81 protein-coding genes and 4 pseudogenes (1 of these 85 cut by a window edge) are annotated in these 115,343 nt (G+C 33.9%); 11 read left to right on the top strand and 74 right to left on the bottom strand.

Annotated elements, in window-relative coordinates; translation table 11 throughout:
- The 8 genes from ACW0JX_RS12110 to ACW0JX_RS12075 form a co-directional block, all read right to left on the bottom strand.
- A protein-coding gene (locus tag ACW0JX_RS12110; protein ID WP_071730016.1) for an AMP-binding protein crosses the window boundary here: on the bottom strand, positions 1-1,733 show its 5' portion. It extends 208 nt beyond the left edge of the window; the window shows 1,733 of its 1,941 coding nt (coding positions 1-1,733); the start codon lies at positions 1,731-1,733; its stop codon lies beyond the left edge, outside the window.
- 49 nt (positions 1,734-1,782) lie between these two features.
- Positions 1,783-3,324, bottom strand: coding sequence for an acyl-CoA carboxylase subunit beta (locus ACW0JX_RS12105; RefSeq protein ID WP_000886755.1), 1,542 nt, complete (start codon positions 3,322-3,324; stop codon positions 1,783-1,785).
- 2 nt (positions 3,325-3,326) lie between these two features.
- Complete coding sequence (locus ACW0JX_RS12100) at positions 3,327-4,115, bottom strand: enoyl-CoA hydratase (RefSeq protein ID WP_089171049.1); 789 nt, start codon at positions 4,113-4,115, stop codon at positions 3,327-3,329.
- Between the two features lie 4 nt (positions 4,116-4,119).
- Positions 4,120-5,031: a hydroxymethylglutaryl-CoA lyase gene (gene mvaB, locus ACW0JX_RS12095; protein WP_459245709.1), complete on the bottom strand. Its 912-nt coding sequence runs from the start codon at positions 5,029-5,031 to the stop codon at positions 4,120-4,122.
- Positions 5,032-5,052: 21 nt separating this feature from the next.
- Positions 5,053-5,268 carry an acetyl-CoA carboxylase biotin carboxyl carrier protein subunit gene (locus tag ACW0JX_RS12090; RefSeq protein ID WP_001987345.1) on the bottom strand — a complete coding sequence of 72 codons (216 nt, stop codon included), beginning with the start codon at positions 5,266-5,268 and terminating at the stop codon, positions 5,053-5,055.
- A 26-nt stretch (positions 5,269-5,294) separates the two neighbouring features.
- Positions 5,295-6,632 (bottom strand): acetyl-CoA carboxylase biotin carboxylase subunit, encoded by a 1,338-nt coding sequence (locus tag ACW0JX_RS12085; protein WP_000486742.1) that lies wholly within the window; start codon positions 6,630-6,632, stop codon positions 5,295-5,297.
- 15 nt (positions 6,633-6,647) lie between these two features.
- On the bottom strand, positions 6,648-7,793 hold the full coding sequence (locus ACW0JX_RS12080) for an acyl-CoA dehydrogenase (RefSeq protein ID WP_000397279.1): 1,146 nt from the start codon (positions 7,791-7,793) through the stop codon (positions 6,648-6,650).
- A gap of 216 nt (positions 7,794-8,009) precedes the next feature.
- Positions 8,010-8,978, bottom strand: coding sequence for a YbgA family protein (locus ACW0JX_RS12075; RefSeq protein WP_088021974.1), 969 nt, complete (start codon positions 8,976-8,978; stop codon positions 8,010-8,012).
- A 233-nt stretch (positions 8,979-9,211) separates the two neighbouring features.
- On the opposite strand from ACW0JX_RS12075, the gene ACW0JX_RS12070 reads away from it, so the two are divergent.
- A complete protein-coding gene (locus ACW0JX_RS12070) occupies positions 9,212-9,511 on the top strand; it encodes a WGxxGxxG family protein (protein ID WP_000728156.1) in 300 nt (99 codons plus the stop codon).
- Between the two features lie 121 nt (positions 9,512-9,632).
- On the opposite strand, the gene ACW0JX_RS12065 is transcribed toward ACW0JX_RS12070, so the two are convergent.
- From ACW0JX_RS12065 to ACW0JX_RS12025, 9 genes and pseudogenes are all read right to left on the bottom strand, one after another.
- The gene (locus ACW0JX_RS12065) at positions 9,633-10,286 is read right to left on the bottom strand and encodes a TetR/AcrR family transcriptional regulator (RefSeq protein ID WP_459245708.1); all 654 of its coding nucleotides are present in this window, start codon (positions 10,284-10,286) and stop codon (positions 9,633-9,635) included.
- A gap of 24 nt (positions 10,287-10,310) precedes the next feature.
- Positions 10,311-11,330, bottom strand: a complete 1,020-nt coding sequence (locus ACW0JX_RS12060) for an ABC transporter permease (RefSeq protein WP_089171044.1) — start codon at positions 11,328-11,330, stop codon at positions 10,311-10,313.
- Positions 11,327-12,052, bottom strand: coding sequence for an ABC transporter ATP-binding protein (locus ACW0JX_RS12055; RefSeq protein ID WP_459245707.1), 726 nt, complete (start codon positions 12,050-12,052; stop codon positions 11,327-11,329). The genes ACW0JX_RS12060 and ACW0JX_RS12055 overlap by 4 nt, the downstream gene beginning before the upstream one ends.
- A gap of 188 nt (positions 12,053-12,240) precedes the next feature.
- Positions 12,241-12,492, bottom strand: coding sequence for a hypothetical protein (locus ACW0JX_RS12050; protein WP_000548621.1), 252 nt, complete (start codon positions 12,490-12,492; stop codon positions 12,241-12,243).
- 214 nt (positions 12,493-12,706) lie between these two features.
- On the bottom strand, positions 12,707-13,549 hold the full coding sequence (locus ACW0JX_RS12045) for a metallophosphoesterase (RefSeq protein WP_053564455.1): 843 nt from the start codon (positions 13,547-13,549) through the stop codon (positions 12,707-12,709).
- Positions 13,550-13,945: 396 nt separating this feature from the next.
- Positions 13,946-14,047: pseudogene (locus ACW0JX_RS12040) on the bottom strand (DUF2179 domain-containing protein); the annotation flags it as partial.
- 18 nt (positions 14,048-14,065) lie between these two features.
- A complete protein-coding gene (locus tag ACW0JX_RS12035; RefSeq protein ID WP_048656286.1) occupies positions 14,066-14,626 on the bottom strand; it encodes a GNAT family N-acetyltransferase in 561 nt (186 codons plus the stop codon).
- 156 nt (positions 14,627-14,782) lie between these two features.
- Entirely contained in the window at positions 14,783-15,709 is a 927-nt protein-coding gene (bla, locus tag ACW0JX_RS12030; RefSeq protein WP_016512811.1) for a class A beta-lactamase Bla1, read from the bottom strand.
- 217 nt (positions 15,710-15,926) lie between these two features.
- Positions 15,927-18,059: a peptidoglycan D,D-transpeptidase FtsI family protein gene (locus ACW0JX_RS12025; RefSeq protein WP_000662990.1), complete on the bottom strand. Its 2,133-nt coding sequence runs from the start codon at positions 18,057-18,059 to the stop codon at positions 15,927-15,929.
- 383 nt (positions 18,060-18,442) lie between these two features.
- Here ACW0JX_RS12025 and ACW0JX_RS12020 point away from each other — a divergent pair, with 383 nt between their 5' ends.
- Complete coding sequence (locus ACW0JX_RS12020; protein ID WP_089171042.1) at positions 18,443-20,203, top strand: peptidoglycan D,D-transpeptidase FtsI family protein; 1,761 nt, start codon at positions 18,443-18,445, stop codon at positions 20,201-20,203.
- Positions 20,204-20,214: 11 nt separating this feature from the next.
- On the opposite strand, the gene ACW0JX_RS12015 is transcribed toward ACW0JX_RS12020, so the two are convergent.
- The 4 genes from ACW0JX_RS12015 to ACW0JX_RS12000 all read right to left on the bottom strand — a co-directional run bounded on the left by ACW0JX_RS12015 (position 20,215) and on the right by ACW0JX_RS12000 (position 25,238).
- Positions 20,215-21,045 carry a hypothetical protein gene (locus ACW0JX_RS12015; protein WP_053564458.1) on the bottom strand — a complete coding sequence of 277 codons (831 nt, stop codon included), beginning with the start codon at positions 21,043-21,045 and terminating at the stop codon, positions 20,215-20,217.
- Positions 21,035-21,568, bottom strand: coding sequence for an RNA polymerase sigma factor (locus ACW0JX_RS12010; protein WP_053564459.1), 534 nt, complete (start codon positions 21,566-21,568; stop codon positions 21,035-21,037). Before ACW0JX_RS12010 ends, ACW0JX_RS12015 begins: the two co-directional genes overlap by 11 nt.
- A gap of 438 nt (positions 21,569-22,006) precedes the next feature.
- On the bottom strand, positions 22,007-23,974 hold the full coding sequence (locus tag ACW0JX_RS12005; RefSeq protein ID WP_089171041.1) for a penicillin-binding transpeptidase domain-containing protein: 1,968 nt from the start codon (positions 23,972-23,974) through the stop codon (positions 22,007-22,009).
- A gap of 208 nt (positions 23,975-24,182) precedes the next feature.
- Positions 24,183-25,238: a YncE family protein gene (locus ACW0JX_RS12000; RefSeq protein WP_459245706.1), complete on the bottom strand. Its 1,056-nt coding sequence runs from the start codon at positions 25,236-25,238 to the stop codon at positions 24,183-24,185.
- A gap of 1,608 nt (positions 25,239-26,846) precedes the next feature.
- Here ACW0JX_RS12000 and ACW0JX_RS11995 point away from each other — a divergent pair.
- Both ACW0JX_RS11995 and ACW0JX_RS11990 read left to right on the top strand, forming a co-directional pair.
- The gene (locus ACW0JX_RS11995) at positions 26,847-27,305 is read left to right on the top strand and encodes a DUF5065 family protein (RefSeq protein ID WP_023521971.1); all 459 of its coding nucleotides are present in this window, start codon (positions 26,847-26,849) and stop codon (positions 27,303-27,305) included.
- Between the two features lie 114 nt (positions 27,306-27,419).
- Positions 27,420-27,554: a hypothetical protein gene (locus tag ACW0JX_RS11990; protein ID WP_255288170.1), complete on the top strand. Its 135-nt coding sequence runs from the start codon at positions 27,420-27,422 to the stop codon at positions 27,552-27,554.
- A 405-nt stretch (positions 27,555-27,959) separates the two neighbouring features.
- On the opposite strand, the gene ACW0JX_RS11985 is transcribed toward ACW0JX_RS11990, so the two are convergent.
- On the bottom strand, positions 27,960-28,193 hold the full coding sequence (locus ACW0JX_RS11985; protein ID WP_089171027.1) for a hypothetical protein: 234 nt from the start codon (positions 28,191-28,193) through the stop codon (positions 27,960-27,962).
- Positions 28,194-28,213: 20 nt separating this feature from the next.
- On the bottom strand, positions 28,214-28,738 hold the full coding sequence (locus ACW0JX_RS11980; RefSeq protein WP_016081589.1) for a DUF6843 domain-containing protein: 525 nt from the start codon (positions 28,736-28,738) through the stop codon (positions 28,214-28,216).
- 162 nt (positions 28,739-28,900) lie between these two features.
- Between ACW0JX_RS11980 and ACW0JX_RS11975 the strand changes: the two genes are divergently transcribed.
- Positions 28,901-29,476 (top strand): peptidase M56, encoded by a 576-nt coding sequence (locus ACW0JX_RS11975; protein ID WP_089171026.1) that lies wholly within the window; start codon positions 28,901-28,903, stop codon positions 29,474-29,476.
- 78 nt (positions 29,477-29,554) lie between these two features.
- On the opposite strand, the gene ACW0JX_RS11970 is transcribed toward ACW0JX_RS11975, so the two are convergent.
- Positions 29,555-29,755: a small, acid-soluble spore protein, alpha/beta type gene (locus ACW0JX_RS11970; protein ID WP_459245705.1), complete on the bottom strand. Its 201-nt coding sequence runs from the start codon at positions 29,753-29,755 to the stop codon at positions 29,555-29,557.
- 302 nt (positions 29,756-30,057) lie between these two features.
- Between ACW0JX_RS11970 and ACW0JX_RS11965 the strand changes: the two genes are divergently transcribed.
- Positions 30,058-30,525 (top strand): ASCH domain-containing protein, encoded by a 468-nt coding sequence (locus ACW0JX_RS11965; protein WP_050843628.1) that lies wholly within the window; start codon positions 30,058-30,060, stop codon positions 30,523-30,525.
- Positions 30,526-31,052: 527 nt separating this feature from the next.
- Here the strand turns inward: ACW0JX_RS11965 and ACW0JX_RS11960 are convergent.
- From ACW0JX_RS11960 to ACW0JX_RS11920, 9 genes and pseudogenes are all read right to left on the bottom strand, one after another.
- Positions 31,053-31,835 carry an alpha/beta fold hydrolase gene (locus tag ACW0JX_RS11960; protein ID WP_000540875.1) on the bottom strand — a complete coding sequence of 261 codons (783 nt, stop codon included), beginning with the start codon at positions 31,833-31,835 and terminating at the stop codon, positions 31,053-31,055.
- Positions 31,836-31,961: 126 nt separating this feature from the next.
- Positions 31,962-32,509, bottom strand: a pseudogene (locus tag ACW0JX_RS11955) (spore germination protein); the annotation flags it as partial.
- A gap of 373 nt (positions 32,510-32,882) precedes the next feature.
- Positions 32,883-35,288 (bottom strand): PAS domain S-box protein, encoded by a 2,406-nt coding sequence (locus ACW0JX_RS11950; protein WP_459245704.1) that lies wholly within the window; start codon positions 35,286-35,288, stop codon positions 32,883-32,885.
- Between the two features lie 429 nt (positions 35,289-35,717).
- Positions 35,718-35,939, bottom strand: a pseudogene (locus ACW0JX_RS11945) (hypothetical protein); the annotation flags it as partial.
- A gap of 27 nt (positions 35,940-35,966) precedes the next feature.
- Positions 35,967-37,367, bottom strand: a complete 1,401-nt coding sequence (gene hblB / locus ACW0JX_RS11940; RefSeq protein WP_089171022.1) for a hemolysin BL regulatory component HblB — start codon at positions 37,365-37,367, stop codon at positions 35,967-35,969.
- A 375-nt stretch (positions 37,368-37,742) separates the two neighbouring features.
- Positions 37,743-38,870, bottom strand: a complete 1,128-nt coding sequence (hblA, locus tag ACW0JX_RS11935; RefSeq protein WP_000591969.1) for a hemolysin BL binding component B — start codon at positions 38,868-38,870, stop codon at positions 37,743-37,745.
- Between the two features lie 36 nt (positions 38,871-38,906).
- Positions 38,907-40,127: a hemolytic enterotoxin HBL lytic component L1 gene (gene hblD, locus ACW0JX_RS11930; protein ID WP_000714435.1), complete on the bottom strand. Its 1,221-nt coding sequence runs from the start codon at positions 40,125-40,127 to the stop codon at positions 38,907-38,909.
- Positions 40,128-40,188: 61 nt separating this feature from the next.
- Positions 40,189-41,508 carry a hemolytic enterotoxin HBL lytic component L2 gene (hblC, locus tag ACW0JX_RS11925; protein WP_078401515.1) on the bottom strand — a complete coding sequence of 440 codons (1,320 nt, stop codon included), beginning with the start codon at positions 41,506-41,508 and terminating at the stop codon, positions 40,189-40,191.
- 1,182 nt (positions 41,509-42,690) lie between these two features.
- Positions 42,691-43,920, bottom strand: a complete 1,230-nt coding sequence (locus ACW0JX_RS11920; protein WP_089171020.1) for a helix-turn-helix domain-containing protein — start codon at positions 43,918-43,920, stop codon at positions 42,691-42,693.
- Positions 43,921-44,350: 430 nt separating this feature from the next.
- Between ACW0JX_RS11920 and ACW0JX_RS11915 the strand changes: the two genes are divergently transcribed.
- Complete coding sequence (locus tag ACW0JX_RS11915; RefSeq protein ID WP_003270913.1) at positions 44,351-44,479, top strand: hypothetical protein; 129 nt, start codon at positions 44,351-44,353, stop codon at positions 44,477-44,479.
- Positions 44,480-45,228: 749 nt separating this feature from the next.
- On the opposite strand, the gene ACW0JX_RS11910 is transcribed toward ACW0JX_RS11915, so the two are convergent.
- From ACW0JX_RS11910 to ACW0JX_RS11855, 12 genes are all read right to left on the bottom strand, one after another.
- Positions 45,229-45,372 carry a small, acid-soluble spore protein, alpha/beta type gene (locus ACW0JX_RS11910; RefSeq protein ID WP_089171019.1) on the bottom strand — a complete coding sequence of 48 codons (144 nt, stop codon included), beginning with the start codon at positions 45,370-45,372 and terminating at the stop codon, positions 45,229-45,231.
- A gap of 163 nt (positions 45,373-45,535) precedes the next feature.
- Positions 45,536-46,177, bottom strand: coding sequence for a GIY-YIG nuclease family protein (locus ACW0JX_RS11905; RefSeq protein ID WP_459245703.1), 642 nt, complete (start codon positions 46,175-46,177; stop codon positions 45,536-45,538).
- A 165-nt stretch (positions 46,178-46,342) separates the two neighbouring features.
- On the bottom strand, positions 46,343-47,758 hold the full coding sequence (locus tag ACW0JX_RS11900) for an amino acid permease (RefSeq protein WP_459245702.1): 1,416 nt from the start codon (positions 47,756-47,758) through the stop codon (positions 46,343-46,345).
- A gap of 133 nt (positions 47,759-47,891) precedes the next feature.
- On the bottom strand, positions 47,892-48,710 hold the full coding sequence (proC, locus tag ACW0JX_RS11895) for a pyrroline-5-carboxylate reductase (RefSeq protein WP_053564474.1): 819 nt from the start codon (positions 48,708-48,710) through the stop codon (positions 47,892-47,894).
- 324 nt (positions 48,711-49,034) lie between these two features.
- Positions 49,035-50,228 (bottom strand): Ger(x)C family spore germination protein, encoded by a 1,194-nt coding sequence (locus ACW0JX_RS11890; RefSeq protein ID WP_459245701.1) that lies wholly within the window; start codon positions 50,226-50,228, stop codon positions 49,035-49,037.
- The gene (locus ACW0JX_RS11885) at positions 50,225-51,316 is read right to left on the bottom strand and encodes a spore germination protein (protein ID WP_197241705.1); all 1,092 of its coding nucleotides are present in this window, start codon (positions 51,314-51,316) and stop codon (positions 50,225-50,227) included. Before ACW0JX_RS11885 ends, ACW0JX_RS11890 begins: the two co-directional genes overlap by 4 nt.
- 26 nt (positions 51,317-51,342) lie before the next feature.
- Complete coding sequence (locus tag ACW0JX_RS11880) at positions 51,343-52,917, bottom strand: spore germination protein (RefSeq protein WP_048657102.1); 1,575 nt, start codon at positions 52,915-52,917, stop codon at positions 51,343-51,345.
- Positions 52,914-53,048: a hypothetical protein gene (locus tag ACW0JX_RS11875; protein ID WP_000267088.1), complete on the bottom strand. Its 135-nt coding sequence runs from the start codon at positions 53,046-53,048 to the stop codon at positions 52,914-52,916. Before ACW0JX_RS11875 ends, ACW0JX_RS11880 begins: the two co-directional genes overlap by 4 nt.
- Before the next feature lie 552 nt (positions 53,049-53,600).
- The gene (locus ACW0JX_RS11870; protein ID WP_197241707.1) at positions 53,601-54,545 is read right to left on the bottom strand and encodes a response regulator; all 945 of its coding nucleotides are present in this window, start codon (positions 54,543-54,545) and stop codon (positions 53,601-53,603) included.
- Between the two features lie 4 nt (positions 54,546-54,549).
- Positions 54,550-55,866: a sensor histidine kinase gene (locus ACW0JX_RS11865; RefSeq protein WP_459245700.1), complete on the bottom strand. Its 1,317-nt coding sequence runs from the start codon at positions 55,864-55,866 to the stop codon at positions 54,550-54,552.
- A gap of 233 nt (positions 55,867-56,099) precedes the next feature.
- A complete protein-coding gene (gene glsA / locus ACW0JX_RS11860) occupies positions 56,100-57,080 on the bottom strand; it encodes a glutaminase GlsA (protein WP_000588656.1) in 981 nt (326 codons plus the stop codon).
- 124 nt (positions 57,081-57,204) lie between these two features.
- A complete protein-coding gene (locus ACW0JX_RS11855; RefSeq protein WP_065382360.1) occupies positions 57,205-58,629 on the bottom strand; it encodes an alanine/glycine:cation symporter family protein in 1,425 nt (474 codons plus the stop codon).
- A 1,136-nt stretch (positions 58,630-59,765) separates the two neighbouring features.
- On the opposite strand from ACW0JX_RS11855, the gene ACW0JX_RS11850 reads away from it, so the two are divergent.
- On the top strand, positions 59,766-60,908 hold the full coding sequence (locus ACW0JX_RS11850; protein WP_063547301.1) for an anion transporter: 1,143 nt from the start codon (positions 59,766-59,768) through the stop codon (positions 60,906-60,908).
- Positions 60,909-61,009: 101 nt separating this feature from the next.
- Here the strand turns inward: ACW0JX_RS11850 and ACW0JX_RS11845 are convergent.
- From ACW0JX_RS11845 to ACW0JX_RS11775, 15 genes and pseudogenes are all read right to left on the bottom strand, one after another.
- Positions 61,010-61,084 (bottom strand): annotated as a pseudogene (locus ACW0JX_RS11845) (short-chain dehydrogenase); the annotation flags it as partial.
- Between the two features lies 1 nt (position 61,085).
- Complete coding sequence (locus ACW0JX_RS11840) at positions 61,086-61,808, bottom strand: thioesterase II family protein (RefSeq protein WP_197235228.1); 723 nt, start codon at positions 61,806-61,808, stop codon at positions 61,086-61,088.
- Positions 61,795-62,499 (bottom strand): 4'-phosphopantetheinyl transferase family protein, encoded by a 705-nt coding sequence (locus ACW0JX_RS11835; RefSeq protein ID WP_002042141.1) that lies wholly within the window; start codon positions 62,497-62,499, stop codon positions 61,795-61,797. The genes ACW0JX_RS11840 and ACW0JX_RS11835 overlap by 14 nt, the downstream gene beginning before the upstream one ends.
- Positions 62,500-62,820: 321 nt before the next feature.
- Positions 62,821-77,703, bottom strand: a complete 14,883-nt coding sequence (locus tag ACW0JX_RS11830) for a non-ribosomal peptide synthetase (protein ID WP_459245699.1) — start codon at positions 77,701-77,703, stop codon at positions 62,821-62,823.
- Entirely contained in the window at positions 77,700-84,170 is a 6,471-nt protein-coding gene (locus ACW0JX_RS11825; RefSeq protein ID WP_459245698.1) for an amino acid adenylation domain-containing protein, read from the bottom strand. The genes ACW0JX_RS11830 and ACW0JX_RS11825 overlap by 4 nt, the downstream gene beginning before the upstream one ends.
- A gap of 2 nt (positions 84,171-84,172) precedes the next feature.
- Complete coding sequence (locus ACW0JX_RS11820) at positions 84,173-88,729, bottom strand: amino acid adenylation domain-containing protein (protein ID WP_459245697.1); 4,557 nt, start codon at positions 88,727-88,729, stop codon at positions 84,173-84,175.
- Between the two features lie 13 nt (positions 88,730-88,742).
- A complete protein-coding gene (locus ACW0JX_RS11815) occupies positions 88,743-89,996 on the bottom strand; it encodes an MFS transporter (RefSeq protein WP_459245696.1) in 1,254 nt (417 codons plus the stop codon).
- A gap of 1,058 nt (positions 89,997-91,054) precedes the next feature.
- Positions 91,055-91,645, bottom strand: coding sequence for an SGNH/GDSL hydrolase family protein (locus tag ACW0JX_RS11810; protein WP_142374169.1), 591 nt, complete (start codon positions 91,643-91,645; stop codon positions 91,055-91,057).
- Between the two features lie 202 nt (positions 91,646-91,847).
- Positions 91,848-92,996 carry an acyltransferase family protein gene (locus tag ACW0JX_RS11805; protein ID WP_459245695.1) on the bottom strand — a complete coding sequence of 383 codons (1,149 nt, stop codon included), beginning with the start codon at positions 92,994-92,996 and terminating at the stop codon, positions 91,848-91,850.
- A gap of 187 nt (positions 92,997-93,183) precedes the next feature.
- Positions 93,184-94,497: a D-alanyl-D-alanine carboxypeptidase family protein gene (locus tag ACW0JX_RS11800; RefSeq protein WP_071729962.1), complete on the bottom strand. Its 1,314-nt coding sequence runs from the start codon at positions 94,495-94,497 to the stop codon at positions 93,184-93,186.
- A 472-nt stretch (positions 94,498-94,969) separates the two neighbouring features.
- Positions 94,970-95,629 (bottom strand): CatB-related O-acetyltransferase, encoded by a 660-nt coding sequence (locus ACW0JX_RS11795; protein WP_459245694.1) that lies wholly within the window; start codon positions 95,627-95,629, stop codon positions 94,970-94,972.
- Positions 95,630-95,881: 252 nt separating this feature from the next.
- The gene (locus ACW0JX_RS11790; protein WP_086404176.1) at positions 95,882-96,640 is read right to left on the bottom strand and encodes a TSUP family transporter; all 759 of its coding nucleotides are present in this window, start codon (positions 96,638-96,640) and stop codon (positions 95,882-95,884) included.
- Between the two features lie 67 nt (positions 96,641-96,707).
- Entirely contained in the window at positions 96,708-97,958 is a 1,251-nt protein-coding gene (locus ACW0JX_RS11785; protein WP_459245693.1) for a hypothetical protein, read from the bottom strand.
- A 526-nt stretch (positions 97,959-98,484) separates the two neighbouring features.
- Positions 98,485-98,763: an AbrB/MazE/SpoVT family DNA-binding domain-containing protein gene (locus tag ACW0JX_RS11780; RefSeq protein WP_048656312.1), complete on the bottom strand. Its 279-nt coding sequence runs from the start codon at positions 98,761-98,763 to the stop codon at positions 98,485-98,487.
- Between the two features lie 140 nt (positions 98,764-98,903).
- Positions 98,904-99,782 carry a helix-turn-helix domain-containing protein gene (locus ACW0JX_RS11775; protein WP_459245692.1) on the bottom strand — a complete coding sequence of 293 codons (879 nt, stop codon included), beginning with the start codon at positions 99,780-99,782 and terminating at the stop codon, positions 98,904-98,906.
- A 379-nt stretch (positions 99,783-100,161) separates the two neighbouring features.
- Here ACW0JX_RS11775 and ACW0JX_RS11770 point away from each other — a divergent pair, with 379 nt between their 5' ends.
- Positions 100,162-100,413: a response regulator transcription factor gene (locus ACW0JX_RS11770; protein WP_000827555.1), complete on the top strand. Its 252-nt coding sequence runs from the start codon at positions 100,162-100,164 to the stop codon at positions 100,411-100,413.
- A gap of 481 nt (positions 100,414-100,894) precedes the next feature.
- Here the strand turns inward: ACW0JX_RS11770 and ACW0JX_RS11765 are convergent, their stop codons facing one another.
- The 4 genes from ACW0JX_RS11765 to pepD all read right to left on the bottom strand — a co-directional run bounded on the left by ACW0JX_RS11765 (position 100,895) and on the right by pepD (position 105,533).
- Positions 100,895-102,076 (bottom strand): agmatine deiminase family protein, encoded by a 1,182-nt coding sequence (locus ACW0JX_RS11765; protein WP_459245691.1) that lies wholly within the window; start codon positions 102,074-102,076, stop codon positions 100,895-100,897.
- A gap of 304 nt (positions 102,077-102,380) precedes the next feature.
- On the bottom strand, positions 102,381-102,983 hold the full coding sequence (locus tag ACW0JX_RS11760; RefSeq protein WP_071729953.1) for a hypothetical protein: 603 nt from the start codon (positions 102,981-102,983) through the stop codon (positions 102,381-102,383).
- A gap of 25 nt (positions 102,984-103,008) precedes the next feature.
- Positions 103,009-103,818: a papain-like cysteine protease family protein gene (locus ACW0JX_RS11755; RefSeq protein ID WP_459245690.1), complete on the bottom strand. Its 810-nt coding sequence runs from the start codon at positions 103,816-103,818 to the stop codon at positions 103,009-103,011.
- A gap of 245 nt (positions 103,819-104,063) precedes the next feature.
- Entirely contained in the window at positions 104,064-105,533 is a 1,470-nt protein-coding gene (gene pepD, locus ACW0JX_RS11750) for a beta-Ala-His dipeptidase (protein ID WP_459245689.1), read from the bottom strand.
- Between the two features lie 211 nt (positions 105,534-105,744).
- Here pepD and ACW0JX_RS11745 point away from each other — a divergent pair, with 211 nt between their 5' ends.
- Positions 105,745-106,134 (top strand): YxeA family protein, encoded by a 390-nt coding sequence (locus ACW0JX_RS11745; RefSeq protein WP_454429959.1) that lies wholly within the window; start codon positions 105,745-105,747, stop codon positions 106,132-106,134.
- A gap of 15 nt (positions 106,135-106,149) precedes the next feature.
- On the opposite strand, the gene spoIISB is transcribed toward ACW0JX_RS11745, so the two are convergent.
- The 5 genes from spoIISB to ACW0JX_RS11720 all read right to left on the bottom strand — a co-directional run bounded on the left by spoIISB (position 106,150) and on the right by ACW0JX_RS11720 (position 109,002).
- Entirely contained in the window at positions 106,150-106,326 is a 177-nt protein-coding gene (gene spoIISB / locus ACW0JX_RS11740; protein ID WP_000852629.1) for a stage II sporulation protein SB, read from the bottom strand.
- A 72-nt stretch (positions 106,327-106,398) separates the two neighbouring features.
- Positions 106,399-106,527 carry a hypothetical protein gene (locus tag ACW0JX_RS11735; RefSeq protein ID WP_000237819.1) on the bottom strand — a complete coding sequence of 43 codons (129 nt, stop codon included), beginning with the start codon at positions 106,525-106,527 and terminating at the stop codon, positions 106,399-106,401.
- A 112-nt stretch (positions 106,528-106,639) separates the two neighbouring features.
- Positions 106,640-107,377 (bottom strand): type II toxin-antitoxin system SpoIISA family toxin, encoded by a 738-nt coding sequence (locus ACW0JX_RS11730; protein ID WP_000624975.1) that lies wholly within the window; start codon positions 107,375-107,377, stop codon positions 106,640-106,642.
- 238 nt (positions 107,378-107,615) lie between these two features.
- A complete protein-coding gene (gene gpmA, locus ACW0JX_RS11725) occupies positions 107,616-108,353 on the bottom strand; it encodes a 2,3-diphosphoglycerate-dependent phosphoglycerate mutase (RefSeq protein WP_053564492.1) in 738 nt (245 codons plus the stop codon).
- 166 nt (positions 108,354-108,519) lie between these two features.
- Complete coding sequence (locus ACW0JX_RS11720; protein WP_053564493.1) at positions 108,520-109,002, bottom strand: MarR family winged helix-turn-helix transcriptional regulator; 483 nt, start codon at positions 109,000-109,002, stop codon at positions 108,520-108,522.
- Positions 109,003-109,109: 107 nt separating this feature from the next.
- On the opposite strand from ACW0JX_RS11720, the gene ACW0JX_RS11715 reads away from it, so the two are divergent.
- Complete coding sequence (locus ACW0JX_RS11715) at positions 109,110-110,795, top strand: alpha-keto acid decarboxylase family protein (protein ID WP_459245688.1); 1,686 nt, start codon at positions 109,110-109,112, stop codon at positions 110,793-110,795.
- A 157-nt stretch (positions 110,796-110,952) separates the two neighbouring features.
- Here the strand turns inward: ACW0JX_RS11715 and ACW0JX_RS11710 are convergent, their stop codons facing one another.
- From ACW0JX_RS11710 to ACW0JX_RS11690, 5 genes are all read right to left on the bottom strand, one after another.
- A complete protein-coding gene (locus ACW0JX_RS11710; protein ID WP_063547282.1) occupies positions 110,953-111,735 on the bottom strand; it encodes a class I SAM-dependent methyltransferase in 783 nt (260 codons plus the stop codon).
- A gap of 270 nt (positions 111,736-112,005) precedes the next feature.
- Entirely contained in the window at positions 112,006-112,413 is a 408-nt protein-coding gene (locus ACW0JX_RS11705; protein ID WP_000072495.1) for a VOC family protein, read from the bottom strand.
- A 118-nt stretch (positions 112,414-112,531) separates the two neighbouring features.
- A complete protein-coding gene (locus ACW0JX_RS11700) occupies positions 112,532-113,242 on the bottom strand; it encodes a class I SAM-dependent methyltransferase (RefSeq protein ID WP_459245687.1) in 711 nt (236 codons plus the stop codon).
- Positions 113,243-113,543: 301 nt separating this feature from the next.
- Complete coding sequence (locus ACW0JX_RS11695; RefSeq protein WP_097853249.1) at positions 113,544-114,920, bottom strand: DEAD/DEAH box helicase; 1,377 nt, start codon at positions 114,918-114,920, stop codon at positions 113,544-113,546.
- 73 nt (positions 114,921-114,993) lie between these two features.
- On the bottom strand, positions 114,994-115,263 hold the full coding sequence (locus ACW0JX_RS11690; protein ID WP_063245736.1) for a hypothetical protein: 270 nt from the start codon (positions 115,261-115,263) through the stop codon (positions 114,994-114,996).
- Positions 115,264-115,343: the final 80 nt, after the last annotated feature.

Below are 115,343 nucleotides of genomic sequence, written 5' to 3'. Positions count from 1 at the left end.
AATTCTTTCTTTAATTCTCCTGTGAATGTTACATGATCTCTTAACACTACAAAACAATGACAAACTTCACCTTTTACTTCGTCAGGTACACCAATTGCAGCAGCTTCGATTACATCATTATGTTTCACAAGAATAGATTCATATTCAGCAGGTCCAATACGTTTACCTGCAATATTTAACGTATCGTCTGAACGCCCTGTGATGATATATTGTTCACCATCGTAAATGACCCAGTCACCGTGGACCCATTTATTTTCAAAACGCGACCAATATGTGTTCACGTAACGTTCATCATCTTCCCAGAAGCTTTTCGTCATACCTACCCAAGGTTTCTCTAAGCATAATTCTCCGACTTCATCTCGAATTGGTTTACCTTGATCATCCAGCACGACAGCTGCCATTCCTGGTAAAGATGCGTTAAAACTAATCGGTGCGATTGGCTTAATAAGAACATTACCGAAAATCCCACCAGAGATTTCAGTTCCACCTGAGTAGTTACAGATTGGAACATTTCCTTTTCCAACTGTTTCAAACAGCCACATCCATGGATCAGGATTCCAAGGTTCTCCTGTTGATGCGAATACTTCCAAACTCTTTAAAGAATGTTTATTGACATACTCATCACCTTTTGCCATTAATGCTCGGATTAACGTTGGCGAAATACCTAGATGAGTAATTTCATATTTATCAACTGTCTCCCATAACCGGTCTGCTTCTGGGAAGTCTGGAACACCTTCGTACATAACCATCGTTGCTCCATTAATGAGTGAACCGAATAATAGAAACGGCCCCATCATCCAGCCCATATCAGTTACCCATAATACACGATCACCTTGTTTAATATTCATTCCAAATCCTGCATCAAAAGCTGCTTTCAAAGGAAATCCTGCATGCGTGTGTACTGTTCCTTTCGGCTTACCAGTCGTCCCTGATGTATAAATGAGCATTAATGGATCATCACTTTGCATTTCCTCGGCATGTATGAATGGTTTTTCTTTTTCTAGCGTACTCCACGAAAAGTCATAGTTATGTGGTGTAAAATCATTTCCTGCATGACGAACGATAACAACTTTTTCAACAGTTGGGCAATGTTCACAAGCTTTATCTACTTCATCTTTTAAAGAAACAATTTTACCGCGGCGTGAAAATCCATCTGCAGTAATAATCATTTTTGAACCCGCCGCTTGCACACGTGTCATAACTGCATCAGACGCAAAGCCTGAGAATATTGGTGAAATAATTGCTCCAATTTTCATTACAGCTAGCATCGCAACAACTGTTTCTGGAATCATCGGCATATAAATTGTTACACGGTCACCTTTTTCAATACCCGCGTGTTTCAAACCATTGGCAACACGGCTTACCCAGTTATCAAGCTCTTCATATGTAAATGATTTTGAAGTTCCATTTTCTCCTTCGTACTGAAGTGCTGGCTGTATTCTTGTCTCTTCATCCGCAAGCCAGCGGGATAAAGCTGATTCTACAACGTTACATGTTCCGCCATTATACCACTGTGCAAACGGTGTACCATTTTCTAAATCTAACACTTCTGTATAAGGTTTCATCCATTGATAGCCAACTGCTTTTTCTGCCTCTCCCCAAAGCCAAGCTGTTTCCTCAATAGATTTATTATAAAAAGTTTCATAGTCTTCATATCCCAATGATTTCATCCAACTATATAAACGTGTTTTTTCCTTGTACTCTTCTGTTGGAAACCAAACTGCTTGTTTCAATATTTTCCCCTCCTTAACTTTTTGAGCAAGAAAGCCCTAAATAGGGCTTTTAAACTGGATATACAGGATGTTTACGATCCGTGAATACTTGATATTTACTCATATACATTTCGAAACGTCCTTTTAACTCTTCACGTAAATTGTTTGGATGAACAATACCATCAATCACCATCTCTGATGCTAAGTGGTATATATCAATATCTTTCTTATACTCTTCACGTTTTTCAGCAATAAAGCTAGCACGCTCTTCTTCTGGTAAAGCTGCAATTTTATTTGCATATACAGCATTGACCGCAGCTTCTGGACCCATTACCGCAATAGAGGCTGTCGGTAATGCCAGGCAGCAATCTGGTTCAAATGCTGGACCTGCCATCGCATATAAACCAGCACCATATGCTTTACGAACAACGATAGAAATCTTCGGTACAGTTGCTTCACTCATTGCAGAAATCATTTTTGCACCGTGGCGAATAATACCAGCACGCTCTACTTTTGTACCGATCATAAATCCTGGTACATCCGCAAGGAATAATAATGGAATATGATATGCGTCGCATAAATTAATAAACTTAGCAGCTTTATCAGCTGAATCATGGAATAATACGCCGCCCTTCATACGCGGCTGATTTGCAATAATACCAACTGGCTTACCATCAATACGTGCTAAGCCTGTAATTAGCTCTTGAGCAAATAATTTTTTTACTTCATAGAATGAACCTTCATCAATAACTCTATTAATGAGATCTTTCATATTGAAAGGAGCATTTTGATTTTCTGGAATGATTTGTTCTAACGTTTTATCGAATTGTTTCGGTTCTTGAGGTGTAACCAATGGAGTCTTTTCTAAGTAGTTATTTGGAAAATATGAAATGTATTGTCTTGCTTGTGTAATCGCATCTTCTTCTGTCTTACATAAAACATCTCCGCATCCTGATACAGAGCAATGCATACGAGCTCCGCCCATCTCTTCTAAAGTTACCTTCTCACCGATAACCATCTCAGCCATACGAGGAGATCCTAAATACATAGATGCATTTCCTTCTACCATCATTACAACGTCGCAAAAGGCTGGAATATAGGCACCACCAGCTGCAGAAGGTCCAAATAATAAGCATACTTGAGGAACTTTACCTGATAATTTCACTTGATTATAGAAGATTCTTCCTGCACCACGGCGCCCTGGGAACATTTCTACTTGATCTGTAATACGTGCTCCAGCAGAGTCGACTAAATAAAATAACGGAACACGTAGTTTTTCAGCTGTTTCTTGAATACGTAAAATCTTTTCAACTGTGCGTGATCCCCACGATCCAGCTTTTACAGTAGAATCATTGGCCATTACACATGCAGTACGACCATGTATTTTACCCGTTGCCGTTACAACGCCGTCCGCAGGTAAGCCTGTTTGTTCACAGTTAGCAAATAATGCATCTTCTACATATTCGCCATTATCAAATAGAAGCGCTAAACGATCTCGAACAAATAATTTTCCTTTTGCTTTATTTTGTTCATGATATTTTGGTGCGCCGCCTTGTTTAATCGTTTCAACTCGTTCTTCAAATGTATTTGATTGTTGTTTTTGATCTAACATATTTACTCCCCCTTATACGTTGGTGTGCGTTTTTCCTTGAATGCTTGTAATCCTTCTAATCTATCTTTCGTATGGATTACACCCTCATACGCTTGTTTTTCCATTTGTAATCCGGTATGTAAATCAACTTGAATACCGTTTGAAATCGCTTCTTTTGCTAATCGAACAGCAATAGGTCCATTACTAGCAATTTTCTCTGCTATTTCAATCGCTTTCTCTTCAAGTAAATTAGCTGGTACAACAAATTCTACTAAACCATATTCTTTTGCTTCATGCGCTGAAATACGTCTACCTGTATAAATTAATTCTTTCGCTCTACCAACACCAATTAATCTCGGTAAGCGCTGTGTACCACCCGCTCCTGGTATAATTGCAAGTGTCGTTTCAGTAAGACCAAGACTTGCAGATTCAGCAGCAATTCTAAAATCACAAGCTAAACTTAATTCCGTACCACCACCAAGTGCGATTCCATTTATAGCAGCAATAACTGGCTGTGGTAATTGTTCAACCATCTCCATAGTAGTGCGAATCATACTAACAGCATGGCGAACTTGTTCTTCATTCATATCGGCACGCTCTTTTAAATCTGCACCAGCACAAAATGCTTTTTCACCAGCACCAGTCAAAATAACTACACGCACGTTTGAATCTTCACTTATTTGAGTTAATATAGTTTGTAATTCATCTAATAATGCTAAAGATAATGAGTTTGCTTGTCTTTCACGATATAACGAAATCTTTACAACGTGAGGTGTTACATAATCAACTGAAATGTTTTGTAATTGTAGCATCTTCTCACCTACTTATCGTTTTATGTTGAAGCGCTCTATACACATGACTCGGTAATTGGATATTTAATTTACTTTGAATAAATTGACTTGCTCTCAATAACTTCTCTTCATCAATATTCGTTTGGACTCCTAACTTATGGAGCATATGTACTAGGTCATCAGTAGCAACATTACCTGATGCTCCTGGTGCATAAGGGCAGCCCCCGAGTCCACCACAAGAACTATCAAACGTTGTAATACCGTATTCTAATGATTTAACTACATTCGCTAGAGCCATTCCATACGTATTATGAAAATGCATTGCAAACTGCAAAGCATCATACTTCTTTAATAGATATTCTAATACTTGTTCTACTTGTAATGGATTCGCTACACCGATTGTATCCCCAAGAGAAACTTCATAAATGCCGTATGAAAATAGTTGATTACATAATTCGTCAACTGCTGTAACACTTATATCCCCTTCATAAGGACATCCAAATACAGTAGAAACATAGCCTCTTACCTTTTTCCCTTCGAATAATGCCTGTTTTGTTATATCTTCAATTACAACTAATGCTTCTTTAATCGATTTATTAATATTACTTTTATTATGAGATTCACTTGCTGATAAAAAAACATTCACCTCATCTACATTTTGCAAAAAAGCTCGTTCCAAACCATTTTGATTCGGAACAAGCGCAGCATATGTAACATTTGGATCCCTTTTCAGCTCAGAAAATACATCATTTGCATCTGCTAATGCAGGGACCCATTTTGGGTGAACGAATGAGGAAACTTCAACATACGACAATCCTGCTTCTGTAAGTAGTTGAATCCATTTTACTTTATCTTTTGTGCCAACAATCTTTTTTTCATTTTGTAAGCCATCACGTGGCCCGACTTCTTTAATGACAGCAAAATTAGGTAGTTTCAATTCGCTTCCCCCTATATCTCCCTATTCAATTTCTAATAATACATCTCCTTCATTTACAAAATCGCCTTCTTGCACATTAATTTTCATAACTGTGCCAGCTTCTTCTGAAATGATTGGAATTTCCATTTTCATAGATTCCAAAATGACGACATCCTGCTCTTCCTCTACTGTATCTCCTACTCCTACAACAATCTTCCAAACGTTTCCTGCCATCGATGCGTATACTTTCGTCATCATTTTTTCCCCCTTAATATTGTTAAATCTTATTTTTTAACGAGTTGTTTCGTTACAAAACCCGTTGTATAAATACCCTCTTTGAACACTTCGTCTTCCAAAACTTGCAGTAGCATTGGCGTGTTCGTTTTAATACCTTCTACTTTTAATTCTTCTAGAGCATCATGTAATTTCGAAATTGCTTCTTCACGAGTCTCGCCATGTGCAATGACTTTCGCAATCATTGGATCATAGAAAGGTGTAATCGTTACATGATTTTCTAAGAAGTGATCAATCCGTACATTTGACGGTAATGTTAAATCTGTAATTTTCCCAGGTGATGGGAAGAATGTTTTCGGATCCTCTGCATAAATACGAGCTTCAATGGCATGACCACTACGTTTTACATCATCCTGAGTAAATGATAGTTTCTCTCCACTTGCGATAAGGAGTTGCTGTTCTACAAGGTCTAATCCCGTAATTTCTTCTGTCACTGGATGCTCTACTTGTAATCTCGTATTCATCTCTAAGAAATAGAAGTTCTTCTGATCATCTACAAGAAACTCAACTGTACCTGCATTTGTATAGCCAAGTGCTTTGGCAGCTTGTACAGCAACTTCTCCCATCGCCTTTCGTGTACCTTCATCTAAAAATGGTGAAGGTGCTTCTTCGATTACTTTTTGATTTCGGCGCTGTACCGAACATTCACGCTCCCATAAATACACTGTGTTACCATGTGTATCTGCTAAAAGCTGAATTTCAATATGATGCGCATCTGCTATATATCGCTCTAAATACATTTCTCCGTTACCAAAGAAGTTTTGCGCTCTTGTTTTATTACTTTCAAACGCTTTGGTGAGCGTTTGCTCAGTTTCCATCAACTGCATACCAATGCCTCCGCCGCCTGCGGATGCCTTAAGCATTAAGGGATAACCAATTTGTTTTGCAATTTCAATTGCTTCTTCAGCAGTTTCAATATTTGTAGTAATACCTGGGACTACTGGGACATCTGCTGCTTGCATTGCGATACGTGATTCGATTTTACTTCCCATCTTCGTAATGATTTCTTCTGAAGGACCGATGAATACGATTCCTTCTTCTTTGCAACGAACCGGAAAAGACGGATTCTCTGATAATAAACCATAACCCGGATGAATCGCTTCTGCATTTGTCTTCTTAGCTATTTCAATAATTTTTTCAAGGTTTAAATAACTTTCTTGAACACGCGGTCCACCTACTAAGTAAGCTTCATTTGCCATCTTCACATGAAGGGCATTTTCATCTGCTTCAGAATAAATAGCAACAGTGCGTATGCCAAGTTTTTGACAAGTTTTCATAATACGAACAGCAATTTCCCCGCGATTCGCAATTAATATTTTTTGAAACATAGTGATTCCTCCCTTTTATCTACATCCTAAATGTCTAGCAATTACGAGACGTTGAATTTCAGAAGTTCCTTCACCAATTTCTAATAGTTTCGCATCACGAATATGTCGTTCAACTTCATATTCACGCATATAACCATATCCACCATGAATCTGTACTGCTTGATTCGCAATACGGCTTGCTGCTTCCGATGCAAATAGTTTTGCCATTGCCGCTTCTTTGCCGAAAGGTTTATCGTTATCTTTTAACCAAGCTGCTTTATGTACTAAATTGCGTGCTAGCTCTACTTCAGTCGCCATATCAGCTAATTTAAATTGAATCGCTTGGAAATTAGAGATTGACTTTCCAAATTGTTGACGTTCTTTCGCATATTGTAATGCACGTTCAAAGGCTGATTGCGCAATGCCAACTGCCAATGCAGCGATTGAAATACGCCCTCCATCAAGTGTATATAAAAATTGTTTAAAGCCTTTATTTACATCACCAAGAATATTTTCTTTCGGTACACGAACACCATCAAGTACGATTTCACAAGTATTAGAAGCGCGAACACCCATCTTATCGTAAGGACTTGAAATCGTTAATCCTTCACTCGTAGTAGGCACGATAAATGCAGAAATACGTTTTCTACCATTCTCTTCAATACCGTTGACAGCGGTTACAATAATTGTATTTGCATACTCTGCGTTTGTAATCCAACACTTCTCACCACTGATTACATACTCATCACCATCTAATACCGCTTTCGTTTGAGTGCCACCTGCATCAGATCCAGCATTCGGCTCCGTTAATCCGAAGGCACCTAATGTTTTACCTGACGCCATTGGAACTAAATACTTTTGTTTTTGTTCTTCTGTACCGAAATAATAAATTGGAGAAGCACCTAATGAAATTGTTGCAGCATAGCTTAAACCGGTGCCACCACAAGCGCGACCAATTTCTTCAACTGCTAACGCATACGATACCGTATCGCCACCTGAACCTCCATACTCTTCTGGGAATGGGATGCCTAATAATCCTAGTTCGCCCATTTTTTGAAATGTTTCATATGGAAACTCTGCAGTTTTGTCATAATATACAGCTTTCGGTGCGATTTCCTTTTCAGCAAAGTCACGTACCATTTCTTTAATCATTTGTTTTTCGCGAGTTAGAGTAAATTCCATTCCGCTACACACCCCTTATCGAATATTGAGTTTCGACAGCGTGCGAGTTTCTACTACAAACATAACAACTTAAAAGACAAGAATATTAGTTAGACAATTGCTACAATTCTGTCATAACTTAATTTTAAAACAGATTCTGTACTAATGCACAAAAAAATTCCTACATTGTTCTACAACAACATAGGAGGTTTTGTGTCGAATTATGTAATTTATTGTTTAATAATCTCTACCTTTTCCGGAATCAGAAATTTCTACTAATGCTTCAGGGTATGGTTCGAAATATGTTTGTCTTAATAAATACTTTTCATCAAATCGAATAGCCCATGATTTTAAAATTGTAAGTAAACTACTAAGTGGTATTTTCTTTTCTGCATACTTTTGTAACAGTTCTATAAAATGATCTTTTTCTTGTTTTTTTAACTTTGTTTTAAAATATCCAAAAATGTGCTCGCATACATTTACATTCGATGTATAACGGGGCGTACGCATAAATAATTCATATAAAGTCTTCTCATAGTTTTCAAATACCACTTCAATCTTTTCATTTTTTTGATTTGCAATTATACGCCCTAATTCCTTTTGTTTCACCTGATTATATGCCATAAATAAATATTTATTGTCCGACTGAAACGATACAAGGTCTTTTATATTTTTATTATGTTTAATCATTTTGTAATATGCGATTGTAAATAGCCTTGTAAAGAAATGCTCTCTAATAATAAAATTCGACAATCTACCTTCCTCTTCTATAGGAAGATGCGAAAATTTTTTTACTACTGCTCCGCCAAATAAGCCCGATCCTTTTCCCTTTGCTGGCGCTTTTTCAAAACCAGAATAAATTTTCACATCACGCGTACCACAACTTGGTGAACGATTCTTTAAAATAAAACCATCCACATCCGATATCGTTTGTAAAAAGTCATTTGAAAACTGCTCCATTTTTTCAGTTACATCTTCTCGTGTCGACGGTTGCACAAGTCTATTCTCACCATTTTCTTCTACAATTCGTATCGTTTCACGAGGAGTCCCCAATCCAATCTCGACTTCTGGACAAACAGGTATAAATGTAACAAATGGCTGCAAATTTCGTATTGTTACATCTGGAATCATCTCTCCATTATAACGACAAGCATCAAATTCTAAACATTTACTTACGACGATTGTTGGTTTTGCAAATTGTCGCATCTCATTACCTCCTTAGTGCTAGCCCGTATAATATAAATTGTACTAAGATTAACATTTTAAGCAAAGTTTGATTCATTTATTTTTATGAGAAATATATATCCAATGATATATTAACAATCATTCAACTCTATTTTCTATAAATGTGCGCCCTATTAATGAGGGTTTAGATATTGTGAAATGAATAATACACACATGCTTCGGAGAAATTAATGATTAAGAAAGGAGGGATTGTTATGAAAAAGAAATTATCATCTATTTTAAGTGTTTTAGCACTATCTATTATGTTTTTAGGTACATCTACGCAAGCTGAATACGATGGAAATAATATGAATAGAGTTAATAACACTGATATTTCAACTCGAGTAAATGACAATAACTTAGACAGAGTTAATAATGATGTAAGAACTCGAAATGTAAATACAACAAATGATTTAAATGATAATCGTGATAAAAATAATAATTGGGCTTGGCTTGGTTTATTAGGACTAGCAGGATTATTAGGTCTTAGAAAAAGAGACAAAGAAACACGCTGATTTAGAATATTTTTAGTAAACAAGTACTTATTTATCAAAAATATATAATGAAAATAAATCGCCTTTTTAAAGGCGATTTATTTTTACTTAAAAGTAATGTATGTAATTCACACTTCGACGATTAAATTCGTGGAGTTAATCCATACAATATAAATTGAATCGTATTTTCAATTTCCATTTCATCATCCCATTTTTTTTCAGGCAATAATAAAAATCTTGTTAAGAGTAAACCTAATACAGCTGATAAAGTAAGACGTAGTACGGAAGATGGTGGTATCTCAATAATTTCCCCTTCTTCTTGAAATTTCACAATCAACTTTTTGAAATGTGAAAACAGTTCTGTTTCTACTAATTGCTGTATTTCATTTTTTAGTTCTGTTTGGAATGGCACCTCTTGAATTAATATTTTTATCATAGGAAAGTGTTTTTGAGCAAATTTAAACCTATTATGAATTACAACCCTTAAAAGTCCTTCGTATGATTCATACTCCGATTTAAATATTTCTTTTGCAAAGGTTTGTACAAAAAATGGTGCAGCGAACTTAGTTAAAGTTGGCATTACGACCGCTAGTAATAAATCTTTTTTCGTCTTATAGTAGCGGAAGATTGTTCCTTCCGCTACACCAGCCCGTTTTGCAATTTCACTTGTTGAAGTTGAAGCGTATCCTTTTTCTCCAAACATATCAACAGCCGCCTCTAATATTCGCATTTGACGTTCATTTCGTTTATCCGTATTAGTTGCAGCTATTAATTCCTCCAGCCAATCCTTCTGCATTTATAAAGCTCCTTTTTGTCATTATTATATTTTGCGATGTTTCTTTAAAGCAAATACATTTCCTACTGCAAATAATATTGAAAAAAGTAATAATACAGTAAGATCTAATGCAATCTCTGTAAACCCTTGATTCCGAATCATCACTTGTCTCATTGCGTCAGCGCCGTATGTGAGCGGAAATAATTTCCCTAACATTTGTAGCCACTTGTTCATAGATTCCATTGGAAACAATCCAGAAAAGAAGATTTGTGGCACAATAACAAGCGGTATAAATTGAATCATTTGAAATTCATTATTTGCGTATGCCGATAAAAACGTACCTAATGTTAGTGCAGTTAAAGAGAGCATACATGTAATAAGTAGCGTTAGCCATATAGAGCCAGCTACATATAAATCTAAAATATAAACGGAAAAACTTACGATAATAATGGATTGTATAAAGGCAAAGATTCCAAAACCAATAATATAACCTGCGACTATTTCCCATCTTCTTACTGGGGTGGATAATAACCTTTCTAGCGTACCACTTAAACGTTCTCTTACGAAGGATACACCTGATAATATAAATACAAAGAAAAATGTAAAGAAACCAATTAATACAGGACCAAGCCCATCAAACATCGTAAAGTCTTTAGAACCATGTAAATAATTTACTTCAGGTTTCATAATCGATACATCATTCTTCTCTGTGCTTTTTTGCAATACTTGAAGTACAGCACGATTTTTTGACGAATCACTACCTTCCAACAGAAGTTTCATTTTTCCATTCTCTATTCGAAGTATTGCATCTACCTTTTGTTTTTCTAACTCAGAAATCGCGTTTTCTTTACTGTATTCATAAATTGACGCTTCTTGATTTTTCATCACTTTTACTATTTGAGCGGGCATATCAACAACAGCAATTTGCGGTATATAGTCTTTTTGTGTAAACACTAGCGATAATAGCCAAAGTAATAACATTGGTGCCCCAAACATCATCGCTAACGAACGCTTATCTCGAAAAAATTGGCGAATAATACGAATGATTACACCATTAACTCTCATGATGACACCACCTCTTCCAACAAAAAGACATCTTCAATCCGTCCAGATGACACGCGTTTTTTCAATTCTTCAGTTGTTCCAACCGCAACTAGTTTCCCTTCTCTAATTAATCCTAGACGCTCACAAAATTCAGCTTCATCCATAATGTGCGTCGTTACAATAATCGTTGTGCCTTTCTTTTTAAGATCATAAAATTTTTCCCAAATCGTTTTCCTAAGAAGCGGATCTATCCCCACTGTAGGCTCATCTAAAATTAATATTTCTGGTTCATGGAGGAGTGCTATTGCTAATGATAAGCGTTTTTTCATTCCACCTGAAAATTGTTGTACTTGCTTTTTCATATACTGTGACAATTGTACAAGTTCAAAAACCTCTGTAATTCTTGTCTTTTTACTTTTTCCCTTTAATCCATACATCGTTGCTATAAAATCTGCATTTTCATATGCTGACAATTCTTCATATAATGCATCCGCCTGGGCCATATAACCAATTCGTTTCATTTCATTTAAATTAGGCATATTAGTATTATTAACAAGCACTTCACCTTTCGTTGCCTCATTAATACCTGCAATCATTTTAATGAGCGTTGTTTTCCCCGATCCAGAAGGTCCAACAAAACCAAAAATCTCTGCTTTTTCAACTTGCAATGAAAGATTGTGTAACACTTCTTTTTTTCCAAAACTTTTTGATACAGTCCGTAAAATAATTGAAGATTGTTGCACGTTTCATCCTCCTTTTCCAATAAAAATGAGTGAGTACTCACTTTTATTTTACTCTTGCTTAATTATATGTCAAACTTCGTTGATTAGTATGTATGTTCAATCACCGATATTAAACAATGAAACAGAGTCGACATTAGAATTTCATTTCCTAAAGTCGACTCTGTTTCATTTAAACTATAAATTTCACTTTACGTTTTTAAATTCATATACTTCCGAATTCTAGCAACGTCTAAAGAATATTCGATAACTAATTGCTGTAACGGTAAAATAACTGTGTCAGGATATAAATGTGCATATTGTAATGTTTCTGCATATTTTTCTAACCTTTTTTCTAAATACTTTATTATTTGATCAGGATGACTTACTAATAAACATTTACAATAATAATGGATTTGTTCCTCAATCGCCGTGTATTCTTCAATTTCATATTCTTTATGCATGTGTACACCCCTTTAAGTTTTTTATATGAATTACTTATCACAATTTTCACTCGACAAATTTTAAGTTTTTTGATTATTTACACTATAACAAACACTGAGGGTCAAATTTTGTTACTTTATGTAACGTAGAAAATTTTTAACAAAATTGTAATGTTTACTCCTGCAAAATACAGAAAGCCCCTTTACTCATTTTTGTATAAAAAAATCGTACAGCTTAATTTAGCTGCACGACTACAATTTCTGGCCTATTCAAAATCCTTTGCGGAATGATACTATTTCCTAATCCTCTACTCACTACCATTGATGTATTTTGTTCTACATATAAACCCGCTGTATATTTAGGTAAAACACCTTGATTTGGCGCAACTAATCCTCCGATAAATGGCAATCTAACTTGCCCTCCATGAGCATGTCCCGATAAAACCAAATCCAACCTCTCATTCGTATATTCCTTTATAAATTCAGGCCGATGGGATAATAATACATTATATTTATCTGGCTGCATTTCAATTTTCGCTTTTTTAATTTCATCTATTATAATATTTCCTTCATCACGGTTTCCAGTAACAAACTCTGGATCATCAATACCTAGCAAGTTTATTTCTTGCTCACCCTTTCGAATGCCTACATGTTCATTCCTTAAAACATTGACATCATATTTCTTCAACTCTTTTTCTAAATTGTTATACTTTCCAGACCATTGTTCATGGTTTCCTGTCACAAAATATACAGGATATTTCTTTACAATTTCTCGTATTAATTGCATACTAACTTCTGCATCGTATGATTTACTGTCAATTAAATCACCCGTAATCGCAATAATATCTGGGTCTATACTTTTTATTTTTTGAATTAACACATCTTGATTATCGCCAAATTTTTTATTGTGTAAGTCTGAAATTTGTAGAATTTTATACCCTTTAAAAGAGGATGGTATTTTACTAGAGGTTATTTTAACCTCAGTTATACTTATTAAATTGTTCTGTAAATATAAAAAGATACTACAACCTACTAATGTAGCAATAAGTAATATACTTCTTTTAATCTTCTTGCTCATATTCCCTCCTAAAATCTTCATCAATACTACAATTCTCAAAAACATTTCAATAGATTATTCTTTTTATCTAACGGTTCTCTTTTAAAGTGAAATCGATTTAACTACGATAATCAAGTACAAGTTTCTAATTTTAGGAACTGAAGAACTTATATCACTCTGTTGAAGTAAACATGCCCGGTTCTGTTCTAATCGTAACTCTATCATATAACATTAAAGCCGAAATTCCCAAGTTAAGGAATTTCAGCTTTTTGAGTTCGTATGAATATCTTAGTTTTAGTTCTATGTATCTTGCCGTTGTACATCTTAGCACATACCAGTTGTCTCTCTATATGTGGTGAGTTTTTTATCTTTTTCAATAATCAACTATGTATAAAACATTTAACTTAGTTAATACCCTTAATGAATATCATGCTTTTTAAAGTTTCCGCCTTGTACTTCCGCAACATCATATACAGTGACAAAGGCATTTTCATCAATTTCATGAATAAGTTCCTTCATTGTTTCTAAATTTTAAAATTATGTAGCGTCATTCCATTCAGACTTCAATATTGAATATTGATATTCATCAATCCACTGCCCTTTTAGCATGTAATTCTGTAATAAATGACCTTCTCTCCTCAACCCCACTCGTTCTAGTACAGAAATAGACTTATTATTTCGAACGTCCGAAAATGCAATCACTTTATGTTTCCGTAATGAATGAAATATGTAATTCAGTAAGGCACAAACAGCTTCAGTTGCATAGCCTTTCCCCTGATATTCTGGAGAAAGAGTAAATCCAATTTCTACGATGCGAGGTTCATTTACAAGTGTGTGAAGTGCACAATCTCCAATTATTTTGTTATTTTCAGCCAAAGCAATTGCGAACTGGAACCAAGTACCTGGTAGATTAGGATTATTTTTAACTTGTTCATTTACAAACGTTTTAGCCTCATGATATTGATAATTAACCCATGACTGAAATTTAGCCACTTCTGGATTAGAACGATAAAAATGAAAGTAGTTAGTGTCATCCATACTAAACCTTCTCAAAACAAGACAATCTGTTCTCCAAAAGACTTGATTGTCATTCTCCATAACTATTCACCCTCTTTTCTACATTAATTATATCTTTATAATACATAGGTATAAATAGTTTACATGCTTATAAAAAAAGCGATTCTTTTCACATTAAAAAGAATCGCTTTCCAAGTTCTTATTTTTAATTATATTACATAAAGAATTGAAAGATTTTTACTTAAGAGCCTTAACTATAACTTCCGTTGCCTCTGCAATGAGTTGATTATCATAGGTAGCCTCTTTCTCATCTTTACTAGATAAAATTGCGATGATAATTGGTGCTCTATTTGGAGGCCAAACGATAGCAATATCATTTCTTGTCCCGTAACTGCCAGCACCTGATTTATCTCCAACTACCCAGTCAGTTGGTACGCCTGCACGAATAAGTTTGTCCCCTGTAGCATTTCCTTTCATCCACTCTGTAAGAATTTTACGTTTTTCAGCTGGAAGTGCATTTCCGACCGTAAAAGCTTTAAGATTCGTAGCAATTGCTTTCGCTGTACTAGTGTCACGAATGTCTCCTGGAATAGCTTCGTTTAATTCTGTTTCAAAGCGATCAGACATAGTAACCCGATCCCCCATCTTTCTAAGCGCTTTTTCATATCCTTTAGGTCCGCCTATTTTATTAAATAAAATGTTCCCTGCAGTATTATCACTTGAACGAACAGCAGCCTCAGCAATTTCTCCTAGTTTCATTCCAGTATCTACATGTTTCTCTGTAACAGGTGAATAATCCACTAAGTCTTCTTTCGTAAATGTGATTACTTCATTTAATGTATCAATTGAGTTTTGCTGTAGTAATACTCCTGCTGCTAAAGCCTTGTAGGTTGATGCGAAGGCAAATCTTTCGTTAGATCGATAAGAAATTGTTTGATTTGTACCAGTATCAATCGCATATACACCTACCCGAGCATCAAATTTTTTCTCAAGTTGAGAGAACTCTTTATGCGTCGCCTGATTTTTATGTTTCACTTGTCCAGTCTTTTCTTTCGCTTCAACTTGCAGTGCCCCTCCTGTAAAAGCTTCTAGGCTTGTAATACTTAAACCTAATATACCAACGCATATTCCTATTTTTAGCATCCTCTTATTTTTCAAAATCATCATTCCTTCCAAATTTTTAGCACCTTTTTATACGTACACATAATAGACAATCACCGAACCAAATTTGTTCCATAAACTAAAAAAATTATAGCTAGTATGAGAGTTATTAACAAAATAAGAGATAGTAGCTACGACGCCTCTATCTCCTATTTCATATTTCATTTTTTTACTTATAAATGGCTTTATATGAACAGGGTCTTTCCCTGAGAAAAGTACTCTAATTTTGCTTAGAACTACCTGTACTAGTAGCTTCACCATGTATACGTTGCTGTTTTAAATCAAAGTATACATCTAATACTTCCTTTCCAATTATAGAATTAATTCCATTTTTATCATCATGAAGCCATGGAACTACTACGGAAAATGCTACTTCTGGATTATCATATGGAGCATATCCAACTAACGTTAAGTTGTAACATTCCATACGTTCTCCTTTTGCATTTCTACCAATCGGGTCATCTCCACCATATACAGTTTGGGCTGTTCCTGTCTTTCCTGCTGGTTTATATGGCGCGTTTTTGAAATATTTCACGCCAGTTCCATCACCTTCTTGGAATACCCATCTAAACCCTTCTTTTATCCGATCAATATGTTCTTTCTTCATATCAATTCGATTTAATACGACAGGCTCTATGGAACGTATAACTTTGCCAACCTCTTCTTTTATTGATTGTTCTCGTATTTCTTGTACAATTTGAGGTTGCATTCTATAACCACCATTCGCAATCGTTGAAATATATTGCGCTAATTGCAACGGCGTATACGTATCATACTGACCGATAGAAAAATCTAGTAAAAACCCAGGTTGACTATCTACTTTTCTCGTTTGTCCAATTATTTCATTCGGTAAATCAATACCTGTTGGGACACCTAAACCAAATTGCTTGAAATAATAGCGCATCGTATCAAATGCTCCTTGTTTAATATCCAATGAGCCATTTGGTACGTAATTAACTCCCGCAATTTTTAAAGCTGTCTGGAACATGTATACATTCGAAGATACTTGTAAAGCCCGTAAATCATTAATATTACCAAATCCGGATACATTCCACGATTTCTTAGCTTGTGTACCTTTAAATTTCATCGGCGCGTCATAAAATTGATCTCCTGGATGTATTGCGCCTGTCTCATATCCAGTTAATAAAGTAGCACCTTTTACAGCTGACCCTAGCTCATACGAAGTTGTCATGTTTCCTAATGCCAAATCCTCAACCTCTATTTTCCCTTCTTTTTCTACAATCTTTTTGCCTGCCATTGATAAAATTTGTCCGTTATTTGGATTCGTCATGACAACAAAAGCTCGATCGAGCAGTGGCTCTGAACTCTTAAAAGCTCTCAAGTTTTTCTCTATACTTTCTTCCACTTTCTTTTGTAATTCCATATCAATCGTTAATGTTAAACTATTACCACTTTTTCCTTTAGAGATTATTTCTGTGCTAACAATGTTTCCTGATTTATCAGTAATATTTTTCACTTCTTCTTTTGTGCCGTGTAATACATCTTCATATCGTTGTTCAATATAACTTTTTCCAACACGATCATTACGGTTATATCCACGTACTAAATAAGAATCTAAATTTTCTTTCGGTAATCCTTCTTCACTACTCGTAATATTTCCTAATACAGAACGAAATAAATTACCGTTTACATAATTACGTTCCCAATCAACAGTTGCATCTACTCCTGGAAAATTCGCAAGATTTTCGCTTATCCGCGCATACTCTTCATCTGTTACATCTTTTTTAATGATTTGTGGTGTTAGTTGATAACCTGAACTCATTTTACTTTTAATAGCTAACACCTTTAAATCTTGTGCTGTTAATTCTGCTAATTCTACCTCTGTAACACGACCTCGTCTTAAGTCTTCTATTTTTTTATCTAACTCTTTTCCCTCTATACCCTTTTCTTTAAACTTTTCTATATCTTTCTTAGTAATCTTTGTCTCCGCACGTTTCGAATTCAACTGCATCCAAAAATCTTTTTTATCGATATCTGTTAATTTATTTATATCTTGTTCAGGCATTTCAAGTACTTTCGCCAAGTCTTTTGCTGTTTTTAAAATATCTTCACTCGTAATTCCCTTCACCCTTGTATACGTAATTGTGCGAAGAGATTTATTATTAACAACTGTTTTCCCTTCTCGATCTAAAATTTGTCCACGTGGAACTGGAATACTAGTTATTGCATTTTGACTACTTTCCACTTGGTTCTTATAAGCCTCTCCCTCAACGATTTGTACCTTTCCTAGCTGCATAATAATAGCTGAGAATAGTACAAATATGCAAAGGAACATTATATTTAATCGAATAGATATATATGTCTTCTGCTTCTTGCCTTTTTGTTCTTTCATAAATCCTCCATTTAATCCTTTCAGAAATTGCTACAAATACTAAAAGCATTCCTTATATATTAGATACCGATAATCGGTTATAAATATCGCCTCAATTTTTTGCTTAATCCTTGTAAGCAACCATTCCTTTTCGTTTAGCTACGGAATTAATAACTCTCCCTTCCTGTTTTCTCTCTATTTTTTTGCCACTTGCATGAGAAGTGCTAAACTGTATAATGACTCTTATTAAACTTACATATAAACTTGCTAGTAAATTTTCATGCTAATTATTCCTTTCTTCATGCTGTAATACTTAATAGACAACCTAAACAATAAAGTTGTTCCACATTTACAAAAAAAATAATTAAATATAAGATGAAATAGGCTACATAAGGGAGGGTTATATGTTACATATAAAAAGATGGAGATTTTTTGCGGTTTTTTCTATCGTAGGTTTGATTTTACTAATTTTATTAAAAATCAACTTCATTTCAATTACTATCGCAACTTCTTCAGCTGAAAGAGGAAAGATTTTTGATCAAAATGGTGTAATACTAGCTACAAATAAGAAAGTTAAGTCTCTATATTGCACTTCTAATGACGAAAAGCTATCGAAACAAGATACATCAAACACATTAGCTTTTTTTAATCAATTTTCAAGCGAGTTTCAACATGATATTTCTACAGAGAACCTAAAATCTCAATTACAACAATCTTGTAAAAAGCAGACTATGAATGATATACCGTTATACTCTGATATAACTGAGAATGAACTTGCATTCATAAACAAAAACAAACCCAATAATGTAATAATTAAAGATGAATGGATTCGATATTATCCTAAACACGAAATTGGTTCACAAGTAATTGGGTATGTAGAAAATGACCTTAATTCAAAGCATAAGGCTGTTGGAAAAAGCGGGATTGAGCTGCAATATGAAAATGATTTAAAAGGAAAACCAGGTAAAACTCTTATTTTTAAATTGAATAATAAAAAATTCTTATGGAATATTCAAAAAGTACAAAAAGGTAAAGATGTACGGCTAGCTTTAGACTCTGAGTTGCAGCAAAAGGCAGAAGAAGCATTAAGATCTCAAATTAAGAAAACACCTGATGCTAAAGCTGGTTATGCTGTAGTAAGCGATGCAAAAACTGGCGCAATTTTAACTATGGCCAACACGGCAGTTTTTGATCCAAATATATTAAATACACGTGTATCTTCTAGAAAAGAAAACATTAACTCTCTTTCGCAAAATAAAGCAATTCAAAAATTAAAGTATGGTGAATCTTATGTAAATATGGCTTCTACTATAAAACCACTCACTATTTTAATTGGATTAAACGAAAAACTTTTTCAACCCGAAGATACTTATTTAGATAAAGGTACTTTTCAGTATGATAGTCAAAATAACATTACGAATGCACCTGGAACACCAACAGGTGAGATTACACCGAGGCAGGCTATCATTAATTCATCTAACACATTTATGACAGCAAAAGTAGCTCTGCCCTTATTCAACCAAAATAATGGAAATATAGAAAAAGTAGCACATATATGGACAGATTATTTAATGCAATTCGGCCTACGTTCTAAAACCGGGATTGATTTGCCCTTTGAAGAAGACGGACAATATGAATTCCATCCATCTAATAAATTTGAAAATGGGATTTCCGCTTTATTAAATGCCTCTTGGGGAGGAAATGAAGTGCATACTCCTCTTCAACTCGCTCAATATGCAGCAACATTGGCAAGTAAAGGTGATAAATATAAACCTCAAATCGTAAGTGCCATTATTGGTCAAGATGGTAAGGAAACAAAAAAGTTTAAACCCATTTTAGAAAGTTCAAATCGTTACCCGATGAACTTTTGGAGTGTCGTGCAAGGTGGAATGAGTCAAAATATAGAGGAAATTAAAAAGTTGCCCTTTGACGTCGCAGGTAAAACAGGTATTACAGGTTTTCCAAATGAGCAAGAAAGAATGATAAATCATTCTCTTTTCATTGCTTATGCTCCTACTGAAGATCCACAAATTGCCGTTTCTGTCGTTATTCCTGGTAGTAATTCAGAAAAAAACATCGCTGCTCTCGTTACATCAGAAGTTTTAAAGTCTTGGAATATACTTCAAAAGAAGGATAAAGATAAAGAGGAAGGTTCATTAAAGTGAACCTTCCTCTTTTACCATATAGATTCTATATTCGTTATTTCCCATATACCTTCATGATTCTTTTCGAACATGAAAGAATATTTAATATCAGTTAAAATATACTTTTTTTGTACATATCCAGTAGTATCACCATTAATAGTCGATATTTTTATATATCCATCATTCTGCACTTTTTCCGGGATCCAAGCTTTTACCATTTCATTAGATACTTCATATAAAACTTTTGATTCTCGGTTTGGTTCAGCTAAAATTTTCGTTTTGTTTCCAGTAACAGTTGCATATATAAAGTGTTCTTGCTTTAATTGATTACTTTCTGTCATTCCACTTGGCACTTTGTAAACTTTCTTCTTATCATTTACAAATTCTCCCCCCATTGCAAGGGCGACTTGCAACTCATGAAAAATATCTTCATCAAGCTTCAATTCATCCTTCTTATAACTCTTCCCTTTAAATAGAACTTCATCATTTAACGCTTTGTACAAGTCATTTTCATTTTTTGAGTTCGTACTTTGATATAGTTCATTCATAAATTGTTTTAGTGATGGATCTTGAGCAGACTCATCTTTTGTTTTAGGCTTAATTTGAGTACTACTTTGTACTGGTGATTTATTATCATCAGGCCAAGGTTGTTGAACAATAAAAAATAACATTGTACAAATCAACACAACTACAACAGGCAATACTTTTTTACGAAATGGTCTCTTATTTGTTACAGAATCCACTTCACTATTTTGATATACCGATTGCTTTATTTTATAAATAAATTCTTCTTCATCTTTCCGATGCTTCATTGGGCCTTTTTTCAATTTACTATACCAGTCAGGATTTTGTTTATTGTTCATCACTACTACCCTCCCCTATTAGTTTTGAAACCTTACTTCTCGCTCTACTTAATCTCGATTTTACAGTTCCAATGGATACTCCTAATGTTTCAGCCATTTCTTCATATGATAATTCATATTTTGCGTCCAATATAATTATTTCACGGTGCTTTTTAGGTAGTTTTAATACAACCTTCCACACCTCATTCATCTCTTCTTGGTTAAAAAATTCTTGTTCTGCTGACAGGGATTGCTTATCGTCACTAAAAAATCCTATTAAAGATATCCTTTTAAAATAGGAGGATTTCAAATAGTTTATTGCCGTATTTCTTGTGATTTTTAATATCCACGTTTTAACAGATGACTCCTTTCGAAATGAATTCCAATTTTTAAACACCTTTATAAATACATCTTGTGTGATATCATCTGATAAGTGTGGATCTTTCGTAATAATAAATGAATAATTCCATACATCTTGCCAATAGTCTTTTATAACATAATCCAGCTCATCATGATTACACTTTTCAATAAACGTCTGTTCCATTTCCACACCTCAAACTTATTTGAATAAACATAAAAACTGCCCTCACTTTTATTATGGTTTCAATATATAGACAAGATACAAGTTTCATTTGTTCCATTGTTTATCTTTTTTCAAGCAGAATAATACTACTAAAAAACAAGTACAGCATACAATGATAAAAATCCACTCATGAAAATCTATTTTTTTGAATTTAACGTAATACTCCACTTGTCCATTTCAATTTGCTATACTCTTCTATTTACCATTAGCAATACCAACTTTTTAGAAATGAAAATTAAGATAAGGTATTAACTTTCTAGAGTCGCAGCAAAAAAGCATTCTCGATTAGAAAGAATGCTTTTTTGAAATTTAATTGTTCTATATTTTCCCCAATTTATATCTTTGAGTTAAGCAAACATGTAATAAATTTAGTCAAAAAATTCACCTTATAATTAAGTATTATTTCTGAAATACATGTTTTACTTTTTCACCTGGAACGTTACTTCCTCCTCTTCCTTTTACATCTTCAATCATCATTGTAACAATCATGTCTGGCGCATTTGCATCGAAAGCTGCGAACCATCCCAGTTCTTTTCCGTCTGCTTCTTTCGACTCTTTCAGTTCTGCTGTACCAGTTTTACCAGCAAGCGTTACACCATCAACCTTTGCAATTCTCCCTGCACCATCAGGGTCATTAATGACTTTGATTAATGCACTCTTTAATATCTCTTGATTCTTTTTAGAAACCACATTTTCTTTCCAATTCCCTGCTACTTTTGCTTCTTTTAAAAGATGTGGCGACGGAATATTCCCTTCATTCACAATCGGTGCATATGTTAATGCTAAATGAAGTGGCGTCATTAATACTTGTCCTTGTCCATAGCCCGTGTCTGCTAGTTGAATATCGTTTTTTATCCCATTTTTTGCAATGATTGAAATAGGAAATTCGTATTCGATTGGTAATTTTTCATGAAATCCGTACTTTTTAAATTCCTTTACATACTGATCTTTTCCCATTTTCAAAGCTTGTTGAGCAAAATAAATATTATCAGAGTACTTCATTGCCTTATCAAAATCAATTGGACTTGCATCCTTTACACGCGTTACATAGTAATTTCCCCAAGACGAATCTTTTGTCCACTTCAATCCTTGAATTTTAAATTCTTCCTTCGGATTTATTGTGTTTGTTTCCAAACCAATTGCACCTGTGATCGTTTTAAATACGGAACCTGGTACAAATGCTTGTGTAAAGCGATTCGTCATTGGTAGTTTCGAGTCGTTACTCCATGCTTCTCGTTGGGCTTTCGATGCTCCTCTAACTATTATATTTGGATTATAAGCAGGGCTACTTACAAGTGCGATTGTTTCACCTGTTTTAGGATTGACCGCTGCACTAGACCCTGCTTCAGTTTTCATCTCATTAAAGATTTTTTCTTGAATTGCAGCATCAATTGTTAACGTAACATTTTCTCCTTCTTTTGCTTCTTTTTTTGCTACGTTTTTAATCTCTTTCCCATTCTCATCTTCTATAAATACGCGTCCACCCTTTTCACCACGCAATTTATTTTCTAACACTTTCTCTAAACCGGTCTTACCTACTAAATCATCCGCTTGATAACCTTGTTTTTGAAGTGATTTTAACTCCTCCGCATTCACCTTTCCTATATATCCAGTTAAGTGTGCCGCTGCTTCACCTAATGGATACGTACGAATATTTACTGGGCGAGATGAAACTCCTTCTAATTCAATATAATCATTCTGTCTAGTTCCCTCTTTTAAAATACCAATTGGTACAAAGGAGTCTGGTTGTATCCATTTTGCTGTGAGCTTTTGTTCGACCTCTTCTATAGACATATCAAGTAATTGTGCTACTATTTCTTTCGTTTGCGCTGCTGTTTCGCCTAGTTTCTCTGGAATAATTCCAACCTCAGTTGCTTTACCATTCGTTACAAGCCCTTTTCCATTGCGATCATATATTTCTCCGCGTTTTCCTTGCTCTATTTGCATACGTACTTTGTAATCTTTTTTCATACCTGGGAAGATGAAGTCTGGTGTCCAATCTATTTCCCAAGACTCTTTATCTTTCACAAGTTTTGCTTCATGGATGAATGAAACTGGTCCTACATCCGTATCCATCTTAACTTCAAAAAGAAAAAGCTCTTTATCTTTCGTATTCTCTCCTTTCATTTTAACTTTTAAATTATTAGCTCCAATCCCCTCATAGATTTTTTGATATTTTTCTGTGAATTCTTTTTTAGAAATCGATTTTTTGGCATGGTCTGATAAATGATCATACATATTTGCAAATTTTCTATCATTCCATAAATTGATATATTCTTCAAATGCTTGTTTTGGTGGTTCGTTTTTATTACATCCTACCAACAAAACTGCGAAACAAACGAAAAGCAGCATCCATAATTTTTTCAATTCAATCTTCTCCCTTAGTTAAAAATGATGATTCCTTTCGTAATTTATTTAATAAAAAATGTTTTAACGCTTAATAGACAGTGAAAGTAAGGATATTGTTCCATATTTTAAAAAAATAGACCTAATTGGAATTCATCAGAAATTAATAGATACAAAAAAACGCCATACTTTCTGTAAATTTCTACAAAAAGAATAGCGTTTTCTTATTTTATCTTTCTATATATGCTATACCGTGAGCTCCTTGATTTACAGAAGGATCTGCATTTCGATCTCCTGGATCAACTTCAATGGTATGAACATTCTTGTAATTAACTAAATCTAATACACTTATTGTCCCTGATCTAAGGTTAGAAACAAATCCAACCGTTCCGTCCGTAGAAGAACGCATTGTAATTGGGAGTAAATCTACTTCTATTGTACCTAACACATTTAACGATTCTCCATCAAGAACAGAAACATACCCTGGTGCTGGAGAAAACATATTTCTTGTTCTCTCTCCATTCTTATTCTGAAAACGCGTATGTCCTACCAATACTTTCCCATCATTCGTTACATGAACCGGAGTAATTAAATCTGAAAATGATTTTGTCTTTATAATTTTATCGGTTTCTGTATTAATGATGCTAAGTGTAGGTTGCTCCTCTTTGTAGTCTCCAAGTAAACATGGTGAAGGGATGTAAACTCGATTACCTTTAGGAGAAATAGCTAGTTCTTCACTACCATAGGGCATAGATACTTTTCCAATTAACTCCTTATCATGTGTATCTAAAACCGATATAAAGGGCGCCTCTTTATTAGAGGAATATCCTTTTGTACCATCTGGATTCGTAACAAACCAATGTGGACCTGCTGCTTCTGTAGAGATTCTATCTAGCACTTTTCTCGTGTTAGGATTAATAATTAAAATTCCTCCTTCACCAGATTCAACACTTACATACAATAAGTCTTTTTTTTCATTATAAACTAAACCATGTGGTGCAAATTCCGGCGAGATATCAACGATATCAATTACTTTAAATTGATCAATATCGATAACTAAAATTTCATGGCTTTTTTCCGGATTATTTCTATAAAAACCTGAGCGATAAGTAATACTTACATATAACAATTGACGCTTAGAATCGAAACATAATTCATGAGGTTCTGTAACTGGAGAATCTATAACCCCTATTCTTTCAAAATTTTTCGCATTGAAGAAATGGATTTGATTACCGCTGGAGCTAACGACCGCCAATATAGGATTATTTTCTTTAAAAATATTCATTAATTAAACCCTCCTTGTTATTTGTTCCAAATTTCTTAAGTTCCATAGAAATCAGCATATTTAAGTAATTTGTATTATTACTAAGACAAATTATAAACAATTTTCACCTCCTTTCATTTAAATTAGTTTAACTTATAATAAGCTAGACTAACTTTTATTCCGTAAAAATAAGTTGAATTTAATAATCCAACGTATTTATCTACCTTCTCCAACTTTAGCTTTTATACTTACATGTATTTTATTTAATAACCTTCCAATACTTTACTCCTCAATTAATGATGCACAAAAAGCACAGAAAGTAAGTAATTAGCGAAATACCATTTCTTTGTCTCGTGCATTATCAGATACTCATAACATAAGTAAATCAAGCTTAGCTGCCATTGAATCAGTTTCCTTTGCTGCCGTTTTTTTAAATTCATTCTGCGTACAGCTCTATTCTTTGGGGAATCGTTCTATAGATTGACAAATTTGCTTCAGATTCTTGTTTTTTATTGCTCTATTCCTGTGTTGAAAAACTAATTATAATTAGTTAGCTTAACTAACTATAATTATAAATACATTCACATTTTATCGCAAGAGTTTTAAGAATCTTCAAATAAATGAATAGAGAGATAGAATTATTTTCATCCTAAGATACATAATCTTAAGTTGATAGTGATGCATAACGAGAATTTCGTACGTTAAGAAAAAAACTTGCTACATATGTATGTAAATTTTAATTGCCTACTAAAAAATAACGTATTTGCAGGATGTATGAAAATTATACAAAAAGTAATAATTCATCGTTTACCCAACAATAGATAATATGGATAAAGAAAAAATACTAGAGAATATCACAGTGTAGTAGTCTCAAGTATTTTTTCATAGTATTTTAACGGCTATGCAATACGAAGGGATAAAAAAGACCTCTTACGGAAAGATAAGAGGTCATCAAGAAGATAAAAATGTTGTATTTGAAACACGCGAGTTTCTAATTCATATCATAACACAATATATTTATATATTCAATATATACATAAAACAAGGGGTATATGTTCAAAAAACACACGGAATATTAATTTGGAACAGTATGTTTTATTCTTTTAACCTATTTCTTCTACAATGCCGTAATTGTAACAATGGATGGTCTCCTCTATATACTGATGAGCAATTGTAGCAAGTTTTTCTAAATTCTCTTCCGTTACCTCATGAGTAAACAGAACAAAATTTCTGTCGGATTCGGAGTCTGTTGAAATGGAACCATCGATCCGTTATGAAATGTTGAGCTTGCATCTCCTAGATTCCATGTAAATATTCGCTAATTCCAATCCCCTTTCGTGTCTATTTTATGTTTAATATAGTCTCGTACCGTACAAACGGGAAATGTTGTTAATTTGAAAAGAGAGCGGAATAAAATTTCTTTATCGCCTCTGTTCTTTCTTCTGTATGATAGAAAAAACGGAGAAAGATGGAATTTTATCTATCCTCATCACTTGTTAGAAAATTCTAATTTGATTAAATCAAAAGAAAATGATATATTGATTTTAGAATAATAATCCAATTAATGGATGACAACCTAATACCTGTAATTGGACTATGACAATGTCAGATAAACGGGAGGAATTTAATATGAAAAAATTATGTTCATTTGCTTTAATCGGTGCCTTAACCTTTTCGGGTTTTATCGTTTTAGACAGTACGCTACCTGATAAAGCGCGCGCTGAAGTAAATACGATTAAGCAAGCTTCAGCTGTTGTGGATGATTGGCCATGGCAGACGTATTTCTTATTGCATCACAACGTGGACTATCTACAAGAATTAGCCCCTGGTACGTTAAAACAAGGTGATACGTTTGATACGACGGTATATATAGGCGGAAAAGATGTAGGTGTTGTAAAGATTTATCGATTGAACGGAGAAGGTAAATTGCAACGCTACAAAACCATTTCTGCAGGTGAGGCTGGACACCACTACTATTCTAGGTTCAAAACACCAATTACAACGGTTTACACACCTGGTACATATGTGGCAGTACTAAAAGTAGACAATTCATATTATTATGGTGGCTCCTTCCAAATTACAAAGTAAAACATATAGGTATATTTGTCTGAAACGCACTGGGTTACGGTGCGTTTTTGTTATCTAACGAATAAATGATCATGCGGGAAGTCAAAGCATATTATCGAAACGGAGCTGAATGTGATGAAAATTGTAACAGTTAATGCGGATGCAACAATCCATGTTGGTATTTTAAAAGGGATGACAGGATGTGTTACTAGTTATGATGCGGATACTGGATGGCCGAAATCTAATTGGATCCATTTACAACGGTTATAATTAGGTCTTGTATTTCTAACGCAATAAGGTTTGTATAGGACTCTTTAGAAAATTAATATTTGATTTTTATAGTGACTCAATACATTATATGATTAAAACTGAGTTACATATTTTAAAATCATCAACAGGAGAATCTGCAAATTTACGGGTTCTTATTTAAAACATAATGCCAGAAAAGCTGTGGTGAATAAAGTGCAAAGTTTAAAATCTTTAAAACGTGACGTATACATTTTTCTTCCATTGTCTATTTATTTTTCCTCCATTTTTATTTCATTCTATATTATAGAGAATACATTCAACTTGCTAAGTTTTTTACCAGCACTTGGAACCCTGTATGTCTGGGTAACTAGTGTGATAGACATTAAAAATAAAAAAGCATCTGAACTAGATGCTTTGCTCTTAATGTTATAGAATATTGACACCCATGACCATACAGCTACCAAAAACAATACATACCAAACCTAAAAAAATTAAAAACTCTGGCAAATCAAAATGTTCGAGTAACGCGCCTATTAATAATAAAAAGGGATATACTAGAATTTCAATCCAAGTTACGCCCCCTGCTTTCTTTATTTCTTGGTAAGATACAACGCTGACAAGTAAAACGCCTACTACAATCAACCCTATCCCTAACATCATCCATTCATCCTTTTGAAAATTTAGTATTTCACTTTCATATACTGCTCTTTTACGAGCACCAATAATTCCCTCAATTTCTTCTCTACAGGATGTTCTTGATTTTCAGATACTTCTCTCCCGTATGATGAAAAGCTTTGTGAGCAAGCACTAGTTGTAACTTCCAATTTCGCGTATGAGAATGTATGCTCATTTTCTTTACCAATGTTTTCAGTAGTGCTTCCATTTGAGCCAACGCGTATACAGCTTTCATCAAGTTTGGTGCGCTTACCTTCCTTGTTAACCGTGTAATACGTGTCATTGACTTCCCCATATTTCATATCGGCTGTAGATGTAACTGCGGTCCCGTCTGCAGAAAAAGTGACGACACGAAATCCATCTTCTTCTGGCAATAACTCAGCTCCTGGAACATTATATAGTACCAATAGGTCTCCTTCGTATGCTTCTGGAATGAGATAAATGGTATCTGTAGTGTCTTGTCCGAATCGGATACAACCGCTTAAAAGAATCATAATAAAGATCCCACAATACATTATAACTTTTCTCATAGAGTCTCTCCTGTTATGTGTAAGAATGGTATAGTATGTATTATATAATGCAATATATTTCCTTGGATAGAATAAGTTTCTAGTTTGAAGACGATTTTACTATTGTTATATAAAATATTTATGTCAGTGGATGATTAGCACGAAGAGAAATGGAGTGAATTGATGAGCAGATGTTTTGCATTAACATATGAAAATAAGATTTTGAGAAAGATAATGATTACCGTAAGCATTATCATACTCGTTTTCATTGCAACAGGGTGTGATTCTGTCCAAAATGAGGCAAAGGATGTAACGGATATTCCGCTTAACAGCAAACTAGATTCCCTTATTTCAGAAAGTATCATTGCCTGGAATCAAGACAAATTAAATCATACAGAAAAACAATTTGAGACGCATGTAATCTATGGAACTGAGATGAAGGATGAAAAAATGAATGTCTACCTCCATTCCCTCATGCAAGGATATAACCGCGAAACACAGACAGTTCCTCAAGCAGGACATTTACTTCCAGTCCGTGTGACAGTCACAAAAAATGGGGATGATTACATCATTGAAGATTACCGTGAACCAGGAGATGGTGCTGAAAATGAACCTACTTTGCGCAACATGTTCCCGAATAAGTATGCGGATCAAGCACTTGCTATATCAAATAAAATAATACAATCATTAGAATCTCGTATGCAAGAATCCGTTTCTAAGTGGCTGGAAGAAACAAATAATGAGAGACAAGAAAGATAACAAATATACTATTTATAATCGAATACAAAACAAAAAAGGAGAGAAATAATCTCTCCTTTTTCGACTTTATACCTAGCATTATTTGTTATATCCACCAAGTTGCTGTTCTGCCATAGCAACGAGACGTTTTGTGATTTCTCCACCTACAGAGCCGTTCGCTCTTGCAGTTAAATCCGCACCTAATTGTACGCCGAATTCTTGTGCAATTTCATATTTCATTTGATCCAGTGCGCTTTCTGCACCTGCAACCACTAAAGAGTTGTTACGATTGTTTGCCATCACATATCACCTCCTGTACGTTTAATATGCTACGAAACAAAGAAAATATTATTAGTAAATAAATCCATTTATAACGTGTACTTTTCAATCATTTTACTTTCCCATTACAAATTCAGCATAATAACAGTACAAGTTTTCTTTATTTGCATGAGTTTACAGAATGTGAAATATGATTATGAAGAGTTTTATTTTACAAAAAAATTTATCGATGTAGTTGTATTGCAAGTTCTTCTAAAATATTGACAGATAATATGTCGTATGTTAAATTCAAAATATTTAAATATTAAGGAGATGAGTGACAGATGTCAGTTAATAAGATAGAAGAATATTGGTATATGTACGCTAAAGAAAATGAGTTAAACATGAGTGTTCCAGATGCATGGATGTTTGGAGATGGTTCCAAAGAAATGGGAGATGAATTAGGAAGTTTAGTAGTTAAAGGAATCAAAACAGGAACATGCGCTGCACATTGTGTTTATGAGCTTGAAGGGGAAGAAATTCAAAAAGTTGGTCAGTACGATATTGTATTGGATGGAGACAATAATCCATTAGCAATTATAAAATATACAAAGATCGATTTACTAAAAATGACTGAAGTAACAAGTAATTTTGCAAGATCTGAGGGTGAAGGCGATTTAAGCTATGATTATTGGTATAGTGAGCACGTTAAATTTTTCACTTGGGAATTAAGTCGGTATGGACTTACTTTTACTCCAGACTTAATGCTCGTTTGTCAAACGTTTAAAGTAATGGATGTTTATAAAAAATAAACATGAATGAAAATCAAACATGTTTATTTTATATTATGTTTTTAAGCATTTCGTCATGTAAAAAAAAACAAAATCCCCTTAATACAGGGGTTTTGTAATCTATACTGTTCATAATCCTTAGTAAACCGCTGATACTTTTTGGATAGTTCATACTCAATTTTTTCGTACGCCATTGTACCTGCTAATTCTTTACGTGTCTGTTCTTCAATATATCAAAATAATATAATCAATTCCATCATCTTAACGCCTCGCTATTTGGTTCAAAACTAGAGCCCTTCGTGGATAAAGCAGAACAACTTTCCCCTTCTTATGCCATACTTATCCTTTATTGTTCCTTTATTGTTCCTTTATTGTTCCTTTATACCTTTAGTAATTGTGTATCGGTAAGGCTTATCGCCTTCTCATACAACTTTGGATGAAGTGAATAGCTGAAAATAAAAGGAACTCTCAGAATAAAGTTTTTAATCAAGTGCGTTCCTTTTATTACTTACTATTTAGCCTACGTACATATTACATAGTGTATTTTTTTATCCAATAAATTGGATTAAAACCTGGTTAAACTTTTCCCGCTCTTCCCAGAATGTGCCGTGACCACTGAATTGAAAAGGTACAAGTTGTGCATTTCCCAATAATTTTTGCGTCTCTTCTCCCTTAGTAAATGGAACAATTTTATCGTGAATACCGTGAATAATTAGCGTCTGTACATTTATTTTACCAAGATCGCTATACACATTTTCATCTCTCAATGTTCTCATAATCGCAGCTGTCGACCAACTAGCCGCTTCCAATCCTAACTGTAGAAACCATTCGAAAAATGGTCCAGTGATTTTCTGAAAGAAAAATTGATCTGTTACACCCTGCAACATATTAGGGCGATCGTTCAGTGTGTCTGTAATGAACTTATTCGCAATCCCTTTTTCCACACTAGTTGGAGATGCAGCACCAATTAGGACTAATTTGGATACTCCAAATCCTTGATAACGAGCCATATAACGAATTGAAATTGCACCACCTGTGGAGTGTCCTGCTAGTGTGACATCTTTAAGCTGTAACGCTTTAATTACTACTGCTATATCATCTGCCAATCTATCAAAATTGTATCCACTGTATGGTTTGTCTGAATTGCCGTACCCCCTCCAATCAATGCCTATACATCGATATCCCATTGCTGGAAGTACATTGTACTGATATTCGAATTGCTTATGGTTTAATGGCCACCCATGTATAAAAAGTATTGTTTTCTTACCTTTCGGATTTATATCTTCTACAAAAATTCTTACATCAGATTCAACAGGTATTAAGTATCCCATGCAGACTCCCCCATGTAATAAAGATTGCCTCTACAATAAGATATTCAGCTTAAGTGAATCTATGCTGTTTCAAGTCTACTCTAAATTGCCCTAAGGAACAGTTCGACTACAAATAATGATTCATGAAATTCGCGTTACATATACAATCGCAACAGTTGTGTTAGAGAGAGATCCTACTTTCAATTCCTTCATTTGTAAATAAGGTGTTGGAAGCTTTCTACGTACTAAATTTAAATTTACATCTAAATCTTGGACAAATGCGATTTGCGGACCCACAATATTGTATTCAATTTCTGCTTTTGAAATATCTCTTTTTTCTTTCTTTGACACATTTACTAACAAACAATTTAATTTATCTGTATTGAACTGAATAAGTATATAGTCATTTAAAACACTATCCTGAATATCTTCCATTTGATTTGTTATTTTTGAATTCTCACAGGGTAATACAGACTGAATATCTTGTAACGAATCGAAGCTCTTCTCTTTTATATAAGTCAAAACCTCTTCATGAAATATATTTACATCGATTAATGTTCTAAAATATGAAATGACTATAGCGGAATTATTAGAAGCAATTTCCAACGTTATAAAATCTTTAGATTTTTTAGTAATTTCATTAAATCCTGCAAAGATTCTATAGAGTAAACAGATATTCTTTCATGTGGTTTCAATTGATAATACCCTTCCTTTCAGAAAGAAACTATATATAGTTTTCAGGAAATTGCTATTTTTAAAATTAGGGATGGTGATATATAAATATACTTATTGAATTAATAATAAAGCCTTTGAAAATAACTTAACCAAAATTAGTTAAAAAATGTATTACAAGTAAAAATTAGAAATGTTTTAAGTGGAATTACGATATTAAAAACAACCTTTCTTTTGGTATTAGTACTAAAGAAAGGTTGTTTTTATAACAGGATTTTTCAAGTGTCTATTCTATAGGGTACATTTTACCAGTGTTCTTCTCTTTATTATTTCATAAAGTGTCAATAACATTACATTTTGTATTGTTTCTTAAAAAATTTCAGTAAAAAGAATATATTAATTTTGAAGTGTGCAAATAGGGAGAGTGACTTCAACTATAGTCCCCTTATTCACTTCACTCTCAATAAATACCTTTCCCTGATGTGTTTCAATGATTTTATAACAAATCATTAACCCTAAGCCAATCCCCTCTTCTTTAATACTATAAAAAGGTTCTCCGAGGTATGGTATACGTTCTTTTGGAATCCCACACCCTTGATCGATAAAACGAATGCTTACTTGATTATTATCAAGTATATTTAATTGAATCAGAATTTCCCCTCCCATCGGCATAGATTCAATTGCATTTTTTAATATATTAACAAATACTTGTTTTAATTGATTTCCTTCACATGAAATCAATGGAATACCAGGGTTAAGATCGATTCTAAATTTTATATTATGCATCATTGCTTGAGGTTGTACTAGCATTAAAACTTGATCCATTAGCACACTAATGTTATTAGGTTGCATTTTTACTACCTGTGGTTTGGCTACCGCCATAAATTCAGTTGTTATGCTCTCTATACGCTCAATCTCTGATGATACTATATTAATATAACCCTGATTATTCTCATTTTCCGTTGATTTTAGTAATTGCATGAACCCTTTCATTGCAGTTAATGGATTATTAATCTCATGAGCCATTACAGTCGCTAATTGTCCTACAACAGCAAGTTTTTCAGATTTTCGTAATAATTCTTCTGTTTTTAGCCGTTCAGTGATATCACGAGAAATACTTAGAAAAACTTTTTTACCATTTAAGTTAAAAACACGAACACTAAACTCAGTTGTTATTACTTTTCCTGTTGGAAAAACATATTCATCTTGCAAAGTGAAGAAAGTTTGTCCTTTTTTAATTTTTTCTAATAACCTTACGATTATTTGAGAATCTTGTGGTACTATATTTGAAAATGATAATGAGAGCAACTCTTCTCTACTATATCCAAATCTTCTACACCCAACAGGGTTTACCTCAATAAATCGACTTGGAGCATTATCTTCATTCAGCTCTACTACATATACCGCATCAGTTGCTTGTTCGATTAGTGCACGGTACTTCATTTCACTATCTCTTAATTGCTGGTGTAATCGATGCCGTTCTCTTTCTGCTTGTTTTCTTTCAGAGATGTCTCTACATATTGCTGATAAAGCTATCACATTTCCTCTTACATCTAGTATAGGAGAAACTGTCAGACTGATATCAAGAAGACTCCCATCACTCCGTTGTCTAACAGTTTCTAATCTAGTAACCACCGATTCTCCTGTTAGAATTTTCTGAATATTTCCGAGCGATTCTTCCATTAAAAAATCTGGTACACAAGGTAATCTCTTACCTATGATTTCTTGTGATGACCACCCAAATATCTTTTCATAAGCTTTATTGGCTTGTAAAATATGCCCTTCTCGATCAGAAATGGTAATAGCATCTAGATTGTGCTTTATAAATGATTCTAATAATTCTTTGGTAGCGCTTAATTCTGATTCTACCTTTTTCCTTTCGGTTATATCAACTGTAGAACCAACAACTTCAATAACTTTTCCATTTCTTTTAATCGGCCTAAGCGCAATAAGAATAATAGTTTTATCATTTGGCCAAGGTAATTCAAATATAATTTCTTTTCCTTCCCATGCCTTAAGATAGTACTTCATCAATTGTGGAACTAAATGTGGAGGAACAATAGAAGCATCAATAGTACGTAAGCTTTTTCCTACCACCTGTTCAGAATAAAATCCGTTTTGATAATAAAACTGTCCACCACATAAAGTGTGTATAAAGTGCTTACCCACTTTTTTAAATTTAAAAATTCCTCCTTGAAGCTCATGTACGGTATCTGTAAGTTCTTGCTTCGATTTTTTTAATTCTCGATTCATTTTAGATAAGTCCCGTGTTAAATAATACAATCTCTGGTAGGCTTCCATAAGAAATAGCCCAATTAAAAGTCCTAACGCTATATATAATAAGCCTCCTGTGTAAAGTAATGTAATATTAAATAATACGCCAACTAACCACTTTATTCCAATAAAAACAGAAAAATATAAAGATGCACTTTTAAAAGGATGTAGTTTTTTAAAATAAGTTTTAAAATTAGAAAATAGAATTCCCATACATAAATAAGCAATCACAGGAGGTTCCCAATACCCTCCAATGTAAAAGATACGCATTAAAATTATGCTAATTAACGTAATCCAACCAGCAATACGGCCAAAGTAAATAAAAGATAGAATAAGAGGAACAATTCGAAGATCGTAGGAAAATCCCATGTATGGAAAAGAAAAGAACATTAACGTAACTGCAATAATCCCTCCATAGAGCTTTTCGAAATATCGACTAGAATTAATTGTAAACACTTGAATAAATATTGCTGCGCTAACTAATAAAGAAAAAATAGAAAGGTTGATGAAATAATCTTTAATAATCATGTAATGTCCCTCCTTGCATTAAGTGTATTCGACAAAAAAGCTAAAAATCCTACAAATTGTATAAACAGTTCAAATGCATAAATTTTAAACTAGGATAAAATCTGGAAAAGTAAATAAGGAGCACAGCAGATGAGATATTTTAATGAAAAATAGTTCAAAAAAGATAATAGTAACCGTTGACTACTATTATCTTTTTTCTTTAAGTTATCGTAATACGTATGAAACTCTAAGGGACGTGGTATGTCATTTCATCAAACAATGATTATATGCTGAGTCATGAATATAGAAACTTCAACAGTAATTTTGAAAAATAATATAAAAAACAAAACTATCTTTGAAAATGAAAAAAATCTATATAAATGTCAACTAATCTATGTACAAAAACGTTCACTTAATTTTGCATAAAGTCACTCCACTTAGGAAGCTAAGTAGTTCTTCAAGGTCGATAAGAACACCTGTAGATGCTTCAGGATAACTACATAATTGTATGAGTAATGTACTTGAAACCTTTCGGTAAAACCATACACATAATACAACTAACTCCTTGGTTCAATATTTACTTTTTCGCTGAACAAATTCTTTTTCTTGAGCAAAATATTCTAGGATATAAGGAGATTTTTCAATTAACTTGGTGTCTAGTTTATTGTCCAGCTTTAATTACTTCGTTACTTTTCAGATTCAGTTCATTATATTTTGTACTTTGTCTTTATACACAACATATTCTTTACCATCCACTACTGCTACTACCGCAAATTCATCATTTGGATTGAATGAAAGCCAATCAGCCCACATGTTAGTATTAGCCCCTCCATTCCACATATTATGAACAGTGTTTTTAGTTAAATTCATAACTTTATAAGACGCATTTGGCGCATTTGTTCCAGTCTTTATTTCAAAAGTGTATGCGTTATGAATTTTTTTATAAAAGTAGAAAACGTTTGATGGACGAAGCTGATTCAAAAAATCCTGTTCTTTTTTCTCTGCAATTTTTATCCCTTCTTGCAAAGTGACAACATCTGTTTTTAATGTTTCCCAACTGTTTTTCGCTGCATTCAAGCTAGGGGTTAAGAATTTATATTTATTTTGATCAGCTTTTTGATCAGCTTTATCAATATGTCCCAGTACACCCGAATATTGAGAATCTAAATCCTCCCATTGCGTAGACATATAAGTAAGAGCAGTGATAGCACTATCAAGCATACTATGCATATCACTAATATTATGAAATGCAACTCCAACTACACGATTCAATGTTATTTTATAATCTACAGTCTGACGCAATTTTGCTAATTCAGGTTCTAGCCAACCTAACTTACCTCTTGCATCACCTATCATGATGCCACCAGCAATCAAGGTTGGAATAAAGGGGATTTTCACCATGTCTAATCCCTTAGATTCTATGTCTTTCTGATATTTTACTTGTCCTAAAAGGTCCTCTAGACGCTTTTGGTCAGCCTCCACATCAGCACCTTGGTTTTTTAAAATCGATTGCAATGTCTCTTTATGACTTCCAAATGTTCTAACATCTTCTCCAATAGCATTTTTTAATTGAATTAATTCTTCTATTAATGCTTTTGCAGACTTTTGATTTTGTTGAATTCCCCCCTGTAAATCTGTAATCCCTTTTTTTAAAGTATCTCCATTTCCATTATTAATCGCCTCTACTAATGTTTCATAATAATTTTCAAATTTTGTATCGTATTCTATAATGCCTGTCAATGTATCAAAAAGCTGTTTTTTTACTTGTGTATTCCATGTAACAGCATGTGCTCTTGCATTCTTTTGATCTTGTACAATTTTACTAGGTAAATCTGCATTTCCATTAATAGTTATTCCTTCAAAATTCACATCTGGATTATTAATTAGCAAATAAGAATATTCATTCATAGCTTTTGCAAATAAACCAGCATCTTGCAAAGCTTTTTTCATCTGTTCTTCATTTGCTGAAAGAGATATATTTTCATTGTTCGTTTGTTCAATTTCAATCGCAAAAGTTTCTAGTGGTATGACTGCATAAGTAGTTGTTATAGTTAAAAACGCTGATACAGCGAGTAGTTTATTAGGGATTTTTTTCATCATTTCGTATTCCTCCTATATAAGGTATGGTTTCAAGTTCTAATCTTATTAAAAAGCGATGTCTTTCAAAATGAGTTCTACATCTTTTATCAGTATCGTTTGAACTTTCTTTAGCAGCCTTCAAATCATTAAGTATTAAAGAAAATGTATATAATCTGCTTCAAATTAACCGATTCTGTTGCAAATTTTAAAAAAGCAATTAAACTACAAGGTTATTATTTATTCGAATCATACTTATATATAATTGAAAGGCGAAGTCTTTAATGAGACTCCGCCTTTCTGGTATATAAGGATTTATTAATTATTACTTTTCTGTTTAACAGTGTAATCATAGACTTTCTATGTTTTAGTTCACTTTACAACAGAATTAATATTTCCCTATTTTTGTGGAGTAACAGTTTCCACTTTTAATTCCTTTATTCCTTCTTTTAATGTAACAGCATCTGTTCGTAATGTTTTCCAACTGTCTTTCGCTGCATTTAAATTAGGTTTTAAGAATTTAAATTTATTTTGATCGGCTTTTTGAGCTGCATTCTCAATATGCCCTAGAACGCCCGAATATTGAGAATCTAAATCATGCCACTGCGTGGACATATAAGTAAGAGCGTTAATAGCATCATCAAGCGCCTTGTGCATTTCATTAATATTACTGTAAGCAACTCCAACTACACGATTTAAGGTTACTTTATAATCCACGGTCTGACGTAATTCTGCTAATAAAGGCTCTAACTTACCTAAATTATCCCTTGCTACTCCCACTATAATACCGCCAATTATTGGTAGACCCAAAATAGCACCCTTCATTACATTAAACCCATCAGATTCTAATTGTTTATAATAGTTTACTGATCCTAATACTTCTTCTAGACGCTTTTGATCGGCATCAACATCTGCACCTTGATTTTTTAAAATTGACTGCAAGAGCTCTTTATTACTTCCAAAAGCTCTAACATCATGTCCAATAGAGTCTCTTAATTTAGTTAATTCTTCTATTAGTTGTTGTGCATACTTTTGATTTTGTTGAATTTCACCTCGCAAATCTGTAATCCCTTCTTTTAAAGTTTCTCCATCCCCTGTATTAATCGCCTCAATCATTGTTTCATAATAATTGTCAAATGTTGTATCGTATTCAACAATACCATTCAATGTATCTAAAAGCTGTTTTTTTACTTTCGTATCCCAAGTAACAGCATGTGCCCTTGCATTCTTTTGATCTTGTACAATTCTACCAGGTAAATCTACATATCCATTAATGGTAATTCCCTCAAAATTCACATCAGGATTCTTAATTAACATATAAGAATAGGCATTCATAGATTTTGCAAATAATCCAGCCTTTTGCAAGGTCTCTTTCATTCTTGCTTCATTTGCAGAAAGAGCCGTATCTCCATTGTTCGTTTGTTCAATTTCACTTGCAAAAGTTGTTACTGGTGAAACTACATTAGCAGTTGTAATAGTTAATAGCGTCGATACAGCTAGTAATTTATAAGGGATTTTTTTTATCATTTCATTTTCCTCCAATTTAGGTTTTAAATTTCAGTTCTACTCCTGTTTAAAAGCAATATCTTTTGAAATGAATTCTGCATCTTTATGAATATCATTCCAACTTTCTTTAGCGGCTTTTAAATCATCTGGTATTAAAGAGAATTTGTGGTCTTGCATAGAATCGATATTATCCAGTAAATCTGTATAATTTGCGCCCATTGTATTCCATTGCTTTTGAATATTTGTTAGAGACAATATCGCTTGATCTACAGTCTGATATAAATATGCCAATGTTTCTTTCGCGTTAGTAAGCGAAAGAACTGCTTGATTAGCACGATCTGCTTTCATACTTAATTCTCCGATTTTATTAGAAATTTCATTATAGGAGTCCATATGCTTAGATGCTGTGACACCAGCCGCAGTTCCTAGACCGATACCAGCTGCGCCAAGAGCCGAGAGTCCACCAACAACAGCCGGTGTTGCTGTACCGCCAGTTACAACAATAACTACCGCTCCTCCAATAGCTGCAATAACTAAAATAGCTGCTCCCAATCCACCACCAATTGACCATGCTAATACATCATCAAAATGTTTTTTCTGAGTAGAACGAAGTTGCTCAATTTCAGCTTGAAGTTGTGGGATCGTTGCCTGTTGACCTGCTAATATTGCAGTTAATCCACCTTTCCCATCTGGACCACCAACATTATTTTTAAAATCTGTAGAATTTTGATATAGTTTCCCTTTGAAGTCTTGTAGCATCTTAATCACATCTGTAACTTCTTTTGAATTTGTATTGATTGTAGTAATTAAATCATTTATACCCTCTTTTAGACCTGCCTTATCTTTCTTTTGTACAGTTTCTACTAATGTGTCGTAATAATTTTGAAATTGTTCATCGTAATTTACAATATTACGAGCAGTTTTTTGAATCTGTGGCTTCGCTGTATCTAACCAGTAATTCGCATTGATTCGTGATAGCTCTTGATTAAGGTGAATATTTTTGAGCAACTCTCCCCCCTCTGAGCCTAAATCAATATTAGATAAATTTACATTTGGTTGCTTAATCATTGTTTTTGCGTATAAATCCATTACTAGAATATGAGACCCTGTTTCAGCTAATGCTTTCTTCAGTCCTTCGGGGCCTAATGCATAATTGCCTACTTTTTGTTCTTGAGCGGTCGTTTCTTGTGCAAATGCATGAATAGTGTTACCGGTAGTAGCAGTTATAACAGTTGCTAATGTAGCTAAAGTTAGTACTTTGAATGGAAATTTTTTCATGACTATTCTCCTTCTTTCGCTAAATGCTTATAATCTTTATGAATTCCGTAAAAACGCAATATTAAAATTTATATACTTGTTCTTCAAGGTAACTTATTACATTTTTTAATTGTCTTAATGTATCTTTTTGAGACTGCTCGCTAGTTGTATCAACATTAGTAGATAATTTTGTAATGCTATTTTTTATTAGATTTAAATCTTCTTTATAGCGCTTTAGTAGATCAAGTTCTACATCTACTTGATTTGCAAACGTATGCAAATCATTTTGTGTAAGAAGAAGCATTGATTTTTGTAAATCAGCTATTGATAGTTTCGTTGTTAAATCATATATTTTTTGATTTTGTTTCTCTAAATCATCTAAATATGCTCGCTGTTCTGCTGTTAATTTATTTACTTCAGCAAAAACGCCAAATGTTTTCTTAATCTTTTCGGTATCAATGACCTTCATCAGGTCATACTCTTGTGTTTTTGCTGCGGCTGCGGCTGCTATTTCACCTTGTTTGCTTTTCTCAATTGCTTCACGAGCTGCTTTTTTTGCTGATTCAATCTCTAGAGCAGTTTTACCTTGCTCTGTTGCTTCTTGCACTGCTTTTTTCTCAGCTTCTAGAATAGAGTTGTTAATTTCTTTTCCTTTGTTATACGCTGCCACCCCTGCTTGCGCAGCTGGTTCAATAATTTCTTTTGAAAGACTATAAACTTCTTTGAATATAGCAAATCCCTGTTCATTTAAAGCCCCTGGTATTAAGGCAATTTGCTGTAAATCATTTTGAATTGCTTTTTTGGTATTTAATATTTCATTTTTTAACTGGTCTATTTTTCCTGTTCCATCTGTACTTAGTATGCCTTGAGCAGTTGCCACATTGGTATCAAAATCTTTTAATTTTTTATCAAGCTGTAATTTAAGATCTGTTAATTCATTGATTTGCCGTTGCGTATTTTCTTGATTCGTCATAGCCATTTCTTGAAGTACTTCAAGTCTATCCGAAAACCCTTCTCTATCTTCTTTATTGTCTACAAACGATTTTAATGTCGGGTAATAGCTATTAAATTTTGTTACAAATCCTTTACTTTTTGAATTTAATAGAATTAACTGTGGATAGAGTTCCGATGACCATTCCTTCATATCTTGTTTGATTAGGAATTGATTTGTATTTAAAGCTGTGACTTCCTCTAACTGTACATTAGGACTCATTAAAGATTGATCAATATACGTTTGGATTAATTTAGATTGCGCACCTAATTTTCGTAATGAAGAGGAAATATCCATGCCTTCCTGTTGAGTTTCCGCTTGAACGATTGGTGTTGCAAGAGTATTGATAGGAATATTTCCTCCAGTTACAATGGATGTGACTAATAATCCTGTAATTATTTTAGTTTTCATTCCGTACACTCCTTTACCATTGTTTTTATAACTTAATTCATATAACTTGTATGACCTCTCTCTTTGTAAACTGATTAAGAAGGAGAAATCTTTCAGATAGGATAATATCGTTATTTTTTACTTCTAATAGAATGTAAGGATTTTACTTACCTCTCACTTCGATACTCTATTTTTTCAAATATAAATAACAAAAATTTATTAACTATATTTGAATCAAGCACCCTATGAATAGTAAATGTGTAATTCTTCCCTAGAATTGCGGTTTAACTTACAGAACCGCGAGAATCAATAAACCAATGCTTACAGTTAATCTTGCTATAACATTGTTTAATTTAAATTTAATAATATTACTCTTAGTTTTATCAGCAAACTCCATACTAGACTACAAAAGGTAAAATTATACTGTACATCGCTTATACTTTTATTGCGGAATAACTTCACTTTTGTTATGCAGAAACTTAGAACACGTTTATTACAAATTTGATTCTTGACCTCTTGTGAATAAATTTACTATTTAGAATATTATTAACTACATAATGTTACTTACAACTTCACTATAATTCCTATTAGCGTAACCTTCTCCTTTCTATCTGGTCATACCAGTTATGTTGTTCATTAAAACATTAAATTTTTAATGCGTAAATAGAAAAATTTTGTCGATTAAGCTCGATAATTTACTGTTAAATAAAAATATGCCCCGGAAAAAATTATATAAATATAGTTATTCATAAATTTCATTTCTGTAATTGTAATGATTACAAATTAATGTGTATACGGTTAAAAATAACTATTTTCGCTCAACCAAAAAATTTTATTTTAGAAAAAATACTTATAGAATAATATAATAGGTCTTTTTATACTTTTTTACCTTTATTTAGTTATGTATAATTGCATAAAATGTAGATATATTTAGTAATATATGTTATATTGTTGATCTTTTTACAAAAAACATCCTAATATCATTATTAATAAATATATAATACGAAGATATTAGTCTATAAACTTATCTTCGTTATAAACGTAGGTTTTAAATGACAAAAAAGCTACAAAGTTTCCTTGGAGCACTTTGCAGCCTTCTATCTTTTTGTTTACTTTAGCAAAATAATGGTTAGTGAATTTTCATTTTTTGGGATACTTATACCCATGTTTAAGTCTTTACATTGGAGACAGCAGATAACAAGCTTATATTACTGTATATTTTTCACGGTACTGCCTGGGAGTCATGCTAGTGATTTTTTTGAAAACTCTTATAAAATAGCTTTGGTCATTAAAGTTAAGCCACGCACAGATATCTGATAACGAATAAGTAGTGAGTGTTAATAATTTTTTTGCTTCTTCCACTCGTTCCCTTTGAATATATTCGCTTAAAGTAATTCCCATTTCTTTTTTAAATAGTTTAGACAGATAAGTAGGCGTAATTTCTAAATGATTAGCAAGTTCATTCAGAGATATTCCATCGTAAACATTTTTATTAATATGTTTTATACATGTAGTAACCGCGTAAGAATACTTTTTTGCATTGTATTCTTTCACACGATCTGCAAAGGTACGTAAAGCGTCCCCTGACAATCGTTTTGCAGATTCTACATTATCTAATTGTTCCAGGGTTTGTATATATAAAATACTATGAGCAAAAGCAATATCTGGTGGCAGGTTGCCTTCTATCGCATATCGAGTGGCTAAGGTAATCGCAATAATTCCAAGGTTTTTTTGATTCCTGAGCGGATCCTCTATTAGCATAAGTTCAACATCTTCTTGTGAAACTGCATACATATACTGTATTAACTTTTTTTTATTTCCTTCTTTAATAGTCGAGAAGAAATCATTTACTAATGCCATGTTGTGAGTTTTAGGTTTGTTTTGTCGGCGTTTTAAAATATATAAATCAGGTTTCACATTTTTATTAGGAATTTCCTCTAGTACTTTATTTTTTTCCAAGACAATATCTACATCTAACTTTTCATTGAAAATCATGTAATGTAATAAAATTCCCATATCAATTAATGTAGTTTTTTTAATCTCAGATAAACACTGATAATAGGCAAGTCTTTCTTGAATGTTATCATTTGATTTAAATTCTTTCTGAAATTTTATGATCATATCATCTGAATCTTTTGGATGTATAGTAGGACCGATTATAATAGTCCCTTTAATATCATCATGATTTTCTATATGAATTAGAACAAAATTTTCAAGATAGTTGTTACTTCGAAAAAGTGGCAAGTTAAAGGGATCGTTTTCTTGATAAATATCACTAAGATGTTCTTCTTTTGAAGAATAAAAAGGACTACAAACATTATCAGATGTAGAATGATATAAAATTTTTCTGTCTGCAGATAAAATATGTACAGGGGCATTAAATGCTTTATGTGCAAGATCACACAAGTGTTGTATATCGATAGAAGTATTCATTACATTCTCCTTTATAGATCCATAAAATATATTCTGTTAGATATAATTCACGACAAATAATACTATAAAATATCAAATTAGTACAATTCACAACAAAATATTACTATATCTTTTTTATAAAAATCATATATTATTTAATTGTAGTTAGCATCTAAACATCAGAGTAGATAAGTAAATGAAATAAGTTAAGTTCTTTTCTTAATTCTACAAGATATAATTATTGAACTTGAGAAAACAGTGAAGTACTACAAAATACAGTGGTAGTCAATGCGAGGACCAAGCTGGAAAAAGATTTAAAATACAGCGAAAGTAACAGGAGATACTGTACCACCGCAAGAAACAACAGTCAAAGTTCCAATTCAATCACTTATACAAATTGAATTCAAAAAAATAAATACTGCTAATTTAAATATGAAACTGAAAAACTATTTTGCTCCAAATTTTAAAAAAAGATAATAAAGAAGTTGTGAAATTGGAAACAGATGAAAGCGATACGGTTATTTTTGAAGCACTATGCTTTGAAAAGTACAAGGTGGAGGAAATTCAAGTACTCAACTAAACATAAAAAAACGAATGGAATATTCAAAAAAATGACACTATATTACTGGTCGCAACATTAGTTTTACTTTCCACAAAAGAGGAAAATATATAGACTTTACAAATACTAAAAATAGCAAACTAGATAGTTTTATTACCGCATCACATAAAGTGAAACTTTAATCAGTGGGGGTTTTGTTCATCCCCCACTGATTATTAGCCCACACCAATCGGGCTTTTACGGGCAGTAAGACTCCCACCTAACTTCTTTGCTTCCGCTGAATTTTGAGGTGGGGGTCTTACTGCCCGGCAAATAGCGAGATAAACTTATTAATAATTTCCAAATACAATAGTTGTTAATCAACAAAAAACTTCAATAACCAAGGTGCACAGTAAATTGACCTCAAAACAATAATTACTACAATATCAGGTTTTGCTTATTCTATAAAAAAGAAATATCACTTAAAAACTATTCCTTTATATCGATTTAGACATAAAACATTTTATTATATCGGCTTAAGTATTATGGAATTAAAATTATAAATAACACCAAAACCCTTTTAAATACTTATACATCGTTCGTATCGAATTTATCACCTTTCGATACCTATGTCATTAGCACAACTAAAAAAGATTATTACAAAGGAATCTGAGAGGTTTTTTCAATTTCGAAATTTGTTTTTTTGTAAATTAAAGGAAAAATAATCCGTATATATACGGATTATTTTCTTAGTGTAATCTGTATTGACCTGTTAACTGTTTTTCAGCCATTCAAACTAAGCGTTTTGTAATCTCTTCACCGATCCGAACCATTTGCAGATGATGTGATGTATCAGGTCCCAGTGTGACCCCTAGTTCAAAAGCACTTTCATACTTCATTTGCTCAATAGTACTTGTAGTAGCAGAAATAAGAATTTCATTTGTATTACTTTCGCATGAGCAACCTAATTTATTCCAGTATTTTTATAGGAACCCTTTCCCTCCCCTTATTCCACCAATTAAATTTGAAACACAAATGTACATTGCATTTCAATATAACAATAAAAGCTACAAAAGCAACGAATTTACTACTTTAAAGTTAAGTGTTTAACCTTGAAGTACTTAAATTCTTTTTTCCAGATAAAGCATACATTATATCTTGATGTTTTATTGTCCTCTTATAATTATGTGGTATCGGGAATTTTTTTCGGTATTCTTTCATTATAATTAAAATTTGAAGTTCTATGCTCAATACTTTTGCGAGGATATGATAGTTATATCCATTGTTTAACAGAGAAATTATGTCATAAAACATAGTTTTTCCACCCACTAATTTTACTAATTTATTCTTTAACTCATCCCCTTTTTCTTTAGCTTTATCAATTTCTAACAACATAGATTTTTTATTTGTCTGCTTAATGTATTGAGTATACAACTCTGGGAATTCTTTTTGTACTTCTTTGTTTAATACTGGTTTATATTTAATCATATAAGTAACTTGTAACAAAGAGCGTTTTAACAAACTATCTTCAATGAGATACGCTACTTTATTAAATAAATGTACATATTCCTCAATATTGGAATAACTATTAAAATGAGCTAATACTCTACTTTTTATACTAAAAGCCTTGCCTACATAAATAATATTGTCATTATAGTCTTTAATGAAATAAATACCACTGTCAGATTTTTTCAATTTATTATCCAATTCTTCTATACTCATAAAATGCAATTCACTCATACTTCTCTCTCCTTAGCAGTGTTAAATCGTAAAAAACAAGCAAGGTTTCTAAAAAAGTACTTAGCTGCCCTAGCATCTCTTATTTTATCTCTTGCTAAATGTCAAAAAACTGTTTCTATGTTACTCAACTATCAATATGATTATTAATAAAATTTTCGATCGTTATTATCTCGCAATTTTTTCATGTAATTTCGAGATCGTTTCCTCATTTAAATTACTGTATTTTATCGAATAAAGGAAATATACTACTACCCCAATAGTAATCCAAATACTAAAGTACACCCATGTCCTTAACGGTAAATTTAGCATTAAAAACACACAGCATACAATTGCAACGCATGGTAATACAGGTACAAAAGGTACCATAAATCCACGTTTTAAATTTGGATGTGATTTACGAAGGATAATAACTGATAGACAAACTAACGCAAATGTCACCAAACTACCGATATTAACTAAATTAACTAATTCTTTCAAATCAATAAACCCAGCTATTATAGAGCTCCCTATTCCTGCTAATCCAGTTATAAAAGTGGGTGCTCCAGTTTTCTTATTAACTTTCGCAAATGATTTCGGTAACAATCCATCACGACTCATTGCAAAGAATACTCGTGTTGCCGCATACATATTGGAAAAAATAACAGCCATAAGGCCAATTACAGCACCTGCAGCAATTGCACCAGCGACTTTCCCTTGTCCTACAACTTCCATTACATAAGCCATTGCCTCAGGAACATTTAATTCTTTATAGGAAACCATTCCTGTCATAACAAGGCATACCATAACATAAATAATTGTACATATGATTAATGATGCAATAATACCGATTGGAAGATTACGTTTCGGATCTTTTACCTCTTCTGCTGAAGTTGCTAATATATCAAAACCCGTAAAAGCGAATAAAATAGCTGCTCCACCCGTAAAAACTCCACTTAAACCGTATGGTGCAATTGGTATCCAGTTCATTGGTTTTACATAGAATATACCAACCGTAATAAACAACAAAATCATTCCAATTTTAATCAATACCATTATATTATTGATTCGTTTGCTTTCCCTCGTACCACGGGATAACATCCATGCTAATATCAATGTAATGATTACTGCTGGTAGATTCACAATACCACCATGCGAAGGAATCGTTACTAGAGCTTTAGGTATCTCTAATCCAAACCCCTTTATTAAATTGTGGAAATAGCCTGTCCATCCAGCAGCGACAGCCGCTGTTGCCACGATATATATTAACAGCAATGACCAACCTACTAGATGAGCAACAAACTCACCAATTGTTGCATATGAGTACGTATATACACTACCAGATGCCGGGAGTGTGGAAGCAATTTCTGCGTAACATAATGCTATAAATCCACATATAATTGCTGCAAGTACAAATGAAAAAATAACTGCTGGACCAGCATCTCTTGCTGCTACTAATCCAGTTAACACAAGTACCCCTGTTCCAACTATCGAGCCTATCCCTAACATAATTAAATCAAATGCTCCTAATGTTTTCGTTAAAGTCTTGCTTTGATTATGCTCTAACAATTGTGTAACGGATTTCTTTTTTAATAACTTACTCATATTCTCTGTATCCCCTTTAAAATAAGGTTTGCTCTTCTCATTATTGTTGTATATAAATTTACTTAGTTATTACATAGTCTTATAATATTTCTTTTACATTAAATAGATTTGAAATATTATATAAATTCGCTTCTCACTTACTAGTTAAACTAGACATTTCCATAGATTTTTGCGTACAACGTTTCATAGCTGAAATGATAGCTGTTCTTAAACCTTTTTCTTCTAGCGTTACTACAGCTTCTATCGTCGTTCCACCTGGAGAACAAACCATATCCTTCAATTCACCTGGATGTATTCCTGTTTCCAATACCATTTTTGCAGAACCTAATACAGCCTGAGCCGCAAATTTATAAGCTTGTTTTCTCGGCATACCGCCAAGTACAGCAGCATCTGCCATTGCTTCTATAAACATATACACATATGCTGGAGAAGAACCACTAATAGATGTAACAACATCCATTAGTTTTTCATTTACGACCTCCGTCTGGCCGAAAATATTAAATATGTTAAGTACCTCTTTTATATCTTTTTCTGTAACCATTTCATTAAAACATAACGCAGACATTCCTTCTCCAACAAGTGCCGGTGTATTAGGCATTACTCTAACAACCTTTAACTTTCTACCAAATTCATTCTCAGTGCTCTTAATACTTTTTCCTGCAGCAATAGTTACAACGATTACATCATTTTTTATTTGATCTTTTATTTGGTTAATTACCGATGAGTATAAATCTGGTTTGATTGATAAAATTAAAATATCAGCACTGTTAGCGACTTCATTATTGTTAGTAGTTATAGTTATGCCATATTCATTACTAGCATTTTTTAAATTAATGACGTTTAAATCTGAACAAATTATTTGATCTGGAGAAACTATATTTTTTTTTATTATCCCACCTATCATAGCGATACCCATGTTTCCACATCCGATGAATCCTATTTGTTTATTCATAATAATTTGCTCTTGCTCCTTCTACTCTAAATTTTATTGATTTTGAAATTATTATTCTAAATAAGGGCTATTACAATTACTGGGTTTATCAATAGAATTTCAAAATTCTCCTTCCTATATAGAGCTTACATATACCTCTAATAACTTCTTTGCTTTCGCTGAATTTTGAGGTGGGGGTCTTACTGCCCGGCAAATAGCCGGATAAAATCATTTCTTTAATCTATAATAAGAAGGACATAAAAAAACAAAAAGTTACAAAAATTTTCAAATTAAAACTTTTATAACTTTTTGTTTTGATGCAAATATAATATTAATTAAGGTATCTCACCGTTTTAAACTTGACGCTCCATAATCTTGTATAGTTACATTTATATGATATTTAATCGGTACCTTACTAAATGTTTGATCCCAATTTTTTTTGACTTTCTCCCATGTTCTCGGGTGTTTAATTCTTAATTGGTTGCCAAAACCCGCAATATCGACTTGGTATTCTTTTTGTATTTTTTTTGTAACATGATGTACTAAGTGCTTTACTTCTTTTTCAATAGCTTTTTCTTCCCTTTTTAAAAATTCATTTTCAAAATCTTTTCCTGATTGCATCCAATTTTCAGACAAACGCCCTTCTGATTCAATGTTTACATCAAAGGAAATATTATTTCCGTTAACATGTGGTATGATTTTGCTTTTTATTGACTTTATTTCGTATATAATGAGTTTCTTTGATTCTTTATCAAAAGTTTTTACCACACCACCATTCCTTTTTCCGTTTATCCATACTACTCCTTCCAATTCCTGTTCATTTAAAAAGCCCATCAACTTTTTTGTCTTTCCTTTAATTACAGCAGCTCCTGCAAATTTTGTTTCTCCTTTTATCGAGATTACATTTTGCAAAAGAAAACTGGACCCTGACCGCATCTTTCCTTCCAATTTAGCGAGCGATACAGGAGGTAAAATCCTTGTTGTTCTATTTCTATTATCTGCAATTCCAGACAAACGAAATGCTGGGATTTCTCCTTTTTTGTTTGATTCCAGTACCTCCTTCGCTAGACCCTTGCTAATTAAGAGCATACAGCTAAGCCGAACTTCATTGTCACGGAGATACTGTTCAAGTAATTGTTCTAAACTGTATGTACGTACAAGATTATCACTAATAACAATGTTTTTTAAATGTGGGCTGAACATTGTGCTCTCTCTTTTCAATGAAAACTCACGAACAATTTGATGAATGGAATCACCGGTCTCAGAAACATTTATATAACGTTTTTGTTGTCCATTTCCTTTACTTTGTGCTTGCGAACTAACAATTTGATAAGTAGCTGTTATAAGATTTCTTTTAGGATAACCTCCTTCCTCATCCTCTTTCTCAATTGTTAAATCCTTCCCTTTATCTAGTGCTATACCTGCAGTTAAGCTCAACTCTTCTACTTCTTTACTGCTCCAACATCCTGTTAAAAATAGAAGCAAAAGCGTCCATAACAAAGCCAAATAGAACCGCATATAATTAAATTTATGTTTCACACTACTCCTCCTTTTAATCGCGTAATAATAAGAAGAAGCAGTGGTAGTAAACCAAATAAAAATAATGCAACATTACCGAGCATATCCCCCAATTTAAGCAAGTCATTTATATTTTTCGAAGTCATAGCAATGATGTAAATGATTGGAATCAAAGCAAAAATAAACGGATGAATACTCTTTTTAAAGAGTTGCGCTAATCCTAATGCAGCTGCATAATAACTAATCGTATAGGTAGCAAATATTTGCATAATCCATATTACAAGCAGTAAAGATTCAAAACGTTCAAATATCAAACCAGAAATTTCAAAACTGCGCATAAGGTCAATTGTCGGCCATGTTCTTGTTACAACCCCATCAATTGATAATGCACCAATGACCATTACAACAGTTATTACATAAAAGATTAACGTAATAGAAATTCCAACTAAAATAGCTTTTACTGCTTTCTTTCGTTGTTCCATAAATACCAAAAGAATTAACATAATTTCAGGACCTGTATATGCGAGAGACGTTGTTTTTATCCCATCTAACACTGGTTTAATTCCCAAACCTAATACGGGACGGAGATTATCTATCTCGAATATTCCAATACTCATAAAGGAAATGATTAAAAAAATAAAAACAGTAATAGGAAATATTATTTCAAACATCCGTGCAATTGAATTAATACCACCCATAATCAAATAGAGACCTATCCACATAAAAGGCATAACAATAGCCCATGTGGGGGTTCCTTCGAGCAAAAAAAAGCTTATTACTTCTGCCATTGAACGAATTTGAAATGCTGAAGTTGTAAGAAAATACCCTATAATAAGAAAACTAAGCAATCTGCCTATCCATTTCCCTACAATATCTTGACTGTATTGGTAAAATGTTTTTTCTGGAAACTGCTGACTTAATTTGACCATAATTACTCCTGAAACCATTGCGAGTATCCCACCTAATATCACACTTAACCATACATCTGGTGTTTTCACTTTTTCCACAGATGCTCTGGGCAAAGTAAGAATTCCTGTCCCAAGTATGTAATTTACAATAATAACAACTGCTTGTGAAGTTGTTATTCGGTCTTTAGGTATAGTAATCACTGAAGGCCACTTCCTTTCGTCATCAGCTACCTTTTGCGGATAGTTTTTTTGGTATGCATTATTTTCGGTCGACGTCTCATTATTTTTAATGGCATGCGAACCATAAAATCTTTCCAGTCACTGAATCGATATGGAACAGCAGGGCTGGTATAAGGAACGCCAAAACTTTTCAGTTTCACTAAATGACTGCAAAGTAAAAGAAAGAAGAGAATAACTCCATACAAGCCAAATATCGCAGCACAAAACATAGCTACAAAACGAAGAATGCGTAACGTAATTCCCACACTATATTGCGGAATAGTAAAAGAAGAAATAGCTGTTACCGCAACAACGATAACCATTATTGGACTAACAATTCCTGCTTCTACGGCAGCCTGACCAATTATTAAACCGCCCACAATTCCCATTGCAGGTCCAATCGGTTTAGGCAGACGTAAACCTGCTTCTCGCAAAACTTCGATAGCTACTTCCATAATTAACGCTTCTATTAAAGCGGGAAAAGGAACTCCTTCTCGCGATCCGATAATAGAAATAGCGAGCTTAGTGGGAATTAATCCTGGATGAAATGAAATAAAAGAAATATACAGTGCTGGAGCAAATAATGAAACAAAAGCTGTCATGAAGCGTAATAAGCGGAGAAGCGTACCAGGAAGCCACCTTTCATAATAATCTTCTGGTGATTGCAGCAGCATACTAAATGTAACTGGAGCAATTAAAACAAATGGTGTTCCATCTAACAAAATAGCTACTCGACCTTCCATCAAAGCACTAATAACACGATCAGGTCGTTCTGTATTTTGAATCTGCGGAAAAGGACTGAGATAATTATCTTCAATAAGTTGCTCTATATAACCAGATTCGAGTACACTGTCTATGTCAATTTTCTGAATTCTGTTTTTTATTTCATCCACCAATTCTGTACTAGCAAGATCTTTAATAAATGCGACAACTAACTCTTTCTTTGCACGTTCTCCTACTGGTAGCTTTACTAATGATAAGCTCTCATCCGCACAGTGTCGTCGCAAAAGTGAGGTATTATCACTTAATACTTCAGTAAAACCGACCCGTGGCCCTCTGACTAATGCCTCCGATACTGGTTCTTCAATGTTTCGTTTATTTGCTTTTGTTGTACCAAGAATAAACACATCTGCTAAACCATCAATTAAAAGAGCTGTTGAACCTATCAATACTTTGGGTATTAAATCTTTTATGTAATGGACTTCTGCTACTTCACTAATTGTAAGAACTTTATTTTTAATATATTCTTTTGAAACAGTCCCCTCCACATAAGAAGATTCATTTTTATATTCATCAGAAAAATCATCCATTAGTAATTTCATAATATGTTTGTCAATTATCTCTTTATCTGATAGACCATCAACAAAAACGATCCCAGCCTGAATATCTGTGCGTCCAATATTAAACTTCCGAAAGCGAACATCAGAATTATGTCCGATTTGTTGCTTTATAAGTTCTAAGTTAGAGGCAAAATCATTTGTGAAATGAACGTTTGCATTTTGAGATGGTTTATGCTCTTGTTTCGTTTTACTTTGAATATTATTTTTTTTCACTTGTTTGTCTCTTGACTTCCACCAACTCATTCTTCCCACTCTTTCTCTGACATACGAACCCAATGAAAAAATCTTGAGATAGTATACGGAATTAAAAACAAGATAAACGCTTGTACAAAGACTTTCCAATCTGGAAGATAAGAAGTAATTATGTTCCACATTTTTATCACCCAATTTATATACTCTGCTAGGATTGAGATTTCTAAAAAACGATATGTACTTAATAAAAAATAACGATAAGATTAAAGAGCAGAAAAGCGAGACATTATGCTTATTTAGTACCAATAACCTAATTAGTATAAAAACATTTCTGACCTAAAATACCATTTCCAATTATAATTTGTTAAATATTATCTCCTTTTCCCTTATTTATATGCCCGCATTTGAATTTCAAATAATATAAGGATCAATGATATTTCCTCTTAAAGAAAAAAAGATGCTAGAAGATAGCATCTTTTTTTAAATTCAACTTACTATGTATTTATATTTTATTGTGAAAATACTCGTTTTTTTTATGAATATTAATGTTGAAAAAAATAAAAACTACATATTCTTTTGTTCTAAGTTCCTACACTTCTACCGAGTCGATACGGAATTTTCTGATTTTAAAACTGATATGAAATAAAGGAGAATAAAAAGAAAAATTATATAAAAAAATAACATTAAAACAATTATCAATCTATCAATTGAAAATAATAATTAGCAAGAGTTTATCATCTTAACTCCAGGTGTATTCGTTTTGCTTCAAAATAAAGAACTTGAATAAATTTTTTCGTATCAATACGAGCAGGTAATGTTGGTTCATTATTCAATTCTGTCATCTTTCTCCTTACGGTAGTAAAATCAAAAAATCTAGAAGCATAATTTTCGAACTTCGGGTTTAAAAAATCAGTAAGTCCAAGGGATGCTAAATGGTTTAATGATTGATAAATTGCTCTCCGAATCCGTTGTTTGGAAGCTTCTATGAACCTTTTTAATTCGGCATCTTCAGCTGAATCCCCAAGTTTTTTTTGAGCCAAATTCATAAAAATCTCTTTTAGTGAGGGAAAGCCTTGTTCCAACTTGTTATCTTGTTCATATTTATATAAATAATCTAGCATATCCATTAAATCTTTACTTCCACTTTCACTGGCTATTCCTAATTCAGACAAAAGAAAATGAATGGAATTTTGAAAATGATTGAAAGTATTTAAATGTTTTTCACTACGGTATTTTTCTTGCGTACTTAAATTACTATCCAATTTTAGTACCATATTAAGCGATTCTTGAATGTTTTTTATTGATTTTTCCAAACGAATTCGTTCAATGACTTTCCGAACAACTGTTAATACTTCAATCCGGTTAATTGGCTTAATAATATAGTATTCAACACCAAGCGAATAAGCTTCAGCAATTAATTCTTTTGATTCTACTTGAGAGACCATGATGATTTTCCCTTTAAACGAAGGCTTTATTTGACGAATTGTTTTTATTCCATCTTGATTCGGCATTAACAAATCGATAAATAAAATGTCTATATTTTTAAGGATTACCATTTGTTGCTCTAAAGATAAACCATCCTCAGCTTCTCCTATAACCTCCCCAAGATCTTCATCCTCGATAATTTGAGCCAACATTGAGCGAACCGCTTTTTCATCATCTACTATATAAAAATACATAGAATCACCCTTTCGAAATTATATGATCAATCCCTAATTTAATTATAAAAATTGATCCTTTTCCTTCGGTTCTGTCCTCAAGCGTAACATCACCTTCAAGTTGTGCGACCATTTCTTTAACATACGATAATCCGATACCTGTCGATGGATTGCCTAAATCATCATATTTAGAAGTAAACCCAGGCTCAAAAATTGAATCTTTATATTTTGAAGAAATACCAGGACCATTATCGCCTATTTGAAATTCAACAAAATGGTGGTCTTTATTAATGTCAATTGTGATGGTTCCCATACCTTGGATAGCTTCTACAGCATTTGTAACGATATTATTTATAATAGATAAGATTGTATAAATATGATAATGAGGATGCACACCATCAATTTTATACACAAATTGGATATCTTTCTCTAACAACTGTGCATATTTCGTATTTGCCCGTATAATGATATTTACTAGTTCATGTACAGACATATAATCTGTAAAACTTTCATCTGAAATTAATTTTGAAAGTCCCGCAAAAATACGTTGGTTATCCTTTTTAACGTCATGGACCTCACCAGCAATTTGTAATGCCTGTTGACTTAAATCCTCAAACTGAAAATCCATCTGTTTATGCTCAAAAGAGTCCAAAGTTTTATATAAATCATAGGATTTTTTTGTTATATTCTCAGCATCTTGTAATGTTTTTTTTAAATGAACAGCATCTTCATATAAATTAGAGATGAGCATGAGCATATGTTCATTTTGTTTCTTTATATGTCGCTCCCTTGATTGTGCTTCATACAATTTCATCATATTGAAAAAGCTTAGAACTATAAAACTATGGGAACATGCGATAACAATGATCTCATTTATTGCCTCGGATGTGATCGATGTTTTTAATACGAAATATTGAATCATTAATTCCACACAGTCTGACAGTATTTCAATCATGCAACCAATAAAACCAATCATTAGTGGTTGATGATAAAAACGTTTGATTTTTGCTAAATGAAAGAGATACGAATAAGTAAAATAAAAGAAAAAACTAGGATAGTGAGTATGAAAAGCGGCTAGCCAATCCATATTTTCCTTTATAATGACATCCATTGAGATACGAAATACTACCACGACTATCGCTGTTAAAAAACCCGGTAAAAATGCTGGAACTCGTCGAAACAATAACAAAAAAAAGAAAAATGTTGGTGCACCAAAGCTCATTCTAAATGTTTCATTTAAGGGAAATGACTTTATTTCACCTACTAAGGGTACTGTAAGTATCATTAAAACGAGAATATAGATGTCTTTTTTTACTAAATTACTAAGATTCAAAATAATCACTTCTCACTTTCGCCTAACAGTCAGTATACAAACCTATTTGCATTAATACAATACTTACTCTATTTTTTTCAAAAACTGATAAATAAGTTATAAACGAAAGCATTATAGATTGTGAGTATTCATTACACTCTTCTACTTTAGAAAGATACTTTATAACTCAAAAATGTTCAGACACAATACAAGGTCTGAACACTTTTGGACTCGCTCTAACACCAAAATATCTGTGCTCCTTTTTAAAATATACTTAAATCCCATTCTTTTGCAATATGTTCTAACAACATAATTCCTGGTAAACTATTCCCATACTCATCAATGGCTGGTCCGTAAATACCAATACCACATCCATCTTGAAACGATAAATCCTTCCTAGATTTTGAGGGAACAAGTGTCATAATTCCGCCGGATACCCCACTCTTAGCTGGTAATCCAATGAAAGCAGCAAATTTTCCGGAAGCATTGTACATTCCACAAGTAAGCATTAAAGCTTTTGTTAACCTAGCTACTTCTTTAGGGAGCACTTGTTCTTTGCGAATAGGATGATATCCATCATGTGCTAGTATAAGCCCTATTAAGGCAATATCTTCTGTATTTATTTCAATCGAACATTGTTTTAGGTAAACCTCTAGTGTCTCCTCCACATCTGATTCTAGAAAACCATTCTCCTTTAAATAGTATGCTAATGCTCTATTACGATGAGCCGTTTCCCATTCTGATTGAAATACTATTTCATTAATAGCGGGACGCTTCTCTATCATTTTTTCAATTAATACGTATAGAGATTCTAATTTTTCTTGCACCGATGTCCCTGGCAAAAGTGAAGCTATCGTAATTGCTCCAGCATTAATCATAGGATTAAAAGGTTTTCCTGGTTTATGTATCTCTAAACGAATAATTGAATTAAAGGCATCTCCAGTTGGCTCTACGTCAACTCGTTCTAATACATAAGAAATACCGCGACTTAAACAAGCGGCTATAAAACCGATTACTTTTGATATACTTTGTAATGTGAAAGGTATCTCCCAATCTCCTGATTTTATCATTGTTCCATCTGGCTTTACTATACAAATACCTAACTGCGATACATTTATTTCCCCCAGAGCAGGAATATAACTGGCGCTTCGTCCCTTAGCTGCATACGTTCGATAATGAGCTACCCATTGATCTAAGCAAACTTTTTCTTGACCCTCAACTTGAACGCTAGAATCCTTTATCATTTAATCATATTCCCCCGTACTATTAACTTTATATAGAATGATTTTTTCTTTACTATAATCAATACTATTTGCACTAGAACCAAGAAAAATATTCAGACATATTGCAGTCTGAATATCCTTCTTATTACACACTTTTCTTTTTTGAAGTTTTCTCATAACTATCCCAACATTCAATATTTTCAAGTCCTTTAATGTTTTCTTTATAAAAAATAGGATCTTTACCAGCTTTTTTCTGGTTTATATAATCTTGTAACGCCGCAAATGCTACTTTTGAAAGTAAGGTAATAGCAATTAAATTAATAATAACCATAAAGCCCATAAATAAGTCCGCTAAATCCCATACAATTTGAATCTTTGCAACAGAACCAAATACAATCATAGCCAACACACTTATTCTGTATATCATTAACCACACTTTACTTGTATGTAAGAAGCGAATATTTGTTTCACCATAATAATAGTTGCCAATTAACGCACCAAATCCAAATAAAAAAACAAAGATAGCAAGACAACCGGATGCCCAAGGACCTATGTGTTCACTTAATGCTGCTTGTGTAAGTGCAATACCATTTAACCCCGGTTGTTTATATGCATCAGACAGCAAAATAATAAAGGCAGTGCTAGTACAAATGATCAGTGTATCCGTTAATACACCAAATGCTTGAATCAGTCCTTGTTTCACCGGATGACTTGTTGTTGCTGTTGCGGCAACGTTTGGTGCACTTCCCATACCAGCTTCATTTGAAAATAAACCACGTTTAACTCCATTCATAAGTGCTGCACCAATTGAACCGCCTGCTATTTGTTTAAAACCAAATGCGTTTTGAACAATAAGAGAAAGAACTTCCGGCATTTTTGATATGTTGGTAACTACAACAAATAATGCAACTCCAATGTATAATACCGCTAAAAATACCACCTTGTATTCAGCCATTTTTGCAATACGTTGTACACCACCAAAAATAATCGCAGCGAAAGCAATGGCCATGATTATCCCAACTGTTAGACGATCTGTACCAAATGAGTTTTGAAAAGCAATTGTAACTGTATTTGATTGTACTGAATTGAATACAAGACCAAAAGTAATTGTGATTAAAATAGAGAATAATACTCCCATCCAACGTTTATTCAACCCTTTTTCCATATAATAGGATGGACCACCGCGGAAACCAGTTTTATCTTTTACTTTATATATCTGTGCTAATGTGCTTTCGACAAAACTGGAGGCCGAGCTAATAATAGAAATAATCCACATCCAAAATACAGCTCCAGGACCACCTAATGCAATTGCAATCGCAATTCCTGTGATATTCCCTGTTCCAACGCGGGCTGCCATACCAATACAAAACGCTTGAAAAGGAGAGATTTGATCTTTAGAACCACTTTTCCCCTCCATTAATACACGGACCATCTCTTTTAACATTCGAAACTGTACAAAATTCAATTTAAATGTAAAATAAATTCCGCAAATAACAAGCATAATAATTAACAATTTAGACCATAAAAAATCATTTGTTGATCCGACTAAGTCTACAAAAAGCCTTTCCATACCATCACTCCATGCCAAAATTTGTATATCATAATCTATATAAAATCACCTATATTTCCTGGTACAAATACCTCTTTCATATTCAAATACAACAAGGATAAAAATTTTCTATATTAATCGGATTGGCCTGTTTAAGCAAACATCACAACATGTAACCGTAAAACTGAAATTTTGAAGTACTTAACGCTTATACAAACGGATGCTCTACCCCTTTCTGCAAACTAATATTTTTATCCACTAACATTGTTGTACTATTATGTTTGTTTCGTTTACCGGTGATTTAAATCATAATAATCAATAGGGATTAAGTGTTTTTTTGTTAATTGTCTCAAGAACATGGAAATATCTCCTTTCTCACTACTAATCTCAAAAATAGGCTAGGTAAAAACTTCGCGAAAAATCTATAAAGCGCTTTCACTATTCAACTAAGAAAACCTTGTCTTTAATTTATAATTAAAAGTACAGAATGTTACGAAAAAGTACAGATTTTTATAAAAACAAAAAATATTTTAAGTCTTTTTTCATCTAAAAAACACTGAGATTTTGTGAATTTTATACAGTATCCAAACGTCGCAGATTCCGTTCTACCTAACCTTTGACAAGCCTCTATTTTCTTCATAAAAACATGCATACTTTTCTCTTTTAGAAGTTCATATAAAGGATTTGAAATCAAGAATCAACGAAATGTTATAAGAATATTTAAAAAATAAAACATTTAATTTATTTATGGTATCATACAAAAAACATTTGTTTTATCAATTAATCCCCCTAGTGGGATTCCTCTATATTGCACATATTTACAACATTACAGACACTTAGCAAAAAAGGATTTTGTTGAAGGGATGAAACATTACAAAACTCTTATTTAGAACCTTATGTCATCCTCTTTTCTAGCAATATCGAGTTATCCAAAAATATGATTTTGACAGCTCCACAAATAAAAAACTACTCATATTATTATTTTTTTGAAAACGTTATTAATATGATTCCATTTAAGTTTCAAATTTTAGAACAACCAATTGATAAGAAAAGCTATTAATTTTATTGCAATATAAGAGGATTTGTTGAATATCTATCATTAAATGTATATTTCCTTTGCTTTTCATTCTACTAACATAGATTACAGGTGGTGTATTGTGAAAGAAATAGTATTCGTTCAAAATAAAAAAAGACTCCTTATGAAATTCAAATTTTTAAAAAAGGATTTAATACTTACCATTTCACTGATACTAGCAATTGTAAGCTGCTTAATACATTCACCAAAGATCGAATATATTAACTTTGAAGTGTTAATTAGCTTATTTAATCTAATGGTGGCCATTAAGGCCTTTGAACAGCTAAAGATATTAGACAAACTTGCCGTTGTGATTTTAAATAAATGCAATAACAGCAGGTCAATATCTATTATTCTAATTTTGTTATGCTTTATTTGCTCCATGGTTGTAACAAATGATGTCGCCCTCCTCACTTTTGTACCAATAACACTTGTCATTAGTAAAAAAACAAAAATGAACATGATGGATACAATCATCCTGCAGACAATTGCGGCAAACATCGGCAGTAGCTTGATGCCTATGGGAAACCCACAAAATTTATATCTATATTCTTACTATGGAATTAAGCTCATCCCATTTTTAGGTTCAATCCTGCTTTTAGCTGTACTTGGAATCAGTTTGTTATTTATATTTACTCAAAAACTTCAAAAAACAGATTTGAAAATAGAACTACCTGTAATTACCGTGAAGAATCGAAAAAAAGCTACCGTCTGGATTTTGATACTTATCACTATCATTGCATCTATTTTTGGTGTCATTAATTATTACATTGCGCTAATAGTCACATTGATAGCTGCATTTACGTTAGATAGAAACTTACTTTTTAAGATCGATTACTTTCTTCTAATAACCTTTGTCGGTTTTTTTATTTTTATCGGAAACATTTCCCATTCGGATGCGCTGGAGACATTTGCTCGCGCTAATTTAAGAGGAGATACTTCAGTCTTCTTTAGTTCCATATTTTTGAGTCAATTGATTAGCAATTTTCCTACTTCAATTCTTCTATCAAACTTTACTTCTGATTGGAAAGCTTTATTACTAGGAGTAAATATTGGAGGGCTTGGAACAATTATCGCATCTTTAGCCAGTGTAATCTCCTATAAACTATTCATTCAGGCCAATGTTAAAGAGAGTAAGGCGTATTTAATTAAATTTAGCATTTACAACTTTTCATTTTTAATCATACTTACATGTATACAATACTTTATTTTTAAATTTCTATAACTTTAAAAAGTGATTACTACTAGAATAATAAAAACCAAAACTTTCTCAACATTAAATTGAGAAAGTTTTGGTTTTAAAGTACATAATACTTACAATTAGCATTATAAGCAAGATCCACAAATTGCATCAATTAACTCACCAGTTATCCAACGACTGTCTGATGATGAAAGAAAACCTCTAAAAACTAGTTGATAATCTTTTAGAATTTAACTTTCCTATAATACTCTTTGCTATTTCTTCAATATTTTCATTTAGAAAGAAATGACTACCTTCAAAAGAATGAAAAGTACACGTTTTACTTGTATATTTCTTCCATTTTATTACTTGATCATATGTAGTAAATTCATCATTTTTCCCATTAAATATAAGAAAATCAATATCACATGGTTGTATATTATTATCATGAATGTATGTCTCGACAATCTTAAAATCTGCTCTTAAAATAGGGAGAAAAATCTCCATTAATTCTTCTGATTGAAGTACCCCAGATGGTGTACCTCCCATTGCAATAACTTCTCTTTTAAATTGTTCATTAGGAAGATTATATCGAATATTTTTTATTTTACTATTTGGATGGTTTCTACCGGACAAAACAAGAAATTCAGGTAATTCGTTATTAGAATCCTGTATTTTCCTGGCTACTTCATAGGCAATCAAACTCCCCATGCTATGCCCGAATAGAATGTACGGCGAAGCATCTATTTGCTTAACTATACTAGTGTAGGCATCATTTACGGCCTCTTCCATACCTTGGTACAAGCTTTCTTCAATTCTATATCCTCTGCCAGCTAATTCTATCGGGACTACTTCAATATATGGATTAAAGTAATTTTTCCATTTTGCGTAGTTAAACGCAGATCCCCCAGCATGTGGAAAGCAAAAAAGTTTAGTCTTCTGCATTGATTTTCTCCTTACTTTCAAATTTGTATATAGTTTGGCAAATTGTATAAATGTCTTTAATTATTATCTCTTGCGGAAATTCATCTCTTGTTGCACAAGCAGATAACTTATAATTTGGATCAATGTTATATTGTTTAAAGTAAAAGTTTTTAGGTATATGCTTGTATGAAATTGAAGTTCGTGATTCTTTTTTTATAGAGAATGAATTTAATGGGGTATAAAGCCCTTTTCCAATCGTTTTTATATAGCTTTCTTTTAATGTCCATAAATCATAAAAATAATTAATTTGTTCATCAGAATTCATATTAGATATATCATAAAATTCTTCCGCTGAAAAAAATTCTTTTGCTAATTTAAAAGCCTCTATTTCTGAAACTTTTTCTATATCAATACCCACATTAAAATTAGCAGTAGTACAAACCACCCATTCTCCTGAATGAGACACATTAAAATGAAAGTCAGAAAAGTTTTCAACAAAAGGTTTTCCATACTCATTATATATAAATCTAATTTCTTCATTATTAATTTTATACTTTTGGCAGATTAGAGATCGGATTAGTAAATCCCCTATCAGGGTCCTATTAATGTCGCATGAATTTAATAATCGCTTCATTCGCTCTTTCTTCCCATTTGAAACCAAGTTACTAAGTTTCTTAAACAAATGACTTTCAATATTCTTTGGTATTTTCACAGCGTGAATTTGTATGATAAATCACGTCCTTTTTTAAAGAATGGCTTCATATATGAACGTTACAGAAACTCAAATTAACTTTATTAAATTGCATATACAATAGAAAAGGTGCATATTTACATATCAATGAAAATATGCACCTTCCCTCAGTAATATCATCAGGCATTCGCTTCTATTACAAAGATTTCTATGTCTCTACCAATTACTTTTTACATTATCCCCTTAAAAAGTAATGCTCTTAATATATTCATTATTCCCTACACTTGATATGCAGGTATTGGTCTCCCCTTTTCGTTCATTGCTTTGCATCTTTTATACTCTCTACTTTTCCGTTAATAAAATGGACTTCTCTTTTATTCCTTCAAATTCATTTAGTAGATACATAGCTATTTTTTCAACTGCAGGTGAATCTACTATTTCCTCATGTGATCCAGGGACTGAATACCTATTTACTCTACCTTTTAATAAAGGTCCCCAATCTGTAAACAACTCTTTTCCTTCCTCAGCACTAAAGTAGAGAACTTCTCCAGAGTATGGTATTAAATCATGCTCTGCCATTAAGTTCAGGCATTTCCTATGAGCATTGATAACTTGCTTCAAATTCATAAGATCTGCATCAGGCGGGAGTACTCCCTCCATAATTAATCGCTCCACAAGCATATCTTGTTTATGGATGAGGCCTTCTTCCTGCTCAGTAAAATCTCTAGGAATGAAATGCTCATATATATATGAGAGCATTTCTTCTCTTGTTTTATAGTCCTGCTCTGAAGGTACTTTAGTATCCATTAGTATCAACAACTCAACTTCCTCACCTTGATTCTTTAGTACAGTTGCGATTTTATAAGCAATTGCACCGCCTAAAGACCATCCTCCAAGACGATATGGACCTTCTGGCTGAACACGTTTTATTTCTTCGATGTAAAGTTGAATTACTTCCGGCAAAGTTAACTCGTCAATTTCTTTCTTTTCTATAAGAGGATTCTGTAAACCATAAAATGAACAATGGTTCTTAAGCAATCTTGCTAGTTGAATGTAACAGAATACATTCCCCATAAACGGATGAACGCAGAAGAAAGGTCTTTTCTCTGATTCTTGTAGTGGAACTAGCGCTACTACTGATTTCGTCATATCATGCTTATCACGAATAAGGCATGCGATTCCTTCCACTGTTGGATTCTTAATCAATGTAGACACCTTAATCTCTTTTCCAAACTTCTCCTTAATTTTTGAAACTAATTTAATTACAAGGAGAGAGTGTCCTCCTCTATTAAAGAAATCATCATTTACATAGACATCTTCTATCTGTAACACATCCTGCCAGATTTCAATCAACTGATATTCAATTTCATCCCTTGGAATGATTGGTGTAGAGAAGTTATTTTCTCTATGAATAGTTAAATTGTTCAATGCCTTTCGATCAACTTTGCCATTTGTTGTAAGAGGAATCTCGTCTACCTTAATAAAGTGAGCGGGAACCATATAATTTGGTACTTGTGTCTTGAGATATTCACGCCACTCATGCATACTACCATCTCCAACTACATAAGCAACCAATCTCTGCTCTCCTAATTTATCCTCTGTTACCAAAACTACTGCTTCTTTTACCAATGGATGCCTCTCTATACTCGCTTCAATCTCTTCAAGTTCAATACGAAAGCCCCTAATTTTCACTTGATTATCAATTCTTCTCAAGTAATCTAAATTACCATCAGGTAAATAACGAACCAAATCTCCCGTACGATATAAACGTTCTTCTTCATTAAATGGATGACGGATAAATCGCTCTGCTGTTAATTCTGGGCGATTCAAGTATCCTCTCGCTATACCTGCACCCCCAATATATAGCTCACCTGTTACACCAACTGGAACAGGTAACAAATTTTTATCCAATACATAAGTTTGAACGTTCGGCAACGGACGTCCAATTGTTACTCTCTTACTATCTTTTTTGATATGATAACACGTTGCATCAACCGTACATTCTGTAGGACCGTATACGTTATAAAAATCAATTTTTTCGGTCTCTACTAGCTGTTCCCATAATGACGGCATGATTGCTTCACCACCGACTAATATCTTACTTGGTACATGAACATCAGCACTTATTTCTAGCAATCCTCCATCTATAAGTAATTGAAGTAATGAAGGTGTCATATCAAACATTTCCAATTTATTCTCCCTAATATAGGACACAAATTGTTCCGGATTAGTGCGAACTTCACTTGGGATAATATATAAACTTGAACCATAAAGCAACATTTGTAATTGCTGAATAGATACATCAAAGGCAATTGACGCATTCAAACCGACGCGCATATTACTAGGTATGTCATGTGAGAAAACTTCTTTTTGTAAACCATAGGATAGGTTTATTACAGAATGGTGCTGTACTAAAGCCCCCTTTGGATTCCCTGTCGAACCAGAAGTATAGATAACATACGCTAAGTTTTCCCCTGTTACCTCACATATTGGTGAAAGTTTGCTTTCTTGAGAAAGCATTGCTTGGTCCCTATCTAGGCAAACTGTCTTGATGTCTTTAGGTATCCATCCTAGTAATACCTCATTTGTAACTAACACTTTAATTCCCGTGTCTTGTAAAATATATTGCAGGCGGCTTTCTGGATTCGATGGATCCAATGGAACATAGGCTGCTCCAGCCTTCCAAATTCCCATGAGACCAACAATCATCTCAACTGATCGATCAAAGCAGAGGCCAACTAATGACTCTGTCCCAATTCCACATTTCTGTAAATGATGGGCTAATTGATTAGCTCTTTCATTCAGCTCTCGATACGTTAGTTGCTGTTTTTCATCTACCACTGCCACCGCGTCAGGTGTACGATTTACTTGCTCTTCGAATAGTTGATGAATTACATTCTCACGTGAATAGGATATAGCATTATTATTCCATTCTTCCAATAGCTTTCTTTGTTCAGCCTCCGTAATATATACTAGCTCCGATAGATTTTGATCAATGTTTTTGAGCATTTGCATTAACACTTTGTGTAAATGACCCAGCATTCGTTCAATGGTTAATCTATTAAACTTACTACGGTCATACATTAACTTTAACGATAACTGGATTCCTGGAACTACAGCCAATCCTAATGGGTAGTGGGTTTGTTCTTCCCCTTTCAATTCACCAATTTCCAGATTTTCTGAAGATTCTTCTTTCACTGGATAATTTTCAAACACATATAAACAATTGAACAGCGGTGTACCTCTAGGAACCTCACTCCACCCCTGAATCTCTGTCAAAGAAGCATACTCATATTGTCTTCTTTCTATCTCTTCCTCTTGTATCTTCTGCAACCAATCTATTAATTTTATATCATCCATCAATTGAATTCGCGTCGGTGACGTTGTAATGAAAGGACCTACGATGTTTTCAACATCAATAATCTCCGTAGAACGCCCTGAGCTTGTTACACCAAAAACAATGTCATTTTCTCCACTATATCGGCTCATGAGATATGCCCATGCACCTTGAATTACTGTACTCAAAGTAAGTTTATTGCGTTTCGCCCATCCTTGTAACGCTTGAGTCTGCTCTTCTGATAAATACGTAACCTTCTCTGTGTAACCTTTTTCTTCCTCTTTACTTTCTAAGCCCAGCAAAGTTGGCGCAGTAAAACCTTTTAGCTTCTCTCTCCAGAATTGTTCCGCCTGCTCCTTATCTTGCTCTCTTAACCATTGGATATATTTCTTATATGGTGAGGACTTAGGTAACTTCACAGCTTCTCCATTCATTCTCTTCTGATAGACTGTAAGTAATTCATTAAATACCAATGGTAAACTCCATCCATCCAGTAAAATATGGTGATGGGTCCAAACAATCCGATATTCTTCCTCACCTTCTTGAATGACTGTTACCCGCATCAATGGTGCTTCATCAAATTGGAAGGCTTGTTTTCGATCTAATGCCAAAAAGACTTTTCTTTTTTCCTCTATCTCTTCACTTGTCATTGTACGCCAGTCTTCTTTATTCACTTTAAATGGGATATTTTCATACACCACTTGTACAGGTTCTTCAATTTCGTCCCATACAAATGCTGTACGAAAAATTTCATGCCGCTGAATTACAGATTTCCACGCCTGCTCAAATGTAGGAATATTCATTTTTCCTCGAATCATAAAACTCAATTGTACTATATACGGTGCAACATGTTCATCCCCTTGGTCATGCAATGTGTGGAAAATCATACCTTCTTGCAAAGGTGATAGTGGATATAAATCAGTAATCTGATTTTTCTTTCCACGATGCATTTTATTTAGTACATTTGTCAAACCTTCTTGGCTAAGATTAGCCATTGCAAAATCCGAAATGGTCAGTGCAGATTCTCTATCTGAAGATTGAATCAATCTACTCAGTTGATATAGCATATTCTGTGCAATACTTTGAATCGTTGATTTGGCAAATTGTCCAACATTGTATACCCAAGTGAACTGAAGTTTTCCATCCGTTACGACCCCAATTACATCAATTACATGCGATCGCTTGGAACCGGCAGCATGATCTAAACGCTTAAATTCGTTCTCCGGAATAAACATTGCATCGCTAGAAAACATTTGGTCAAATTGTCCAAGATAGTTAAAACTAATAGACGGTGTATATTGGGAGCTTAATTGCTCACACATTGTTGCGTTCATGTAACGCAACACCCCATAATCAACACCCTTATTAGGAATTTTGCGAACTTGTTCTTTAACTGCTTTTAATGCTTCAATTGGCGTATTAGCACTAGTAATATTTAAATGAACTGGGTAAATACTTGTAAACCATCCCACAGTTCTCGATAAATCAACATCTTCAATAATCTCTTCTCGACCATGTCCCTCTAAATCTACGCTTAATATCGGCTGCCCCGTACATGCTGCTGTAGCTTGTACCAATGCTGCTAATAATACTTCATTGATTTGGACACGGTGAGTGCTTAAAGTCTCTTGCAATAACATACGGGTCTCATTCTCATTTAACACCACAGTAATTTCCTCAGTTACTGCGCTTACTGGATTACTTATAGTACCATCTACTGGCAGTATAACTACGTCTTGTTCAACCTGCTGCTCCCAGTAATGTAGCACTTCTTTTGATATTCCAGTTTGAGCGTAATGTTGTAATTTCTCTGACCATTCTTTAAAAGATGTACTCTTCATAGGTAATTGAATTTTTTGCCCTTGGACCGCTTGCGTATATGCTGTTTGCAAATCTTCCAATAAAATTCGCCAAGAAACACCATCCACGGCTAAGTGATGAATTGTCCAAAATAATCGACCAGTCTCCTCACCTTCATCAAAATACACCATTCTCATTAAAGGACCATCATGTAAATTCAATCTTTCTTGTGCAACATTAATCTCTTTTTGAATAACTTCATGCCAATCCGCTTCCGGCACTTCGTCTAATGAAATGACAGTCAGCATCAATTGTTCTTCAATTCCTTCATTCCACTGTTCCCAAGTCCCATTAGGTAAACGTTCATATCTTAAACGCAGGGCATCATGATGAAGTAGAAGGTTACGCGCTGCCTTTTCCAGTGATCCTATGTCCAATTTTTCTTTCGTTCTAAAGAACATGGATTGATTCCAATGATGTGGATTAGGATGATTTTGTGCAAAAAACCTTTGCTGAATAGGTGTAAGTATCGTCTCTCCAGTTATAATTCCTTGTTCAGCTTGTACACCTTGTTCTTCTTTGACTACTTGCGCTAACTCAGCAATCGTTTGGTGTTCAAATAGTTGTTTTGGTGTCAACTGTAAACCAGCTTGCTTTGCGCGAGAGACAATCTGAATGCTAAGAATTGAATCTCCACCAATTTCAAAAAAGTTATCATAAATACCAATACGTTTTGAACCTAGCACACGTTCCCAAATGATAGAAAGCTTATGTTCACGTTCATTTCTTGGGGCCGCGTAGCCTTCTTGTATTCCTTGATAATCTGGTATAGGTAACGATTTCCGATCAACCTTTCCATTTATGGTTAGCGGTAATTCTTTCATTTCGACAAAGTAGGAAGGTATCATATGGATTGGCAGTTTTGTTTTAAGATACTCTCGCCATTCTTCTACACTACCTTCGCCCACTACATAAGCTACTAACCTCTTATCTCCCGACTGATTTTCCCTAACTATTACAACTACCTCTTTTACCAAGTCATGCTCTTGTAAAGTCGACTCAATCTCCCCAAGTTCGATTCGAAATCCTCTAATCTTCACTTGATTATCCATTCTTCCTAAGTAGTCTATATTACCATCAGGAAGATATCTCACAAGATCGCCTGTTCTATATAACCTCTCGCCTTCTTTGAATGGATGAGAAATAAATCGTTCGGATGTTAACTCTGGACGATTCAAGTACCCCTTTGCTAGACCTACTCCTCCGATATAAAGTTCCCCCATCACACCAACTGGAACTGGCAACCTATTACTATCTAATACATAAGTTTGGACGTTAGGCAATGGACGCCCAATTGTTACTCTCTTACTATCTTTTTTGATATGATAGCATGTTGCATCAACCGTACATTCTGTAGGACCATATACATTATAAAACTGTATTTTATCAGTCTCTACTAGCTGTTCCCATAATGACGGCATAATTGCTTCACCACCAACCAGTACCTTACTTGGAACATGAACGCCATCGCACGTTTCTAACAATCCGGCATCTATAAGTAATTGAAGCAATGAAGGTGTTACATCAAAGATTTCTAACTTGTTCTCCCTAATATAAGCTACAAACTGCTCCGGATCACTTCGTACTTCATTCGGAATAATATACAAACTTGAACCATAAAGCAGCATTTGTAATTGCTGGATAGATGCATCAAAGGCAATTGACGCATTTAAACCGACATGCATGTTAGATGGTATCTCATGTTCGAAAACCTCTTTTTGTAAACCATGCGACAAGTTTAGTACAGAATGATGCTGTATCAAGACACCCTTTGGATTCCCCGTTGATCCTGAAGTATAGATAACATACGCTAAGTTTTCTCCTGTTACTTCACATTTTGGTGAAAGAATGCTTTCTTGTGAAATCATTGCTTGATCCCTATCTAGACAAACTATCTTGATTTCTTTAGGTATCCAGTCTTCCAATGACTCATTCGTAACTAATACTTGAATTCCAGTGTCCTCCAAAATATATCGTAGGCGACTTTCTGGATATGATGGGTCTAATGGAACATAGGCTGCTCCAGCCTTCCAAATCCCCATAATACTAACAATCATCTCAACTGAACGCTCAAAGCAAAGTCCAACCATTGATTCATTCCCAATCCCGCATTGCTGAAGATAGTGGGCCAATTGATTAGCTTTTTCATTCAACTCTCGATACGTTAGCTTCTGTTTTTCATCTACCACTGCTACCGCATCAGGTGTACGATTTACTTGCTCTTTAAACAGCTGATGAATCGTACTTTCCTGTGGATATGCTACAGCATCATTATTCCACTCCTCCAACTGTTTTTGCTGTAATCCTGACAATATAGGCAACTTAGCTAATGATTTATCAGGATTCTCCACGATTACATTCAACCAGTTCCCAAAATGTTCAGCCATGGATTCAATAGTTAAGCTGTCAAATAAATCAGTTCTATAAACAAAAGTAAGTAATAAACCCTCTTCCACTTCTGCAGCAGTTAAACTTAAATCAAACTTAGCGATAGGAGCATTACTTTCTATTACTTCTATATTTCTTCCATGTAGTTCTGGTAGCTTCTGTCCCGTATTTTGCAAAGTAAACATGGTTTGGAAAATCGGAGAATGGCTTGTATTTCGTTCAGGTTGGATAACCTCTACAATTTTCTCAAACGGAACATCTTGATACTCATACGCCTTCAATGCTTTTATCCTCACTTGAGACAACAACTCTTGAAATGCCGGTGCATTACTTAAATCAGCTCGATAAACCAATGTATTGACAAAGAAACCAATCAGCCCTTCAATTTCTCGATAATTTCGATTTGCAATTGGGCTGCCAACAATAATATCCGTTTGTCCCGTATAACGAGCAAGGAAACTTTGATACGATGCCAATAAGGTCATGAAAAGTGTGGCCCCTTCTTGACGACTTAGTTCGTTTAATTTATCCAGTAATGAGCGCGATAACAAAACATTATGAGTTAATCCATGGTGGGTTTGCACTGGCGGACGCGGACGATCCATTGGCAACATTAAGACTGGTAACTCACCGGATAATTCTTCCTTCCAATACGCAAGTTGTTGATATAGTACTTCATCTTTCAACCATTCTCTTTGCCACTGAGCAAAATCGGCATATTGAACTGGTAGTGGTTCCAGCTCTGCTTGTTTTTCACCAATCGCATTCTCATAAAATGCCATCCATTCTTGAAGCAAGATTTCCATCGACCATCCATCTGAGATAATATGATGCATATTACATAGAAGAACCCATTCTTCTTCTGAAATTCTTATGAGTTTCCCACGGAACAATGGCCCTTTTTCTAAATCAAATGGAGATTCGACTTCAGTTTGAATCCATTGCTCCAACTTTCTTTCTCGCTCCTCTAATGAAAGCTTAGTTAAGTCCATTTGCAGAAGCGGACGGAAAACGTACGGTTGAATCCGCTGCATAGGATGGCCATCCTCTTCATAAAATACAGTCCGCAAAGATTCATGACGCTCTATCAACTGATTCCATCCCAACTCCAATGCCTCAGGTAACCAATTCCCTGTAAGACGGCATGCCATTGGCATATTATAAAGTGCACTATTAGGTGCAAATTGATCAATAAACCATAAGCGCTGTTGGGCATAAGACAGTGGAATATTTCCCCCTCGTTCCATCGGCATCAATGGTGGAATTTCTCGTTTTTCGCTCCCCTTACGTAACTGATCTATTCGTTTCGATAATGCCTCGACCGTTGAATATTCGAACAGTTCACGTACTGGCAATTTGATTTGAAAGACTTCCTGTAAGCGTGAGACCACTTGTGTAGCAAGTAGAGAGTGACCACCGAGCTCAAAGAAAGAATCCTGAACATCAATGTCTCTTATTCCTAGCACTTGACTCCACACTGAAGCAATAAGTTCTTCCAGCGGAGTTCTTGGGTATACAGTATTTTCAGCGGATTGTTCACTAAGTATAGGCAATGCCTTCAAATCAAGCTTTCCATTCGGTGTAAGTGGTAAAAATTCCATCTCAATAAAGTTTGTTGGAACCATGTAATTAGGTAAATGTGTTTGTAGATGTTCTCGCCATTCATGGACACTTCCTTCACCAACTACATAAGCTACTAATCTCTTATCACCTTGATTATCCTCTCGCGCCAATACAACAGCTTCTTTCACAGAAGAATGCGCCTGCAAAACAGCTTCTATTTCTCCCAATTCAATCCGGAAACCCCGAATTTTCACTTGGTCATCTATACGTCCATGGAACTGGAGATTACCATCAGAAAGATAACTTGCTTTGTCTCCTGTATAATAGAGACGTTCTCCTGACTTGAAAGGATGTGGAATAAATTTTTCCTTTGTAAGATCCGGACGATTAGCATATCCACGTGCAAGGCTCTTCCCTCCAATATAGAGATCTCCAATTACACCAATTGGTACTAGCTGAAGATGAGAATCTAACACATAAACTTCTGTATTCGCAATCGGTCGACCAATCGATGGCGTACCTGTTGTCACTCCTACGGGTACGTAACAATCTGTGGTAACAACGGTATTTTCCGATGGACCATACTGATTAATTACCGCAAAAGGAATATCGTTAGATGGATACTGCGTTAATTGATCCCCACCAGTAATGATAAAACGAAGCTCCGTTTTATCTGGCCAAGATAATTTCAATAGTCTTTCCAGAATAGGCGTAGGTGCAAAACTAACTGTTATTTGTGAATCGATGAGCCAGTCCCTTAGCGCTTCTGGATTAATTCTCAGTTCCTCTGTTGACAAGTAGAGTGCTGCGCCAGCAGTTAGATACGGCCAAATCTCCTGGACAGCCGAATCAAAAGCAACCCCTGCAATCTGAGTCGCACGATCCTCTGCTGAAATATGATAAACTTCTTGATGCCAAGAAACCATATTCATTAATGAGCGATTTTCAACCATGACCCCCTTCGGTTTTCCTGTAGAACCAGAGGTATAAACAATATAGGCTAAGTTCTCTGGATTTATTTGACGTGTAGGTGCGATTACGCTTTCCACTGTTAGTTCTTCTAACCTCACCATTTCGATGTGTGCGAAATGTCCTTCTTGTCCTTCCGCCGTCACTACAAATTGAATTCCTGCATCTTCAATCATGTATTCTAACCTTGATTTTGGATATAACGGATCTAAAACAACATAAGCTCCACCAGCTTTTAAAATGCCTAGTAAACTTGCCATTAGCTCAGCTGACCTCGGAAGATAAACTCCTACCACTGACTCTGGGGCTACTCCCTTTCGCCGTAAAACATTTGCCAACTGATTTGCTTGTGTATCCAGTTCACCATAAGTCCACTGTTTTGTTTGATCAACTACCGCAATCGCATCCGGACGCCTTGCTACTTGCTCCTCAAATCTGTCGCAAATAAGACCCTGATGAGACATTTCCATTACAGTGTCATTCCATGTTTCTAATAACAAAGTACGTTCGGGTTCTGATAGCATGCTCAGGTCATGCAACGGATTTTGTGGGCGATGAGAAACTTCATGTAGCCATTTCTCAAAGTGTCCTGCCATCCGTTCAATAGTAGTAGCATTGAATAAATCCTTATTGTACTCAAAAGTAAAAAGTAATCCCTCTTCCGTCTCAGTTGCCATTACACTTAAATCAAACTTTGCAATTGGACTATGGCTTTCTATCATTTCAATACTTCTACTAGATAACATCGGAAACTCTTGTTTCATATTTTGCAAGATGAACATAGTCTGGAAGATTGGCGAATGACTTGTACTTCGTTCCGGTTGCACAACTTCTACAATTTTTTCAAATGGTATATCTTGATATTCATACGCCTTCAATGCCTTTTGACGAACCTGATATAGTACATCTTGAAATGTCGGTCTACCACTTAAATTAGCTCGATAAACCAGCGTGTTAACGAAGAAACCAATTAGTCCTTCAATTTCTCTATAATTCCGATTCGCAATTGGGCTTCCGACCAGGATATCTTCTTGTCCCGTATAACGAGATAGAAAACTTTGATATGCAGCTAAAAGCGTCATGAAGAGTGTAGCCCCTTCTTTTCGACTAAGTTCATTCAATTTATCATGTAGCGTGCCTGGCAGAACCAGAGTGTATGTCGACCCGTGATGAGTTTGTATTGCGGGACGCGGGCGATCCATAGGAAGTTGGAGTACAGGAAGCTCCCCAGACAATTCTTCCCTCCAATATTGGAGTTGTTGATCAAGCACCTCCTCCTTTAGCCATCCTTTTTGCCACTGAGCAAAGTCAGCATATTGAACCGGTAATGGTTCAAGTTCCGCTACCTTTCCATCCATTGCTTTCTCATAAAATGCCATCCATTCTTCAAGTAGGATTCCCATTGACCATCCATCTGAAATGATATGATGTAGAGTACAAAGGAGTATCCATTCTTCCTCTCCCACATGCAAAACACTTGTCCTGATTAATGGACCTTCTGTTAAATCAAATGGCACTTCTGTTTCTTGTTGAATTAAACGTTTAACTTCTTCTTCTTGATCTTCAGAAGAAAGCATAGTTAAATCCGTTTTCGGAATTGATTGAAAAGCATACGGTTCAATTTGCTGTACGGGTTGACCGTTCACTTCGTGAAAGACCGTCCGCAGTGATTCATGACGTTCTATTAGTTGATTCCATCCCGTTTCCAATGCTTCAAGTAGCCAATTCCCTGTAAGGCGGCATACCATTGGCATATTGTAAAGGGCACTATTAGGTGTAAATTGATCAATGAACCATAAGCGTTGTTGGGCATAAGATAGTGGGATAGCTTCTCCTCGTTTCATTGGTATTAGCGGCGGAATCTCTCGTTTTTTATCTCCTTTACGTAACTGATCTAGTCGCTTTGCCAGTGACTCCACCGTTGTATATTCAAATAGTTCACGTACTGGTAATTCGATTTGAAAAATTCCCTGTAAACGTGAAACTACTTGAGTAGCTAGTAGTGAATGACCACCGATTTCAAAAAAGGAATCCTGAACATTAATATTTTTTATTCCTAACACTTGGCTCCAAACGGAAACGATAAGCTCCTCCACTGGTGTTCGTGATGAAGTAATATCTTCACTTATGAACTGTTCTTCTAATTCCAGTAAGGCTTTCCGATTCACCTTACCATTTGGAGTGAGTGGCATACCTTCAATTTTGAAAAAGTATGCCGGAACCATATAATGTGGCAGTTGCTTCTTGAGATATTCACGCCACTCCCCAGTATCGCCTTCACCCACTACATAAGCTATTAACTGCTTATCTCCTGGTCGATCTTCCTTCACCAACACGACTGCCTCTTTTACAGATGAGTGATCATGTAAAGCTGCTTCAATTTCTCCCAATTCAATTCGGAATCCTCTAATTTTAACTTGGTTATCTATTCTTCCAATATATTCTAAGTTACGATCATTCATATATCTCACCAAGTCACCCGTTCGATATAATCGTTCCCCGTCCTTAAAGGGATGCGGAATAAAACGTTCAGTAGTTAAATCCGGTCGATTGAAGTAGCCACGTGCTAATCCTACTCCTCCAAGGTAAAGTTCCCCTGCCACACCAATCGGGACCACTTGTTGATATTGATCTAACACATACAACTCTGTATTATTAATCGGACGACCAATCGGAATAAGCATTGGTTCTTTTTCTAAATCACAATCGTAATAAGTCACATCCACAGTTGCTTCAGTAGGACCATACAAGTTAATTAACTTTGTTTGCTGAGCATTGTAAAAGATCCCCTTAAACCGGCGAACCTGCTCAGTGTTTAACGCTTCTCCACTAGTAAAAACTTGAATTAAAGACGAGACATCCCTTTTCGAATTATATAGTTCCATATAATCTAAGAAAGTAGTTAACATCGACGGAACAAAGTGCATGGTGGATACACGGTATCGTTCAATATACTCCTCAATCACCGCAGGATCTTTCTCTCCTCCTGGTGGAAGTAAACAAACACGTGCTCCTACAAATGACCACCAAAATAATTCCCAGACAGAAACATCGAACGAAAACGGTGTCTTTTGTAGGATTGTATCCTCCTCCGACAATGGATATTTTTTCTGCATCCACTGTAGGCGATTGATAACGGAATGATGTTCAATCATTACCCCCTTTGGATTTCCTGTCGAACCCGAAGTGTATATGATATAGGCTAAGTTATTTGCTGTTACTCCACTTACCGGAGCTAAATTACTCTCTTTAGAAATCATCACTTGATCCCGGTCTAAACAAATTGCTTGAATATCTTTAGGTAACCAGTCCTGTAGTGTTTCTTTTGTTAACAGCACTTGAATTTGTGAATTCTCCAAAATATATCTTAGGCGGTTTTCGGGATAACTTGGGTCCAGTGGGACATAAGCCCCACCTGCCTTCAAAATCCCAAAGAGACCAATAATCATATCAGGAGAACGTTCAATACATATACCAACCAATGATTCAGGTCCGATACCTCGTTTTTGTAGAAAATGTGCCAATTGATTCGATTTTTCATTCAGTTCTTGATACGTTAGCTTTCCACCCTCATAAACTACCGCCACTGCATCAGGTGTCCGTGCAACTTGTTGCTCAAATAGCTCATGAATCATACGATCATGACCATAAACTACGTCGGTATCATTCCATTCTTCTAGGAGTTGTTTTTGCTCAGTATCCGATAACATTGACAGCTTTGTATATGATTCATCTGGATGATACGTGATTTCATTTAGCCAGTTCTCAAAATGTACTGCCATACGCGCAATGGTTCTACTATCAAATAAATCCGTGTTGTATTCAAATGAGACGAATAGACCTTCTTCCACTTCATAGGCAGTTAAGCTCAAATCAAATTTAGCAATAGACATATTACTTTCTACCATTTCAATACTTCTATCAGGAAAATCTAGTCGTTCTTGTTTTATATTCTGTAGCGTAAACATGGTCTGAAATATAGGGGAATGACTCATGCTTCGTTCAGGTTGCACAGCTTCTACCACTTTTTCAAATGGGATATCTTGATATTCGTATGCTTTTAACGCCTTTTTCTTTGTTTGGTTCAAAATCTCCCGAAAAGTAGGGGTGCCACTCAAATCTGATCGATAAACCAACGTATTAACAAAGAAACCAATTAATCCTTCTACTCCCTTATGGTTCCGATTTGCAATCGGGCTACCAACTAGAATATCTTTTTGTCCCGTATAACGAGCAAGAAAGCTCTGGTATGCGGCCATTAAAGTCATAAATAAAGTAGATCCTTCTTGTCGACTTATATCCTTCAATTGACTGAGCAATTTATAAGGAAAAATCACATGATGCGTAGCCCCAGAGTAGGTCTGCTTAACCGGCCGAGGTCGATCCACTGGCAGTTCTAAGATAGGAAGCTCACCAGACAATTCTTCCTGCCAATACGTAAGCTGACGATTTAGCACATCACCTTGCAACCACTCCTTTTGCCACTTCGCAAAGTCTGCATATTGAATGGATAATGAACTTAATTTAGCAGGATTTCCACCCATTTCTTCTTCATAGAAAGCAAGTAATTCATTCATGAATATACCAATGGACCAAGCATCAGAAATAATATGATGCATCGTACACAGTAATAACCATTCCTCCTTCTCTAATTGAACAAGCTGATTACGAATTAAAGGACCATTCATTAAATCAAATGGTTCTTGCGCTTCTCTCGCAATTAAACTATCTACCTCTTTTTCTTTTACTTTTAGAGGAAGTTGAGAGTAATCCCTTACAGGTAATGCTCTAGGAAGAAATTCGAGAATTTGTTGCACAGGCTCTTCTCCTACTTCTTTAAAAACAGTTCGTAATGATTCATGACGTTCAATGAGTCGATTGAATCCCTTCTCTAATGCTTCAGGTATCCAATTTCCTTTTAGATGCCATACTGTTGGAATATTATATAAAGAACTGTTTGGGTTAAATCTGTCCATAAACCACAAACGTTGTTGCGCATAAGACAACGGGAGTGCTTCTTTATTCTCCTTTTTTTGCATTTGCTTCTGAAGCCATGCTCTCTTCTCAGGAGAAAGTGAACTCAGCTTTGCAAGTAAATCACTTCTCATTTTTTTACCCCTTCCTCAATCAAACTACTCTCGAATATCCCATGTGCTTCTTCCTCTGATAGCTCTTCTAATTGCTTAAGCAGTTCTAGTAATTCTTCATCATTACTGACTGCTGCTTCTTTTTGAATATAGTCTTGAAGACTTACATTCTCCTTAATATCATTCTGCATTTCTTGATTTTTGTTATAGAGCAATTGATCAATCTGTTCTGCCAATTGCTGCACCGTATGAAACATAAATAAATCATGCAATGGTATCTCGATTTCAAAAGCCTCTTTAAGATTGGAAACAGCTTGCGTAGCGAGTAGTGAATGGCCACCAATTTCAAAAAACGAATCTTGAATTCCGATGTTTTCCATACCTAAAACTTCATGCCATATCGAAACGATTGTTTTTTCCGTAGACGTACGAGGAGCAATATAACCACTTGCTATCTCCTGTCTCTCTGGCGCTGGTAAGGCCTTCCTATCAATTTTCCCATTAGGAGTGAGTGGAAATGCATTTAATCCAACAAAATAGGCTGGAATCATATAATTTGGTAGTTGATCCTTGAGATAATCACGCCACTTTTGAGCATCCCCGTCTCCTACAACATAGGCGATCAAACGCGGATCGCCAGGATAATCTTCCCGCACCATCACAATAACTTCGCTAACTAGTGTATGCCTTTGTAATGTCGCTTCAATTTCTCCTAGTTCAATCCGGAACCCACGAATTTTCACTTGTTGATCGATTCGTCCAACATACTCCAAATTTCCATCTGGTAAATACCTTACTAGATCTCCAGTCCGGTATACTCGCTCTCCTTCTTTAAACGGATGCGGTATAAAACGATCTTGCGTTAAGTCAGGGCGGTTTAAATATCCACGCGCTAACCCTGATCCACCAATGTATAGCTCACCAACTACACCAATTGGAACCATTTTTTGTTCGGCACTCAGTACATATACTTCTGTATTGAATATTGGTTTACCAATTTGTGGTACCCTATGCATGTCACACTTTTCTAATTCCATATACGTGGAATACGTAGTATCTTCGGACGGTCCATATAGGTTGTACACCTTTTCGATCGTACTTCTCTCGTATAAATCTTGAACAAGCGAATATGGCAATGGTTCTCCAGCCAAATTCATCACCTTTACCGAAGAAGGGATTGTTTTTGCTCGAACCAGTTCCTTCGCTGCCGATGGCACAGTATTAACCAAAGTCACACCTTTGGTAGACAACTTCTCTAGATGTAGAGCATTTTCAGTGACAATCACCTTACCACCCATCGTTAAGGGAACAAACACTTCAAAAACAGATAAATCAAAAGATAGCGAAGTTGAAGCTAACACTCCCGCTAATTCCTTTCGAGAATACGTGTGATGCGCCCAATGAATCATTGTTACTGTATTCCTGTGCTCAATCATTACTCCCTTTGGATTTCCAGTGGAACCTGAAGTATAGATAATATAGGCTAAGTTATCGCCCGTCACTTCACTCGTACATACTGTAGTTACTTCTTGTTCTATTTCTGCTCGATTACGATCAATACAAATCACGTTGACGAATTTAGGTATAACCATTTTTTGTTGTAACTTTTCCTGTGTCACCAGTACCTTTATTTGAGCATCTTCTAAAATGTACTGCAGTCGACTTTCCGGATACGCTGGATCAATTGGGACATATGCTCCTCCCGCCTTCATAATTCCTAAGAGACCGACAATCATCTCAGATGAACGTGTAACGCAAATCCCAACTAATGATTCGCATGTTACACCATTTTTTTGTAAATAATGTGCCAACTGATTCGAGCGTTCGTCCAACTCTCGATATGTTAGTTCTTCATCTTCGCACACTACTGCAATTGCTTCTGGTGTTTTTTTCACCTGTTCTTCAAACATTGTATGAATCGTACTTTCTTCCATATCTATAAAACGCGATTTATTCCATCCCTCTAGTAGTTGCTTATATTCTACTTTCGATAACATATTCAGTTCTGATAATACACATTTTGGATGAGAGACAATTTGATTTAACCAATGTTTAAAATGACTTGCCATACGTTCAATGGTTGTATCATTAAACAAATCAGTATTATATTCAAAGGTTAGTGATAATCCTTCTTCCGTCTCAGAAGCAAATAAACTCAAATCAAATTTGGCAACAGAAGCATGGCTTTCCATGAGTTCCATTTGTCTTTCAGATAGCTGAAGAAATTCTTGTTTCGTATTCTGTAAAGTAAACATAGTTTGGAATATTGGTGAATGACTTGTATTCCGTTCAGGTTTTACGAATTCTACCACTTTCTCAAATGGGATGTCCTGATACTCGTATGCTTTTAGCGCTTTTTTTCTTACCTGCGACAATAATTCTTGGAACGTCGGATTTCCACTGAAATCAGCTCGATAAACCAACGTGTTTGCAAAGAATCCTATTAATCCCTCAATCTCTTTCACATTTCGATTAGCGATTGGGCTTCCAACTATAATGTCGTCCTGTCCTGTATAACGAGAAAGGAAGCTTTGATACGCTGCCATCAATGTCATAAATAAAGTGCATCCTTCTTGCAAACTTAAATCTTTGAGCTTTTCCTGTAGGGAATTCGCCACTATTAAGGACTGACTTGCACCACGATGGGTTTGAACTGCAGGTCGAGGACGATCCATCGGTAATTGTAAAACCGGTAGTTCCCCAGATAATTCTTCCTTCCAATATTGAAGGTGCTGATTCAAATTCTCCTCTTTTTGCCATTCCTTCTGCCACATGACAAAATCTGCATATTGGATAGATAACTCCTTCAATTCCACTGGTTTTCCGGTTAGTGCTCCTTCATAAAAAGCCATCCATTCTTCAAGTAAGATTCCCATTGACCATCCATCTGAAATAATATGATGCATCGTACAAATGAGAACCCATTCTTCCCTGTCCACTTTCAATATTCGTGTTCGAATAAGAGGACCTTGTCCAAAATGAAATGGTTCCTCCGCCTCGTTTTGAATAAGGCGTTTCATTTCTCTTTCCCTATCTTCCAAAGAAAGATCTGTTAGATTCGTTTGAGGAATATGTCTGAACACATGAGATTGAACCTGTTGAAAAGGTTCACCCTCTTGTTCTAGAATTGTCGTCCTTAGTGATTCATGACGCTCCAACAATTGATTCCATCCGACCTCCAATGCTTCAATTGACCATTTACCTGTTAAGCGACACGCTGCATGAATATTGTACATAGCACTATTTGGCATTAATTGATCAATAAACCATAGACGTTTCTGCGCATAGGAAAGTGGGATAACTCCTTCTCGTTTCATAGGTACAAGAGGAGCAACCTCTCGTTTTTTATCTTCTTTTCGTAACTGATTCACTCGTTTCGCCAATGCTTCCACTGTATCGTGCTTGAAAAGTTCACGTAATGGAATTTTAATTTGGAACAGTTCTTGCAATCTAGAGACGATTTGAGTAGCAAGTAGTGAGTGCCCACCACGTTCAAAGAAGGAATCCTGAATACCAATATTTTCTGTTCCTAACACTTGACTCCAAACCGAGGCAATAAGCTCTTCCGATGGCGTCCGGGGTAGCACATTTAAATCTTCAATAGCTTGCTCATCAGGTGCTGGCAAGGCCTTTCGGTCAATTTTCCCATTTGGAGTAAGCGGGAAATGTTCTAACTCTATAAAGTGCGCTGGAATCATATGATTCGGTAATTGGTTTTGTAAATACTCTCTCCACTCTTGGGTATTTCCATCGCTTATTACATATGCAACCAATCGTTGATCATCTGGACGATCTTCTCTAACTAATACGACAGCCTCTTTAATAAACGAACATTTTTCTAAAGTGGCTTCAATTTCACCTAATTCAATCCTAAAACCACGCATTTTGACTTGATGATCCATTCTACCTATAAATTCTATATTTCCATCAGTTAGATATCTTACTGAATCTCCTGTTCGATATAGTCGTTCCCCCAATCGAAATGGGTGCGAAACGAATTTTTCAGCAGTAAGATTCGGACGATTTAAGTATCCACGTGCTAAACCAGCACCACCAATATATAACTCACCCTCAATTCCTATTGATTGCAAGCGTTGATTTTGGTCTAATACATATAATTGCGTGTTCTGTATTGGCCGCCCAATAGAAACAAATTCTTGATTAGGCTGAATATCAAATGCATTGACATAAATAGTGGCTTCAGTTGGCCCATAAAAGTTGGTTAATTTCACTTGTCCACTATAATCCCATTTCTGTTGAAAACGTCTAACTAACCCTGAACTTAGTTCTTCTCCACCAGAAAATACATGGCGTACGGACGAACAATTCATGTTCAATTCAATATGATTGAAGTAATCTAAGAAAACAGATAACATCGAAGGTACAAATTGAACTATAGTAACCTGATGTTGTTTAATCACTTCAGCTATAATAGAAGGATCTTTTTCTCCACCTGGAGGTAGGAAAGATACACTTGCACCAACATGAATGCCCCAAAACAATTCCCAAACAGAGACATCAAATGAGAATGGCGTTTTCTGCAAGACCACATCTTTTTCAGAAAGCGGATATTTATGTTGCATCCATTCTAGATAATTAATTACTGAATGATGCTCAATCATTACTCCCTTTGGATTCCCTGTAGATCCTGAAGTATACATAACATACGCTAAATTTTCTCCTGTTACACCACTTATACATGGGGTTGTTTCTTCTTTTTCAATTGCAGTGTAATCTTTATTCATACAAATCGTTTCTATATTTTCAGATACAAACAAATTTTTAGAATTTTCTTCCGTCACTAGTACTTCGATTCCAGCATCCTCTAATATATATCGAAGTCGACTCTCTGGATAAGTAGGGTCAAGTGGAACATACGCTGCTCCTGATTTTAAAATACCTAATAACGCTATCATCATTTGTAATGAACGTTCCATATATACCCCAACTAGAGACTCTGGGCCTACACCATGCTTTTGTAAATAATGAGCTAACTGATTTGCACGCTTCTCCAACTCTTTATAGGTAATTTGTTCATTTTCGTAACTAGCCGCGATTGCTTCCGGTGTTTTTTTTACTTGCTCCTCAAACATCGTATGAATCATGCCTTCAGCCGAATAATTAACTTGAGTATGATTCCATTCCTCTAGTAACTGTATTTGTTCTTCTTCTGTTAAATGAGTAATTTCAAATAGTTTTGAATCTAGGCTCTTCGTCATCTGAATTAATATTTGCAATAAGTGATTCTGAATCAGATTTATTGTTTCTTCATTAAAATAGCTTCGATCATACATCAACTTTAAAGTAATTTTCTTACCGGGCATTACAATGAGTGTTAAAGGATAATTTGTTTGTTCCGTGCTTTTAACATCTAGTAATCTTAAATCATCATTTCTCTCACCTTGAATTGGATAATTTTCAAATACATACAAGGTATGAAATAAGGAGCAATTTCGCGGAACCTCACTCCAGCCTTGAATATCTATCAACGAATTATACTCATACTGTCTTCGTTCCATTTCTTTCATTTGTATTTTACGAAGCCAATCTACTACTGATGCATTATCCGTTAATCGAATTCTGGTAGGTAATGTGTTAATAAATAGCCCCACCATATTCTCTGCTCCTATTAAATCAGTAGGACGTCCAGCGCTAGTTACGCCAAATACGACGTCACTGTCACCGCTATACCTACTCAGCAAATAAGCCCATGCACCTTGTACTAACGTATTCAACGTTAATCGACTATTTCGTACCCACTTTTGTAAACTCTCAGTAAGTTCCTCAGATACTTGATAAGCAAACTCTCCATAACCCTTCTCTTGTCCTTGATCCTTTCTTTCCATTGCTAATGGAGTAGGTGCATAGAACCCTTTTAATTCTTCTTTCCAAAATTCCTCTGCTTGACTTTGATCTTGTTTATTTATCCATTGAATATATTTTTTATAAGGAAGAGATTTAGGAAGATTCAACAATTCTCCCTTTATCATCTTGAGATAAACTTCCATCACTTCACTAAAGACCAATGACACACTCCATCCATCTAGCAAAATATGATGATGTGTCCAGATAATTCTCGTTTCCTCTTTTGCTTCTTTAATCGCAGTGACTCTCATCAATGGTGCTTCATCCAATAAAAATCCTTTCCTACGATCTGCAGTCAAAAACTGTTGTAATTTCTTCTCCTTCTCCTCATGCGAATAGGTACTCCAATCCTCTTGATGAATAGTAAAAGGAAGACGTTCGTAAACTGCTTGTAGAGGTTTTTCTACTTCTTCCCAAACAAATACTGAGCGCAGAACCTCATGTCGTTGAATAACATATTCCCAAGCTTTTTCAAAAGTAGCAACATCCAATTGCCCCCCGAGCAAGAAACCTACTTGTACAATATAGGAAAAAGAATGTTCATCATCTTGATCGTATAAAGTATGAAACAGTATTCCTTTTTGCAAAGGTGATAAACCATATATATCAATAACGTCTCCCATTTTTACACCCTCTTTTTTGTTAATTTAAGTAATACTTTGCTTAAGCTTTCTTCCGTAAGATCCTCTGCATCAGCAAAATCTGATACCGTAAAAGCAGACTCTGTTGTTGGTTTATTTATAAGTTGACGGAGATGCCTTAACATACCATCTGCTATCACTTGAATTTTTAATTTAGAAAACTGTTCCCTACTATACATCCAAATAAAATGTAACTTTTCATCTTTCACCATTCCGATAACATCAATTAGATGAGACGGTTTGGAATCTGGAGCATGATCTAAAAATGTAAATCCTGTCTCTTGCATAAACAAAGAGTCCCTTGAAAACACCTGATCAAATTGGCCCAAATAGTTAAAGCTTATTGAAGGCTTTTGCTGATAAAACGGAAGTAATCCTTTATTCAAGTAACGTAAAATACCATAGTCAACTCCGCGATTTGGAATTCGACGTAATTGTTCTTTGACAGCCTTTAACCCTTCAATAGGTGTCTGAGTTCCTTGAAAATTGAGATGAACGGGATAAATACTTGTGAACCAGCCCACTGTCCTTGATAAATCAATACCTTCAATCATCTCTTCTCTTCCGTGTCCTTCTAGATGAATAGAAACGGTTTGCTGATTTATACAATCAACGATAGCTTGTCCTAATGCCGTTAATAGTACCTCATCAATCCTTGTCTTATGAGTGACTAGAACTTCGTATAACAATGTTTGTGTTTCTTCTATTCCTAGAGTCCTCGTCACTTGATCAATCGATTCTTCTGTTGTTTCTTGTATTGGATAGTCCATTGGAATTTTCATCGTTTCTTTTTCTACTTGTTCATTCCAATAATTTTGTACTTCTTTTGAAATACCCGAATCACTGTATGTCTGGAGTCGTTCAGACCACTCTTTAAAAGATGTACTTTTCGCAGGTAAGCGAACTTCTTGACCTTGTTCCATCTGGTTATATACCACCTGTAAATCTTCCAATAGAATCCTCCATGACACTCCATCTACTACTAAATGATGAATCACCCAGAATATTCGATCATTTCCAGTCAAGTTATCTTCAAAGTACACTACTCTCATTAACGGACCAGTAACTAAATTGAAACTAGCTTGATTAATGTTCATCTCTTCTTGTATTATTTTATTCCACTCTTTTTCATTAACTTGATTACGTTTTACAACATGGAGTACTGACAGCTCATCAGTCCCTTCATTTCTCTGCCTCCACGTTCCGTTTGGTAACTGTTCGTACCGGAAACGTAAAGCATCATGATGTTTCAGTAAATTTAATATCGCTCCCTCTAGTAATTTCACATTCAATCTTTCTTTTACTCTTAAAAGCATTGATTGATTCCAATGCTCTGTATGTGGATGTTCTTGCTCGAAGAACCAGCACTGAATTGGAGTAAGAGGCACATCACCTATCACAATTCCCTGCTCCGCTTGTACTCCCTGCGTTTCTATAGCCACTTGTGCCAGCTCAGCGATAGTTGGGCATTCAAACATTTGCTTTGGAGTAAGTTTTAACCCCACTTGACTTGCTTGAGATATGATTTGAATACTGAGAATCGAGTCGCCACCAATTTCAAAGAAATTATCATAGATTCCCACCTTTTTAACACCTAATACTCGCTTCCAAATGGTAGTCAGTATCTGTTCGTTACTATTCCGAGGGCCAACACATTCACTATTAATCTGCTTTTCCTCTGGCATAGGTAAGGCCTCACGATCAACTTTACCGTTAGCTGTAAGTGGAATAGCTTCCATCGCCACAAATCCCGAAGGAACCATATAACTTGGTAGTTTCGCTTTAAGATACTCTCTCCACGCATCTACATTTCCATCTCCTACAACATATGCTACTAATCTTTTATCGCCCGGCTGATCTTCTCTTACAATTACAACTGCCTCTGTTACAGATGCATATGTATTTAAAGTAGACTCAATTTCCCCAATCTCAATTCTGAAACCACGTATTTTAACCTGATGATCAATTCTTCCACGATAATCTAGATTCCCATCTGGCAAATACCTAGCTAAGTCTCCTGTCCGGTATAATCTTTCTTTCGGATTACTACTAAATGGATGAGATATAAAACGCTCTGCTGTTAATTCAGGTCTATTTAAATATCCACGTGCCAATCCTGCTCCACCAATATAAAGTTCACCATCAACACCTATAGGAACAGGTTGTTGATAAGCGTCTAGTATATACACTTCTAAATCGGGAATCCGCTTTCCAATATTACTTCTTGAAGCATGCTGCACATCATCTTGAGTAATTGGATAATATGTAACATGAACTGTAGTTTCTGTAATTCCATACATATTAATTAACTGTGGTTTTTTCTCCCCATACCTTTGAAACCACGGTAACAAGCCAATAGGTTCTAACGCTTCTCCGCCAAATATCACGTAACGCAGCTGCAAATTTTTATTCTTATCTTCTTGTTCACACACTCGTATTAATTGGCGGAATGCGGAAGGTGTCTGATTTAGAACTGTGACTTCTTCCTCCACCAATAATTGATAAAAATCCTTAGGTGATCGACTAATCCAGTACGGAACAACAACTAATTTCCCACCATATAATAACGCTCCCCAAATTTCCCATACTGAGAAATCAAATGCATACGAATGAAAAAGCGTCCAAGTATCTTTTTCATTAAACTGATACAAACAATCCGTCGATTTAAATAACCGTATAACATTGTGATGCTCTATCATAACGCCTTTTGGATTTCCCGTTGATCCCGAAGTATAGATTACATATGCCAGATTTTGGGGACCGACACTAGAAACCGGCAAAGTCTTACTTTCTTTCCCAATCTCATCTTGATCACGATCCAGGCAAATCGACTCAACATTTTCTGGTAACCAGTTCAATTCTTTTAAACTTTCTTGCGTTACGAATAACTGAATGCTAGCATCTTCTAAAATATATTGAAGTCGCTGCTCTGGATATGTTGGATCAAGTGGAACATAAGCCCCACCAGCCTTCAAAATCCCTAAAATACCTACAATCATTTCGAGGGAACGTTCAACGCACAGTCCAACTAAAGTATCAGGTCCTACTCCCTTTTTCTGCAGATAATGAGCTAACTGGTTTGCACGTTCATTAAGCTCCTTATAAGTAATTTTTTCTTTTTCATACGTAACTGCAATAGCATTTGGATAAATCATCGCTTGCCGTTCGAACATTTCATGAATAGTTACTTGAGGTGGGACATCCAGTTTAGGATTGTTGAACTCAACTAAACTTTTTCTTTTATCTTCCTCAGAAATGATTTCTATTTCAGCCACCTTCTGCTTTGGGTTTTCAAAAATATTTTCCAGTATCACTAGCATAACGTTAAAGAATCGTTCTATCTCTTCCTTAGAAAATAGCTCCTCACGATAATCAATATGTACATGTAAAGAGTCTATATCAATTAGATTTTCAATATGAACTGCAAAATCTTGTACTTCTTCACGGTTTGGAATCCATAGTGAGTCACCACTTTCATCACGATCCCTATAATCAATCGTAGTTCCGAAAAGTCTCACATTACTGTTATTCTCTTTATTAATCTGCTTTAATAACAAATCAAATGGATATTTCTGGTGTCTTAATGATTTACTTTGTTTTCTGGACACTCTACTAATAAATGAAAGTACTTCTTCTTCTGGATCAATATCCATTCTTAAAGGAACTGTACTCACCATCATTCCAATCAATTTTCGTTCCATTTTAGTCATACGGTTGCCGTAAGCCATTCCTAAACCAATATCAAGCGATGAGGTCCACCGATACATGGACAACGAAAAAGCAGCAACAAAAAGAGTATATAAACTATTTTTGTAATCTTCAGCAAATTTTTCTATCTTTCTCTTCAAATGTTCCGTTAATATAAACGTCTCACGTGATGCTTTGGTACTAACTTGGTACGTATTATAAGGCTTCAATCCAGTCACAGATGGCAGTGTTCTAAATTCCTCTAACCAAAACTTTTGATCTTTTTGAAAGCGACTACTATTCAAGTATGTTTGTTCGTTGGTCAGAAATTGAACATATGAATTTTTAATTTCGCCTTCCTCATTCTCGTTATGCATGTCATAATAATATTTTGCAATCTGCTCAGTAAATATTTGAATTGATAAACCATCCATAATAATATGATGAACATTTCCAAAGACTGCACATTCATTATCGTTTAATTTTATTAAAGCGAAATAGTATAAATTTGAATTAAATAATGTAAACGTTTCTTTTGTTTTCTGCTCAATCCATTCCTCAAGCAAATTTGTATTCTCCACATTACTGAAATCAAAAAACTCAAATTCTTGTTCTTCATGTTTAGTAAAATATTGTTTCGGTTCCTGATGCCCATTTTCTTTTAACCTAATGCACAGACCGTCATTTTCACTGATAACGCGATTCACAACTTGGTTTAATTTTGAATAATTCATTTTTCGATGAAGTTTAAATAAAAATCTTAAATTACATATTCCTTTATCAGAATGAACGACTTCTGTATACCATATTCTTCGCTGCGGATGGCTTAATGGATAGCATTCCTCATTGGTCATAAAAATCTTCCCTTCAAAAATTATTTGCTCTTATAGGTTCGTGTTTATGTTTAGCCCATAAATATTTCTGCAGTGAAACTCCAATTACTCCAATAATAACAAGCCCAATCCCTCCATAAACATAGAGTTGAGTTACTCCAAACAAATGCACTAATGGACCACTCATAGCAGGAGAAATAATTAGAACTGCGTTTGTTAAACTGCTTTGTATACCAAATACTCTTCCTACTTGATCTTGATCGGATTCTATTTGTAAAATGACTTGATTAGATACAAGCATCAGCCCACTTCCGATACCAGCGATAAAACTAATTAAATAAGCTAAAACGAAGACCGTACCGGGCGTTATCAAACCAATCCCCCCAAAACCAATTCCCATTAAAACCATACCTCCACATACTACCCAGCCATATTGAAATTGTTTTAATTTCTGAGTTAGTAATGCACCAAGTATTCCGCCAAGACCAATAATAGAAATGATATATCCCATTTTACTTTTATCATGTGGGAATAAGCTCTTAAATAAAGTTGGGAATTGTGAGTCTACTAATTGTAATACTGCCATGGCTATTGTAACGAAAATCATGGTTGATAATATTATCCGATTAGATAACACATAACCCCACCCTTGTACCCAAGCGGTCCAAGTACTTTGTTTTTGCTTTTCAACACATTCTTTCGATATAGTTTCTTTAAATTTTATTGTGGGTATCAGAACTAAGGTAGCTAATAAACAACTTATAGCTCTTATAATGAGGCAGAACTCTGGTTGAAACCAGCTCAGCAACATGCCCCCTATAAGTGGGCCTACTATCTTTGTACCCTGCTCTACTATTCCGTTGATACTTACTGCTTTAGTAAGCAAGTCCGGGGATACAATCTGTCTTGTTAGTGTTTGCTGTGCAGGATAATAGAAAACAATAAAAATAGAACGAATCATTAATGCCACTAAGAGCCAGTGGATATCTTGTACAAATAAAAGAGCAATTGTTATTAGACCAACCATTAGATTACAGAACATCATAATTGGAATTTTTCTAAAACGATCCGCAATAACACCTGCCCATGAGCCAAAAATAATTCCAGGAAGTGCATATGCAACAGGAATCAATCCAATCATAGTAGGATCTACTTCCCATTCAAACCCAACTATAGTCATAATCGCTAACATATCAATAAAAACACCAAGCATAAGCAATGAATAGGCAGAGAAAACTTGTAAATAAACCCTATTTCCTAATAGGCCTTTTGAATCAGTAGTTTTCATAAAAGCAAGCTCCTTAGGTTACTAATATAAACGCTTTTGCGTATAAGGTACCTCTTTATTAAACCTAATTAATCATTATTGACATCTCACCTAGAATTTAACTTCGTCAAAACTCAAATCGGCCTTATTTTTCGTATATTTAAAATAGTCAGACAAACGAAAGCGTACCTATTCCTTCATTTTTATATCAACTGTTACAAAATATATCTTTACCTTACACTAATAACAGCTAAACGTTGCCTTAATATAACCCTTTACAGTCGTTTACACATTCAATTCACATCCTTTTTAAAGTTGGCTTTTTTCTATCTCAAATACTATCACACAAATATTCCACCTACTATATTCATAAAGTTGAAATATTTGAATCAGAAAATTCGGATAAAAAACCAAATCCACAAATCATAACAAACTATTATTTAGTTATATTTTCATTTTATAGTTAGCTTTAACCATAAGGGTATTAAGAATTAAGTTTTTTAATTTTATTAACATAATAGTTTAAAGAGACCGTAAATCCAACTAAACAAAAAAAATATACAATAAAGTATATTTTTTCTAATCCTACATATTTTCTATGCAAATTAATTCCAATAACTAAAGTTGATAACAAAAATATAATATTACCAATCACTAATGTACTCATAACAAGAATTGAATAATATAGTATTAATACTTCTGCACCTACTACCTATTCTATTTATTGGATATTTATACTTCAAAAAAATTACACATCATTCACAATTAAGATACATACCCAAAATATGATTTGAACGTTTTATTATATTTTAAGATAATATAAAATCAGTTTTTCTATAAGAGAACTTAATTTTTATGTAGTACGAAACTGTTAGTAATACAGTATATACTAATTTAGTTATAAAAACATTTAAAGACCACCTATTTCCATAAGTGATCTTTCTTTGTGATTCTGTATTTGTGCACTACTGTAGAAATATATCGTAGAAACGCTTTGTTTGCTAAATGTTTAGTTCTTTCCATTTACTAAAAAACATAACTTCATACACTTAATATCATATTCGTTAAATTGCAAACTATTATTTTGCCTTCTGTACAGGCAAACTACTAAAAATTAATTCAGCAACTTTTACATATCCTTTTGAGTTTGGATGAATTAAATCCTTAGACCAAAGCGTATTATCATTAACTAAATGATGATTCCAAAAATCAACATGATGAAGCTTATACTCTCTGCTCAGTGAATGTATAACTTCATTTGCCTCTAATAATTGTTCTTTTATTACTTGTTTTTTTTCAGAAGCAAAAGGAAGCCTAACTGTAAAATCTGGAAGGTTTGCTATAATAATATCAGCCCCTGCTTTACTTAATGTATTTATCATAAATTCCATATCGTTCTTATATGCATCGTGATTCCAACGTCCTTTTAAAACATCGTTTGCCCCTGCAATGAGACTAACCAAATCTGGATTAAAAGTTAGCGCTTTTTCCAATTGCTGCGAGCGAATTTCTTTAGTTACTAACCCACGCTTTGCAAAATTGGCATATTCTATATCGTTTTCACACAGTTGAACAAAATGATCTACCCAGCTTTTTAATGCAATTCCCTCAACTTCATCCCCTATCCCCTCTGTAAAACTATCGCCAATTGCTACAAATCGCTTCCACATATGTATTCCCCCTTTATTATTAACCATATCTATACTATACAATAGCTCACACCGTAATTGTTATTTCTAAGTGGTTTTCGATTTCAATTATATTCCACTTTACTATATTTATATTTAGAATCCAAAATTGACCGATTCCTAAGTATACTTAAGAATCGGTCATATTCATATATTTACTAAAGAGATAAAATCTATCTAGAAATTATACTTTTTTCAAAAAATTTATTGTTCTTTGTTTTGCCCAGTTGATACATTTCTTTTCGATTAAATGATATGAAACTATAGAAAAAAGTAGTGTCATTGCAATGCACAAAGTAAGAAGGAAAAAGATAGGTATCTTTGTATACAAAAGTTTAAATAATACCATCATGATTGGAAAATGACACAAATAGATACTGTATGAAATTTCTCCTAAATATACAAATACACTCTTATTTAAAAATGCTTTTACTTTTAGGTTACTCATAGCCATTATAATAAATATACTAACCCCCATTACGACACCCCAATCTTTTAATAAGAAAGTTGTATCATTACGGGAAAAACCATAAATTAAAATGGAATATAAATATAGAATAATCCCTAATGCAATAAGAAATCCTTTTTTAAATTTTTTCATGTTCCTATATGAGTAGATAAGTTTTTCCTGATACTTAAAAAGTAACATTCCAACCATAAACATAGATGTAAAATGCAGTGTATCAGCATAACCATTATAAAATCCTTCAGCTTTCCCAATATGCAACATATTAAGAACAACACTAATTAAAGAAAAGCTCAATGCAAATAGTATCGTTTTCTTCCAATTCAGTTTATAAAAAAGAAGGAATAACAAAGGAAACACAATAGATATACGCATTTCTTGAGCCAATGACCAAATAACTGGATTATAATTTTCCGTAAAAAAGTTATTAAGAAGCACAAAGTGGTTTAGAATATCTAATTTTGTTATAGACCCTTGCCACCTATCATAGAACCAATCCCGTAATCCTACCACTTCATACGACGAAAATAAAATAAATAAAACAAAGGTAACGATTATCCAAAAATAATAAGGAATATAGATTCTTACAAATCTCTTAATTAAATATCCCCAATAATTTGTTTTTGAATGATAAAGTGCCATAGATAACACAAAACCACTTAGTACATAAAAAACGATAACAGCTTCCCCACCCGCCCATAAAAACCTAAGCGGGGAAAATTTAATAGAATTAGGCAACGATGGTAGTATTAAGCAAAAATGTCCAAATACCACAGTAAGTGCCGCTAACCCTCGTATGGAATCTAATTCTTTTATTCTCTTACTCATAAAATGTTCTCCTTGTAAATTGTAAATTTTGCTGTTCATAAAGGCCAATATAAGAATGTAGTGGGAGAATTGTACATATTCTTTCTTTAAATTCCTAATATAAGCAGTATAAAGTTAATTTGACCTCCATTTCTTTATATACATAATGTAAAACAAAATATTTAATACAAAGAAAAGATTTTATTAAATTTTTATAAAGTGAAACATTTAGTTGTATCCTATAAAATTAGCTTTTTACTATATCAATCGCACTATCCCACATACCACTAAAAAAAGATCCTGTTTTACGTATAAAACGTGTAAACCAATTTGCTTGTTCCACATCAGATTTTGTTACAAGGTCTATTTGTAATGATTTACCTGATAAAAACCCAGGATCTGTAGTATCTTTAGGCGAGATAATCATTTTACTAATTGTTACACCTTTTTTAATAGGCACTTCTTGTTTTTTATTCAATACTTTAAATTCTTTTTTATAAATGTCTTTATTGCCCTTCGGCATTGGAAGTGAAACAGCTTGCTTCGTTTGAACTACTACATCTTTGTCTTTTGCATTTGCTACTCGCACTGTTTCATGCCCTTTTACTACTGAATCTTTTCTGTAGACATTCTTCACTTCAAAATTCGCAAATCCATAATCGTATAATTTCTTTGTTTCATCAAAACGTGCCGTATGAGATTTTGCTTTTATCACTACAGAAATTAGGCGCATACCATTTCTTTCTACTGTACCAGTGAAACAATCTCCCGCTTCTGGAGTCGTTCCTGTTTTCAAACCATCTACACCTTCATATTGCTTAATTAAACCTTTTAACATCCAGTTAAAGTTCGCCATATCAATTGGATATTTACCACCCTCTTGGAATGTTTTTTTAGGAATTTTTGCTGTATTTAATATTTGGGGGAAATCTTGAATAAGACGTTGTGCTAAAATTGCACAATCCCTTGCAGACATTTTATTTTTCTCGTCTAGAGTTGTCCCTTCTGGATGATATCCTTTTAAATCGTGATTTGTTAAGCCTGTAGAGTTTACAAATTTATAATCTTTCATTCCAAATTCTTTCGACTTATCGTTCATCATTTTTACAAAGTTGACTTCTTTACCAGCAATCTCTTCAACTAAAGCAATTGTTGCACCGTTTGCAGAGTAAATTGCCATTGCCTCATATAACTCTTTTACCGTATAAGAGCCACCATTTTCTAATGGAACGTTTGATAATGAGCGATCTTGCGAAATCTTATGTGCATATTCAGAGATTTTAACTTTTTGATCCCATTTAAGTTTTCCTTTATCCACCGCTTCATGAACTAAGTATTCGCTCATCATTTTTGTCATACTAGCAATTGCCAATGATTCATCTGCATTTTTTTCATATAAAATTTTCCCGGAATTTGCTTCTATTAAAATTGCTGATCCTGCTTCAACCTCTATAGCAGAAACTGTTTCCGCTGCTGCTCTTCCAAATGTAACGAACATGCTACAAAATAGTGTAAGCACTGTTACTATTGCAATAAATCTCTTGCAAAACATACCTTTCACTTCTGTTACCTCCAATATTTTTATACTCAAAAAAAGCGTTATTCTAACATAATCTCAAAAAATAGACAGTGTTCTCAAATTGTATATACATATAAGACATTAGAATCGCTTTCATATAGACCATCTCATCCGACACTTTTAGGTGCCCTAATACTTTGTATTCCCACACATATCACTATTTTTAATCCCCTTATATTTTTCAAAATGATTCGTACTTTCATATTTTTTAGGATTACAATTAATAGACAATCTAAATAATACATTTGTTCCACATGTACAAAAAATAAAGTGAAACTTTAATCAGTTGTGGTCTTACTGCCCGTTAATGCTTTATTAGCTATCAAGGATTTTAATTACTCAATTCAGCTATTTGCTAGACTTATATTAGAGATGAATTTTCTTTAGTCTAAACTATTAGTTTTTTGTAATAAAAAAACTACACCCTATACTGGATGTAGTTTTTCTAACAGATTTATTTATTTTTCACTTCATTTTTATAAAAAGCAAATAATGGTTCGATGGATGGACTAGATAACAGCGGAATTGCCTTCTCAATCAATTTCCTATCCCAATCAAACCAACGCATTTCCATTAACATGTTTATTTCTGTATCAGTGAATCGTTTCTTTATTTCCTTAGCAGGATTTCCACCAACTATTGTATACGGCGGAACATCTTTACTTACGACAGATCCTGCAGCAACAATTGCCCCTTCACCAATAGTAACGCCAGGCATTATTATGGCATTCATTCCAATCCAAGCATCACTTTTTATGACTGTATCACCCTTAGGTTCATATGATTGTTCAATTTGCTCAGCGAATGGATATACTGTAATCCATTCTGAGTGATGATTATGGTTACCACCCATTAAAATGACTACTCCACTTGCAATGCAAACATAATTCCCAATAATGAGTTTATCAAGATGCCATCCCATCTGTTCAATTGGATTGAAAAGTGCTTGAGACTTAGCATCCCCCCACAAATACCTTACACAGCCATCTTCAAAATTTTGATGACTATAATAGCCTGAATAATAGGAGTACTCTCCCACTTCAATGAGTGGATTTATTACTATATCTTTTATATACTTTGTTTCTGACCAATGATTAAATAATGGATACTTCATAACTTTATTCCTCGCTTCTAAGTATTATATATTTTGCTATTTACTTAGAAGCTTACTACGACTGCTACATTTTTTAGCTTTCTCAAACGACGAATCATTATCTTCAAGCCTTTCTTTTATACTAAAAAAAGCATAACGCAATACATTACACTAGTCAAATTGTGTAATTTTGAACACATCTTAAACAGACTAATACTGCAATAAGAACATGAAAACACTCTAACTTTGATCCAAATAATATATTGATTGCATTTAGTTTATATTTTGTAAAAAAATTTTAATTGCCATGACAAAGCAAACAATAACCACTATTGGTCGTATTAATGCCGTCCCTTTTGTAAGCACCATCTTCGCCCCAATATATGATCCTATAATTTGACCAAGCATCATAATCAATCCAATTGTCCAATCGATTTGGCCAAAAATAATAAAATACAACAAAGCAGCGAAATTACTTGTAAAATTCAAGATTTTAGCATTTGCAGTTGCTCTTGTAGCACTATATCCACATAAAAGAATGAACGCTAAAGCAATTAAACTACCTGTTCCTGGGCCGAAGAAACCATCATAAAATCCAAGGAATGGAGCCACTGTTAACGCAAACAACAACATACTTATTTTTCTCGGTCGATCTTCGTTTGCTATATTTGGAGATAATAGAAAATAAAGACCAATAATAATAAGTAAAAAAGGTAATATCATTATTAGATATTCTGCCCGTATCTGTAAAACAAGCCATCCACCCAAAACTGATCCAAAAAAGGTCATTAAGATGGACAAACGCATATCTTTGAGATTAATTTCTTTCTTCTTAATAAAAATCATTGTTGCCATGAGGGTTCCGCTACTCCCTTGTAGTTTATTAGTTGCTATCGCTACAGAAGGAGACATACCTACTAATAACATTATCGGGATAGTTATCATACCACCGCCCCCAGCAATTGTATCTATCCATCCTGCTAATACAGCTACTAAAAATAGTAGTATAAGTAATTCAATAGTAAAATCCATACAAAGAATAGGGGCAGGCTTGAGCTATTATAACTCAAACCTCCCCATCGCCCCTCCTCTCTTTAAACTAGTTAATGATATCTGTAAAGTAACTTTCTTTCTGATCACGTAATCGGCTGGAAACGTACTGCCTGCAAACAATTCTTCTTCCGTACTTATTATCTCCAATCGGGATTTTATATTCTTCCTCAGATAACCTTTCCCTACCATGAGTTACATTTGTTTGTTTACCATAGTATGAATTTGGGATAATTAATAAATCTTCAGATGTAAGTGGAACCTTATAAGTAGGCGTTGTTCGTAAGAGTTCTAAAAACATGTCAAATTTCAATTTTTCTTCTTCACTTTCTCCCACATAAATCAATCTATTTTCTGCTCCATTCAAACAAGTTGCAATAATATCGCCATTATCATCCAAAAATATGATTTGGTTTATTTCCCCTACAAATCCAGATATTTCACCATCCGCCATTCCAGCGATATGAGCAATAGGCATTTTACTTATCGCCAATATATCATCTTTACTGAAGTGATTTTCTTCAAGATGCTTTTGAAGTAATTTTGGCGTTCCAATATGAGTTTGAGTTTTTAAATTTAACACTCCTTTTAATAAAAGAGCATCAACTCTAGTAAATTTTCCACAAGTAATTTCAGACACTATTCGTTCCACGGATTTATTAAGTCTATTTGATACAATTTCTAAATTCGTATTGAATGTTTTCAATCTTGCTTCAATATCTGATTGGTCTTTCATTTCTGTAAACACTGTGGCATCGTTATGTTGATAAAAGTTCCCGCCACCGGTGCTTGCACCGACATTTCGCAAAACTTCATCGTTGTTCAAAGGGGAAATGAGGTGAAATCTATTTTTCCCTGCATGTTCGGATGGGTGAATTAAAGCATCATAATTAAAAAGTGTGGCAAAAAGCCATGTGACCCATTCTGCATAAAAATATTTTTTCATTCTATCGTGTTCGTCTTCGCCATAATTAAAACCTTTGCGATTCTCCGCAGGTAATAGGGTTTCCATAGGATCACATGGAGTATTTTTAATAAGAATAGGTGGTACGTTCCCGCCACAATTCGCTATTTTTATCATATGTAGTAGGTTTTTCATATCTGAATTCGGATTTTCCTTTGAATAGTCAATCAAACAATTAAGCCACTCTTTTGAAAAATATGCTGCTATTTCTTGATCACAAGTATAAGGATTATGAGTTTTCAATTCATCTTCTATCAGATTCTTCATTTTATCCTTCAATACATTAGGAATGCTAATTTCTTCAATTTCTGTAATCTGCAGTATTCCTTTATTCATTATAAAACCTCCGTTGTTTTATTTTTTCACACCATATCTTCTATTAAATGAACTACCTACTTCTTTTTTTGCTCCTTTGCTTTTCTTCAAAGCTATTAGAACTACCAATTTACAGATAAAAAACGTGGAGTATAAGAGATTTCTTCTTAGTCACATTTCCCCCACGAATCTCCGTTAAATTGGCAAATTTAATTTGAAAATCTGATTCATTTTCATACTTTACTTTCAAACTATGTTTATATGATTTTCAATTCAAGTAAGAGTATTTCATTTTCTAAATTTTTCCTGAGTTTAAAATCAGAATTTTCAAGATAAATATATTGACACTAAAAATATAACACGAAACCAAAAAATGTAAATGAATAGTTTTTTTATAAAAAATAGTCAGACTATTTATAAGGTAATTCGTATTTCATTGAACCAACTACGGCCTCTCAATTTTATTGATAACAATAAAAAGGTCCCCTAAATGGTGATAGAGGACCTTTTTCCAAGTATATTCTATTTTAAATTTCTTACTTACCTTTTATTTTAAAAGATATTGCTGTAACTTCTTTATTAACAGTTCCATCCCGTTTGGACTTACAATAATCTTCCCATTCGCTAACGAAATATTGCTGTCTGAAATATCCCCTGTAAGTACACAAGCTCTTGGTGATTGATATTTTCGTAAAATAATCTGGTCCTCTTCTATAAACATTTCAAGAGAATCTTTTTCTACAATTCCTAAACTCCGTCTTATTTCCATTGGAATAACAATACGCCCCATGCTATCTGCTTTACGAGTAATCCCTCTTGTTTTCATAAAATGCCACCCTTTATTTTTATCTAATATTACGGTACTTATTTTAGCAATAAATAACAATTAGGAATAGTTCGTATTACAGTACTTTTTTTAGAAATAAATACCAATAAGGAATAACTTATGTTAGAATTATTTCTTGTTTATTCTTGATTTTTAATATATTTATCCTTGATCATTTTTATATATTGTTTTCTTTCTGTTAATTCAAATATAAATAATGCCTTTTTTATGTATGTTAAACCAACTTCATTAGAGTGCTGAACTTTTAATAAAATTGCACCTTTTTCAAAGCATAATTCACCTAATAAGTATAAAGTATTCATATTTATAGCTAATTTTATGCCTATTTCACTATACTTTATTGCTTCTTCATATTGATTTGCAAGGTGTAAACATTTTGTTAACGTATGAATGAGCCTTAATTTGATTTCCTTTTCTCTAGGAAATTCTATCTTATTAAAATTAATTAAACTTTGTTTTAATATATTTATACTTTTCTCATACTCTTTATTTTCTGCATGTATTATAGCAATTGAATTCATTATGCTTATTTCTTTTTCTGATAAAAAGTTACTACTACTTAAGGTTTGTTTTAGTGCTCTATTTAAAATGTCAAAAGCATTAATTGTTGCTCCATTTACATAATATATAGCAATCGCTTCATGCCATAATAGAAATTGTTTATCTTCTTTTGATTGGAAATTATTTTCGTTTTTCTCTTTTTTCACTATTTCGTAAAGCTCATTATATTCTTTTTGTTTCACACAATCTCTCATTACACATTTTACATTTTCAATATATTTTATTTTTTTGTTTTTCGTTAGCGCAAATATATAATTTGGATCAATACCAAGTCTTTCAGATAATTGATACAACAATATACTAGATGGATAAATAATACCTTTTTCTATCTTACTAATTTGGCTTTGTGAACATATGCCATGACATAATTCAGATTGTGACATATTTTTTTTCTTTCTAAGTTCTTTAATAATAATACCAAGATTGTAGAATTCCATCTTTCCCCCCTCAAATGTAACACTTTATGAGTATAAGAATATTTTCCAACTTTTAATGTAATGTAAAATTAGTATAGTTACAATTACTATTTATATGGATTTATAGTTTTTTTGCAAACTTGAATCACAATACGAGAAATTATTACAATAAGATTCACTAATAATCAATGGGAGTTTTATTCATCATCACTGATTATTAGTCCACTCCAGGCAGGCTTTTTCAGGGAGTCCGATTTCTTTGCCACAGCTAAATTTTGAGGTGGGAATCTTACTGCCCGCAAATAGCGAAATTAAAAGAACTAAATATGATTTTTCACCTTTATTTCTTTTAATAGTTTCTTTTGATTTTTATATAAATAATTTCGAAGGAGCGTATTTTATGAAAAGAATGTTGACCGAAAGAGAGTTAGAAGTGGCTATTTATGTAGCAAAAGGATTTACAGATGTAGAAATTTCAAAAAAAATATATGTTACCCCTCGAAGAATTTCAACGATAATTAATCATATTAAAGAAAAATGGCATATTAATTCTAGAGTGGAATTAGGTATTTTAGTTTATCATTATGGTTTTATAGATGCACCCTTATTTTCAAATAAAGAAAATCATTTATTCGAAAAGGTTGCACAATAATTGGCCAATTATAATGTGTTTCAGTTACAAATAAAAACAGAAAAGCCGCTGAACTTTTATTATTTAAGGTAATTCTGTATTTTGAAGGTGATGGGCATGTATGGATTGCTAAAAGAAAAAATATAGATTGTATTTAGATATTTTAGTAAGAATGATTGTACCAGAAACTTTTAAAATCCCAATAATAGAGGACTCTTTGGATGTTTTATTGAAGGCATTCGAACGACTTTTAAAAAGTAATAACATACCTTTAGACAATGTTTCTACTGCAACAGCAAGTATAGCTTTTAATGTAGAAAGTCCATCCATTTTGATTAAGCTCTTTTCAAAAAGGGTGGGTCTCTTCAGTTTATAGGAAAGGTATACTTAACTCATAAAAATTACAATAAAATAGGTAAAAATGCCATCGCATCTTTACCTATCCTATAGATAAACAGGTTTTCATAAGAAATAGAAAACTCCACTGAACACTATAAATATATTATTTTAAATTAATTGGTTGTTGTTGAGTAATACAATGGATCATACCACCATTTTTATAAAGCTCTCTTACATCAATCCCCACAACTTTACGATCAGGATAAAGTTTTTGAATCATCTCATTTGCTATTTTATCATTAGGATCATTATAGTTAGGAACTAAGATAACTTGATTCGCTATATAATAATTAATATATGAACCTTTATAATCAAGCTGCTTCCCATTTTCTAATGTAACATTATTCTTGCTTAGCGGCAGATATACATACTTGTACTTATTCCCCTCAGCATCTTTTGCCTGCAACAACTTGTTAATATCTTTATCAGACGTTCCCCATTCAGCTAAATCTTTTTTGTTTAATGTTATAATAGTAGATTTATCGTGGAATTTTGCAAATCCGTCAATATGAAAATCAGTAATATCTAAGTTAGGTACTCCATCTAACCAAATAAAATTTGTTACCCCAAGGTCACTAATATATTTTTCAATATCTTTTTCTGACAATTTTGCATTTCTATTTTTATTCGTCACAGCACTTCTAGTTAGTAAAGCAGTTCCATTACCATCTAATTCAAATGCGCCACCTTCAAGAACAAATTTATTCCAATCAATTCTTTCAATTCCTAACTGTTTACTAAGATTCTCACGAAGACGAGCATCTTTCTTATATGGTGTTTTCTTTCCCCATCCGTTAAATCCTGGGTCTAATATCTTTAGATTTTTGTTATTATCATAAACAAAAATTGGTCCAGTATCTCTCGCCCATACATCGTCAGTAGGTGCGATAAAGAAATCAATTTTCCCCATATTTACCCCGTGATCTATTAAAACCTCAGTAATTCTTTCTTTTTCTTCTTGATCATATGCAACAATATGAACTTTTTCGCCTTTACTTAAAGCATTTGTCATTTGAATCCAAATTGGCTCTACTTCTTGCTGATATTTTTGCCCATATGTAAATTCATGAGGCCATTGTAGCCATGTTCCTTCATGTTTGTTTTTTTCATCTGGCATTGTATACTTTCCTACTTGTTTTCGCACCTCTACTTTCTTCATATCTTTTCTTTGCGTTTTTTCAATTTCCTTCGCCTGAACTTTCTCAATCCCCTTCCCTAGAGCATAACCACTGAAAATAGATGTGGTTAGTATAACACTCATACACAAATTCGTTATTTTTTTCATTTCTTAACCTCCTTTTCTGTCTTACTGTAAACCTTTACATAGTGTGAAGGTCAAGCTTTTCCGTTTGAATTATTTAAATATTTTAAATGTGAAGTGTAATTTGAATCGAACTTTATACAAAACAAGTAAGAATCAACTATTTCTACTATAATCATCATTTTTTCATAAAATCTTACACTCTTTTCTTTTGTTATTCTTTTTATACTATGTACTGTATTATTTTCAAAAATAATACAGTACATGAAATTTCATATTAAATACATATTCATTTATTTATTAATTTGTTTATTCAGTTTATATTTAACTATTCAAAAGCAGTTACAATTCTCTCTTTCATTTTCTGTAATACTTCACTGCTCAATACTTTTTGACCAGCAGGAAGTTTTAATATGGCAGCGGCACCTTTACTAAGGTATATTTCTTGATCATTATTTTGATTTACTACCAATATTCCTTGTCCTTCAAATTCGAAATAACTAATATCTTTTGTTTCATTTGTATTATTCTTTATTGCTGTATATAATCCATATAAATCTTTACTTCTATTTTCTCCGCCCGTTCGAATCGGTTCAATATCATTCGCAACAATTAGTCCTTCTGGCTGCTCACCCTTCATAATAAACCACAACTTTTCATTTGTTGGTAATAGTAAATGCTTAAATTCAGAGCTATTTAAAATTTGCTGTGCTGGAATTGTTTCATAGATTGGTAATGAAAATGGAGATGTTGTTATTTTTTCAAAGCTTAAATTTTCAGAAGAACTTCCCTTACTATATTGATAATCTTTTAATGCGATCGATTGTACCGATTCACTTTTATTTTTTGATGCATAACTAATTTTACTAGCGAAAATAATAACGGTCATTAAGCACATACACGGTATCACAAGCTTAAGTAGTTTTCCCATTTATGAACCCCCGCTTTTAATATTATTAGTTTGCATGGATATTATAAACAGTTTCACTCCACCAAAAATTATTATTGTTATGGAACGTACTGAAATTATGATTATAATGATCACCATACCAAGGGTCCATGTACGTTATATAATCTGTTCCATTTGTCCCTTTATAAAATCCATCAAGTACTAGAAAGTGTCCGATGTTAGCTCCATTTTGCCACATAATGAGTGCAATCATCGGCTGATTACTATTAATTTGACTTTTGAACCAATCATATGATTTTGCTCCAGAACTTATAGCTGAGCTAACACCATATCCTGATAATCCATATTGTATTTCACGTGAAGTTGCAGGATTATTATATGATCCACCCTTAACATACCTAACGTACTGATCTTGTGAAGGAGTTTTCCCAAAATAATTTAAAACTGAAACCGAAGTGCCTGCCCAACACCAATTTGATCTTTCTTGTAATATGTTAGGTACAGATAATTTACGATCTATTGATGTATTTGGAGGATTTCCATTAATATACGCTGACGTTACATATACTTTTTTTCCATCTTTAAAATAATAAAACCAACGATTATCTAAATTTCCTGTCCAGTAATCTTTAACCGCTTCACCATACTCCCATCCTTTAAAAGATACTGTTGTATTTCCGGGAATCACATCTACAATATTTGCATTCAAACTTTTTGCCTCTCTAACATTTACATTCAATGGAGCTGTTGTTCCTGTAAATTCAACTTCTTCTGCTATTATTTTCTGAACACCAATAAAATTAAATGTGAAGAACAATAAAAACATACAAACAATAAAATGCTTTCTTCCCTTCATTTCTCCACCCCTCCATCAGTACTAAAAAACATCAACAATTCATCCTTATTAATTGTTCAAGCTTAATATTACATACTAACGAAAAATGACTTCTCATAAAGTGAAACTTTGATCAGTAGTGGTTTTATTCATCCCCCACTGATTGTTAGTTAAACCAATCGGGCTGCTCTGCAAATAGCAGGATAAATTCCAATACAAAAAAGGAGCCTATAAATTTTTATAGGCTCCTTTTTATTTCGTCGTTATTACTTAGCTAATTCTTTTGTACCCTTCATTACATCAATGAAGAATCCCCAGTTATTCACTACAGAAGAGATACTGATATGTTCATCTGGAGTGTGGACGTTAAAAATGTCTGGTCCGAATGAAATTGCATCTAATTCAGGCATTTTTTGAACGAATGCGCTACACTCAATCCCCGCATGCACAGCGAAGATTTCAATTTCTTTATTGTATTTTTCTTGATGCACTTTTTCAAATAAATTACGAATTTGTGAGTTTGGATTGTATGGCCATTCTGGATACTCTGACTCTATTTCAAATGTAGCACCAACTAATTCAGCAATATATTTGATTTCTTCTGCAACATGTTGTTTTAAACTACTTACAGAACTTCGCACTTCGTTACGTAATTTAATTTCATCTTGCAACGTTTCAATAACGCCTAAATTTGTTGAGCTTTCTACAAGACCTTTAATATCCATGCTCATACTTTGAATGCCATTTGGAATTAAGAATAATGATGAAATAAGCTGCTTTTGTGTCTCTTTAGCAAATACTTTTTCAACTTTTTCATCCAATTTTGTCAGTGTAACATGAACATCTGGATCAACAGCACGCATTTCTTCTTGTAATACACGTGTCCATGATTCTAGTTTTTCTTCTACTTGTCCTACATCTTCTGTACGAATTAAAAGTGTAGCTACACTTTCACGCGGAATTGCATTCGTTTTTAATCCGCCGTGAACTTCACTTATGTTAAACTCCGTATGTGCCGATAAATCACGTAATACTCGTCCTAATACTTTGTTCGCATTACCGCGTTGTTTATCAATTTCCATACCAGAATGTCCGCCTTTTAGACCACCAACATATAGACGGTATGCATCCATATCCGCTGGCGTTTCATCCCAAATTACGGGAATTGTTTCAACAGCTTTCGCACCACCTGCACTACTTACAAGTAATTTATGATCTTCTTCAGAATCAATATTTATAAATATCTTTCCTTCAAAATGATTTGGATCAATAGCAAAAGCCCCGCCCATTGTCGTTTCTTCTTCAGTAGTGATAACGACTTCAAGCGCTGGATGCGTAATTTCTTTTGAATCTAATAAAGCTAATGCATACGCAACTGCAATACCATTATCAGCACCTAAAGTTGTTTGATTTGCATATAACATATCCCCAATGATTCTTAATTCAATTGGATCTTTTTCAAAATCATGTACTGTTGCTTGATTTTTTTCGCAAACCATATCCATATGACCTTGAATAATAATAGCTGGTACATTTTCATAACCAGCTGTTGCTTCTTTTTTAATAATGACATTTAATGCTTCATCTTGAATGACTTCTAAGTTACGCTCTTTTGCAAAGCCCACTAAATAATCACTAATTTCCTTTTCATTACCTGATCCTCTAGGAATCTTTGAAATTTCTGCAAAATGATAAAATACAGGGTGCTTTGTTAATTGTTCTAAAGTAGAATACATTTTTCAAGCTCCTTTCAAAATGAAAAAATAGTATGTAAGTCTTTTATCATTATACCATGATTCATTATTTTACCTTTCTTTTAACTTTTATTGTTCATTTTATGTACAACACTCTTACAACATTTTAAGGGCATTGTAATCTATATCAATTTTTCTCATTTAATAATAGCCGTATACTTGTTAAAGAAACACATTAAAGGAGATAAAGAAAATGAAAAAGTTTTTAGCAATTATTACACTATGTTTATTATTTTCTAGTTTTACTATTGGCTGTGAGAGAGCGTCACTAAATAGAATTGGTAAAGATGTATATTACATGCAGATAAAAGGCGAAGGAACTATCGAAAAGGTAGATGGTAGAAACTTACGAAACTATACGCTGCCCGCATATGATGAAGATGGCGTCAAAAAACAAATTACATTTAGAAGTACAAAAAAAGAAAACGATCATAAATTAAATGAAGACGCGTTTTTACGCCTTTATGTAGATCAAGATGATAATAATAAAAATGAAATATCATCAATTGAAGTAAAGTCCTATGAAGAGATTCAGAAAGCAGATTTTCCTGAAAAAATAAGAGAAAAGTTTACTATTAAATAAAAAAAAGAAAATGCTCTATGCATTTTCTTTTGTTCTTTTCACCTGTATATATTTTGAACTACTATTATTCATCAGTTTCTCTAACCGATTTATATTCTCCGTTAATGCACCTTTCACAAGAGAGAAATCTGTATTTGATTCTTCTTTTTTTTCTTTAAAAAACGAAGACTTTTGTACATTGACTTCAGCCATCTCTTCTCCCCCTTTTCAAAAAGATACAACCTTTTATTTATATTATATAGCAAATGTAGAAAGAGTGTACACTTATGATTTTCTTTTTAATTCTTCTTCTAATTCTTCTACTTGCTGCAACGTATCCCCTTTTATTAAAGAGAAATCTGTTGTATCTTCGTTACCTTCTTTAAAAAAATCATTGTCATAATCTTTTACCACTACAATCACCTCTACATGCTAGTGTAGGAATGATTGTCCAATTTTATTCAACTTTGTTGGATTTTGTTTTTAAATTATGTATAGAAGAAAAGGACAGAAAAAGATTCTGTCCTTATTTACTAAAATAACTATGATGTATTGTTAAATTATATACATTTTCAAAATCCCGATCTTGCAGGTTATTTTTCTTTCCATCAATAACAATGAAAACGTCACTTACTATTTTTGCTGGTATAATCCCGACATTTTCTACTTGCACCGCTTTCTGCTCATTCAATTGCTCGATATGTTCTAACGGAACGATAATACTAAATTGCGAGCGAATACCACGAAAGTTTGTATTTAACTCTTTCGCGGCTTCAAAAACAACAATTTTCGCGCCAATCTTTTCCCCATATGAATCTAAAAATGCATTTAAGCTCTTTGTATATTCCTCTTCCGTATGCCATTCCATCGTACCGAATACTGCTGGATTAACATTTTGAATAATTGTCGTGTATATTTCTCCTCTCGCTTTAGATGCAATTAATGATCGTTTTATTGATTGAACTGTCTTGCCAATATCGCTAAATTTCGCACCCCATATTTCAGAAATATTAGGTGTTAAAATGAACGCAATATCAACAAAAATAGCCATTGCAGTAAACATTAAAAGATTTTTCCAGAGGGTTAAATCAATTCCTTTTATCATGAAATACACGGTGACAGATATGATAAACAAACCATACCAAGTCTTTCTAATACGTTGCTTTTTCTCCTCGTACAACTCCTCATTTTTCCAATAAAAGAAAACAAGGACTACAAAGACAATCGCTAAAACAAATAAGCCAATTCGAATGTTAGAGATCATTAATCACATCACCCTCCATTCAAAAACTACTCACGATATCATTACATGCGCAAGCTGCTCTCTTTATGACAAAAGACGTGGACAAGCTTCTAAAATTAGCTACATCGCATATATATTAGAAAGTACCACGTCTTTTATCCTGTTATTTGTGGGCAGTAAGACCCCCACTGATTAAAATTTCACTTTACCATGAGTCTATATTGTATATGTAGACAAGCATTCATTTCAAATTTTCGTATTAAAAAGAAATATGTTTCGGAATTTCCCCTTCAGGTACTTCTCCATCCATACTTAAATAATAATGACGAATCGGACGTAAGTTTTCGTCTAATTCATAAACAAGCGGAATGCTAGTGGGAATATTTAATGAAACTACACCATCACTTGAAAGGTTGTCTAAATATTTTACTAGCGAGCGAATTGTGTTACCGTGTGATGAAATAATTACTTTATTACCACTTTTTAATGTCGGCGCAATTTCTGAATGCCAATAAGTAAGTACTCTCTTCTCCGTATCCTCTAAACATTCAGTTAATGGAAATTCACCTTTTTTGAGTGTTTTATATCTTGGATCATTCGCTTCATATCGAGGATCGTCTTCAGTAAGAGCCGGTGGTCTTACATCAACACTTCTTCTCCAAATATGAACTTGCTCCTCACCATATTTTTGTGCAGTTTCATCTTTATTCAGCCCTTGCAATGCACCATAATGTCTTTCATTTAGCTTCCAAGATTTATGTATTGGGACCCAAGTAAGATCCATCTCATGAAGTACAATCCATAACGTCCGAATTGCGCGTTTTAATACAGATGTATAAGCCACATCAAAAGTATATCCGTTTTTCTTTAATATTGCTCCTGCTTCTCTCGCTTCACTTAATCCATTCTCTGATAGATCAACATCTGTCCATCCAGTAAAGCGATTTTCAAGATTCCATAAGCTTTGTCCGTGACGAATAAGTACAAGTTTTATCATTATAATTCCCCTTTCGGAAATGTGAATTTTATTGTTCCATTGCGTACACGTATAAAGTATCTAGTAATGTATCTTTTTATCCATTCACTCTATGACCAAATCATAGTTGCCAAATGTATGGATAAAATTTGTTCTTTTTCAAACGATAAAAACAGAAGTTTTTTCATTATTTTTGATCGACTGGTAGTTCACGTTTCGTTATCCAAGCATCAAAACCTGATCGGCTATTTGCCATTTCATTCATAACTTGGTGCCAATTGTCCTCATATGATTCACCAAATTTTGAAAAAATAGCACCCATTTGTTGTCTTTGTACATCACTCAGTTTTTTCTCTAAATCTGTACCTTTTTCTGTTAAAGACAACTGTTTCACACGTCGATCATGCATAGCTTCATTACTCTCAATTAAGCCCTTTTCCACAAGTTGACGTAGCGGTCCGTGGAGAGCTTGTTTACTTATTTCTAATAGTGATAATAACTCATTTACACTTATCCCTGGAAAACGTGCGATAAAAAATAAAATTCGATGATGTACTCGTTGAATGCCATATTCTTTTATAATTTCATCTGGCTTTTCAGTAAATGTTTTATATGCAAAATAAAATAATGCTAATGCCTCATTCATCTGTTCTTCTTTATGTTGTGTCATCTACTTTCCCCCTGTATGTAAATTATACCACAATCTAGTAATGAATATTTTAATCAACGCATTAGAACTTATTTAGTCTATTGAAACATTCATTGCATAATTAGGAGATGATTCATTTGAAAAAACAATATACTGTAAGTACATATTTATTGGATAGACTACATGAATTAGGAATTGAACATATATTTGGGGTTCCTGGTGATTATAATCTTGCCTTTTTAGATGATGTGGTAGCACATGAAAATTTAAAGTGGATTGGCAATTGTAACGAATTAAATGCTGCATATGCAGCAGATGGGTACGCTCGCATAAAAGGAATCGCTGCTCTTATTACTACTTTCGGAGTTGGAGAATTAAGCGCTATTAACGGTATTGCTGGCTCATATGCGGAAAACGTGCCAGTTATAAAAATCACGGGTACGCCACCAACAAAAGTAATGGAAAATGGAGCAATCGTCCATCATACGTTAGGAGATGGAAAGTTCGATCACTTTTCCAATATGTATCGAGAAATCACTGTGGCACAAACAAATGTAAAACCTGAGCCTGCTGCTGAGGAAATTGACCGTGTTTTACGCGCATGTTGGAATGAAAAACGCCCGGTTCATATTAATTTGCCGATTGATGTATATAATAAACCAATTAATAAACCTACAGAACCAATTTTATATAAACCGATTTTAAGTAATAAAGAAGCGTTGGATAAAATGCTACTACATGCCACTTCAATAATAAATAACGCCAAAAAACCTGTAATTTTAGCTGATTTTGAAGTAGATCGATTTCACGCTAAAGAAAATTTACATCAATTTGTAGAAAAAACTGGGTTTCCCATCGCGACGTTAAGTATGGGAAAAGGAATATTCCCAGAAAAACACCCTCAATTTATAGGGATTTATACTGGTGATGTAAGTTCTCCGTACTTGAGAAAAAGAATTGATGAATCTGATTGTATTATTAGTATTGGTGTGAAGTTAACTGATACTATTACAGGCGGCTTCACACAAGGTTTTACAAAAGAACAAGTTATAGAAATCCATCCCTACACTGTGAAAATTATAGATAAAAAATACGGTCCAGTTGTAATGCAGGATGTTTTACAACATTTAAGTGATTCAATTGCGCATCGTAATAAAGATACTCTTGAAATTAAGCCATTTATTTCAGCACCATCACCTTTTACTGAAGAGTTCAATCCAAAAGCACAAATGGTCACACAAAAACGTTTTTGGCAGCAAATGTACCATTTCTTACAAGAAAACGACATCTTAATTGTAGAACAAGGAACACCTTTCTTTGGTAGTGCTGCTATCCCTCTACCTAAAAACACTGCATATGTAGGACAACCGTTATGGGGATCTATCGGATATACATTGCCCGCTCTACTTGGTACACAGCTCGCCAATTTAGCACGGCGCAACATTTTAATTATTGGTGATGGTTCTTTCCAAGTAACTGCCCAAGAGTTATCAACTATACTACGTCAAAATTTAAAACCGATTATATTTTTAATCAATAACAACGGATACACTGTTGAACGTGCCATTCACGGCCAAAATCAACCTTATAATGATATACAAATGTGGGATTACAATAAACTATCAATGGTATTTGGGTCAGAAGAAAAAAGTCTAACATTTAAAGTAGAAAATGAAGCAGAATTAGCAGAAGTCTTAACAAATATAACTTTTTATAAGAATCAACTTATCTTTATTGAAGTTATAATGAGCCAAAGCGATCAACCTGAATTGTTAGCTAAACTCGGGAAAAGATTCGGTCAGCAAAATTCTTAATATAAAAGCATAACCTAATTATACAATTGGTAGTGTAAAACTTGTTTTGAGAATAGTTTCGACACTCAAAATACATAAGGAAAAGGATGGAAAGCACCATCCTTTTCTATTTTAAGAGCATTCTTCGACTAACGCCCCGTATGACAAGCAAAAATTCTTAATCCATCTTTAACTTTATAGCTTTTGTCGCAATAAATGTTTTAATATGCTTATCTAATATCCTTGTCCCACCAAAATCATCCTCATAAAAACCTGTTATAGCAAAACCAGCTTCAATTTGGCCTTGAATTTGGTCTTCTAAAGTATGCGCATATTCTATTGTTTGATTTGAATCGATGTAATCTTGAACTTCATCCTCTGGTAAATAATCCAATGTTGATGAAGGAATTGAATGTTTAACATCAAGAATACCTTTTTGTTCTTGGTTATCATCAAAGATCCATAGTAACGGATTTGTAAATCCAGCAATAAGAATACCTTTATTCTTTAAAACCCTAGAAACTTCATTCCATACAAGATGAACATCTTTTACAAACAAATTAGAAACAGGATTTATAACAATATCAAAATATTCATCCTCAAAATCACCAAGGTCTGACATATCTCCTTGTACGGTTTTTAAAGTCAAACCATCCCGTTTTGCTACCTTTTCATCTTGTTCCAATTGCTTCTTAGATATATCAGTAACTGTTACATCTGCTCCAGCAGCAGCTAGAACTGGTGCTTGTTGTCCGCCACCTGATGCTAAGCAAAGTATCTTTAATCCATCTAATGACTTTGGAAACCACTCTCTAGGAACTGATTTTTCCGTAGTGACTGTAATCTCCCATTCACCTGATTTGCTTTTCTCAATAACCTCGCTACTTACAGGCTGCGTGTATCTAGAACCTTCTTCAACCTTCTTATCCCATGCATTACTGTTTTGTTGTGTAATATCCATTGCGATTAGTCCTCCTAACGATCTAGTTAGATTTTAAGTGTAAACTTATTAACTATTTATGCTTTCCTTTTTCTATTAACCCGCCTGATAGTTCATACATAGTTGTCTATATTTATATTAACAGATAAACACTAATAATTACTAAAAATTCTAAAAAGACACAAAAAAAGCATTCCAAATCTGTTGACAGTTGGAACGCTTTTTTATGTTATTTAGTTTTTCAAGCTTTTAACTAAATCCATTAAACAAATAAGCTATGCTTTTTCTTTTTTATTCAGCAAGAGTTAACTGCCAAGATACACCATACTTATCATTTAACCAGCCAAACTTTTTACTAAACGGATAAGAACCTAAAGGCATGAGAATTGCTCCATCCTGCGCTAGTTTATGAAAGACCGTTTCAATTTCTTCTTCTGTCTCACAAGTTACATAAAGAGACATAGCTGGAGTGAATGTAAAATTATGATTTACATAACTATCAATACACATAAACTCTTGGCCATTTAGCGTAAAAGTTGCATGAATTACAGTTCCCTCTTTACCAGGTCCATTTTCATCGTAGCGAGAAATACTTACAATTTCCGATTGATCAAATAGCGACGTATAAAAATTCATTGCTTCTTCAGCTTTGCCTTCAAACATTAAAAACGTAGTAATTTTTTGATTTGTGTTACTCATATGGAGACAGCCCCTTGTTATATATTTATGTAAAACATAAGTCGGCCAAAAAACCGAACGTACATTCCTATAAGTGTATTGTCTATAAAAACGATGAGTTTGTCAATTATCTACTTTCTTATTTCTTCTTAAATAATGCTGTCCAAAGAAATGATTCTCCAAACATTTCTTTCGGTTGTTTTATTTGTTTCATCCTTCTAATCTCAATTACCTCAAATTCTTTAAATATCTCTCTTAACTTTTCTTCCGAGTATGCAAGACCACCTTGTAGACTCCATTCTCTATATACGTCCCAATCTGTTATTTCTGATCCATTTCGCTCATCTAAATCGCCTGCGGCAAAACATGTTAATCCGAAATAACCACCCGATTTTAATGAGTTTTTAATTAAATCCACATAATTTATTCTTCTATGCGGTGGAATGTGATGCAAACAACCCGAATCGTATACAAAATCAAATTCGTTTTGAACCTCTAAATTAAAAATCGAATCACAAATAAAATGAATTTCTACCTCTTTTGCCAATGCCCTTTCTTTAGCCCAATTAATGCCTTCTACAGATAAATCCACTGCTGTTACATCAAATCCTTGAGTCGCTAAATAAATGGCATTTCTACCTGGACCACATCCAAGTTCTAATACTTTCCCTTTTAAAACTCTCTCTTTTTGTATATAAGAAACTAGATTCTCATCTGGAACATTTTCAAAAAACGGAACATCCTTTTCTCTATTCTCATAAAACTCATTCCAAAAGGGTTCAGCAGGTCTTAATAATGAATCAAGCATTTTTAAAATATCTTCTTGTGTGTGTAACGTTTCACTTTTCATTTGTACCCTCCATATTTCAATAGTCAGAAAATCATTATATAACTATCCGAACATTCGTACAAATTAAAGCTCCACATTTTATTTTTTCTTTATTTTTTAATTACTTTAAATACGGTAAATGAAATTACAAACTTTACTCTTATGGTGCAAATGCATACCAACCTAATCTTAAAATACAAAAAGAGCCACAAATTTTGTGACTCCTTCTGCATTAATAATTGTATCAGGATTTTTTATTATATATATCGATTTCTCTATTAACAAACGATATAACTCTTCATCCCAATTACCACTTCATACTTTAACGACCACGTCTTTGCTGACCTTGCTTTGTACTACCTTTTTTATTACTTGGCTTATTAAATGATCGGTTATTTTCATTTCTAGAACTATTTCTCGAACTATTTCTTGAATCACTTCTCGAGCTATTTCTCGAATCACGTCTTGATTCACTTCTTGAACCTTCGCGGCTATCTCTTTGACGATTTTGACCTGATTTCTTCGGAGCCGGCTTTGGTACCGGTTTTCCATTTTCATCTACACGTTTTATCTTCGGTTGTTCGATTATTTCTCTTTGTATTGGTGCACCAAGCGTTTTTTCAATTTCTTCTAAATGTTTTTCATCTTTCGCTGCAACGAACGTAATTGCAAGACCTGATCCACCTGCACGTCCTGTTCGGCCAATGCGGTGAATGTAACTTTCTACATCTTCAGGGATATCAAAATTAAATACGTGCGTTACACCATCTACATCAAGTCCACGAGCTGCTACATCCGTTGCGATTAAGTACTGAATTTTAGCTTCGCGGAAACTCTTCATAACTCTTTCACGTTTCGCTTGAGGTATATCACCATGAAGTTCAGCACAATTATAACCTAGTCCTTTTAAATTATCATAAAGCTTACTTGCTCTAACCTTTGTACGACAGAAAATAACAGCTAAAAATGGCTGATCACGATCCATAACAAAACGAAGTGCATCTGGCTTTGCACGATCTGTCGTCTCAATGACACGCTGCTCAATTGTATCAACCGTTACTTCTTCACTTTGTACTTGAATCATTTGCGGTTCATCCATATAACGCTTCGCCAATTTTTTAATATCTTTTGGCATCGTTGCTGAGAATAACATCGTTTGTTTACTACCTGGTGTCTCATCTAAAATATCTTCAATATCATATAAGAAACCAAAATAAAGCATTTGATCCGCTTCATCTAGTACAATCGTTGAAAGATTACTTAAATCAATTGTTTCACGTCGTATATGATCTAATAATCGTCCTGGTGTTGCAACAACAATATGTGTATTACCTTTTAATTTTCTCAATTGTTGTGCTACATCTTGCCCACCATAAATCGCTAGTACATTAATATCTTCTCTTTGAACAAGCATTTTTTTAATTTCAGTTGTAATTTGCAGAGCTAGTTCCCTTGTTGGTGCAACAATTAAGGCCTGAACATCACTAGACTCTGGATCGATTTTTTCTAAAATCGGTAACACGAATGCTAACGTTTTACCCGTTCCTGTTTTCGCCTGTCCAATAATATCTTTACCTGACATAATAACAGGAATTGCCTTCTCTTGAATTGGTGTTGCTTCTGTAATTCCATTTTCACGTAATGTATGATTAAAAGTTTCACTAATTCCTAATTCTAAAAAGTTTTTCAAATAGACCACTTCTTTTCCTTATTTTTCACATTAGCTTTCATTGTACCATTTGTTTCGCCAAATATGAAAAATAAAAAAATTCTTATCTTCTTTTTTTATATTCATCCTGTACTAGATGAACAAAATCTTTTTGCTTTTTCTCAGATTTTATTAATGCTTCCATGTTAGTAGAAGACAAAATGAACTTCTTAATTTTTCTATTACTCCAAATTAAACTTGTATACTTCGGATCTTCATGTAGATTTCGAAACCACTCTAATTCACTTAATTTTGCGATATGGTGTTTCAATTTCATGTCATTTCGAGGATAAAATAAAATGATATCTGCTATTACATCAAATAACGAACCCATCTTCTCCCCCCTATACCCTTGCTCAAATTATATATATTCTTCTTTACATATATATTTCAATTTTACCGAAATATAATGTT

The sequence above is a fragment of the Bacillus sp. C-3-6 genome, from assembly GCF_054509685.1.
This window is presented reverse-complemented; position numbering and strand designations above follow the sequence as displayed.

Excerpts from the sequence above, each read along its gene's own strand:
- ACW0JX_RS11805 (WP_459245695.1), bottom strand. The coding sequence starts at position 92,996 with ATGAACAGCAAAATTTACAATTTACAAGGAGAACATTTTATGAGTAAG.
- ACW0JX_RS11785 (WP_459245693.1), bottom strand. The coding sequence starts at position 97,958 with ATGAATAAAGGAATACTGCAGATTACAGAAATTGAAGAAATTAGCATT.
- ACW0JX_RS11870 (WP_197241707.1), bottom strand. The coding sequence starts at position 54,545 with ATGTATTTTTATATAGTAGATGATGAAAAAGCGGTTCGCTCAATGTTG.
- ACW0JX_RS11830 (WP_459245699.1), bottom strand. The coding sequence starts at position 77,703 with ATGAGAAGTGATTTACTTGCAAAGCTGAGTTCACTTTCTCCTGAGAAG.
- hblB (WP_089171022.1), bottom strand. The coding sequence starts at position 37,367 with ATGATGAAAAAAATCCCTAATAAACTACTCGCTGTATCAGCGTTTTTA.
- ACW0JX_RS11745 (WP_454429959.1), top strand. The coding sequence starts at position 105,745 with ATGAAAAAGTTTTTAGCAATTATTACACTATGTTTATTATTTTCTAGT.
- ACW0JX_RS11765 (WP_459245691.1), bottom strand. The coding sequence starts at position 102,076 with ATGAAAAAAATAACGAATTTGTGTATGAGTGTTATACTAACCACATCT.
- ACW0JX_RS11980 (WP_016081589.1), bottom strand. The coding sequence starts at position 28,738 with ATGAGAAAAGTTATAATGTATTGTGGGATCTTTATTATGATTCTTTTA.
- ACW0JX_RS12050 (WP_000548621.1), bottom strand. The coding sequence starts at position 12,492 with ATGCATAAAGAATATGAAATTGAAGAATACACGGCGATTGAGGAACAA.
- proC (WP_053564474.1), bottom strand. The coding sequence starts at position 48,710 with ATGAATAAACAAATAGGATTCATCGGATGTGGAAACATGGGTATCGCT.
- ACW0JX_RS11990 (WP_255288170.1), top strand. The coding sequence starts at position 27,420 with ATGAAAATTGTAACAGTTAATGCGGATGCAACAATCCATGTTGGTATT.
- ACW0JX_RS11975 (WP_089171026.1), top strand. The coding sequence starts at position 28,901 with ATGAGCAGATGTTTTGCATTAACATATGAAAATAAGATTTTGAGAAAG.
- ACW0JX_RS11970 (WP_459245705.1), bottom strand. The coding sequence starts at position 29,755 with ATGGCAAACAATCGTAACAACTCTTTAGTGGTTGCAGGTGCAGAAAGC.
- ACW0JX_RS11880 (WP_048657102.1), bottom strand. The coding sequence starts at position 52,917 with ATGAGTTGGTGGAAGTCAAGAGACAAACAAGTGAAAAAAAATAATATT.
- ACW0JX_RS11840 (WP_197235228.1), bottom strand. The coding sequence starts at position 61,808 with ATGCAGAAGACTAAACTTTTTTGCTTTCCACATGCTGGGGGATCTGCG.
- ACW0JX_RS11965 (WP_050843628.1), top strand. The coding sequence starts at position 30,058 with ATGTCAGTTAATAAGATAGAAGAATATTGGTATATGTACGCTAAAGAA.
- ACW0JX_RS11985 (WP_089171027.1), bottom strand. The coding sequence starts at position 28,193 with ATGATGTTAGGGATAGGGTTGATTGTAGTAGGCGTTTTACTTGTCAGC.
- ACW0JX_RS11690 (WP_063245736.1), bottom strand. The coding sequence starts at position 115,263 with ATGGGTTCGTTATTTGATGTAATAGCAGATATCATTTTATTTTATCCT.
- ACW0JX_RS11900 (WP_459245702.1), bottom strand. The coding sequence starts at position 47,758 with ATGAGTAAGTTATTAAAAAAGAAATCCGTTACACAATTGTTAGAGCAT.
- ACW0JX_RS11825 (WP_459245698.1), bottom strand. The coding sequence starts at position 84,170 with ATGGGAGACGTTATTGATATATATGGTTTATCACCTTTGCAAAAAGGA.
- ACW0JX_RS12000 (WP_459245706.1), bottom strand. The coding sequence starts at position 25,238 with ATGAATATTTTTAAAGAAAATAATCCTATATTGGCGGTCGTTAGCTCC.
- ACW0JX_RS11720 (WP_053564493.1), bottom strand. The coding sequence starts at position 109,002 with ATGACACAACATAAAGAAGAACAGATGAATGAGGCATTAGCATTATTT.
- ACW0JX_RS12105 (WP_000886755.1), bottom strand. The coding sequence starts at position 3,324 with ATGTTAGATCAAAAACAACAATCAAATACATTTGAAGAACGAGTTGAA.
- ACW0JX_RS11810 (WP_142374169.1), bottom strand. The coding sequence starts at position 91,645 with ATGTGGAAGCGATTTGTAGCAATTGGCGATAGTTTTACAGAGGGGATA.
- ACW0JX_RS12090 (WP_001987345.1), bottom strand. The coding sequence starts at position 5,268 with ATGATGACGAAAGTATACGCATCGATGGCAGGAAACGTTTGGAAGATT.
- bla (WP_016512811.1), bottom strand. The coding sequence starts at position 15,709 with ATGATTTTGAAAAATAAGAGGATGCTAAAAATAGGAATATGCGTTGGT.
- hblC (WP_078401515.1), bottom strand. The coding sequence starts at position 41,508 with ATGAAAACTAAAATAATTACAGGATTATTAGTCACATCCATTGTAACT.
- ACW0JX_RS11705 (WP_000072495.1), bottom strand. The coding sequence starts at position 112,413 with ATGAGTAACACAAATCAAAAAATTACTACGTTTTTAATGTTTGAAGGC.
- ACW0JX_RS11995 (WP_023521971.1), top strand. The coding sequence starts at position 26,847 with ATGAAAAAATTATGTTCATTTGCTTTAATCGGTGCCTTAACCTTTTCG.
- ACW0JX_RS11760 (WP_071729953.1), bottom strand. The coding sequence starts at position 102,983 with ATGGGAAAACTACTTAAGCTTGTGATACCGTGTATGTGCTTAATGACC.
- ACW0JX_RS11715 (WP_459245688.1), top strand. The coding sequence starts at position 109,110 with ATGATTCATTTGAAAAAACAATATACTGTAAGTACATATTTATTGGAT.
- ACW0JX_RS12035 (WP_048656286.1), bottom strand. The coding sequence starts at position 14,626 with ATGGAGAATGACAATCAAGTCTTTTGGAGAACAGATTGTCTTGTTTTG.
- ACW0JX_RS11755 (WP_459245690.1), bottom strand. The coding sequence starts at position 103,818 with ATGAAGGGAAGAAAGCATTTTATTGTTTGTATGTTTTTATTGTTCTTC.
- ACW0JX_RS12015 (WP_053564458.1), bottom strand. The coding sequence starts at position 21,045 with ATGAACAATAAACAAAATCCTGACTGGTATAGTAAATTGAAAAAAGGC.
- gpmA (WP_053564492.1), bottom strand. The coding sequence starts at position 108,353 with ATGATAAAACTTGTACTTATTCGTCACGGACAAAGCTTATGGAATCTT.
- ACW0JX_RS12065 (WP_459245708.1), bottom strand. The coding sequence starts at position 10,286 with ATGCAGAAGGATTGGCTGGAGGAATTAATAGCTGCAACTAATACGGAT.
- ACW0JX_RS11855 (WP_065382360.1), bottom strand. The coding sequence starts at position 58,629 with ATGGAAAGGCTTTTTGTAGACTTAGTCGGATCAACAAATGATTTTTTA.
- ACW0JX_RS11700 (WP_459245687.1), bottom strand. The coding sequence starts at position 113,242 with ATGAAAAGTGAAACGTTACACACACAAGAAGATATTTTAAAAATGCTT.
- ACW0JX_RS12060 (WP_089171044.1), bottom strand. The coding sequence starts at position 11,330 with ATGAGAGTTAATGGTGTAATCATTCGTATTATTCGCCAATTTTTTCGA.
- ACW0JX_RS12020 (WP_089171042.1), top strand. The coding sequence starts at position 18,443 with ATGTTACATATAAAAAGATGGAGATTTTTTGCGGTTTTTTCTATCGTA.
- ACW0JX_RS11780 (WP_048656312.1), bottom strand. The coding sequence starts at position 98,763 with ATGAAAACAAGAGGGATTACTCGTAAAGCAGATAGCATGGGGCGTATT.
- ACW0JX_RS12010 (WP_053564459.1), bottom strand. The coding sequence starts at position 21,568 with ATGGAACAGACGTTTATTGAAAAGTGTAATCATGATGAGCTGGATTAT.
- ACW0JX_RS11770 (WP_000827555.1), top strand. The coding sequence starts at position 100,162 with ATGAAAAGAATGTTGACCGAAAGAGAGTTAGAAGTGGCTATTTATGTA.
- glsA (WP_000588656.1), bottom strand. The coding sequence starts at position 57,080 with ATGATAAAGGATTCTAGCGTTCAAGTTGAGGGTCAAGAAAAAGTTTGC.
- ACW0JX_RS12085 (WP_000486742.1), bottom strand. The coding sequence starts at position 6,632 with ATGTTTCAAAAAATATTAATTGCGAATCGCGGGGAAATTGCTGTTCGT.
- ACW0JX_RS11820 (WP_459245697.1), bottom strand. The coding sequence starts at position 88,729 with ATGACCAATGAGGAATGCTATCCATTAAGCCATCCGCAGCGAAGAATA.
- ACW0JX_RS11730 (WP_000624975.1), bottom strand. The coding sequence starts at position 107,377 with ATGATCTCTAACATTCGAATTGGCTTATTTGTTTTAGCGATTGTCTTT.
- ACW0JX_RS11775 (WP_459245692.1), bottom strand. The coding sequence starts at position 99,782 with ATGGAATTCTACAATCTTGGTATTATTATTAAAGAACTTAGAAAGAAA.
- ACW0JX_RS11710 (WP_063547282.1), bottom strand. The coding sequence starts at position 111,735 with ATGGATATTACACAACAAAACAGTAATGCATGGGATAAGAAGGTTGAA.
- ACW0JX_RS12080 (WP_000397279.1), bottom strand. The coding sequence starts at position 7,793 with ATGGAATTTACTCTAACTCGCGAAAAACAAATGATTAAAGAAATGGTA.
- ACW0JX_RS11815 (WP_459245696.1), bottom strand. The coding sequence starts at position 89,996 with ATGAAAACTACTGATTCAAAAGGCCTATTAGGAAATAGGGTTTATTTA.
- ACW0JX_RS12025 (WP_000662990.1), bottom strand. The coding sequence starts at position 18,059 with ATGAAAGAACAAAAAGGCAAGAAGCAGAAGACATATATATCTATTCGA.
- hblA (WP_000591969.1), bottom strand. The coding sequence starts at position 38,870 with ATGATAAAAAAAATCCCTTATAAATTACTAGCTGTATCGACGCTATTA.
- pepD (WP_459245689.1), bottom strand. The coding sequence starts at position 105,533 with ATGTATTCTACTTTAGAACAATTAACAAAGCACCCTGTATTTTATCAT.
- hblD (WP_000714435.1), bottom strand. The coding sequence starts at position 40,127 with ATGAAAAAATTTCCATTCAAAGTACTAACTTTAGCTACATTAGCAACT.
- ACW0JX_RS11790 (WP_086404176.1), bottom strand. The coding sequence starts at position 96,640 with ATGGATTTTACTATTGAATTACTTATACTACTATTTTTAGTAGCTGTA.
- ACW0JX_RS12045 (WP_053564455.1), bottom strand. The coding sequence starts at position 13,549 with ATGAGCAAGAAGATTAAAAGAAGTATATTACTTATTGCTACATTAGTA.
- ACW0JX_RS12100 (WP_089171049.1), bottom strand. The coding sequence starts at position 4,115 with ATGCTACAATTACAAAACATTTCAGTTGATTATGTAACACCTCACGTT.
- ACW0JX_RS11795 (WP_459245694.1), bottom strand. The coding sequence starts at position 95,629 with ATGAAGTATCCATTATTTAATCATTGGTCAGAAACAAAGTATATAAAA.
- ACW0JX_RS11920 (WP_089171020.1), bottom strand. The coding sequence starts at position 43,920 with ATGAATACTTCTATCGATATACAACACTTGTGTGATCTTGCACATAAA.
- spoIISB (WP_000852629.1), bottom strand. The coding sequence starts at position 106,326 with ATGGCTGAAGTCAATGTACAAAAGTCTTCGTTTTTTAAAGAAAAAAAA.
- ACW0JX_RS12070 (WP_000728156.1), top strand. The coding sequence starts at position 9,212 with ATGAAAAAGAAATTATCATCTATTTTAAGTGTTTTAGCACTATCTATT.
- ACW0JX_RS11960 (WP_000540875.1), bottom strand. The coding sequence starts at position 31,835 with ATGGGATACTTAATACCTGTTGAATCTGATGTAAGAATTTTTGTAGAA.
- ACW0JX_RS12075 (WP_088021974.1), bottom strand. The coding sequence starts at position 8,978 with ATGCGACAATTTGCAAAACCAACAATCGTCGTAAGTAAATGTTTAGAA.
- ACW0JX_RS11905 (WP_459245703.1), bottom strand. The coding sequence starts at position 46,177 with ATGAGTGAATTGCATTTTATGAGTATAGAAGAATTGGATAATAAATTG.
- ACW0JX_RS11875 (WP_000267088.1), bottom strand. The coding sequence starts at position 53,048 with ATGTGGAACATAATTACTTCTTATCTTCCAGATTGGAAAGTCTTTGTA.
- ACW0JX_RS11950 (WP_459245704.1), bottom strand. The coding sequence starts at position 35,288 with ATGATTATTAAAGATTATTTCATCAACCTTTCTATTTTTTCTTTATTA.